This is a genomic window from Sphingomonas benefaciens, assembly GCF_052907485.1.
Window position 1 is genome coordinate 1 of record NZ_JBREIC010000006.1, and the last position, 112,692, is coordinate 112,692.

Sequence of the window (112,692 nt, forward strand, 5' to 3'; positions counted from 1 at the left end):
CCCGCCTCGGCCTCCTTCAGGATGCCGATTATCTGCTCTTCCGAAAACTGCTTCCGCTTCATTCCGTCCGTCCCTTCGAGGGGCCGGTCTCTAGGTACACGTGGATGAAGAAACGGGGGTCACGCCAATCCCGATCGTGCCGCGGTTTAGCTGCCACGTTCAGATGAATGAGTGTCCGAAGTTGGGAAGCCGGTCACGTTTCGGGAACGACCGCAAGTGGGTCATGCTTACGGCAGGCTTGACGTTGTCACGGACTTCATCAACCTGCCGAGGGTGGGTGCTTACAAACAAGAAGCTGATGGCGATCATCGTCTTTCGGCGCTGCGTGAACTCGTGGCCTCCTACAGCCGCCCCCTGACGCGCTATTTTCAACGACGGGTGGTGCAGTCCCAGGACGTCCCTGATCTGGTTGATCCGCCCGGGGGATCTCGCGCCAACGAGGTAGTTCGCGCGTGAGGTTAGCCGCTTTGCACGTTCAATCTCGATCGGATCACCCGAGGACGATCCTCCATAAGAGATCGGCGGCCACTCACGGTCCCGGCGTGGCCGGGTGATAGGGCTAGGTCAGCTGCGACTCTCGCGCCGGCGCGACGGCGAGAAGATGATCGAAGAGCACCTTGGTGCGATCGTCCGGTGGAACTGATAGCGCCGCGCCGATTGCCGTCGGGTTCAGCACCGTGCGACGCTGTGCCGACCCATCGGAATTGTAGGCGCCAGTCGCAAGCTGTCCGCCCGGATGCTGTCCATTGTCTGCCCCACCCTCAGACGCCTGGATGACTCGAAGGCTGTTGCGCGCGACCGCGGGATCGACCACGACCCGCGGCATGGCGGGCGGGGCGATCTTCGTGCGCGCGACCAGCTTCTTTTCGACGAAGTAGCGAACCTTCTTGCCGTAGGTCGCATACATGCCGCGCCGGAAGACGATCAGGTCGTCCTCCGGTAGCATTTCGACCTCCTGGGGCAGCATCAGGGGGCGCCGTTGATCGGAAAGCGATGTCGAGCCCCCGCCACCACCCCAGGTGCCCATCGAACGCGATCGCGACTTGAACGTGTAGGTGCCGAGCTGATCGGAGATTTTCCGCGCATCGGCGAGGCCTGCGGGTCGCAGGACCAGGCGAACCGCACAGTTCCGCTCGATGTCGGCGGCGACCTTGTCACCATAGACCCCCTGGATCTGCTCGATCGACTGAAATGCGGGCAGGAGCCGGAGGCCATAGCCAGCGACATAGCTGAAAGCGTTGGCGAGCACGGAGCATTTTCCGAGGCTGGCGAACTCATCGAGCGCGAGCAGCACCTTCACATTGTGGAGGCCGCCTTTGGGAAGTTCGCGGACGTTGAGATCGACCAGCTGTTGGAACAGGAGACCGTAGATCGGCGCGGCCCGGTCGAGATCGTCCGGCGAAACGCCCAGGTAGAGCGAGATGCGCGTGTCGCGGAACTCACGAAGGTCGAAGTCGCTCTCCGACGTTGCCGCATCGACATACGGGTTGAGCCACGCGTTGACCTTGGCGGTGACCGATTGGCGCAAGCCCGTGAACGTGTTCGCTGATGACGAGGTATAGTCCCGGATCGCGGACTCGCAGCCCCCGGAAAGCGGTTTGCCTGCCGCCTTGCGCTGTTCGATGATCTTGGGAAATCGCCGCTGGGCGTCCCCGGCGGCAAACTGACGATAAACTTCCCCGAAGGTGAAGGGCAGGGCATCAACGCCATCGTCGACGGTCGCCGCGAGATAGGCTGTCACGCCTAAAAATGCGGTTCGTGCGCCTTCAGCCCAGAATGTGTCGCCGGAGAGCGGATCCGGGAAGAGCATCACCGCGATCTTCTGGAGTTCGTTGATGACCTCGACCGGATCGCGGCGGTTAATATAGCTCAGCGGATTATAACGCGCCGTCCGACCTGCGGGATCGAGCGGATTGAACAATACGACGCGCTGGCCGAGCTCCTTCAGACGGTAGCCTGCCGTGTGCTCCCAATTCTCCTGCTTGATGTCGAGAACGACGAGAGAATCCGGCCAATCGAGGAGATTGGGGATGATGACGCCGACGCCCTTGCCCGCGCGGGTGGGCGCTTCGAGCAACACATGCTCCGACCCGTCGAAGCGCATCACCTTTCCACCGAATTTGCCGAGCACAATTCCGGATCGACCCAGCAGCCCGCCCTTGCGAACCTCGCCGGGCCTCGCCCAGCGCGCTTCACCGTGCAGTGTCTGGCGTCTGAAGAGGCTGGAGACCACCATCAGGATGGTCAGGACCATTCCGAGCGACCATCCGATCAAGAAGGGCTTGTAGACGATCGGATAGCCCTTCAGCGCCCATAAAGCGCCTGGCACCTTTCGCCACGGCGTGTCGGCATTGAGCAGATGCGACTGCCAGAGGACGACCACCGAACCGATCGCCGCGCTGAACAGCGTTCCCACCACCATCAGGAACAGGATCGCGCCCGGCTGCGACCCCTCGGCGCTGCGGACCCATTTACCGTTCACCGAACCTCCCCTCAGTCTTGCGGTTTTCCCGCGGGATCAAACCAGACCTCGGTCATTCGGTACCGTGCCGGCTGCCCGCCCGCAGGCGGAAGCCGGTCCATCTGAACCACGATATCGACGAGCGAGCGCAGCAGCGCGCGGATGTCGTGACGATCGAGGTCGTTGCCGCCCTCTGACTCTTTCACGAGCAGTGTGAGCTGCTCGAGCGCGCCCTCGGCCGTATTGGCATGGACGGTCGTGATCGAACCCGGATGGCCGCTATTGACGTTCCGCAGATAGAAGAAGGCCGTCCCGTCACGGAGCTCCTGAAGGAGGATACGGTCAGGGCGCATCCGCAATGCCGATTCCAGCAGGGCCTTCGCACCTGCCTTCTGCAACCCCTTCCCGTCCTTCGCGTACATCATGTGAACGCGGTTGCGCTGGGGCACGATCAATTCGCGCGTGTCTTCGATCGTCAGAATTCGTTCGTGGGCGGGAATGAGACGGACGAGCCCCTTTGAAAAGCTCGTCTTGCCCGACCCCGTGGCGCCGGAGATGAGGATGTTTTTGCGCGCCTCGACGGCGAGCCGGAAGAATGCCTTCCAATCTCCGGCCGCGCGCAGGGCCTTCAGTCGGGCGTCGACCTCCTCGTGAAGCCCCTTGACGCGGACCTCGCTGAATAATCCGGCGCGCTCAAAGTCATCCATGTCCATCGAGACGGCAGATGCCTTACGCACCGTGATCGAGATGAATCCTTGCTCGACAGCCGGTGGCACCACCACCTGTGCGCGCTCGCCGCCCGGCAACACCGACGAGACGATGGGATATTCTGCGCTGACGTCCTGCTTCGTGCAGCCGGCGATCAATCGGGCGAGCGTCATCAGGGACGCGTTGTCGAGCCGCGGCTCCTCATGCCACTCCCAGCCAGCACGTGTCTCCAGGCCGATCAGCCCGGGCTCGTTGATGACCAGCTCGGTGACGTCGGCGCGCTCCAGGTGGCGCGTGATCGGCTCGGCGTTGTGAGCATAGAGGAGGGAGGCGGACCCGGATGCCACCTCAGCGCCTCAACCGGACATCGTACACCGATCGGAAGTCGAAATCCTTTGCAACGAAGATGGCCGCGGTATCGCCCTGGTTCTTCTTCAGGATCGGTCGCACCTGCATCGTTTGCTGGAGCACCGTATTCGCCGTGTTGCCCGGCACCTGTGTCGAATAGGTGCCTTGCCCCTGAACCGCCCTGCTCGCGATGTTCGATGCGTCCTCGAGCACCGAGATGACGAGACCGAGGCCGAAGCGAGACCAGAATTGCGTATCGACGCCGCCAGGCAGTCCGGCGCGCCCGAGACTGTCCGCCGCGGGTGACCCGAGGTCGATCGCGACCCCGCGCGGTGTCAGCGCCCGAGTCCACAGCACGAAGAGCCGTGCCTGACCTTGGGTGATGCCGCCTGAATATTGGCCGAGCACCTTGGTGCCCTTGTCGAGAAGGACGATCCGACCGTTCTCGGAAAAGACATCGTGATTGATGACACACGACACAAAGCCCGCCTGCGTCGAGTTGATAGCGGTCTGCAAGGTGCACGGTATGACGGTGCCCGCGCTGAGCAGCAAACTTCGGTCCGCCACCATCGTCGCCTTGACGGTCTCGATCGTCGAGTGGGTCAGCTGGTCGCTCAGGTCAGTCGGCCCCTTGCCGTTCTGGCCGGCTTCCTCGCGATTGCCGAAACCACTCGCGCCGGGATCACGACCCGCCACCATCGAGCGACCGGCACGGTCATTGTCCCCCCCACCCTCGACGCGCTCGCCGCCATCCGGGCTAGCCGTTCCATATCCGGTCGTAGGCGGGGAGGCAGATGAAGCGTTCGCGCCGAATGCCATGATCGGTGAACGCCGCGCCGCGTCCGCCATCACCCGCGCCTGCTCGGCGCGCCGCTGGGCCGGCGTCGGTTGCCCGTTTGCGTTCCCGCTTGCGCTCGCCGGCATGCCGCTCGGCGGTACGGTGTTTCCGGACGCATCGACGGCCTGAGGGGCGGGTGCGATCGGTCGTCCGAATATATCGGTGGCCGGCGCGCCGGGTTGGCCGAGCTGGTTGGCCAGCGCGGCGCGCTGGACGTTCGGATTTGCCATCACCTCGTCGACGCTGCGATCGCTGGCCTTAGCAGGCGCCGCTGTCGTCGTGGTGGCGGCTGTCTGATGGAAGGCACCATATCCGATCGCGATGCCGCCGATCGCTCCGACGAGCGCGACCCCCGCGCCCAGCAACGCGATATTCCCCCAGCCTCCGCTTCGAGCGACGGGAGTGTCGGCCGGCTGCGCCACAACGGGCTCCGGGCCGATCATACCGCCACGGTCGATGATCGTCTCGGCCATCCTACTGCTCCCTCACCTTGCGCTCGACGACATTCGACACCGTGCCGGTGCGGTCACCGCGCTCGTTGCGCGCGGGGGCCTCGTTGAAGATGCAAAGAACGGCCGTCCCTCGTCGCAGCCTGAGCTGGCGATAGACGGCGTGGATCACGACGAAGTCCTCGCGCACGTCATAGGGTACGATCGTCTCGGTCCCGTCGACGTCTACGGCGAAGATCGACGGGATGTCGGCATGTCCGGGGTAGCGCAGCACCGTGAATTCACCGTTGTCCGATACTTCACTGGGCTGCAGCGCTAGATCGCCCTGAACGGTATAGTTCATGTTCCGCCTGCCCTCGATCACCGCGTGATCGAGCGCTGCGGTCGTGATACCCGCCTCGATGGCCTTCGCGGCCTTCAGGTCTGCAAGCTGTGCCTGTAGTGTCGCCATCGCGCGCTCCTCGCGCGGATAGCGGAAGCGCACGCCGTACATCGTGCCGGCCGTTCCGATCGACAGGTTGAAATGATAGGTGCGCACGGCACCACCGGCGTTGGTCACGACGATGAGGTTGGTCGGTCCGGCGCGCTCCCTCGGCTTGAGGAACACGATGTTGCCCACCGGCGCGATCTGCCACGACACGGTGTCTCCCAACGCAGCCTGGGTGATGGTCTCACCGGGACCGAACTGGATTTCGATGGCGTGGCGGAAGCTGCCGACGATGCTGACAACCTGATCTGCATCATAATTGACCGTGCGAACGCGCGCGTCCTTGGTTCCGGGACGCGGTGTCTCGGAGGCCGATGCAGGGCGGGGCGCAACCGTCATCACAGCCGCGCTCACGACCGAGAGTGCGACGAGACGATGCCATATTGCGCCGACGCCACGCCACAAGCGGCTCGCCGCGCCGGCGTCGGTCACCTTCAAGGCCGTCGCCGATGGCGAGAGCCGCAGGCTGAGCTTCTGACGCAGCGCCGGCATGAACGGAACGACCACACGCTCGCAACTGTCCGGATTCATCGATGGGTCAGTCATGTCATGCCTCCGGGTCAGAGCGGTAATTGACGACCTGGAAGCCGAGCGGATTGAGATTTCGATCCTTCTCAAGCTCCGGCGCCGAAGTGAATTTGAAGGTCAGAATGGCGTTCCAGTTCTGAGCAACCGGTGTGCTTCGACCGTAATTGATGACCTTGGTGTAGCGAACCTGCGCGACCGACGGACTCAAGAAGCTGATCGAGCGTATCGCGACCGAGACGAAGCCCTTGTCGCCGTAAATGTTAGATGGTGCGGTCCTGTTGCTCGACTGAACGCCGCTCAAATAACGCTGCGCCTCATTCTGATCGCTCATCAACATGACGGCATAGGCGTTTTCCCGGGCAGCGTCGTTGAGCCATCCTTCACGAAGACGGACATATTGCGATATGAAATAGCGGTTTACCGCGTCTTCATAGGTTCGGGGCTTCGGCCCCTTCAGCGCCGTGACGATCTGTGTTTCGCCGGACGAACGATCAACGCGTATGACGTAGGGCTGTACCGTCTTGAGCGGCGTCAGCATCGCGACCGCGAGAACCGCTACGATCGCCAGGATCGCCGCGACGACCGCGATCGTCCACGCGAGCTTCTCACGACCGGCCGCCGCCCGAAACCGATCGTACTCCCAGGTCCGCGAGGCCTCGAAATACTTTCCTTTATCCTCGGCCTTTACCGCCGGCATGTCTCAGCGCCCTTCGTCAGCAGGAGAGGTAGGATCGCGCGTCCGTCCGCTGGGACGTGCGCGGCGCTGCCGATGTCTCGGGCTTGGCGCCTCTTATCGGCGGCACCGGGGTGCTGCCGGCGTCCGGCTCCGGAAAGACCGGTACCGGCGTCGACGCGGCCGTCGGAGAGGGAAGGGGTTGCGTCGCGGCGCTTGACCCTGGTGCCATCATCGACTGCGCGCTCGTTTGCGAGAGGGGAAGTGGCACCGGCAACGTCGGCAGGACGGTTCCATAGATGTTGGCGGGACGGCGGTGCTTGCCGTCGCAGACCGCGACTTTCTTGACATGTGTGCCGGCACATCCCGCGAGAGCGAGCGCCCCGGCCGCGACGAAGGCTAAGCCCTTCATACGGTCTCCTCGAATGGAGGCACCCGGCCGTTCTGGCGGGCGCGATTGAAAGGTCGTGATCAACAGCATCCTCATGCCGCCCGATTGATCGTTCCGCCCGTCGCGGCACGACTTGCCGGCCTCGCAGCCTGGGTCGCGCGGCGGAACATGAGCCGGTTGGCCATGATGTTCGCGCCCGTCATCAGGAAGCCGTGCCCGCCTGATGAGGCGCCACCCGCTATACCGGCAGCGATCGCTGGCGACTGGAAGAAAAAGATCGAGCCGACGATATAGATCGCGCAGCACGCAAGTGTCGCGACGATCATCACGCCTGCATTGAGCGCGATGTAGGAGTTCTCGAGAGTCGTGAAATCCGAACCGTCCCCGAGCGAGCCGAGCAGTCCGTCCATAGCTGCCTCTTGGAGTCCGGTGATGAACTTCGTCATGATCGCCATGATGACCATGAGCAGAATGTAGTTTGCCGTTTGTTTCAGCCAGCCATCGAACAGCCACCTCGACGAGTTGAACAACAGACACGCGAGTGCGAGGGGGGCAAGCGCGACACATATTGAAACGGACAGCTTCGCGAATATCACGATGCAAAAGCCAATCGCCGCCGAGAGAAAGGCGAAGGTGTAGAGAATGATGATACAGCCGTAGAGGACAATCGAGGCCGTCAGTTTGACGATCGGAGTTTGGAAATCGGTCAGGCCGCGCGATGATTGCGCCTGCACCTTGTTATTCGCGTCGACCATCCGCTGCGACAACTTGCTTGTATCGGCAACGTATCGATCGAAGGTCGTGCCCGGATTCGTTACGGGAGTGCCCGCGCCGGCTGAAATGATCTCGCTGGGCAGGTTGGTGGCGACGTTGACGACGAATGTCGTGTATCCGATCGCGCTTGCGGCAGCGAGCGCGAAGCCGACCTTGCCTGCTTGGAACACCAGCTCCCGGAGCGGCGCTTGAATTGCACCGCGCAGCACCGCGAACCCGAGGAGGAGAAAATAGATCGTCGCGGCAAGAGCCAAGGGCGCCGCCACGAACGCGACGAGGCCGGAGCCGAACGATGCAACCGCTCCAGCAATGGCGCTTTCCACGTACCCGTACATGGTCGTGAAAAGCGTCATGATGTCTGGTGGTGAAGCCATCTAAACTACCTCAGGAGACCACGCGGTACCGGACCGTCACTTCCGCTTCGACATCGAGCCGAAGAAGTCGGAGTCCTTCTTCCCGGCCTTCATCTGAGCGATGGTCATGCCGGCCTCTTGCGTCGTGGAGCAGAGACTTGCCTTTTCGGCGCTGTCGAGATGACTATATTCTCCAGTGTCACACTTGGCTTGCCACTCGGCGAGAAGCTGCGGGTTGGCTACCAATTCTTGCGCGGTCGGCACCTTGATTGCGGATTGGCATCCACAGACGAACAAAAGCCCCGACAAGGCGAGTAGTTTACGCATCCTTATCTCCTGATCGTGTTCGCTTGGAAGAAGGCGGAGTCTGCACGGCCTGCCGCCACCAAGGCGGAGCTGATGGCGAGATTGCCCTCGCCAGCCTGCGCCATCTGGATGGCCTGCATCTTAAGCACATCGTTCTGGAGTTGTGCCTGCTCGACCGCGATGCGCGCCTGGAGATCCATCACGTCTTTCGGATCTCGGGCCGTCGCGAGCTGCTGTCGGAGCTGATCGAGTCCTCGGGTGCGTGCCTGTGCTATGCTCAAGGTGTTCTGCCCGAGCGCAGCGGTGGTCGCCGCAGAGCCCGTCGAGTCCTTCAACGCTTGAGCATAGGCAGCGTCGGCATCGGACGATCCGGTCGCGGAGAGACCGTATCGCGATTGAATATTCGAGGCGAGGGTGCCGAGGGAACCTAGTTGCGACAGATCGCCTCGGGCGATCGCGGCGACATCAGCGGCATTGGTCGGAACGATGTTCCGCACCTGGGGCAGGTTCAGCGTCGATGCGATCTCGCTCATGTTCGTCAGTTTCTGAAGCGACTGCAGCTGGTTGGTCGCCGTTTGGATCTGCTCCTTTCCCTGCTCGACCATTTGCAGGGTGCGCTGCGCCGTAGCGAGCGTCTGAACCCAATTCGTCGTGTCGAACACGGGGATGCCTTGCGCCGCAGCCGGCGTCGCGACGATGGCGATCGCGGCAGACGCCGCGATGCCCAACAGGGTACGCTCAATCCACATCTCAGCTTCTCCTCTCGTTGGCGTAGAAGGTCGGGAGCCATGCGGCCGGATCGTCGCCTGCGGCCGCTATTGCCTCTTCCATGGCGACCAGCGTTTCCGCGCGCCCCGACAGGACCTTCAGTTCGTCGGGCATGCCGCCGAGGTCCAGCTTCGCGACGATCGACGTGTGACCTTGCTTGACCAAGAAGCAGCGGCTCTCCGGGGTAAGGTCCTCACGGATAAGCCGGTATTCGGCCTCGGTCAGGCCGAGCCCGTCGCAATAGTCGGATCGCTTGGCGTCGGAATTGGGCAGCAGGATCTTGGTCGCGGTCTGCTCGATGATCGAATGCGCGATCGGCGAGCGCAGCGCGTCAGCCGGCGACTGCGTGCCGAACACCATGAAGGCGTTGCGTTTGCGGAAGGTCTTGAGGCCGTCCTGCGCGAACGCGCGGAACGCTTCGTCCTGAAGCGCCTTCCAGAATTCGTCGATGTCGACGACGACGCGCTGACCGTCGAGCAGATCGTACACCCGATGGAAGAGGTAGAGCATCGTCGGTGTCCGGACCTCGGGGCTCTCGAGAAACTGCGTCATGTCGAAGCCGACGAAACGGGCCGCCATCGACACCTGGTCGATCGGACCGTCGAACGCCCAGCCAAGTGCGCCGCCTGCGCACCACCGCTCGAGCCTGGCGCCGATACCCTCGGCGTCGGCGTAGCCCAGCATCTCGCGCAGCGCTCCCATCGAGCGGGCCGGTGCCGGCAGGCGCATCACCGCATCGATACCCTCGTCGATAAGCCGCTCCTCGGCGACGGACAGCGGCCGGGTCTCGCGGCGCACCAGCACGCGTACGAACTGGCGCAAGAACGTCATGTTTTCCGGGGTCGCCGCCAGCCCCTTCAGCGGTGCGAAGCCGGTCGGCTCGCCGTTCCTGAGTGTGAGGTATGTGCCGCCGCAGGCGCGTACGAAGATCTCGGCGCCGCGGTCCTTGTCGAAGAAGATCTGACGGGCACCCGTCTTCTCGAGCTGCGCCTGAAGGAAGTTTTGCAGAACCGTCTTGCCGGCGCCGGTCGGCCCGATGATGAGGGTGTGGCCGATGTCGGCACGGTGAAAATTGAACCAGAAGGACGAGCCCGCCCGCGTCTTCAGGAGCGTCACCGCCTCGCCCAGTGGTTGCCGGACTTTCGGCCAGCAGGGAATGTGTAAAAGGGGCTGAGCGCGGCAAAATTGCGGCTGTTGATGACTGCCGGACGCGCGCGCATCCTGAAGTTGCCGGGAAGCTGCGCCCAAAAGACGGCCTCAAGTGCAACGTCCTCGCGCGCCATCACCATGCCGGTGTCAGCTGCGGCCGAGCGCGCGATCGAGAGGCGGTCGAGAAGGCGCTTGGGATCGTCGTCGATGACCGAGATCGACAGGTGATGCTCCCCCATGACGAAGCGGTTCGCCATGAGTTCGTCCTGGCCGTCGAGTAGCTCCAGCGCCTGACTGACACCGGCGTCGTCCGACGACGTCATCTGCTTGTATTTCTTCGCGAAGCGTTCGCTCGCGACCTGCTTCACTAGCGGTGCGAAGCTTTGGGTCACGACGAAGGGGAAATCGAGCTTCAGCAAGCTGTTGAACTGCCCCGTCCGGGTGCTGGCGACATATTCGCGCACCCCGAACATACCGAGATATTGAGACTTATGGGGAAGCCGTATCTCCGCCGCCTCGCGGCCGAACACCACGCGCGACTGGTACAGCGCCTGCCCCAGACGGCCGTCGAGGAGGGGCACGCGGATGCGGTCGCCCGTCAGGATGAAGTGCAGAACCTCCATCGGCTTCGAGAACAGGATGCCGTCATGCTCGTAGATCGACAGCCGCTCCGGCGCCGCGTCAGCAAGCAGCGTCTCGAAGTCGCGGCACTTCTCCGCCATGATCGCTATCGCGCGCTGATCGAACTCGACCGGGTTTTTGCGGCGTCCGAAGAACCGCGACACCTGGTCGCCGGCAAGACTGGACGGTCGCACCACCAACGTGACGTAGAATTCGTTGTGGTAGAGAACCTTCTCGCGAAGCACCTCCGCATAGCGGTCTTGGAGCGTGCGCGCGAAGGCGGAGTGGAAGTCGCCCCCGAGCACCGGGTCGGTCGCAGTACGCACGAGATGCGTCCACAGCGCGACACGATCATCGCCGATCGACCGCCAGGTGATGTTGAGCTTGTTGTGCCAGGTGTTGAGGTCGGCAATGTCGCTGGTCTCGAACGGCCGCCCATCGACCCGGTACATGCGCATCAGCGAGCCGTCTTCGAGTGCGACGATCGTGTCATCGACGTGCCGCGTATAGGGGATGAACTTGATGTCGTCCGCCTCTCGACGCGCGACCTTCTTGTGCCTCAATGTGGTGTCAGTCATTGCCGAACTGCTTGCGCTTGACGGTCTTACCGAGGCGGACGGGAGAGTAGCTTCCGCCACCCCAGAACTTGCGGTTCTTCGAGAGAAAGACGGTCTGGAACCACAGTCCCCACAGCCGGAAAGCGTTGAAATCATAATGCACGATCATGCGTGCGGGGAAATACAGCGCGCCAAACAGGGCCAAAGGGTAGAAGGGGTTATGCAAGACCCCCCAGATCACCATGCAGACCATGATGATCGGAAGGATCGCCTCGAGCGGCAATCCCATGAACACGGAGGGTCTGGTCATGGCGAGGAACACCTTGTCCTCGGCCAGCTTGTCGATGTCAGCCACCCGTGCTCATCCAGCCGACGATCGTGGTCGCAGAGAAAATGATGCCGATGCCGATCAATACGGTGACGGCTCGTCCCCAGTCCATTCGACCGGTCAGTTTCGCGTAACCCACGGCCATGACCGCGATAACGCCTACGACGGAGCCGATCGTCACCATCCAGGCCTTGATCGTGTTCAAACCACCTTCGATGGCTGTTCCGTCGGCCCATGCCGGCTGCGCGATGGTCAGCAGGGCGAGCGTTCCGGCCAACCCGACGAGTTGCCGGGCGCGTCGATCGGACAGCAAGCGGTTGTGGGGTGCGGAGTGCTTGGTGCGATAGGTCATGGAGGATCTCACCTTTCCAAGTCGGAGCGGGAATGAAGGGGTTCGATCTGTCGAACCGGCGTCGGCTCGCGCGCCGCGACATCGAGGCCGCGGCGAAGCGCATCCGAGATCAGTTGGCGGCTTTCGAGGCTCGCTGTGGCGATCCGATCGGTATCGCCGCCGAATACCTCGCCGATGTGCTGTTCCATGACGATCTGCGCCTGGCGAGCCGGCGCGAGACGCGGATCGGCCGCGATCCGATCGGTGCCGCCGTGGAGGAAAAGGTTTGCCAGTTCCTCGCTTTCGTGGCGTCGGCCGGAGCTGCGGGCATGGTCGACCTGATCGGCCGGCGAACCGGTGGTGCTCCGCTCCGCCGACATCGGCTCGCCGGCGCGGGATGTGAGCGTAGCGCTCATCGCTTCGCGTGAGCGGTCGGCATCCTGGGTTTGAGATCGAACGGCCCGCACCGCATCGGCGAGCTCATCGGTCCATTTGTCCGCGTTCCGATGCTCTCGCAACGTCGCGGCATCATACCCGGCGGTCGCGAAGGCATCGACGAGGGCGTGGCTGTCGAGAGCGCGATCAAGGGCAACGCCGGACCCTTCTCGGTTCCGATCGAGGCGTTCGGCCTGAACATCTCGCTCGAAGGCGTCGAGCTCGGGTCCCATCCCGAGATCGAGGACCCTGCGATCTTCAATGTGACCACTCAGGGTCAGCAGGAGGCGACGGTCGCTGTCCGCGAGCTGGTGCTGGTCGGCATCGTGCCCGGAAGCGCCATTGGGCGCGGTGACCGATTGGTCGACCGGTCTCGAGACGGTTTCGGCGGTGGCGGCGGTGACCGGTGTCGGCTTTGGCGTCGCCGGATCGCGACGCGCCGCGTCTTCCCGCCGCTTCGTCTCAAGCCGCGCCTGTTCCGCAAAGCCCGGCTCGTAGCCGCTGACCACCAATCCTTCGCGGGTCCCGGCCTCCCAGACCGCTCGACGAAATTCGGGCGACCCGTCGACCGCGATCCGGTCCCAACCGCTGTGCTGCGCGATCTTGACCAACGCCGCGACCGTCTCCGGGTCTTCGTTGCGCGCGACGATGCGATCGTCGGTGATCTCGATCGATGGGTTATCGCGATCGGTCGCTCGGAAGAGGCCAATCCGCTGCTCGTCGTTCGCCCCCAAGACGATGCGAACGGTATAGCGAGATGCCAGTTCGGGCGGCAGCTCGAAGCCCGTGGCCCCGATAGGCGCGTCTCCCGGCGAGGAGGCACGAACCACAACGTTCTCGGCCTTCATTTGAAGACCTCGATGCCGTCGGTCTTTACGGAGCCGATAACCCACGCGTCCGGGGACGCCTGCCACCCGTTGTTTGCAGGATGGGGAAGGGCCGCCGGGTTTGCCGGCACCGAGGGGATCGACCCGAGTTCGGCAGCGGCGGACCAGACCCGACCCACATAGCCGTTGCGAAACCCCCGCGTCAGCGTCCCGGTATTGTAGAGCGAATAGGTCGCCGAGATGGCGTCGATCCCATCGTACGAGCGGGTCGCGATGTCGTAGCTGCGTTGTAGGATGGTCGAGGCCAACCCAAGGTTGAAGCACGGCTCGAACACCGACTCGACGTCGGTGCCCAGCGCTCGAAAATTTGCCGAATTGATTTGCGCCAATCCGACATCGACGGTGTACCCGGCGGCGATATAGCGCCGGACGATCGCCGCTCCCTCGGCAACGGACCGCGCCCGCACGCGCGGCCCCTTGTTGACGTTGATCCGCAACGCGTCGCCGCCACTCTCGGTCATGACGAGTGGCACGAGAGCCTCCGTCGCGATCTCGGGCGCACAGGCTTTCGCCAGCGCGACGATCGCGGGGGCATCATAAATCATTGCGGCGTGACCGTCTGAAAGCGGGTGTCGAGTAGATAGCGCGCGGTCACGCCGTCACTTCGCGTGACGGTCAACTCGTACCCTCGGCGTGTCTGGCGCGTGCGGATGCCAATGCCATCGCAGGTGGGGAATACGCTGCCGGTTGCGAGATGCCGCCAAAGGTTGGTGATAGGCGGAACGCACTGCGCGTAAGTCGTCGGCGACCCCGGGGTGGCGAGACACAGGACGGCCTGACAGCCCCAGTCGGACGCGAGCGCGGGTTGGGGCAAGGCGGCGGCGGCGACGGCGGCGATCGGCAATGCCGGTCCGCAGGCGCTTTTCACGAAACGCTCGCGCATACGATCGTTCATGATCCGGCTCCTCGGCGCACGCGCCACGCGGCAATTGCAAAGACGTCCCGGCCGGCCGGGGCAGTCGCGGCCGTTTCGCGCGCGGCGGGGGACGCATTGAACGCGCCGGACCCTGAGGCGGGCAGCTGGCTTGCGCTGGCGGCATCCAGAAGCCACGGCTCGTCCTGCGTCGGCCGGCGCGCTCGATCGAGCGCTTGGCCGGGCCCGGCGAAGGCGATGTGCCAATGATCGGCGTGCCCGCGGTCACCGGGGCCGAGCAGCTCTATGAGGCGAACCCCATGTGCCGTCATCAGCGTCCGGATCTGCGCCCGATCGATCGCGCCGACGCCGCCGAGGGGTACGAAGTCGATGGCCTGCCCGACCTTATGCCAGCTGTTCCGCGCCCCGTAGGTTGCGGTGAGAGGCCGCGCCGTATCCGTGATGCGTGCATTGAATGAACGTCGGAGGAGCGCCGTCACGCTCGCGATCGTCGGCGATGGATGCGTGTCCAGCCCGTCGCTGTCGTCCTCGCCAGTGTCCGCGGCGCACGGATCGAAAACCGTGATCGGGGTCACGCCATAGAGCGGAAAATCCCGCCCTTCGATGGCGAGCGGCCCGGCCGCAAAATCGGCGCCGACCGCGAGGAGATCGCGAACCGTTGCTTCGGCATCGGCGAGGTTTGTCGGCTGCCCGGCCAGTCTCGCGCCGCTGCTGACGGCGATTGAGGACGTGGGCGTGGACGGCGGCGCTACGCCTGCAAGGGCAGCGCATAGCTCGATCGCCTTCGCCGTCGAGATCGCTGCAAGCATGACACTCACCTCGTTCGTCACAGTCCAGAAAAACTATTAAACGATAATGACGGAATAAGCAACCGTTGGCCGACCAGCGAAAGAGGGCTGTGCTGCATGTTTCGGCGACGCCCGCTAATCGCGACCGGTTGCCGTCGAGTTGCCCGATGGCTGTGCATGACCTACTGACCTCACCGCTCGGACCTTGGGGGACGGGGATTGATCGCCAGCGAGGGAGGGGCAGGGAGGTGAGCAAAACCGTCGCGTTCCTCGCGGAATGCCAGGGATCGGCAACGATCGAGGTTCAACGGGCGGCGGTGAGCCCCGACGCGCATATCGTGCTGGCCGGTCGCCAGAGCTTCAACAAGCTCGGCGATCTTCTCGCGCGCAGCGGTGTCAGGCTGGAGGCGGGCGACCGGGTCGTCGTCTATGACCTCACGTGCATCGCGCTTTCGACAGCGACACTGATCCGTTTGATCAAACGGCTGCTTCGAAACGGCATCATCTTCGAGATCGTTTCGGCAGGCATCGTCATAAATCCTGCGCCCGACGACAAGCTGCACGCCTTGGTGACCGCGCTCGATGATCACCATCGTTACCTGCACGGCCTGAAGACACATCCCGAAACGGCGTCGCGCGGACGCAAACGCCTGCTTGCTCCCGATGACCTCCCTGAGATCAAGTCCAAGCTCGAACGGCCAGGCGCAACCGCAACCGACGTTGCGCAAGCGCTAGGGGTATCGCGATCGACCTTGTTCAACTTCCTCGAACGATACGATCCGAGCCGCAGTACCAGGCGCAAGAAGCTCGAAGAGCGAGGCGCCACAGGTCTCGGCAAGAGCGGCCATCTCGCATAAGGTGACGCAATCGGCGGTGCCGCGTAGGATGTCGTCCAAGCGCTCCGGCTTCAGATTAGCGCGCGTCGCCAAACTTGCGAGCGACTGCCCGGATTCCGCCGCGATTGCTTTGAGACGCAGGCCGAAGCGGCTTCGCAATGGCATTATTTCGTTGCCGCCCATGCTCGATAAGCCAGCCATGCTGGCGACCTCGCGATTTGATAAAGACCCTAACTATTCGCATAAGGTAAGATCTTGATGGCCGGGGAACAATGCCGACTTTGGATGTAATCGTCGTACATTATGGAGTGACCTAATCCCTAGTCATCATCCGGCTTCAGTAAGTCCCAGACCTTGGCTCCCACAGCTTCCGCGAGCTTTGCCATCACATCAAGCGTCGGGTTTGCGTAGCCGCGTTCGACTTGCGAGACATATGGAGCGGTGCTTCCCGTCAGCTCGGCGAGTTGCGCTTGCGTCAATCCGCGCTCCCGACGCAGTCGCTTGAGGCGAGTGCCGAACAGCGCTGCCGCTGGCAGCCTGACGTCATCGGCGATGATCACTCTTGGCATAAAGCGCTGCTATCAAAAATTACGGCAGATGGCCTAGCGGAAAGCAGCCTGTCGAGGAGGCGGTTCGGCCATACCCATCCGGCAGATCACCGCCGCCCCTTCACACCTGTCTTCGCTTGCTTGAGCGCGAGCGCAATCCGCTCCTCGGTGTGTCAGGCCGGCGCCGCATCGATCCAGCTTTGCTGAACCGGATCGTTGACAAGGCGTATCTCTCCTGGCTGCGTTCGCTCGCGCTTATCGGCCCGCCTGAATCAAAATGGCGTCAGATGGCAGCAACTGGTCGAGGAACGGCAGGATCGCCGCGCCTATGGCGGGCGCGTCCTGGGCCATGACCGCCGGCATGATCTGCGCGCGCGAGGGTAGGGGAAGCGCGGACAGCGCCGCCGTCAGCGCCTTGGACAGGCGTTCGATCACGGGCATGGGCAGGCGGCCGCCGATCAGCACGGCATCCGGGTTGATGAGGCAATTGATCGCGGTGAGCGGCTGAAGGAGGGCCCGTACGGAGTCATCGATCCAACGCGATACGATGGGCGCGACCGCCTCGGAGCCGGAGGCGACCGCCTCGAGAGAGGGGTCCGGCAGCCCGGCGTCTTCCAGCCGCGCCAGCAGGGCGGAGACGGAGACGGTGTCCTGAACCGTCCGTCCCGGCCCGCATGCCGGGTCCGGCATGAGCCCGATTTCCCCCGACCGGGCGGTGGCGCCGCGATGGTATTTCCGATCGATCACCACCCCGCCGCCAAGACCAGCGCTGATGAGGATGTAGAAGAAGCTGGGTGCCTCGAACGCGGCCCCGTACTCCGCCTCGCCCAGCGCCGCGGCCGCAGCGTCGTTATCGCAATGAATGGGCCAGGGCAGGGTAGGCGCAAACAATTCGCGTATGTCGACGTCGGTCCATGCCTCATACCCGCTCGGCTGATGCGGAAGCGCGATGCGACCAAGATCGTCGGGCATAGCAATCCCCAAACCGATAATCCGGTCGCGTTGAACGCCGCCCGAGGCGATGGCGCCATCGAGTTCCTCCTGCACGAAGCGGACCACATCGTCGGGCCGCGCAAACGTCGTTTCTCGCGTGACGCGGCTACGCACGTCACCGGCCAGATCCAGCGTCGCCAACGTCAAGTGATCGCGATCGATGTTGAGCCCGAGCCCGAAGGCTCCGTTGCGTTCGACCTCCAGTTGCAGCGCCGGCTGTCCGCGCCCGCCCTGACGCCGGCCGACGACGCGAACGAGACCCGCCTCCGTCAGGCGGCCGGTGATGTTGGCGATCGCCGGCGGGGTGAGCCCCGTCTGGCGCGCGATGTCTACCCGTGTCGTGCCAGGTGCCAGCCGAATGGCCTGCAGTACCGTGCGCTGATTATAGTCGCCGGCGCGGACGAGATTGGTGCCGGACAGACTGCGCGAAAGTCGGGCATCGCGTTGATCCGGCACCATTGCGGTATCTGATCGCCCGCTTAGCAGCAGCATAGCGTTGGTCGAGCCTCCTGTTGTCGGCATCCGGGTCTGCGACGCCTTACCCGTCCGCTCTTCGACCACCCGTCTCATCATGTCCAATTCAATCGCCATCCAGCAACCGCCCCCGCATCACCAGGCATAAAATAAAACAAAATAGGAATTATTGACAGCGGCGAGCGTAAGAGGTTCATACGGCTAGCCGGTAGAAAGCGGTGGGAGAGGAAAATGCGGGCGGGACTCTACATGTTTGGCGCGTTGGCGCTTGGGGCGGCCGTGCCCGCTCTGACGCAGCCGCGCGCTCAGACTCGAGCGACATCTGCCGCATCGCCGCTCGCCCATCCCGATACATGGCCGCAGCTCGAGATGCGTCGCCAGCGCGATCCCAAGGTGGAAGCGCGGGTCGACTCGATCCTGTCCCGCATGTCGATCGAGGATAAAGTTGGCCAACTGCTGCAGGTCGATATCGCCAGCATCACGCCCGGGGATCTGGAAACATACAAGCTCGGCTCGATCCTGAACGGTGGCAACTCGGCGCCCAACAATGATGAATTCGCTCCGGCGGCGGAGTGGCTGAAGCTGTTCGATGCCTTCTACGACGCATCGGTGAAGCGCTCCGACGGTCGGCCGGTAATCCCCGTGATCTGGGGGACGGACGCGGTGCACGGCGCCAACAACATCGTCGGGGCCACGCTGTTCCCCCACAATATAGGCCTGGGAGCGATGCGCGATCCTCAGCTCATCCGGAAGATCGGTGCGGCGACGGCCGCGGAAACGGCGGCGACCGGTATCGATTGGAGCTTCGCGCCGACCGTCGCGGTTGTGCAGGACGATCGCTGGGGGCGCACCTACGAAAGCTATTCGGAAGATCCGGCGGTGGTCGCCAGCTATGCGGGCGAGATGGTGCAAGGCATCCAGGGCACGGTGGGCCAGGATTTCATGAAGCCCGGCCATGTCATCTCTTCGGTAAAGCACTTCCTGGGCGACGGCGGTACCGGCGGGCGCGACCAGGGCGATACGCGCGTGTCCGAAGCGGTGCTGCGCGACGTACATGCCGCCGGCTATACGACGGCACTGCCGGCGGGCGCGCTGACGGTAATGCCCAGCTTCTCGAGCTGGAACGGCGAGAAGATGACCGGCAACAAGAGCCTGCTGACCGGGGTACTCAAGGAGCGATGGGGCTTTGACGGCTTCACCATCGGCGACTGGAACGCGCACGGGCAGGTGCCCGGCTGCACCAACGAGGATTGCCCCGCCGCGATCAATGCCGGCCTCGACATGTTCATGTATTCGGGCCCAGGCTGGAAGCAGCTGTATGACAACACGCTGCGCGAGGCGAAGAGCGGCGCAATCCCCGCCGATCGCCTCGACGATGCCGTGCGGCGTATCCTGCGCGTCAAGGTGCTGGCGGGCACGTTCGATGCCGGCCGCCCCTCGTCGCGGCCGCTAGCGGGCAAGTTCGACCTGCTCGGCGCGCCCGAGCACCGCGCGATCGCCCGGGAGGCGGTACGCGAGTCGCTGGTGCTGTTGAAGAACAATGGCGGCGTGCTGCCGATCAAGCCCTCCGCGAGCATCCTGGTCGCCGGGCGGGGTGCGGACGATATCGGCATGCAGTCGGGCGGCTGGTCGATCACTTGGCAAGGAACGGGCGTGACGAACGCCGATTTTCCGAACGGGCAGTCGATCTATGCCGGTATCGCGCAGGCGGCCCGCGCCGCCGGCGGCAGCGCCACGCTTGCGACGGATGGCCGCTACACCCGCAAGCCCGATGTCGCCGTGGTCGTGTTCGGTGAGACGCCTTATGCGGAATTCACCGGCGACCGGGCTACGCTGGAATATAGCCCCGAGGACAAGTCCGATCTGGCATTGCTGAAGCGGCTGAGGGCGGCGGGCATCCCCACCGTGGCGGTGTTTCTGTCGGGTCGCCCGATGTGGGTCAATCCGGAGATCAACGCCGCCGACGCATTCGTCGCCGCCTTTCTTCCCGGCACCGAGGGTGGCGGGGTTGCCGACGTGTTGCTTGCCCAGGCCGACGGTCGCCCGGCGCACGACTTCCGCGGCAAGCTGAGCTTCAGCTGGCCCCGGCGGCTGGATCAATATGTGCTAAACCGACGCGATCCCGGCTATGATCCGCTCTTCCCGTTCGGGTACGGCCTCACCTACGGCGAGACGCGCGTCGTTCCGCCGCTGGATGAAAGCAAGCCGAAGGCAGCCGGCGTCAATCAGAATGCGTTGTTCGTGCGCGGTCGGCTGGTGCCGGGTGCGCGGTTGGTAACCAGCGGCGCGGTGCGCCAGACGCGCGTGGACCGATCGGGGCAGGAGGACAGCCTGCGCCTTTCCTTCGCCGGCGCGGGCAGCGCCAGCATCGTGGAAGCCGAGCCGATCGACATCACCCGGGAATCCAACGGGCAGTTGAGCCTCCTGATCGACTATCGCGTGACGCAGGCCGCGGCGGGCGACGTGACGCTGAGCATCGCCGGCGGCAGGACCGGTAGCGTGCCGATCGCAGGCGCGCTCCGCTCCGCCGCGGCCGACTGGCGCCAGCTCGCGGTGCCGTTGCGCTGCTTCGCCGATCAGGGGGTCGACATGGCCAAGGTAGGCACGCCGTTCGCGATCGCGACGACCGGCACGCTCGGGGTGGACATTTCGGGCGTGCAGATCCTTAGCGCACCGCCAGGGCCGGTAACCTGCGGGAACAAGTGATCACGCCATCGCACCATGGCGGCCTGGAAAGGGGGAGGGGCATGCAGATAACGAGACGGGAAGCCTTGGGCGGCGCAGCGGCGCTTGGCCTGGGCGGATACGCCGCTTCCGCAAAGGCGACCGAGGCACAGGCGGGCCCCGCCGCGCGCGCGCTCAGCAACGCCGACGCCTCGCCGGAAGCGAAGGCGCTTTATGCTTATCTTTGGTCGATCTACGGCCAGCACACGCTGACCGGCCAGCAGGAGCAAAACTTTACGCCCGGTGGCCCTCGCCAGGAGCTCGACTATCTGCAGAAGGTCACGGGCAAGCTGCCCGCCCTCCTGGGTCTCGACTACATCGAGCCAAGCGACGAGGCGGGGGTGAACGAGCGCGCGACGGCGTGGCATCGGGCGGGCGGCATCGCCACCATCTGCTGGCATTGGGGGGCGCCCGATATCGGCACGGGCTATGAGAATTCGAAAAAGGATTTCGACGTCGCCAAGGCGCTGACGCCGGGTACGCGGCAGAACATCCTCATGGGTCGGCAGATGGCCCATGTCGCCGACCTGCTCACGGTGCTGCGCGACCGCAAGGTGCCCGTTCTCTGGCGGCCCTTCCACGAGTTCAGCGGCGACTGGTTCTGGTGGGGCAAGCACGGGCCCGATGCGTTCAAGGCCTTGTGGCGGCTTCAATACGAATATTTCACGCGGTCGCGCGGGCTGAACAATCTGATCTGGGTCTGCGGCTGGGCCGGGCAGAATGTCGATCGCCTTTACTATCCGGGCCGCGGCTATGTCGATGTCGCGGGCGCGGACCTGTATGCCGAAGATCACGGCAATCTGTCGGAAATGTTCAAACAGGTAAAGTCGATCGTGCACGACACCGTGCCGATCTGTCTGCACGAGAACGGCCCGGTTCCCGATCCCGCGAAGCTGGGTCCGAAGGCGGATTGGCTCTGGTTCATGACCTGGCACACGCGCTGGCTGACCGATCCGGCCCAGAACACGCCCGAACTGCTCGCACGCTATTATGCTTCCGACCGGTATCTCACCCGCGACGAATTGCCGCGGTGGTGAGCAGCGCCGGGCGGGGCGGCTGATGACCCCGGCGTTTTCCGGCGAATATGACAAGGACTCAGTTCAGGCTGCGCGCCGCTGCCGGTGAGGGGGAATGAGATGAACGGATCAAGGCGAATCGCCGGGGTTGAACTCGGCGGGACGAAATGCGTGGCGGTGCTCGCCACTGCACAAGGCGAGATCATCGAGCAGGTCAAGGTGCCCACCACGGTTCCGGACGAGACACTGCCGGCGCTGCAGGCGGCGCTGCGTGGCTGGTGGGAGCCGGGCGGGTTCGATGCGATCGGCATCGCCTCGTTCGGCCCGCTCCAGCTCGATCCTGCGGCCGGCGACTACGGGTACATTACCGCCACGGCGAAACGCGGCTGGCGCGATGCCGCCGTGCTTCAGCCGCTGACTGATGGCTTTGGCGTGCCGGTGGCGATCGACACCGACGTTAATGGTGCGGCTGCGGCGGAAGGCCGCTGGGGCGCGGCGAAGGATCTCGTCGATTACGCCTATGTCACGGTGGGCACGGGTGTAGGCGTGGGGCTGATCGTGAACGGCCGACCGACGCGCGGACTGGGGCATTGCGAGGCCGGGCACATGCATGTGGCCCGGCTCGCCAGCGACGACTGGGGCGGCAACTGCCCCTATCATGGCGCCTGCGTGGAGGGGCTGGCCTCCGGGCCCGCCATTGCCGCGCGTCTGGGCATCGATGGCTCACAGGTGCGGTCAGACCATCCGGTTTGGGACACGGTGGTGGAAGCGCTGGCGCAGATGGCGCAGGCGCTGATCTGCGCCGCCGGTCCGCGTCGTCTTCTGCTCGGCGGCGGTGTGCTCTCGGATCGCCCGGAGCTGATCACGCGGATCGACGGGCGAGTGCGCACGCTCATCGGCAGCTATCTCACCCTGCCGGATCGCGGACTGGTGACGCCGCCGGGGCTCGGTGCGCTTGCCGGTCCGCTCGGCCCGATCGCTTTGGCGCTCGATGCAACGGCGTGACGCGGGCAACGGCCTTCTGCTCCGGTGCGCCGGCTGCGATTAAGCTGCCATAGGTTGCAGGAAAGAGCGCGCATGGACAGTTCGTCAACCATTCCGGCCATCGCCGAATGCGGTCCGGTCGATCCTGATCGCTTCCGCGAGGAAATTGTCGCGAGCGAACGTCCCGTGGTGAGGCGCGGATTAGCTGCGGGTTAGCCGTCCGTTTTGGCCGCCTCGCAGCCGGACGAGGCGCTGGTCCGCTATCTCCAGCAATTCGATGCTGGGCGCCCGGTCGAGGTGCTGATCGGCCCGCCGGAGATTGGCTGCCGGTTCTTCTACCCCGATGCGATGGCGGGCTGCAAATTCCAAAGCGTTTTGAGCCGCTGAGCGCGCTGCTGGACAAGCTGCTGCGCCTGCGCACGGTGGACGCGCCCCAGGCCCTGTACGCCGGCGCCGCGGCAGCGGGAACCAACCTGCCGGACTGGTTGGACGAGAACCCGCTTCCATTTCCGATCGATGAAGCGGCGCCGCGGATCTGCGTCGGCAGCCGGACGCTTACCAACACGCATTTCGACGAATGCGCCGACGTGGCGATCGTGATCGGCGGGTGGCGGCGCTTTACCCTTTTTCCGCCGGAGCAGGTCGACAACCTCGACGTCGGGCCATTGCACTTCACCATCGCCGGCCCCCCGGTCAGCATGGTCGACCTGCTCCATCCCGATTTCGAGCGCTATCCCCGTTTCGCGACCGCACTGGAACACGCGGTCATGGCCGAACTGGGGCCGGGGGACGCGTTGTTCATACCGCCCTTGTGGTGGCACGATGTCGAGGCGCTCGACGGCGTAAACGTCAGGATGAGCTATTGGTGGGAAACGCCGCACTGCTCCATGCCGTGCTAAGACTGCGCGACCTGCCGCCCGCGCACCGCGCGGCCTGGCGGCACTGGTTCGACCTAATGGTGTTCGACGAGGATGCCGGGCGGGCGATGGATCACCTGCCCCCGGGGATGCGCGGCCGCTTGGCCCCGCCTTGGTCGAACGCAGCAACGCGATCCGTCGCCAGTTCGCCGCCGGCGCCAAGGCCTGAGGGTGCCAGGCGCCCCTGCGCGGCATGGCGCAAAGCGCAGCGATCCAATCGGCATGGGAACGCGCGCCGGCGACACCGCGCGCGATCCCTTCGCGCATCTGAGCCATCGCTCCGCCAAGCTCGTTCGGGGTGAAATGATCCGCGAGCGGATCGCGGGCGGGCGGGAGCAGCACGAGACCGGCACACATGGAAAGCCAGCTCGGATCCGGGAACAGCTCCCGTTTCATAGCGGATGAAGTTGCCGCGTGCGCGGAACAGCGCGATCTTGCGCGCGAGCGGGTCGGGCAATGCCAGCGTGCGAGCCGCATCCCATAGCGGCTCGCCAACCCCGCCGGTTCGCCCGATACTGAAGCAGCAGGAAATCGCGGATCCGCGCCCATTCGAGGGCCGCGCGGCAGTTAAATTCGTCGGCCAGTTCGGGCGCGCTGCTGCGATCCGGAAAGAGTTCGAGGAGCCGCCCGATGCCGGTCTGGACGAGGACAATGCTGGTCGATTGCGCATCGCTTGCGGACGATATCGCCAACCCGACAGCGGAACTGCCCTGTAAAGCGCGGGACGCGTCACCGCCTACCTGGCTGCCATTTCAATCCCTCCACGTCTGACAACTGACGTGCCGTTTTTCCGTTCAACAGCCGGCATGCGAGAGGCGCCGCATTGGTGAAAGGCCGGAAAAGTTTCCGGACCTGCCGGCCTTGGCAAATGGTAATGCAATTTGCCCTATTCTTCTCGGGTTTCAGATCGGGCGATACCGGGGACGTGGATGGCAGGGCCAGGCGGTCGCACCTCGTTGACGATTAAATATTTTGAGTTAAAGAAAAGATCGGGAGCGGAGATTCCCTGCGCAGGAAGAGGGAAGGTGCTTGTGTTAGGTCATGCATGTAGCGCCACCGGCCTCGTCTCGCGGGACGCCTTCCTACGCCGTTTTCCCATGGCTGCGCGGTGAGCGCGAGCTTCCACGTGCGTGCCGTGGCGACGATGAGCCTCGGCGGATTGCTGTTCGGCTTCGATACCGCCGTGATCTCGGGCGTGACGGCCGCCCTTCACGAAACCTGGCGGATCGGTCCGGCGATGGTGGGCACGCTGGTGTCCGCAGCTCTGTGGGGAACGCTTGCCGGCGCCGTGTTCTCCGGGGCGCCGGGCGACAGATACGGTGCGCGCGCCGTGCTCAGACTCGTAGCTGCTGCCTATCTTCTCTCTGCGATCGGTTGCGCGGTGGCCGCCGGGCCGTGGACGTTCTTCGTCTCCCGGCTGCTGGGCGGCCTGGCGATCGGCGCGTCGTCGGTCCTCGTGCCCGTCTACATCGCCGAGATCAGCCCGGCGGATCGCCGCGGCAGGCTGGTCGGCTTGTTTCAGTTCAACATCGTGTTCGGGATTCTCGCGGCCTATTTCGTCAACTCGCTGATCGGTCAGGTTGCGCCGGCGGAAATCGCCTGGCGCCTGAAGCTGGCGGCGGCCGCTTTGCCGGCGATGCTGTTCCTCGTCTTGCTGTTCGGCGTTCCGCAAAGCCCCGCCTGGCTGGGAATGCGCGGCCGCCGGAAGGAAGCGGAAGAAGTAGCGCAGCGGTTGGGCCTGGCGGAACCCGCCACGGCCCAGTCGCTTGAAGATGGCAGCCAGCGCCTTTCCTGGTCGGTGCACCGCCGCCCGATCGTGCTTGCCGTCCTGCTGGCGCTGTTCAACCAGCTGTCGGGCATCAATGCGATCTTGTATTATCTGAACGACATCTTCGCCGCAGCGGGCTTCGGCGGGCTGTCGGCCGACGCGCGGGCGATCGCGGTCGGGTTTGCCAATCTGCTCGGGACGATGGCGGGGATCGGTCTGATCGACCGGATCGGCCGCCGCCCCTTGCTCATCGCCGGAGGCATTGTGACGGCCGCGGCGCTCGTCGGGGTCGCGCTGGTGTTCTCCGACCGGCTGGCGGCCGCCTGGCTGCTGCCGCTGCTCGTGCTGTTCATCATCGCCTTCGCCTTGTCGCAGGGCGCGGTGATCTGGGTGTATCTCAGCGAGATCTTCCCGGCGGCGGTGCGGGCGCGCGGACAGGCGCTCGGCAGCGCGACGCACTGGGCGGCCAACGCCGTCATTTCGCTCATGTTTCCGATTCTGGCGGTTGGGGATCGGGCGGCACCGTTCTGGGTCTTCGCAGTCTTCATGCTGGTTCAATCGGTTCTAGTGTGGCGCTTGTTTCCAGAAACCCGGCGCCGTGCGCTTGGCCAGCTCGTCGGCCGGATGACGCCTCGTGATCCGGCGGGCGACCGGCGCAGCGCTGCCACGAATCAGGCCGCGGTTTGAAAGGAATGAAAGCGATGATGATCGGACGCGAGCGCAGGATCATGGGAGCGGCACTGCTGAGCGGCGTGGCAGGCCTGGCGGGTGTGGCCGCGGCGCAGGAAAGCGCAGGCCCCGTGTCGCTGCCGGCGGGCCCGTTCAACGTTACGCTTCTGGCTGGCGGCATCGGCGTCGAGCGGGATCTGGCGGGCGCCGAGACGCTGGTCGCAGCGCATGCGCCTTACACCCTCTCCGCCTGGGTCCGCCCGGCAGCGCGCCAAGCGGGCGAGGTCGCGCTCGTGGCGCTCGGCGATCCGGCAGGTAGCGCACGCGTTCTCGTGTTGCAGAATGGCCGCCCCGCCTTGCGCGACGGTACCGCGCGCCTGACGAGCGGCGCGGAACTGCCTACCGGCCAATGGAGCCACGTCGCCGTGAGCTCGGACGGGCGCACCGCAACCTTGTTCGTCGACGGGCGGCGCGTGGGAGGGGGGCAAGCGGCCGCGGCAGCAGTTCGGGCCCGCCTGTCGGTCGGCCCGGTGCTGCCCGAGCAGGCCCACTTCGGAGGCGACTTGGTGGACGTCCGGGCGGAAGCGGATGCTCTCTCCGCCAGGGACCTGAGCGCAAGGGCCAGAGCGCGCCCCGATTTCGCTTTGGTGCAGATGTGGCAGGTCGGCGTCGGCTGGCCGTTCCAGAAGCAGGCCAATATCGGCCTTACGCGGCAGCAGGACGCCTGGACACTGCCGCAGGCGCGCGGTGATGCCTATTCCAGGCCGGTGGCAAAGCCGGTGCCTAACAGTCCCGTGCTGGCGCCGGTCGGCCCCGATCGCTGGCAGGTCAACGGCTGGCAGCTCGCGTCCGCGACGGAGGTTAGGGCGGACGGTGCGACCTTGTCGGGCAGCGGGAGCGATGACGGCAGCCCCTGGCGTGCGGCGACCGTGCCGGGCACGGTGCTCACCACGCTGGTGGATCGCGGCGTGTATCCGGACCCTTATTACGGCCTGAACAACCTCAGGATCCCCGAAAGCCTGTCGCGGCAGGATTGGTGGTATCGCACCCGGTTCACCGTGCCGGCCGCCGCGCAGGGCAAGCGGCTGACCCTGGTGTTCGGCGGCATCAATTATGCCGCCGAAATCTGGCTCAACGGCCGGCGGCTCGGCGAGACCAAGGGCGCCTTCATTCGAGGGCGTTTCGACATCACGCCGCAGGCGGGCGGAAACACGCTCGTGGTGCGCGTCTCGCCGCCGCCGCATCCAGGCATTCCGCACGAGCAGTCGGTGAAGGCAGGCGTCGGCGAGAACGGCGGCCAGCTCGCAATCGACGGGCCCACGTTCGTCGCGACCGAAGGGTGGGACTGGATCCCCGGCATCCGCGATCGCAACACCGGCATCTGGCGACCAGTCGAGCTGGAAGCGCATGGGGACGTGCGCATCGGCGATCCGCAGGTCGTCTCCGATCTGCCGCTGCCGCGAACGGATCGCGCGGACATCTACCTGACCGTGCCGGTGACCAACGACAGCGACGCCGCCCGCACGGTCACCGTTCGCGCGGGCTTTGACGATGTCCGCGTCGAGCGAACGCTCACCGTGGCGCCGGGCAAGACGGAGGTGCGCTTCACGCCCGCCGAATACCGGCAGCTCGCGGTCACCAATCCCAAGCTGTGGTGGCCCAACGGCTATGGCGATCCGGCCTTGCACGAGCTGTCGGTTGAACTGCTGGACGGGCAGGCGGTGAGCGATCGCAAGCAGACGCGCTTCGGCATCCGCGAGGTGAGCTACGACCTGTCGCTGTTCGATCACGCAGGAGCGCTGCGCCGGGTCAACGTGCAGCCCACCAACGGCGCGCTGGCCGGCACCCGGCTTATCGACGTGCGGCACGAGGCGATCAAGCAGTCGCCCAAGGGCTGGGTCGAGTCGCTGACCCTCGCCGGTGAAACGTCCCCGGCTGTCACTCCGGTGGCCGAGGTGCTGCCCGAGCCGCATTTGACGATCCGCGTGAACGGCGTGAAGATCGCGGCGCGCGGCGGCAACTGGGGCATGGACGATGCCCTGAAGCGCGTCAGCCGAGACCGACTTGCGCCCTATTTCCGTCTGGAACGCGAAGCGCACATGAACATCGTCCGCAATTGGATGGGCAATAACAACGAGGACGAGTTTTTCGACCTGGCCGACGAAAACGGCATGATGGTGCTCAATGATTTCTGGCAATCGACCCAAAATTTCCAGATCGAGCCGGAAGACCCTACGTTGTTTCTGGCCAATGCCCGAGACACGATTTCGCGCTATCGCAACCACCCGTCGATCATCCTGTGGTTCGGTCGCAACGAGGGCGTCCCCTATCCGACGCTTAACGAGGGACTGGACAAGGCGGTGTTCGAACTCGACGGAACACGCTGGTTCACCGGCAGCTCGAACACCGTCAACCTGCAAGGCTCGGGCCCTTACAATTACCGCCCGATCGAGGGATATTTTACCGACCTCGCCACCGGCTTCTCCGTGGAGACGGGCACGCCGTCGCTTTCCACGCTGGAGTCGGTGAAGAGCTACGTGCCGGCGGCAGATCGCTGGCCGCTGGGCGACGTGCTGGCCTATCACGACTGGCATTTCAGCGGCAACGGCGACACCAAGACGTTCATGGCCGCGCTCGACACGATGTTCGGACCTGCGACCAGCTTCGAGGATTTCGAGCGCAAGGCGCAGATGATGAACCTCGAAACGCACAAGGCGATGTACGAGGGCTTCCTCGGTCATCTTTGGACGAAGAATTCCGGGCGGCTGCTGTGGATGACGCACCCCTCCTGGCCGTCGAACGCATGGCAGATCTATTCGTCCGACTATGACACCCATGCTGCCTATTACGGCGCGAAGAAGGCGGCAGAGCCGCTGCACGTCCAGCTCAATCTGCCCGGCAACGAGCTGGTGGTGCTCAACACGACCCAGCAGGACCGACCGGGCCTGCGCGTCGTCACCCGCGTCCTGGGGCTGGATGGGCGCGAGCTGTGGACTCGCACGGACAGCGTGGATGCGCTCGCCAACCGCGCGACGCCGCTTTCCGCCGTGCCGCTGGAGCAGGTGTTCGCGACCAGCCCAGCCGTTCTCGTGCAACTGAGCCTGACCGAGGCGACGGGCGTGCCGGTGAGCAGCAACTTCTATTGGCGTGGGCGGACCCCCGCCGATTACCGGGCGCTCACGACGATGGCGCCGGCAACGGTGGACCTGAAGGCGGCCGCGCCCGTGTCGGATGCTGCCGAGCGGCGGATGGAGGTGACGTTGCGCAACACGGGCAGCGTGCCGGCGCTCGCGATCAAGTTGACCCTGGTCGACGACAAGGGGGAGCGTATCCTGCCGGCTTATTACGATGACAATTACCTGTCGCTCTTGCCGGGTGAAAGCCGGACGGTGGCCGTGCGCTTCCCCGCCTCGCAGGCGCGCGCCCCGCGCGTCACCCTGCGCGGCTGGAACCTGGCCGCGCGATGATTGGGGCGTTGTTGCTGGCGCTCGCCGCCGCGGTCGCCACGCCGGCAGCGCCGCCGCGCGTGACCGTTCCCGGCGGGCAGGTGGAGGGGGAGCGGACCGTCGACCGCCTGCTGTTCCGCGGCATCCCTTATGCCGCGCCGCCGGTAGGACAGTTACGTTGGCGCGCGCCTGCGCGAGTGCAGAAATGGCAGGGCGTGCGGGGAGCGACGCGCGAAGCATCCGCCTGCCTGCAGAACGATTACGGCTGGAACCATCACGATCACGTCATCGGCAGCGAGGATTGCCTGGCCGTAGACGTCGGCACCTCCTCGCTCGATGGACGGCGCCCGGTGCTGGTGTGGATTCATGGCGGCAGCAATCGCGCCGGCTCGCCGGGAGAGATGATCCGCTCCGCCCTGGTCGCGCGGGGCATCGTGGTGGTCGGCATCCGGTATCGTTTGGGCATCTTCGGATTTCTGTCGCATCGCGGTTTCGGCGGGACGAGCGGCAATTACGGCCTGATGGATCAGATGGCTGCGTTGCGCTGGGTCAAGGACAACATCACGCGCTTCGGCGGCGACCCGGCGCGCATCACCATCATGGGTGAAAGCGCGGGAGCGCAGGACGTGGGGCTGCTACAGGCTGCGCCCGCCGCGCGAGGCCTTTTCGCGCAAGCCATCATGGGTAGTGGCACGCCGGGGTTCGGCATCGCCTGGCGTCCGCTGGCGGAAGCACAGCGGATCGGCGACCAGCTCGATGGTTTGCTGGGCGGGGTGGACCCGCGCCGCGCGTCCGCCAACGCGCTGCTCGCGGCGGACCTGAAGCTGCACGATGCCTGGCTCACCTCCGACGATTATATGTGGCTTCGCACCACGATCGACGGAAGCGTTCTGCCGGCGAGCCCCGCGCAACTCCTCCGCACGGCGCGCCCCGTGCCGTTGCTGATCGGCACCAACGTCTTCGAGCTCGATCTGCCCGGTGGCCGTGGCTGGCGTGACGCGTTTCTGGCGCGCAGCTACGGCGCTGCGGAACCGCAGGCGCGCGCATATTACGGGATCGAAGGTGGCAACGATCCCGCCGCCGATCCGCGCGCCGGCACGGTGGACCAGCGCATCGCCACCGATGCCACCTTCGCCTGTCCCGCGCAGCGCTTCGCCGCCATTGCCGCCGCGCGGGGCGCACCGGTGTGGCAGTATGTCTTCGATGGCGCGCCGGACGGGGGGATGACCGCGCACGGCCGCGAGCTTTCCTTCATCTTCGGCAACGCGCGGCTGGGCACAGCCGACCTGCAAGGCTTGTGGTCCCGCTTCATCGTGACGGGCACGCCGGGACACGCTTGGCCCCGATTCCCTGAGCGCCAACGCCTCGACGCGAAAGGCGCCTATCCCGACCCCTCACCGCCTTCTCCCCTTTGCAGCCTGACGGATACCCTATGATCGACCGCCGCCTACTCCTCGCTGCGCTGGCCGGCGCACCGCTCGTTCCCACCGCCGCTCTAGCCGACGACGCGGCCGACCGCCGCCTGCGAGAGGATTGGGCGTGGATCGGCCGCTATGCCGACGAGAATGCGCGCCTGATCGCCTCGCGCGAGCCTGTCGGCATCGTGTTCATGGGCGATTCCATCACGCAGGGCTGGCGCGACAAGAAGCCGGGCTTCTTCCGTCCGGGCCGTGTCGGTCGCGGGATCGGCGGCCAGACCACGCCGCAGATGCTGGTGCGCTTCATGCCGGACGTGGTGGCACTGCGCCCACGCGCGGTGCACATCATGGCGGGCACCAACGATATCGCGGCCAATACCGGCCCGATGACGCTGGCACAGTCGGAAGCGAACCTCACCGCCATGGCACAGCTGGCCAAGGCAAACGGCATCCGGGTGCTGCTCGCCTCCGTGCCGCCGGCGGCAAACTTCCCGTGGCGTCCGGGGCTGGACACCGTGCGGCCCATCCGCGCGATCAATGCCTGGGCTCGGGACTGGGCGACGCGCAACGGGGCGACCTATGTCGATTACACGCCGGTGCTCGCCGATGCGGCGGGCGGCATGAAGCCGGGCCTCGCTTATGACGGCGTTCACCCGACCGAGGCGGGATATGATGCCATGGCCGGCGTGATCGAGCCCATCCTGCGCAAGCTGCGGCTGTGAGCGGCCCATACGAACGAAATCCCGGGGGGAACGCAGCCATGACACAGCCGCGCGCGCACGCATCCGCCACCGGCATCGCCTTCGCGGCGGTGACGAGCCTCTACTTCGCCTGGGGCTTCATCACCTCGCTGATCGATCCGCTGGTCGCATCGGTCCGGGGCATCTTCACGCTCACCAACTTCCAGGCCCAGGCCAGCGCCTTCGCCTTCTTTGCCGCGTACGGCATCTTCTCCTTCCCCGCCGCGGTGCTGATCGCGCGGATGGGGCCGGTGCGCTCGATCGTGACGGCCTTGGGCATGATGGTGGGCGGCTGCCTGCTGATGCTCGCGGCGGCCAATCTGGCCGTCTACACGCTGGTGCTGCTGGGCCTGTTCCTGCTGGCAAGCGGCATCACCATGCTTCAGGTGACGGCGAATCCGCTGGCGGCGGGGCTCGGCGAGCCGCGGCGCAGCCATTTCCGGCTGACGCTCAGCCAGACCTTCAACTCGCTCGGAACGTTCATCGGCCCGCTTCTGGGCGCGCATCTGTTCCTGCGCGGCGTCGAGGTGAAGGACGGGACGGTGGTGAACGACGCCGTACGCGCGCAGGCGCTGTCCGGCATCGACAACGCGTATTTCTGGATCTGCGGCCTACTGGCGGCAATGGCGGTGTTCTTCTGGCTGCTGCGCCGCGTGATCGCGGCTGCGGCGCCCCCCGCCGGGCAGCCGGCCCCGATCGGCCAGCTTTTCTCGAAGGCGCTGGCGTCACGCTGGGCGCTGCTCGGCGGTCTCGCCATCTTCCTGTATGTCGGGGCCGAGGTGGCGATCGGCACGCAGATGGCGCTGTTCCTGAACGACGACGCGGTGTGGGGCCCGTCCGAGGCGCCGTTCGGCATCCCCCTGCTCGGCTGGGCGATGGGCAGCGACGGCATACCCGGCGTATCGCTGCAGGAGGCGGGCAAGGCCGTGGCCTTCTACTGGGGCGGTGCGATGGTGGGCCGAGCGCTCGGCTCGGCGCTGCTCGCCCGTGTGAGCGCAGCGCAGCTGCTGACAATCTGCACGGCGGCGGCGGTTGCCATGTGCCTCTATGTCGCGGCGGTCGGCGGTGTCAGTGCCGGTTTCGTCGCGCTGGCGATCGGTCTGGTCAATTCGATCATGTTCCCGGTCATCTTCTCGCTCACGTTGGAGCGATCCAGCGCGGGGCCGGAGGCGACCTCGGGGTTCCTATGCACAGCGATCGTCGGCGGCGCCTTCCTGCCGCTGCTCGTCGGCAAGGTCGCAGACAGAGCGGGTTATGGCACCTCGTTCGTCGTGCCGGCCGCCTGTTATGCGTTTCTCTGCGTCTTCGCCGTGCTGGCGAAGCGCGCACCGCTAGCCGCCGGGCACGCGTCGGCACCGTCGATGCGGATGCATTGAGGGGCGGGAGCGATGATCCGGCGCTCGTTTCCGACCCTGATCGGCGCGGCCGGAATCGCGCTTTCGGGCACGGCCATCGGTAGGACGCAGGCGGACGCGCCCGTCGTTTCCGTTTTCGCCGCGCTGCGCGCGCAAGCTCCGGCCCGGATCGCGCGCCTTCCGCTGCGCGTGACCGGGCGCGTGCAGCGCGTCTCGGCGGACGGCGATGCCGAATATGCGCGGCAATGGCCGGGCACCTATTTCGACACCGCCTTTCGGAACGGGCCGCCGCTGATCCGCATCGGCGCCGGCGCGGCGACGTATCGGATCCTCCTTGACGACGCGCGATCGGTGGTGCTCGTCCGGCCCGAACCGGGCTTCTACCGGCTGACCGGGGTGCAACACGGCACCCACCGGCTGCGCGTGCAGATCGTTTCCGAAAGCCAGGCGGGGGCGACGCGCTTCGGCGGCTTCTACGCGCAATCCGGAACCGTCGCGGCGCGGCTGGTGGCCGAACGCCGGCAGATCGAGTTCATCGGGGATTCTCACACCGTCGGCTACGGCAACACCGCCCCGAACACGGCCTGCACGCAGGACGAAGTATGGGCCACGACGGACACTGCACAGGGTCCGGCCGGGCAGTTGGCGCGGCGCTACGGGGCCGGATACCAGGTGAATGCGATCTCCGGCCGCGGGGTCGTGCGCAACTACGAGGGCGGCGCCGGCGCGACCTTGCCGGTCGCCTATCGCAGCGCCCTGCTGACCGGCGCACCGCAGCCCGTCCAGCGATCGTGGCGCCCGCAGGTCATCGTCGTGGCGCTCGGCACCAACGATTTCTCGACACCGTTGCGGGTGGGAGAGACGTGGCCGGACCGCGCGGCGCTGCATGCGGACTACGAGCGCACGTATTTGAGATTCCTGCGGCAGTTGCGCGCCGCCCATCCGCAGGCGCTGGTGATCGTCTGGGCTACCGACCTGGCGCAAGGCGAGATCGCCCGCGAGGCGGGACGCGTGGTCGCCTTGGCCCATGCTGCCGGAGATCGCCGCATCGCCTTCGTGCCGGTGCGCCGCCTAGCCTTCTCGGCCTGCCACGGACACCCGTCGGTTGCCGACGACCGCCTGATCGCCGATGCGATCGGCCGAGCGATCGATGCCCGACCGGATGCCTGGAAGACACGATGATGCGCACGAAGGCACGACGCGAACACCTGCGGTCCGTCGTCCGCCGGCTGGGCCTCGCGGCCGCCGGGACGCTCGCGATCTGCGCCGGAGCGGTCGACGCACGCGTATGATGGCCGGGCGGGGCGCGGGCGGCCGTGATCCTCACCTACGACGATGCATTGCCCTCGCAGCTGGATAATGCGCTGCCCGCTCTCGATGCCGCGCGGATCAAAGCGACTTTCTTCCTGTCGAGCGTGCGCGGCGCCGACATCCTCCGCTGGCGCGCGGCGGCGGCGCATGGCCACGAGCAGGCCAATCACACGATCTTTCATCCCTGCCTCGCCGCGACCTTCCCGGCCGACCCGCGGTACACGCTGGAGGCCTACACGTCCGACAGCCTGTTGCGCGAGATCGCCCAGCAGAACGTGCTCCTTGCCGCGCTGGACGGCAGGAAGCGCCACGGCTTCGCGACGCCCTGCGGGCAGACGCTGGCGGGCGGGGTCGATTATCTGGAGCCGCTGCGCCAATCGGGGCTGGTCACTTACGCGCGCGGCGTCTCGGAAACGGCGCAGGATCTGCGCGCCGATGCGAGCGGGATCGATCCCATGCATGTACCCGCGCGCGGCTTCGCGGAAGGGGCGACGCTGGCGCAGATGACCGACTTCATCGCCGGAGCACAGGCCGGCGGCGGCATGGCCGTTTTCCTGTTCCACGGCATCGGCGGTGATCACCTTCAAGTATCCGCAACGGTGCACCGCGATCTGATCGCCTGGTTGAAGCGGCACCGCGCAGACGTCTGGGTAACGACGCTCCAAGACGCCCTGGATTGGGCGAAGGCGCATCCGGGTGGATCGGACGCCCGACACTGCGACGACCAAGAGGCCGGCCGGACGGCCGCTTGCGCTACCGGGGGGCGATAGGCCAGCGTGATGCCGGGAGCGCAGCAAGCGCCGCCAGCGCCTGCGCATGGTCCGGCATGGCGCGCGCAGCGGCTAGGTTCGCCCGTCGCGTGTCCAGCACCGCGGTGAGCAGGCGATCCTCGGCCAAGGCATCTACCACCGGATCATAGCCCTCGGGCATCACACCTTGTCCCAACATCACCGCAAGCCAGCTCGGGATCGAGAACAGCTCGTCGTCATAACGGAAGAGGCGACCCTTTTCACGGAACAGGGTAATTTTTGCCTGCAATGTGTCCGGAATGTCCATGCTGCCCACGTGGCGCCAAAAAGCGGAGTCGCGGCGTTGCGTCAGGTGATAGTGCAGGATGATGAAATCGCGCACGCCGACATAGGCGGCGTCCATCATGCGATTATAGGTGTCGCGCTCAACCGCGGCGATCGGCCGACCCGGGAACAAGGCCATCAGCTTGGAGATGCCCTCCTGGATCAGGTGGATGCTGGTCGATTCGAGAGGCTCCAGAAAGCCGCCGGCAAGCCCCAGCGCGACCACGTTCTTCTCCCACTGGCGGGCGCGGCGGCCGGTGGCGAAGCGCAGCAGGCGGGGCGCATCGAGGGGCGCGCCGTCGAGGTGTGCGAGCAGGAGCCGCTCCGCCTCGCAATCGTCGGTGAAGCCGCTGGAGTAGACATAGCCGTTTCCGGTGCGATGCTGGAGGGGGATCCGCCACTGCCAGCCGGCGGCGCGTGCGGTCGACCGCGTAAAGGGCGGCAAGGGATCGACCCGCGCGGTGGGCACGGCAAGGGCGCGATCGCAGGGGAGCCAGTGCGACCAGTCCTCCCATGGCACGGACAGGGCCTCTCCCAGGAGCAGGCTGCGGAAGCCGGAGCAGTCCACGAACAGGTCTGCCGCGAGCTCTCGTCCATCCTCCAGGCGCACGCTGGCCACCGATCCGTCGATCAGGTCGTGTTCGACCGCGGCAATGCGCCCTTCAACCCTGGTCACCCCGCCGGCTTCCGCGCGGGCGCGCAGGAACGCGGCATAGCGGCCCGCATCGAAATGATAGGCATAAGCCAGGCCCGAGAGCGGCGAACGTGGATCGGACACCGGCGGGGCAAAGCGTCCCTGCGCGGCGGCGAGGGCGGCGATGGAATAGTCGGCGATGTCGCCGACGCCCGCCTTTTCGCGCAGCTTCAGCCAGATCTGGTGGAAGCTTAACCCCTCGAATGACCGCCCCAGCGTGCCGAAGGGATGGAAGTAGCGGCCTCGCTCCGTGCCCCAGCCGACGAACTCGATGCCCAGCTTGAAGCTGCCGCCGGTCGCGCGCAGGAACTCGGCTTCGTCGATGCCGAGGAGGCGGTTGAAGCCGAGAATCGGCGGAATGGTGGCTTCGCCTACGCCCACCGTGCCGATCGCGTCGGATTCGACCAAGGTAATCGATCGCTGGCCGTCGGCCAGGAAGCGAGCCGCGGCGGCCGCCATCATCCAGCCGGCGGTGCCACCGCCGACGATCAGGAGCCGGCGGATCGGGTTGGCGGTCATGCCGAAATTCCCGAGGGGATGCCGCGTAGCTGGATCCCGGCGGCGGCCTCGGCGAGTGTCCGCGCCTGCAGCGCCAGATCGCGCGCGAGGCTCGATGCGTCACCAGTCATGGCGAGCGGATCATCACGACGCGGACGGATACCCTGGCCGATCAGGACGGCATGCCAGGCCGCAGGCTCTACGCTCTCCTCGTCGCGGTAGGGCAGGGTGCCGCGCTGCGTGAACTGCTCCACCGTCGCGGCAAGCGACGGCGGCAGGCGGTACTCGGCCCAGAACGCCCCCGCCGTCGACGCAGCGGGCGGCAGATGGTGCGCGGCGAGCCAGTCGCGCAAGGTATCGGCGCGCATGCCGGCGAGGCGATCGTATTCGAGCAACAGGCGCTCCGGCATGGAACGGGGCGGCAGCAGCTCCAGCGCCATCCCGATCTGTGCCTGCGCGAAGGAGAAGCCGACGAGCTCCAGCGCGCCGAACTGCGCCGCCGCCTCACCGATCGCCAGGCAGTTGTCGCTCCAGAAGCACTGCTGGCGCCCGGCGGGCATTTCGGCCAGCGCGGCAGGCGCGCCGGCATCGTCGAGCATCGTCCGGGCCGCCGCCTCGTCGCACAGCGCGGCGGAAAAGGCTATCGCGCGGAAAGAACGCCGTCGGCCCGGCCAATCCGCGGCCCAGCCCATCGACCACCGGCGATAGCGGTCGATCGAGGCGGATGAGGGCAAGCCGGTCGCCACCAGCAGGCGATCGGCGGGCAGAGTATCCGTCCAGTCCAGCGACCGAACGGTCGGGCCTCGCAGCAAGGCAGGTGGCCCGCTGGCGTCCACGAACAGGTCGGCGGCCAGGCTCTCACCGCTTTGCAGGCGCACTGCTCCCAATGCGCCGTCTTCCCTTCGCACGACACCGGCAAAAGGCGCCGCCTGCCGGGCGCCCGCCCGTACGAGGCAAGGCGTCAGGGCTTCGGCCAGCAGGCGGGCATCGAAACGCACGCCATGGTTGGCCGCATCGAGCGGCGGGGCGGGGTCGGCGGCGAACGTGCCTGCCTGGGCCATGGCGGCGGCGGGAAGCAGGTCGTGGAACGGCGGCACGGCGTTAGCGCGCGTGGCCCTCAGCCAGCGCTGGTGCAGCGCCCCCCGACCCGGCAGCGGGGCGAGGTCTCCTTCAGCCCACAACCAGGGCGCCGCGCTGCCCCAGCCATCGAAGCTGGCGCCGAGGCGCGGCAACGCGCAGCCCGACCGGAGCAAATCCGCCTCTTCCACGCCCCAGCGGCCGAACGCACCGCGCTCGGATCCGAGCAGTACCGGAAACCAGTCGGCGAGCGCGCCGGCCGAGACCGGCGCCGGCACGAGCGTGATCTCCACGCCAGGCAACGCGCGGGCGAAGCTCAGTGCCGCGCTGCGGGCGACCACCCCGCCGCCTACCACGACGATCGTGCGGATGGCCGCGTTGCAATTGGCGGTCATCGGTCGGCCTGCCGCAGGACCACGTCATGTTCCGGCATGGCGGCCACACGGGCGGCGACATCGTTTCTAGCGGCCGCCAGCGCCCGCGACAGGGCGGCGGCATCGACACGATCGGCACGTGGATCCCAGCCATCGGGAAGGATGCCCTGGCCGACGAAGACGGCGATCCAGCTGGGCGGCCGGAACAGGCCGAAGCCGTACCGCGCAACATGCGCACTCTCACGCCACAAGTCGATCTGGTGCCGCAGCGTGTCCGGTACCGGCATGGTGCGGACATGATTCCAAAAGGGCGAATTGTCGCGGGTGGTCGCGTGATAGTGCAGGATCAGGAAGTCCCGGATGCGCTCGTACTCGGCATCGATCGCGGTGTTGAAGCCGTCCCGGTCCGCCGAGGTGATCTGCCGCGCCGGGAAATGCTCGAGCAAATGGGTGATGGCGGCTTGGACGAGGTAGATGCTGGTGGACTCCAGCGGCTCCAGGAACCCTGACGCCAGCCCGACCCCCACGACGTTACTCACCCAGCTGCGCCGCCGCCGCCCGGCGCGGAAGCGCAGGAAGCGCGGAGCGGCGAGGGGCTTTCCCTCGATCGTGTCGAGCAGCGTCCGGCAGGCCGCATCGTCATCCGTGAACGCGCTGGCATAGACGTGACCGTTGCCGATGCGGTGGCGCAGCGGGATCCGCCATCGCCAGCCCGCGTCCGTCGCGTGGGCACGTGTGAACGGCGGGATCGGGCCGGGCGCCGGCGTTGAGGGCAAAGCGACGGCGCGGTCGCACGGCAGCCAATGAGACCAATCCTCCCACTCTTCCTCGTCGAGCAACAACGCCCGGAACCCCGAACAGTCGATGAACAGGTCGCCTTCGATCCGTCTCCCGTCCTCCAGCTCCACCGCCCGCACGTCGCCGGAATGTGCATCCCGGTGCACCAGCACGATCCGGCCCTGGTGATGCCCGACGTCCTGCGAACAGGGTTGCCCGCGAAGGAACGGCGCGAGCTTGGTGGCGTCGAAATGATAGGCCCAGCCGAACGCCGGTCCGTTCTCCGTCTCCTCCGGCTGGGCGAAGCGACAGGCGGCCGACGCCATGTCCGCCTGGCCGTATTCCGACAGGTTCGCCGAGCTGCCTTCGGCTCGCGCGCGCAGCCAGAAATGATGAAAGGCGACGTTGCCGAGCGGCGTACCGTGACTGCCGAACGGGTGGAAGTACCGCTCGCCCAGCCGGCCGAATTCGCAGAACTCGATGCCCAGTTTGTAAGTCGCGTCGGTCGCGCGCATGAACTGCGCCTCGTCGACATGAAGGCGCTTCAGAAATGCGCGCAGATGCGGCAGCGTCGCCTCGCCGACGCCCACGATGCCGATTTCCGCCGACTCGACCAGGCAGACGGAACACGCGTCCGGCGCCATGTGCGCAAGGGCGGCCGCCGTCATCCAGCCTGCGGTGCCGCCGCCCACCACCACTACCCGAACGCGTTCGTCAACCATAGCCACCAAGGGACCATCTTATAAAAAAGAAATCAAATTTTTGTATCTTGTCACTGGAATGTGCAAGCTGCTAAAGGAGCAGATACAAAGCGAAATCGACCGCCGATCTTCAAGGGGAAGACGGCGCAAGGGGGGGATCGAGAATGGCACAGGGCAGGGTTGCGCGCGGCACGGTTATGCGGCTGGCAGCGGGAGCATCAATGCTGGCATTGGCACTTTCGGGCCAATCCGTCGCGGCACAGACCACCGACCGCCCCGGCACTGATCAAGTTGATCCCGCACAGACCACGCAGCCCTCGACCACCCAGTCGGCGGGCGGCAGCGGGCTCAAGAAGCCGCTGTCGGGCAGCACCAGCATCGAGGCGCAGGCGCAGACAGACCAGTCACCGGTAACGGCCGCAGAGGTTCAGACCCCCGCCGCCGACTCGGGCGCCGACATCGTCGTAACCGGCCTCCGCCAATCGCTCGCCAACGCCCAGGCATTGAAGCGGAACGCCGATACCGTGGTGGATGCGATCACGGCAGAGGACATCGGCGCGCTGCCGGATCGCTCGATCAACGAAGCGCTGCAGCGCGTGCCGGGTGTCGCGATCACGCGCTTCGCTTCGGCCGGCGATGCTCAGCACTTTTCGGTCGAAGGCTCGGGCGTGCAGATCCGCGGACTGACCTACTCCCGCGGCGAGTTCAACGGACGTGACGCATTCTCCGTGTCCGGTGGCCGCGAGATCGGATATAACGACGTGCCGGCCGAGCTGGCGGGATCGGTCGAGGTGTTCAAGAACCTCACGGCGGACCTTATCGAAGGCGGCATCGCCGGTACTGTAAGCATCAATACGCGCAAGCCGTTCGACAGCAAGGACACCATTGTCTACCTGTCCGGAGGCGTCAGCTACGGCGACATGGCCAAGCAATCAGCGCCATCGGCCGTGGGCCTTTTCAGCAAGCAGTGGGACACCGAACACGGCCGCTTCGGCTTGCTGGTCGGCGGGAGCTACTTCGAACAGAACAGCCGCTCGGACTCCGTGTTCACCTCCGGCTTCCTGCCGCGCTTCAATGCGCCGGACGACGGCGTGGACGGGTATGCGGTCAATGGGAATTATCAGGGGTCGCAGTATGACGGCAACACCTGCGACGGCAACAATCCCAACGAAGGCCGTATCATCAACGCCGGGCAACCCTATGCTATCCGCGTCTGCGACAGCTTCGCGACGCCTGCGGGGCTGAGCACGGTCTATGCCCCGGCGGGTGCGGGCGTCCGGCAGCAGCGATTCAACACCAAGCGCACCAGCATCACGGCGGCCGGCCAGTTCGAGTCGGCCGATCGCCGGCTGCTGGTGACCGGCCAGTTCCTGCGTGCGCAGAACGAGGTGGGCTGGGTCGATCGGTCGATGGAAACCTCGGTCTACTATAACGATATCGGACAGACCTTCCCGCTGGGCACGCTCACCGGCGGATCGGCGAACACCAGCTACACGTTTGACGACAACGGCATCTTCACCAGCGGCGTGATCGGGCGCCGCAACAACCGGCAGGCGCACAACGTGCCTGCCAGCCAGGCGTGCACCATTCCGAACAACGGGTTTCCGTATCAGTCCACCTATTGTGATTATCCGCAGTTCGTGAACCCGAACGGGCTCAACACGTATCTGACCAATCGGTACAACTACACGCGCACGCAGACGACGGATGCGGCGCTCAACGTCAAGTTTTCGCCGACGGACAGGCTCCACCTTAACCTTGACGGCCAGTATACCACCGCTAGCTCACGCAGCCTCGACGATATCGTGGATGCCTACACGTTTACGAACGTGGCAATCGACTTGCGCGGTAACACGCCGAATGTCAGCTTCCTGACGCCCGGTTTCAACAATTCCACGTACTTCTTGCAACCGAACAACGTCTTCTACAACGACGCGTACAACAACCGTGCGATCAACGATGGCCACGAATGGGCCTTCCGCGGCGATGCGCAGTACGAATTCTCCGACGATAGCTTCTTGCGCTCGGTGAAGGCTGGCGGCCGATGGGCCAAGCGCGATCAGACGGTGCGTACCAACGACTACAACAACTGGGGTTCGCTGTCTGCCACCTGGACCGACGAAGGCCCGTCCTTCCTGGGGGCAACCCCGAACCAGGCACAGCCGTACAATTTCAGCGATTTCTACCGTGGCTCGAATTCGGTTCCGACCGCCTTGTACCTGACGGACGACGTGCTCAAGAATCATGAGGCGCTGAGCAGCCTGCTCCGCAGTGTCCGAGATCCGCAGAATGGGTTCAGCTATACGCCGATCGAGGATCGCGGCGGCGCGGTGGTGAACGGGCGCACGACAGTGAACCCTAACCTGATCGACGGCTATTTCTTCAACAACGAGATCTACAAGAACTCGGAAGAGACGATCGCGGGCTATGTGCGGGCCGATTTCAGCACGCCCGAGTTCGGCAACGGCATGCGGCTGACCGGCAACGTCGGCGTCCGCTATGTTCACACGCGCGATGTGTCCGAGGGCGCGACGAACTTCCCGGCCAGCACGCAGGTGCTGCCAAGCGGCTTCGCCGATTTCGCGGCGTATTGCGCTCGCCAGGCAGGGCCGCGCGAGGACGGTACGATCCCGTCCAATTCGCAGATCCCCGCACTGTGCCGGCCGGGCGCGACCGACGCGCAGCGCGCCGCGGCGCTCGCCTTCGCCAACGGCGCCTCCGTGCCGCAGTCGGCGATCAACGAATTCGACAATTGGCTGCCCAGCCTCAACCTGCGGCTGGACATCACGCCCAAGCTGCTGGCGCGGTTCGCAGCCTCCAAGGCGATCACCCGCCCGAACTTCGGCGACCTGCGCAACTTCGTCTCACTGAACTTCAACGGAGCCAACGGCGTATTCGAAGCCCGGGCGACCAACCCCTACCTGCGCCCGATCAAGGCGGACCAGCTCGATCTCACGGCCGAATGGTATTTCGCCAAGGTGGGTCAGCTGACCGGTACCTTGTTCTACAAGCGGCTCAGCAACGTCATCGTCGACAATAGCGGGTTCGTGCGTGACTTCACCAACAACGGCACCAGCTACGCCCTCGCATTGACCGGGCCCACGAACGCGACCGGCAAGAGCGACATCAAGGGTGCAGAACTGTCGTATCAGCAGACGTACGACTTCCTGCCCGGCGTTCTCAGCGGGTTCGGCCTGCAGGCGACCTACACATTCATTGATGCCGGCCGCATCCAGACCACGCCGCCGGCGTTCCGCGCCTCGACCGACCCCACGCCGTTCGAGGGCGACGGCAACCAGCCGCCGATCGACATCACCGGGCTTTATACCAACCTGCCGTTGCCCTTGCTGTCGAAGCACAATTTCAATCTCGCCGCCTTTTACGACAAGTTCGGCATCTATGCCCGGTTCGCCTACAGCTGGCGGTCGAGCTACTTGTTGAATAATCGTGACGCCTTGTTCCCGTTCCTGCCGGTCTACAGCGATGCGACCGGCCAGGCGGACGCCTCCCTCTTCTACACCGTGAACAAGAGCTTCAAGATCGGCCTGCAGGTGAACAATCTGCTCGACACGACCACGAAGACGCGCTTCCTGCTGAACCAGGACGGGCTGACCGCGCCGCGCACCTACTTCAAGAGCGACCGGCAGTTCCAGTTGAGCGTCCGCCTCACCTATTGAGGCGGTGGGGCGGGGCGGCGATGCGTCGCTCCGCGCCCAAGCAGGCGAGTTGACGACGGATGGCCGCGGAAGAAGATACCGGATCGATGACCGATCATGTCGCATCCGCCGCCAGGGTCGAGGAACATGTCGGTGTGACAGCCGAGACGTTCGCGACCCGGATTGCCCCGGTCTATCGCCCGGCGGTCCTGCGCGGACTTGCTCGCGACTGGCCTGCGGTGCGCGCGGCCGGGAAGGGGCCGGCGGCAACGGCATCGTACCTGCGGCGATTTGCCGGTGGGCGGCCACTTCACATGTTCGCGGCTGCACCCGCTGCCGAAGGGCGGTTTTTCTACGATGAGGATGTCCGCGGCTTCAACTTCCGCAGCGCGCAGGTGCTGTTGCCGGTGCTGCTCGACGCGTTGCTCGCGGAGGCCGACCGGGCCGATCCGGCGGCAATCTATGCGGGATCGGCGAAAACGTCGGAGGCCTATCCCGGCTGGGCCGAGGAGAACGAGCTACCCTTGCCGCTTCCCGGCGCATCACCGCGATTGTGGCTGGGCAATGCGACCCGTGCCTCCACGCATTACGACATGTCCGACAACTTGGCGGTGGTGGTCGCGGGGCAGCGGCGCTTCAGCCTGTTTCCGCCGGAGCAGGTCGCCAACCTCTATGTCGGGCCGCTGGAGCATACGATCGCGGGACAGCCGACAAGCATGGTTGACCTTGAGCGGCCGGACCTCGGACGTTACCCCCGCTTCGCCGAGGCAGCACAAACGATGCTGGTGGCGGAGCTCGAACCAGGCGATGCGCTCTTCATCCCCTCGCTGTGGTGGCACGATGTTCGCGCGATGGGGCCGCTGAATGTACTGGTCAATTACTGGTGGGGTCAGCGGTCGGGAGGCTCACCGTTTGCGGCCTTGCTGCACGCCATGCTGGCAATTAGGGATTTACCGCAGGGACAGCGCGCGGCGCTGCAAAGCTGGTTCCACCACTACGTTTTCGCGGACGCGGCGATCATGGCAGGCGATCACCTGCCACCCGATGCCCGCGGGGTGCTCGGCCCGGCCTCGTCGCAGCGAGAGGAGAGAATACGTCAGTTCCTCCGACGCGCGCTCGATCAGGAGGGTTGATCCACAGCGCGGCTGAGGGGATTGGCCACGCGTTCTCGCCGACGGACGCAACCCCGGCTCCGCCACATTCGATCGTCGAGTTGAGAGCATAACATGAGCCTCCGCCTCGCCATCGACGCGGCTACCAATCGCGTGATTAAAACTCCGCGCGGCATGTCTGTGCCTTATCGCCGCGCAGTGCGAAGACAACGTCACGCCTCGCAACTAACCCGGCGACATATCCCCTGCGCGCCCAGTCGCGCCACCCACGTGATCGTTCGATGGCGCCACGGCAAAGCGCACTCCCGCTGACCGGCACGTCGCGCCCGGCGCCGCAAGCTTACCCACGCTTTGCGTGAAACTGTTCGATCAAGTTCTTGGCAATCTGGCGTCGCTTCAGTCCGCGTTCAAACGTTAAATGGTAAATGCACGCGTGAACAGGCCGTTATATAAGCAACGTTAATTCGATGCCTTAGAGAAACCCCTCTCCAGCATGTTCGCGAAAGCGCTCATGGTCACGAACATATTCAGCCACCATCTCCAAAGACCGATGGCGGCTATGGTCTCTCATCTTGAAAAGGTTGGCACTCTGTCGCCCCGCCTCGGTCAAAAACCCAGCCCGCAAGCTGTGCCCGGAGAATAGTTCAGGTGGGTAACCCGCCGCCACAGCCGCAGCCTTCACGACAAGTGCGACACCTTGCGGACTCATCGCCTTGTTAGTGAGGCGGCCCTGTGGCGTGAGCTTCCGGAACACCGGCCCGTTACGAATGTCCGCCTTTTCGAGCCAATCGCGATAATGTCGCACAGGCTCGAGACGTCGGCCATCAGGTATCGCGACAGAATGGCCGCGGCCTTCCTGGTCGGTTTTCGATGACGGGATCCGTACCAAGAGGCCGCGGCTGTCCTCCGATACATGCTCGACGGTGATCGCGACGAGTTCCGAGCGGCGGAATGCACCCGCCATGCCGATGGCGAGAAGGGCTCGGTCGCGACACGCGCGCAGGTCCTCACCGCTCACGCTGCGAAGCATGTCACGAAGTACGTCGCCATCGGCCGGCCGCTTCTTCGCCGGCAGTTGATCGCGCTTGTCCTTCCGGATCGCGCGCATCGCTTTTTCGAGCCGGCCCGCGTCCGGCTGGTTCGTCGGCGGCTCCATGTCGGCGGCTCGATGAGCGAAGACGATCGCTGCCAGGCGGCGGCCGATCGTCGCTTTTCCGAGCGGCCGCGGATCCTTTGTCGCGATGATCCGACCGCGCTTGGTGCGCAGAGGCTCACGCGGCGCAAACCCCGTCTCGGCAAGCAGCGTCAGAAACGCCGCGACGGTCGCCGGGGTCGCCGGGAGTGGACGATAGCCCGTCTCGGCACACCACGCGCAGAAGAGCCGCCAGTCAGACTTGTAGGCGCGAAGCGTCGCCGCGGCGGACGCACGCCCGACATAGGCTTCGACACGCTCCCGATCACCCGGAGAAAGCTCGGGAAGATAGGGTTCGAGTGAAGTGACCTGATCCAGCACAACAACCGCGCCAGCCACGATCGCATCGAAGTCGCTTCCTTCGGTCGTCGATTGAATGTCGTCGTCATCGTGCATGCCAGGTGGATCGCGTCCGGTTAGCCGGATTGGCCGCGATCCCGGTAGCAGAATGTAGGTTTCCCTGAAATGGTGGACGCAATCCGTCCTCCAGCAGCATCTGAAAAGAGTGGATCTGCGCCCGAAACAGTGGACGTCAGGCGCTCTGTTCCGCCACAACCCGCCTGCCTGAGGCTACCGTACCCAAAAGCACGAATGTGCGGCTAATCTGCCAGCGGCCGTACGTTGGTGATGGTGACGCCGACCGCAGCGCTCGCCAGCGGACCGTCAGTCGTGAACATCTCCGCTTGTAGGTCGACCGCCAAGGCAAGACACGCTCGGTCACCAAGCGAAAGGCCAAGCGCCTTCGTCGACGGTCGCAGGTCGCCTATGATGAGCGCCTGGGCAGGAGAGAGCGGCCGGACATCGAGGTGCAGCCCGCCAAGCGCCTCACGCACCTCGTCGAGCGGCAATCCTCGATCTCGAAGCTTTGAGACGACCTCGGCGAGGTTGGTCGTTCCGATAACGCTACGGGTCAGGACGTTCACTACCCGATCCGCCCCAGGCTCGTCGTTCAGAAGGCAGAGCAGGGCGGAGGCGTCGAGTACGACCTTGCTACTCACGCTCCGCCTCACGCCGACGCTCCGCGATCAGTTCGTCAGCCAAGCCGACGCCTTCGGGCACATACCTGCGCAGGATGGCGCGAGCACGTTCAAGTGCTCTAGAGACGGAACGTACCCGCAACTCGCCAGAGTCCACATCGACGAGAACGGTGTCACCCGTGGTGATCCCGAGCTCACGGCGCATTGCCGCGGGGATCACGAGCTTGCCACCATCTACAATCTTGACCCTCTGCGCTTCCATCTGCACCGAACTCGCTTGGCTGACCCAATCTCCGGAATGTACCGGATACCGCCGCTTATGCATAGTGCGAAGGATGGCACTAGATCGCGTTTGGTGATCAGTGCTCGTTCATATCCGTGCTCAGTAGCTACTTAGGCCTGGCTTGCTGAGCTAGGCTCGACAGGATCGGCACTTGCCATTTCGCGCCAGCCGCTCCAGCAGTGGCTCATATGGGTGTACCCAACGGAGCCAACATGAGTACGACCGTCCGCGCTGCTCGCGTGTACCTGCGCGTCAGCACCGATGAGCAGGATCTTGAACGCCAAGAGGCGATGGTCGTGTCCTCGCGTACCGCGGGGTATTATGTCGCAGCTGTTTATCGCGAGAAGGCTTCCGGCGCGCGTCCTGACCGGCCCGAGTTGCTTCGCATGATAGCCGACCTGCAAATGGGCGAAGTCGTTATCGCCGAAAAGATCGATCGGATCAGCCGCCTGCCGTTGGCTGAGGCGGAGAGGCTCGTCACCGCTATCCGCGACAAGGGAGCGAGGCTAGCCGTACCAGGAATTGTGGACCTTACCGATCTTGCTGAGGACAATGGCGGGGTGACGCGCATCGTCCTAGAGGCCGTTCAAGACATGTTGTTGAGGGTTGCGCTTCAGACCGCTCGCGATGATTACGAACTGCGCCGCGAGCGGCAGCGGGAGGGCATAGCGATCGCCAAGCGGGAGGGACGCTATACCGGTCGAAAACCAGACTTGGCCCATCATCGCCGCATTGTCTCACTTCGTGAGGCAGGGATGAGCATAGCGAAAACGGCGGCGCTAGCGGGCTGCAGCATCGCACAAGTCAAGCGCGTTACAGCCCTCCACCGGGCGACCAAGCAGAGCGATGCGTGTCCGACGATACCGTGAGATAGAGCCGGACTCAATTCGACCTCTGAATAATTCTGCTAGGATGGAAAGAGGCGGCAGCGTTGCCGCTGGGACGGTCAAGCAGCCGTGAAGGCTGCAGCGAGATCTCAATTTCTGGCCCGTACTGGCGCAAGGCTAATCGTGGCCGTGCCGCGCCCCCATACCGGTAGGTAGACGCCTTGCCCCGCCGCCTTCAACTGGCCCGTCCGCACGTCCGTCACACGGGCACGCACGATTATGTCGCCAATCCGCTTTTCGTCGATCGCACGGGTGATCTTGCCGATTAGCTTGTCGAAATCCTTTTCGAAGTTCTGGGTCAGCGCGGCTGACACAGTGCCTGATATGCCGGGAGTGTTGGCGAGCTTCAGGAGCAGGCTTGTCCCGACCGAGTCGGCCACACCGGCGACAGTGAGATCGTCGAACGCTACACGGCGATCGTTGACGGCGTTCCGCGGCGTGGCGGTAAGCCAGATCGTGCCTTGCGCAGGCTCCCCACCTTCGGCTGCCGCACTGAAGCGAAGCCCGACCGCGATCTTGTCACCCGTGGTGCCGTAGACGGTCACCTGGTGAAACTGCGCGCGCACGGCCCCGACACCAGGCACTTCGAAGGGCCGGCGGGAACGCTTCGCCAATGCCTTGGCGAGCACAGGCTCCAGCTGAGGATAGTCGGCGATGACGGGGATGGCGAACAGGATGCGGCCGGGTCCGGGCTGCGTGCGCGTCATGTCGGGGAGCGGCCGGCGCTGCGGATCAGGCGGCCGATCGCCGACAAAAGTCTCCGTCCCCGCCGTCATCCCTAGCGCCAGGTTCACCCGGTTGCGCGAAATGGTGTAGCCTCCGTAGCTCAACTGCCGGGGCGTGATCCGCATCCACACCGGCGGGTTCGCCCGGTTCAGTTGGACGGAGGTGAACGCCGACCCCCAGACCTGCGCGATCTGCTCGCGCAGCTGCAATCTGCCGAGCTCCTGCGGCAGCGAGCGCTCCAGGCGCTCGACGACGCCGGCGAGCTTGGCGTCGGCCTTGCTGGTGAACTCGATTCGCTGGCCGAGGAAGTCGACGTGCGGCTCGTCGGTCCAGTCGTAGGCGATCGACACCGTTGCGCGCGGCGACCAGTCGCGGGCGATGTCGAGCCTGACCACGGCCCGGACGCGGGCGTCCGCCTCCGCCGTTTCCCGGCTGAGCACGCCGCCCACGTCGCGGGCGCTGATCGCGGCGTGAAGCGGCATGGTGACAATGATCGTTTTGCCCGAGCCCTCCAGCACCAGCGGCCCTCGGACGACGGTGCCGGTGATGCGGCACTGGATCGCGGGCGTCTTGATCTTCGCGAAGAGGATCTTGACCTTTTTCGGCGGGAGGCAGGTCTGCCCCGGCTTGTCGATCGACCAGAGGCGACGCGGAACCGCCTGTTCGAGGCTTGCCGCCAGCTTGTCCATGTCTGCAACAATCGGGACATCCATGGTAGAAGTCTGCGGGGGCACGCTGATGGTGTCCGTCGCTCGCGGAGGCGCCTCGCGAGGAGTCCGGTCGCAGCCACTAAGGCATGCAACGCAGAGCAGGGCGGACACGATCGAGACACTCGAGAGTTCGTTCTCGCGAAAAAAAGCCCCGGCAATCTGGCCTGCCGCTTCAGCTATCGACCGACTCGGCGTTGAGACGGTTGCCCGAGCGGTCGTGTTCTTCATCGCCGCGCACCTCCAGCCGTCCGAGCGGCCACCATCCCATAGGTTTGCCAAATCAGTTTCGCAAAAGGGAACCGTTCCGTTTCTTTATCGTTCGGCCGGTTGATTTCGGTCAATGCCTGACAACACCAACGGAGGCCCTCTATGAAGATTGCGATTGTCGCTGCGCTGCTCACCCTGGCGCCGGTTACGGTGTTGGCGCAGGCCGTTTCGCCCGCCACTTCGGGAACGATGACCAGCGCCGACGTCGGCGTCTCGCCGATCTCGGGCCAGAGCGGCCCTAATTACGTGCTCGCCGCGGCCGACGCCAACCTCTACCAGATCAAGGCCGCGCAGCTCGCCGCGACGCGCGCGCAGCGGGACGACGTCAAGGCCTACGCAAAGCGCGTGCTGGCGGAAACGCAGAGCAGCCACAAGGCGCTGCTGGCAGCGCTGAAGAATGATCAGCGCACGATCAAGGCGCCGCCCTCGAACCTGTCCGCCGACCGCGCCGCCCTCCTAAAGCTGCTCCAGAAGGCGCCGAAGAGCGCTTTCGACAACCTGTATCTGACCCAGTCGGCGCAGGTTCAGCAGGCTGCGTGGGCGGTGCATAAGGGCTATGCACAGGATGGGACCGACCCGGCGCTGCAGCAGGTTGCCGGTACTGCGGTCCCTGTGCTGGAAAACGAGCTCACCACCGGCAAGTCGCTTACTCCCTCCGGGCTTGCAGGATAGGTGATACCCGCCGGGCCAGGTCGACGAAGCCCCCTTCGACCTGGTCCGGCACTTGTTTGCGGCGATCACTGCCTGGAGTGCAGCCGGCGGAATTGCTCCCGTGCTTCGCCGCGCATGAGCTGCTGCATTACGATCCAGTAGCCCGTGACGGCTGTTTCTCCTGCCGCTTGGTAAGCGTTCGCCATGTTGCGCCTGAGATCCTCGAAAAGCGCGTTTTCGAGCGCTCGCCCCTCATCGGTCAAAGAAAGCAGCTTTTGACGACGATCGCGCTCCCCGACACGGCCGCAGACGAGCCCGCGATCCATCAGATCCCGCATTACCCTGCCAAGCGATTGCTTCGAGACGCAAAGAACGTCCAGCAGTTCGCTGACAGAGATTTCCGGGTACCCGCCGAGGAAATACAGGGCGCGGTGATGCGCCCGCCCGAGGTTACGCGTCGCCAGTTCGGCGTCGGCATGCGCCAGATGGGATCTGTGGGCGAAGAACATCAGGTCCATTCCTCCCCTGATCGCGTCATCACGCAGATACTGGGCAGGGGGCGGCAGAAGCGGAGCCGTCACGCGGTCGGCGCCCTCCGCTCGCATAGTTGGAAGACCGTCACGGCTGGCTCCATCCAAGTCCCATCGCCTTTTGAAGGGCAACGAAGGCACGATCAAGCTCGCCAGTGGCTTCCAGCACCGACTGGTCGGCAGCCAGCGCCGCGCGTTCGGCATCGATGGACGTGGTCAGCGGTATCGCTCCCTGCGCGTATCGCTGCCCGGCATAGGTCGCTGACTGCTTGGCGCCGTGCCGGCTCTCGATAGACGAAAACAGGTTCCGGCGCTGATTCCCGAAGCGGGTCAGGCTGCTTTCCGCGTCCGACAGCGCGCCGAGAACCGCCTTGCGGTATTGTGCTTCCGCCTCGTCGCGGTCGGCCCGCGCCTGCTCGACCCGGGCACGGTTACGGCCGAAGTCGAGGAAGCTCCAGCTGATTCGCGGCAGGAGGAGGCCCGCGACGCTGTCAGGATCGATCACATCGGCAATATTGGGACCACCGAGGCCAATGATACCCATGATGCTGACTGATGGGAACTGCCGGGCGACGTTGACACCGATCTGCGCGTTCGATGCCGCCAGCTGCCGCTCGGCTGCGCGAATGTCCGGCCGGCGTCGCAGCATGGCGGCCGGATCGCCGATCGCGACATTCCTCGGGATCATCGGGATCGGCGCGGGGGAAGACAGCAAGGCGTCGTGAGCACCGGGTTCGTCGCCGGTGAGCAGGGCAAGCTGGTCGAGCGTGGTTGCGATCTGCCCTTCGAGCGGCAACAGCCCGGCCTCCGTGCGGGTCAGCTCGGTCTGGAGCCGAACCACCTCGTCGCGCGACGATGCACCGCGTTGCTCACGCTGTTGAAGCAGGGCGAGTGATCGCTGCTGAAGCGCTGCGGAGCGGCGGGCCAGGATCAGACGCTGCTGAAGTTCGCGCAAGGTCACATAATTCTGGGCAACCTCCGCCGAGAGACGAACCTGCGCATCGGCCCTATTGGCTTCGGCTGCCTGCGCCTGGGCTTCGGCACCTTCGGCGGCACGGCGTCGGCCGCCGAACAGATCGATCTCCCAAGACGCGTCCAGGCCGGCGTTGTAGAATTCGGCCCTGGTACGATCGGATTGCTCGCCTTGCGTCGGCAGCGCGAGCGAGCCGGCGGGAAGATCGGCGACGATCGCAGTCCCTGACCCCGAGACGGTGGGAAGCTGGTTCGCGCGCTGTTCGCGCAAGCTGGCGCGCGCCTTGCGGATGCGCGCCTCGGCGATCGCCACGTCCGGATTAGAGGCAAGCGCCCGGTCGATCAGCATCGTGAGCTGCGCGTCGCCCATGCCTTCCCACCAGCGTGCGACAGGGGTCTGCGGTGACGTGACGGCCTGATCCGCGCGGCGAAATGTCGACCCGGCGCGCTCCCCGCTCGCAACGCCCGGCGGGCCTCCATAGTTGGGGCCGACGACGCATCCAGTCAGGAGTGCGGGGAGAATGGCCCAGCCAAGTCGCTTCATCAGTGCATCGCCATCTGCGTGTCGGAGGAGATCGGGCGGAGGAACAGCGCCAGCGGCGTCGTGATCGCGATCGCGACGCCCAGCGCAAAAAACAGGTCGTTATAGGCCATGACGGTAGCCTGTTCGAGAAGTTGACCGGCGAGCTGCCGATACGCGCCGGCTTCGCCGGACGGCATGACCATGGCTTTAGCGAACCATTCCTGCGTGGTCGCCGCGTTGGCCGACACCGTTTCGCCCAGCCGGTTGAAATGCAGAAAGGTCTGCCGGTCCTGGAGGGTCGCCATCAGCGCCAGGCCGATCGATCCGCCAAGGTTTCGCCCCGCGTTGAACAGCGCGGACGCATCGCCTGCGTCTTCGGGCGCCACGGCGCTGATCGCGGCCTGGTTGAGGAACATCATGGCGAAGATCTGCCCAAAGCCGCGCACGAGCTGAGAGTTCGTCAGGTCCCCACCGGCCGACCGCGCGGTGAGATGCCAGTCCATCGCGCAGCTGACGCCGATCAGCGTCATGCCGACAAAGACCGCCAGCCGGACGTCGAGATATTTGAACGCGAGCGGCAGGAACGGCATCAGCATCAGGGCGGGGATGCCGGAGACGAAGACCACCTTGCCCGATTGCAGCGCGCTGTAATCCGCCATCGACGAGAGAAACTGGGGGATGAGGAAGGTGACCCCGTAGAGCACGACGCCGATGATGAGGCTGAGGACGAATACGCTGCCGAAGGAGCGGCTGAAGATCAGTGACAGCTTGAGCACCGGATGCGCGGAGCGGACCTGTCCGATCGTGATGAGCGCGAAGCCGAAGACCGTGGCGATCGCGAGTTTCACGATCATGGCGGATTCGAACCACATCTCGCGCTGCCCCTCCTCGAGCATGACGGTGAGCGCACCCAGGCCGATTGCGAGCCCTGCGATCCCGAACCAGTCGGCATGGCGCAGCTGGTCGAGCCGCAGACGCTCATGCTTGAGCCCGAACAGCAGGAGCAGGACGAGCCCGGCACAAACCGGCACGTTCAGGAAGAAGGCGTAGTGCCAGCTGTAATTGTCGGTGAGCCAGCCGCCGATGATCGGCCCGAGCACCGGACCGAGGATCGCGGTGCCGCCGAACGCGGCGGTGCCGATCGGCTGTTGCGATGGCGGCAGCCGTGTCGCGATGATGGTCATCGCGGTCGGGATCAGCGCACCGCCGGTGAAGCCTTGCCCTACACGCCCGGCGATCATCATCGGCAACGTCGTCGAGATGCCGCACATGATCGAGAAGCCGGTGAAGCTGATCGCCGCACCCAGAAGGAAGTTGCGCAGACCGAACAGACGCACGAGGAAGGGGCTAAGCGGGATCATGACGATTTCCGCCACGAGATAGGCGGTCGCGACCCAGGTGCCCTCCGTTCCGCTCGCGCCGATCTCGCCCTGGATGGTGGGCAAGGCCGCATTGACGATCGAGATGTCGAGCAGCGCCATGAACGACCCGATCGTGCCCGCTGCGACGGCGAGCCAGTCGCGCAGGCCGGCGCGTTCGGCCGCCATCAGCGCCCGCCCTGCGTCTCGTCGTGCTTAAGCCGCTCGGTTTCCTGTTCGATCCGGTCACGACTTCCTTTTGCGCTGATCGTGTCGACCGTAACCTCGACCGACAGGCCGGGACGCAACACCCGGCGCGCCTCCGGCCCCGCTTCAATGCTGATCCGCACGGGCACTCGCTGAACGATCTTGGTAAAGTTCCCGGTCGCGTTCTCGGGCGGGATGAGCGAGAACTGCGCGCCCGTGCCTGGCGAGAAGCTCGCAACCCGGCCGCGCAGTTCGGCGCCGTCCAGTGCATCCACCTTGATGGTCACGGGTTGCCCGACGCGCATCAGCGCGACCTGGGTCTCCTTGAAATTGGCCTCGATGTAGAGTTGATCAACCGGCACCACCGACATCAGCCGGGTCGCAGGCTGGACATATTGCTCGGCCCGGACCGCCTTGTCGGCAACAACGCCGTCGATGCTGCTGCGGATCTCGACGGCGCCGAGGTCCGTCGAGGCGCGCGCAAGCTGCGCCTGCGCGGTGCCGCGCTGCGCCTCCGCCTGGCCGATGCGAGCCGCTTGTGTGGCGACACTGCGACGGGCGGCGAGGTAGGCGGCGCGCTGCGCGCGCAGCTCCGCGGCGGCTCGATCACGCTGCAGGACGAGGTTGGCGAGGCGCTCGCGCGATTCCGCCCCTGTCCGAGTGAGCGGTTCGTAACGTCTTACCTCGTTTTCTGCCGCTGCCGCGGCAGCCTCGGCGCTCGCAACCTGGGCGGCGGCCTGAGCGACAGTGGCCTGCTGCTCGTCAAGCGTCCGGCGCGCGGTCGTGATGTTGGCGCCGGCCGCGGCAATCTGAGCTTGCGCCTGTTCGACATTGGCGCGGTAGTCACGAGGATCGAGGACGGCGAGCAGCTGGCCGCGGCGGACAGGCTGGTTGTCGGCGACGAGGACACGCTCGACATAGCCGCCCACCTTCGGTGAAACGGTCACGAAGTCCGCGCGCACATAGGCGTTGTTGGTCGACTGCAGGTATTGGCCGCTCGCGCGGTAGTTCATGTACCAGACGACCGCCGCGACGATGCCCGCAACGAGCGCGGCGATGAGGACGTAGCGGATGATCGGATAGCGCTCGAGAAGCGAGGGCTTCTTTACGCCGTCGTTCTCCTCGACACCGTCCTTCGACCTAGCTTCTGGCTGGGAATGCGCATTCCGGTCGTCATGCGGCGCATCGCCGCCTCGATCTTCAGCATGCTCGTCAGCCACTCAGCAACCCTAACGTATGTAAACCGGACCGTATCATAGTATGTGGCGATCGGCACTGCCACCCACTCTGATGGGCTCGTGCACAGCAAACTCAAGCTGCGCGAAACAAACAGCCGCTGGATCTTCGCGGCGGAATGCTTCGGCGTGAACGACTGCGATCCGACGTCCGACACGCCTGACCTTCGGCGTCGTGACAAGTGCATCCAGCCGAGCAGAGGCAAGGAACTGGAGGTTCACGCTGATGAGCTTCGGGAAGTGCCCGGGCGGAAGTTTGCGTGCAAGGGCACGCTTCGCTGCCACTTCGAGAAAGGATGCCACAGCTCCGCCATGCAAGGCGGGAAGGAGAGGGCTGCCGATCATGTACTCCACTGGCGTCAAAACAAAGGCGTCACCGCTCTCTGAAATCATGGAGCCTAGCAGCTGCGCGAAGCCGGTCATGGCCCGACAGCCCGATTGATCGAAAAGACGCCTTGGGCAGTCGCGATCAGGTGAGAAGGATCGGTATCCCAGACTTCGGTCCGTACGAACGCACGGCGCTCGGTAGCGTCGTAACAATGCGCCCACGCTGTCGCGGAGCATCTCGCCTCGGGGGACCGCACATGGTCCACCTTCAGGTTGAGGGTCGAGATTGCCAATCGCCTTCCCAGTCGGGACATTACGGCAACGCCGCAGGCCTGATCGATAAGGCTCGTCAACACGCCCGTTGCTAAAGTCTCGTCCTCGTCGGCCAGCTCCTCACGCCAACCGACACGTAGCGAGCTGAGGCCATCGCCGATCGAAACCAACTCCAGGCCAAGCCTGTTGCCCCACGGTATGTCGCCTGGTTGCAGGCTCCAGTCTCCAGCCACGATTCCATCCTCGTCCTGATCAGGCCTTGCCACCTTGGAAACGGTACGGTTTACAAATTTGATCCGGCTTCCTAATGGTTATGGTCTCTCATGGAAACGCGGTCGAATAAATTCCTTGTGCTCGCGGTCACCAGCCTTCTGTTGGGTACGCTCCTCGTCTTTACCCTTTGGCTGTTTGATGCACGCAATGAAGACGGAAACCCTTATCTGATCCGCTTTACCGGAAGCGTTGCCGGTCTGGAGAAGGGGTCGCCGGTGACCTTCTCGGGCGTACCGGCCGGTCACGTCACGTCGATACGGTTCGACAAGGAGGACCCGTCAGCGGTTCTCGTCACCGTCAGCCTTGAACCGCGGATCCCCATCGTCGCAGGCGTGAAAGCGTCGATCGCAAGATCGGCACTGGCCGGCACCGCGAACATCAGCCTCGACGGTGCAACCTCTGGCGCGCCCCCGATCGTTGCGGCGAACGACGGGGAGCTTCCCGTCATCCCCACCAAGGAAGGCGGGCTCCTTGGCGGCGGAGGGGACCCCGTCGCACTGGTCGAGAAGATCAGCCGCACCGTGGACTCTGTCTCGCGCAACCTCGACGCCGCTCAGCAGCAGCGGGCCAGCGATCGGCTGGCGGCGCTCGCGGAGAGTTCCGCTGGTTGGGCTGACAAAGCCGGAGCAGCGTCCGATGCTCTCACCGGTGCGCGCGGCCGCGTGATTGCCGTGGGAGACGCCTTGCAGCGATCCGGCGACAGCGCCCAACAACTGAGAGCGGCAGCGGACGAACGCCGCGCGACCGTCCTCGCGAGAGCGAACCGAACATTGTTGAGAGCCCGAGACGGTGCCGATCGATTCACGGCTCGGCTAGAGGCTATTCGACCCACGATACGCGGCACGGCCGCCAAACAGGCCCAACTGCGTGAAACGGTTCGTTCAGCGAGGAACAAGGTCGGTGCTGTCAGGGATGCGGCCGTTCGCATCGATCAGGAGGGACTGGGCGTGGGGGCTCCGTCCCTTCCCATCTACAAGCCGAGGCCACGGCAGTGATCGGCCGCGATACAAGGACAGCCATTGGCTGAGATCTCGCTGGCGGGTGAGCAACCGACCGTCTCCGTTTGATTTCTCGCCAACCGGTCCGGATCGCGCTACTCTCGATCCAGGAGAACGAGATTGAGCGATGACGAAAAGAAACGTCGGCGTCCGAGGAAAATGGGCAGACCGACCACTGAGGATGCGCTCCGCCTGACCTCGCACATCCTCAAGAGCGCTCGCGAGCTGTTTTTCGAACACGGGTTCGACGGCGCCAGTGCCGACATGATCGCCGAACAGGCGCGCATTTCCAAGCGGACCCTGTACGCGCGCTTTGGCAGCAAGGCGCGTGTGTTCGAGGCGGTCATTCTCGACGAGATCGACACGCAGCTGCGGGCGCTCGAACCGTCGGGCAGCGACGAACCCGACATTGGATCGCGACTTGGCGTGATCGCAGATCGGTTGCTCGAGTGGCTCCTGACGCCCCGGATCGCGTCCATGGAACGCGTCGTCATCGCGCAAGCCGTGCGCTTTCCCGCGCTAGCGGCGAACATCCATGACTTCGGTTACCAGCGGGCCGTCCAATGGGTGGCGTCGATCCTCGCCCACGCCGATGCGAAGGGAGAACTGTCGCTGGCGGACCCCGTGTTCGCTGCCGAGCAGTTCGTCACGCTCGTCGTGGTCGCACCCATGCGCCGCGCAGCGCTGGGGCTGTCTCCTCCAGCATACGACGAGGCAGCGCGGGATCGCATTTCGCGCGGCATCGACCTGTTCCTCGATGGCTGCCGCCCGCGGCAGGAGGATGGTTGCAGCGCGTGATGCCCACCACCGACGACGAGTCTCAAATCGGTGAGCGCGCGCGGCTGGCCGAGCTCATCCAGATCATGGGGCGCCATGGGCTGAACGGGCTCGCCTCGCGCCTGGGCCTGCTGCCCGGTCGCTCAGAGCAGCCGGTAGACCTCGGTACGCCCGAGCGGGTCGTCGCGCTGCTGCGAGACCTTGGACCTGTCGCGGTCAAGCTGGGGCAGGTGCTCGCCACCCGCGAAGACCTGCTCGGGCCGGAATGGGTGCGGGCGCTGTCGACGCTGCAGGATCGCGTGACCCCGCTGCCGTTCGAGGCGCTGGAGCCGACGATCCTGGCCGCGCTCGGCTCCCCGATCGCTGATGTGTTCGCGAACTTCAACCGCGAGCCGATCGCGGCGGCGTCGATTGCGCAGGTTCATGCTGCAACCTTGCGCGACGGGACCGAGGTCGTGGTCAAGGTACGCCGGCCGGGGATCGCGGAACGCGTCGATGCCGACCTACGGCTGCTCCGCCGCATCGCGCGGCTCGCGGCCCGGCACTCACCGGAGATCCGCCGCCTCAAGCCCGACGAACTGCTGCGGTTTTTCGCGGAGAGCTTGTCGCAGGAAATGGACCTCAGCGCAGAAGCGGCAGCCTGCGAGAGCATCGGCGCGTTCCTGCAGCCGCTCGGCGTCCGGACGCCGGCCTTCTACTGGGATCAGGTCGGCCGCCGGATCAACGTGCAGGAGCGGCTTGACGGCATGCCCGTCCGCGAGGTTCTTGACGTGGCGGGTGAGGGCGGTGCTGACGTCGCCGGCAGATATGCCGATGCGGTGCTGCGGATGATCATCTTCAACGGTCGGTTCCACGCGGACCCCCATCCCGGCAACGTCTTTGTTCTGGCCGACGGGTCGTTGGCGTTCATCGACTTCGGGGCGGTCGGCGTGCTCAGTCCCGCCCGGCGGAACGAGGTTGTCACGCTCGTCCTTGCCATCGCGGGTGAGGACACACGATCGGTGACGGACGTACTGCTGCAATGGTCGGGCGAGACCGATGTCGATCGCCAGGCGCTGACCCGCGACCTCGACGCGCTGATCGGCCAGTTCCGCGGGGCGGTACTCCAGCAGATCGAGCTCGCCGACATCTTCGGCCGCGTGTTCGCGCTGCTTCGAACCTATCGTCTGGCGCTGCCGCCGGACCTCGCCCTGCTGCTGCGCACCTTGCTGATCGCCGAAGGGTTCGTGCGACGGCTCGATCCCGGCTTTGACATCACCGCGCGCGCCGCACCGATCGCGCGCGAACTGCTGCGGGAGCGGATCGGCCCGGCCGGCCTCAAGCGTGGCGGACGCCGGCTGGCGACAAGCCTTGGCCGTCTGGCCGCCGCCTCGCCCGAGCTGGTGGCCTTCGCCGAGCGGGTTGCGCGGTCGGGTGCGCTGCCGATCGAGTTGCAGAAAGGTGCCGTCTCCTCACCACCGGCATTGCCCCGGGGCGCAGATCCCAACGTCCTGTCCGCCGGCCTGCTGGTCGCCGGCGCGATCCTCCAGCACGACCATGATGTTGTTGGAGCAATCCTGATGGCTTCTGCGATACTCCTTGCCGGCTGCGCTTGGTACGCGAACAGGCAGCGGCGCTGACCTCTTGTTGTCAGCCTTTCATGTACCCAGTCGCGCGCGATTGTTTCGCTACTGATATTTCATCTCCGACGAGCGGAACGAACCAATCGGCTTGGCGTTTTCCGAAAGTAAACCGGTTGGTACCAAAGCAGCTGACCGGTTCGATTGAGCGAGGGGTTCCGCGTGTCCGAACAAACGGTTGACGAGCCGCATCTGCCATCTGAGGGCTGGTCGGACTTCGGTGCCGAGCTCAGCGCGCTTATGCCTAGTCTGGCGCGCTATGCGCGATCGCTGGCCAGGAATCCCGATACTGCACAGGACCTTGTTCAGGAAACCGTGCTGAAAGCCTGGCGCAGCCGCGCATCCTTCGAAGCCGGTACAAATATGAAGGCGTGGACCTTCCGGATCCTTCGCAACTCATTTCTTTCGCAGGTACGCCGTCGAGGCACGGTACAAGTTAGCGAGACCGCCGAACTCGCCGACATTCCGGTGGCGTCGAACCAGGAATCCGTTGTGACGCTGAGCGATGTTCGCCGTCTATGGCCGCGCCTGACGCCTGAGCAGCAGCGGTGCATCAATTTCATCGGGATCGAGGGATTGAGCTATGAGGAGACAGCCACAATCGAGCAGGTTCCCGTCGGCACAATCAAGAGCCGCGTGGTAAGAGGGCGGCAGATGCTGCGCGCACTCCTAGATCACATGAACAGCGATAAGGGATACAAAACGGAATCTCAGGTCGTGGCGGCCGGTGCAACCTGTCAGGCCGAGCCACCAGTTATCGACGAGGTGCACGAGAGACAGATCGAGCTGCTGCAAAGCTGGCGGACGAAGCGTGCGGCCGACCGCTGTTTGGTAGGCTGAGTGGGCCGGGATCTCTTGATCCCGGCTTCGTGCGGCCAATTTCAGGTCCTTTACCGTCTCGGTTAGCAGAAGACCTGTCGCTAGGGATATCGCACAAAAGGACGAAGAGACCACGGCTGGCCGAGCGGATATGTCCTGTGGTCTGCCCTAACAGCCTACATCCTCCAGCGTGTCAGTTGTGCGCTGACTTCCGGGCTGCTCTCCCATCCACCGCCGGGCATCCAGGCGCTTACCCGTCACCGCCGCGGCAGCGTCAGAGCAGAGCCAGAGCAAGGGCGGCACCACGATCTCGGGCGACAGCAGTCCGTCGCGTGCACTATCCGGCAGTCCTTCGGGAATCATGCCGGTCAGCGTCGCGCCCCCCGGCAGGAGCGCGTTCACCGTGATGCCGCTGTCCGCAAGGTCCTGCGCCCAGATCGCGGTCTCCGATTCCAGCGCCGCCTTGGACGGGCCGTAGGGCGAGAAGCCGCGCCGTCGCATCGTCTCGCGGTTCATCGAGATGTTGACGATTCGGCCCCATCCCGCCTCCAGCATGGCGGGGACGGCGGCGCGCGCCATCAGGAACGGGCCGTTGACGTTGGTGTCGGTCACCATGCGCCAAGTGTCGGGGGCGACCTCCCAAAACCGGGTCGGTTCTGTCAGGAAGGTGTCGCTCACATACTTCATGCCGCGCCCGGCATTGTTGACCAGGATGTCGAGCCGGCCGAAGCGCACGAGCGCCGCGCGCACGACTGCGGCACAATCCTCCACCCGCGTCACGTCGGCGAGCAGCGGCCGCACCCGATCGTCGCCGCATGCCCGCTCTGCCTCCCGTGCGACCGCTTCGACCTCGGCGAGTTCGCGCGCGGCGGTGGCGACGACCCGCACGCCGGCCTGCGCCAGCCCGAGCGTCATCGCGCGGCCCAGCCCGCGACCGCCGCCCGTCACGATCGCGACGCGGCCGGCAAGGCCGTGTCCGTCGCTCCCGCTCATCGGTTCAGCGCCTGCATCTGCGGCGCGGCGTAGCGCTCGCCCGCCGTTGCCCCCTTCGGCGCCGCGCGGTCGAGCCGCTCCAGTTCGCCTCGGGTGAGCGTCACGTCGAGCGCGCCGACATTCTCCTCCAGGTAGCCGCGGCGCTTGGTGCCCGGGATCGGCACGATGTCTTCGCCCTGCGCCAGCACCCAGGCGAGCGCCAGCTGGGAAGGGGTGCAGCCCTTCTCCCGCGACATCGCCTCGACCGCCGCGACGAGATCGAGATTGCGCTGGAAGTTCTCGCCCTGGAAGCGGGGGCTGTGCCGGCGATAGTCGTCAGGCGCGAGATCCTCCACCCGCCGGATCGCGCCGGTCAGGAAACCGCGGCCGAGCGGGCTGTACGGCACGAAGCCGATGCCGAGCTCGCGCACCGTGTCGAGGATCTCGCCCTCGGGATCGCGGCTCCACAGCGAATATTCGGTCTGCAGCGCCGCGATCGGATGCACGGCGTGCGCGCGCCTGACCGTGGCGGGCGCCGCTTCGGAGAGGCCGAGGTGGCGCACCTTGCCCTCGCGGACCAGCCCGGCCATCGCGCCCACCGTGTCCTCGATCGGCGTGTCGGGGTCGACGCGGTGCTGATAGTAGAGGTCGATCGTCTCGACGCCGAGCCGTCGCAGGCTCGCCTCGCAGGCGGAGCGGACGTAATCCGGGCGCCCGCACACGCCCTTGAAGGTGCCGTCCTCGCCGCGAACGTTGCCGAACTTGGTGGCGAGAACCACCGCGTCGCGGCGATCGCGGATCGCACGCCCGACCAACTCCTCGTTACGGCCTACCCCGTACATGTCGGCGGTGTCCAGAAACGTCACGCCGAGATCGATCGCGCGCTGAATGGTCGCGACCGCCTCGGCTTCGTCGGCCTGCCCATAGAATTCGGACATGCCCATGCAACCGAGGCCCAGCGCAGATACGCGCAGCCCGTCGCCCAGCTTTCGTTGCTCAAGCACCAATTATCTCCTGTTGTAAGATCATGCCGGTTGGCCAGTCGTCGGTAGCAAGGCGGGCCGGCACCGGTTCAGCTTTCAGACAGCAACTGCTCGGCGAGCTGGCTGTGCTTTTCGTCGGCCTGCTTGGCCTCGTCCGCGCACGCCTTCATGTCGCGCGCCGCATCGTCCATGCCGGTCTGCCGGCAGTAATTGGCCATGGTCCCGAACGAAGCGATCCAGTAATGAAGCGCGAGCTGCCCGCTGGCGATGATGCCGAGGTCGCGTGAGGCATCGTCCGGTGCCGCTTCGCGGATCCTGCGGCTCACCTCGTAATGCGCTTCGAGCACAGGGTTGTCCTGCTGATCGGCCGGGCCCGCCTGCTCGGCGGCGCGACGGATGCGGTCCGCCCATTGGCGGGAAGTCCGGTTGCCCTCTTCGAGCGCGGATCGCAGCGCCGGGTGGCGCGCGTCGTTGTTGATCTCGTCGGTCGCCTTGGCGGCGACGTCGCTGCCGGCCCGCATCGCGGACAATCCTTGCGCGACCAGCTTCTTCAGGTTGTTCTCGTTCATCAGGTTCGTCCTCGTCCTGCCGTGCCTCGTTCAGGCACGGTGAGGGATTCTAATCTCGTCGCTCCGTTCTGTTCCGTCGGTCCTTCCTCGATCAGAGCGCAATCAATGTTTGGAGCTCATGGCCGACCTCCCGGCCTGCACCTCCTGCGGCTTGCAGGAGCGGGCTGCGTGAACCAGCGCGGCAGGGCAGGCATGCGGGAAGCTCGGACCGGCGTTGCAGGCGTGAATAGCGTCGTAAGCGGTCCGAACCGAGCCGAAGCGGACCTTCTTGAGAGCCTTCCCGACAGGAGCATGCTGACGGTGGCTCCAGGCTGAAGTGATTGGACGGAGGCGCTGCAGTGACGGGAGCCCGCGGAAAATATCGCTCAGATGCTTAACATAATCTATCTTATCGGACCGGGAGCGTAACGGCTTTTGATGTGTCTTACGCCGCCCCGATCGCGGCCGGCGCTTCGATCAGCCAGCGGCCGACGATCCGCTCGAAGTCGACATACGGGATCCGATCCGGATCGAACTCTAGCACGGCCGCCAGATCGGGCAAGTCGGCTAGAAACGCCTCATAGACGCGCTGCACGCGGTCGGCGCTGGGCAGCTCGCGGCGTGACACGTTGGCGAGCCAATCACGCGCCTCGCGGAGCGCACGACCCGGGTCGCCGCCATGCTCATGGATGTCCATACCGGCCAGATCTGAGATGAAACGCTGGTAGCGGAACTGCTCCACGTCGAGGATCAGGACACGCTTGGCCTTCTGATGTTTGCCGCCGTAGCGCTTGGCGCCAAGGAACAGCCCGAGTTCCAACGGCATGTTGAAGCGCGGCAGGTTGTTGACCGCGTCCAGCTCGGTGCGTGACAGGTCATGGATGCCGTAGCGGCACTGCTCGATCAGCGCGAAGATCTTGTCGATCCGGGTTTGGCCACCGTCATCCAGCTCGCGCGCCGAGCGCGGGCGAAAGCCGCAGACGAGGATCGCAAAGATCAGTGCCCGGAACGTCGGCGCGAAGGCATCGTCGAACGGGCAATTAATGAAGACGTCGTCCGTCGACGTCTGGACAGCCGGCAAGCTACTTCTTCTTGGCCAGAACGCTCTTCACTGCCGCGGCGATACGCTGGTCGGAGACGGTCGCCTTCTTGGTCGCCACAGGCGCCAGAACGTAACGGCCCGTCGCTGCGCTGCGCCCGAGCACGCCCGGCTTGCTGCTCTTAGTGGTGATCGTATCGGACCGGGTCGCCATGACAGTGATATGCGCCTCCCATTCCCGCCGCGCAAGCGGCGTCCATGGCACCGGTCCGACTAGCGCCATCGTTCCCCGTCGCCGACGTCGAAGCTGATTGCATCGGCAAAGGGCCGGAGCACCTCGCTGGGAATTGCGTAGGTGATCGGCAGGCTGATCTCGCCCACGGTGAGCCCGCTCGTCACCATGCCGAGCACAGCACCCGTCTTCGCGTCACACACCACGCCGCCGCTGATGCCGCCGAGCGCCACCGAGCTGATCTGGAACAGTCGCGTCTCACCGCGCTGTATGGCCGGGATCACCGCGCTGATGATCCCTTCGAAAAAGGACGGCTGGACCAGCCCGCGGTTGGTCGCGTTGGAGAAAAACATCGCCTTGCCGAGCGGGAAGCCGCCGATCAGCACCCGGTCGCCGATTCCAACCTTGGTCGAGTCTCCCCAGGCCACCGGCGGCACGTCGTAGGGCGCCTCCTCGCTCTCGGTCGCAGGACAGATCAGGATGCCGGCGTCGATCCCCGGTCCGCCGTTCTCGAACCGTTGGTCATAGTAGCGCATGACGGCCGCGAACGGGTACGGCCGTTGCGCCTCTACGCCGTTCAGCCGGCTGTTCGCCCAGAGGTACGCTTCATGCTCCTTCAAGCGGAGCGCTTCCACGACGTGCCAGCAGGTGTAGAGCTTGCCGCGCCCAACCTGAAAGGCGGTACCCTGAATGTCCATGACCCAGTCCTCATGGGCGGGATCCTGGATCGCGATATGGAGCGCGAGGTCGCCCTTCGGCACGCCCGCCTTGTTGCCGACGGGTACGATCGATCGTGCGAGGCGGGAGATCGGCGTCTCCCGCCCGCGCGACGCCCAAGGCACGCGCTCGAGCGCCTCCTTCAAATTGGCCGGTTTCGGAGCCGGCCTTCGGTTACGCGCGGCCACTAACGCTCAGAGCCGATCCTTGAGGGCTTTGGCCGGCGCGAACGTGAGCTTCTTCGACGCGGCGATTGTGATCGGCTCGCCGGTCGCAGGGTTGCGGCCGCTGCGCTCGCTCATGCTCTTCACCTTGAACTTGCCGAAGCCCGGCAGGTTGATCTCGTCACCCGCCGCGGCGGCCTGGCTGATCGCGTTCAGCACCGCGTCGAGCAGGTCGCGCGTCTGCTTCTCCGTCGTGCCGAGGTGGTCGGCGACCTGCTTGGCGAGATCCTTGGTGTTCATGCTGTCCGCTTCCCCCCTGTTTGCCGAGCCGATGTCATAGCGGCGAAGCCATCCGCGGCAAACCGTCGCTGAACGGGATCGCCGTCCCGCTTCAGCCGTGAGCCCTCAGGCAGGAAGGTCCGCCAGACTGCCGCGCCAACCTGGATCCCCGGGGCGCCTGACCAGGCTGGTGAAGCCGAGCTCCGCCCGGATAGCCTCGAAGCGTGCAAGCACATTATCGACGTCGATACCCGACGCTCCATGCAGAACGCGCATGCGTTCCCGCAGGGCCGCCGGCCACCGCTCGCTGCCTCGAATCAGCATGGCCTGCACGCGTGTCGTGGCGTTCTCGAACAACCACTCAAGCTTCTGGGCCTTGACCTCGGAACCCGACGACCTGGTCCAGTACCAAAGGGAGAACAGCACGCTAATCTCCTCGCGTGAGATAATTGCGATCACCGCGCACAGTACCTTGGCCCTCATTCTCGGTGAAAGCTTGGGGAAGGAAGCGTCCGCCCAACTGCGAGGCCGGTGGTGCGGAACAGCGCCGATGAACTCGCATTGGAAGCGGTTGATCAGGCTGGTTTGGTCCAGATTGCGCGCGAGCAGCGCCTTTGTCAGATCGTCGAGCAGCGCCAGGAACTCGGACGGTTGGACCTCGCCTACCCCGAACCAGTGCGACGAATGGCCGAGCCAGGCGGCTCGCAAGCATTTCTCAAATGCCAGCAGCATCTCGAACTGTCGGGCGCCGCGCCGATCGTCACTCGGCCACTCGCTGGCGGGAACACGATGGACAACGGTCTGAAGGAGCTTGCGACAGTCGGGGCAGATCAGTTCGGTCGCGCCGTTGATGTGCACAAAGGTCGGCTGGCGAGTGGGCACGCAGTTGCGGCAGCTTTCGTATCGCCATCGCAAGTGACGATGACAGAGGACCAGCGGAAGAGCTGCCTCACGATCAAGGTAAGCGCCCCCCGCTCTGCGACCTTCTTCAAGACAGGTAGGACACCAGCAAAGAAGCAAAGGACCCGGGGCGTCTCTCGCCCGGTTGATGCAGCGTAGCCAGTCCACGGCAAGGTTCGGCCAAGCCTGCCCGAGGTCAAGCGCAGCGACGCATCCCGGGGCCAGTCCGAACGCCTCGGCGATCCGATCCCGCTCGTCGGGATCAAGTCCAACGTCCACACCGTTAGGAGCGACGTCGCCGTTCCGCAGCAGGCTGGCACGCAACCGGTCCACGTCCATGTCGTAGACCGCCGCAGTTCTGCCCAGCCAGGACGAGATCAGTTCGTCGGGATGCGCACGCGGGGCGACCGGCAGCGGGGATGCGTCGACGACCATCGCTCATGCAGTGCCCGCCGCGCCCGACACTGGCCGCCCTTGGCGTTTCGCGATCTCCTTCATGGTGACGCTCGGCAGCACAAGGTCATCGGCGTCCAGGTCTTCGGGTCCGATCGTCTCCGCGCTCCGCCGGATCGCCCGAACGGCGAGGTTCTCGACAAGCCGGAAGATACGGCCGGTATTTCCATCGGTCAGCTCCAGCAGCCTGGCCCTGAACAAGTCTTCGGCGAGCGGCGACGGGTTTCGGAGCGGCAGGATGGCGGCCAGCGTCACCAAGAGCAGCCGAAAGGCTTCGTCGTCTCGCCAACGCACGAGCTCGATCGCATCGAAGCGATCGGCAAGCGCGGCGTCCGTCAAGAGCGCCGCCCTCGCCTCGTGGTTGCCCGTGCAGACCAATGGAATGCGCAGATCGTTGGCGAAGTAGCGGATAGTGTTCAGGAAGATGCGTTGCTGTCGCGGTGTGCAGGCCAGCATGTGGTTGATCTCGTCAAGCAGCAGCATGCGCGCGCCGACCTGACCCATCAATCGGCGCGTAAGCTGCCGGGCGCGTCCGATGTCGGAGCCACCGGCGAAGCCAGCACCCAGCGCGGCTAGGACTTCGTCGTAGAACTCGCCCTCGGTCGGCTCCGGCGGCAGCTGCACGGCGACGACCGGAATGGTCGCCAGCCCCGTTCTGTCATCGAAGGTGCGCGGGTTCTCGTCCGCAAACCGCTCGACGATATGCGATTTGCCCATCCCTGTTTGCCCGAAAACGAGAAGGCAGGGCATGCGGGTGCGAGGCGGGTGCGCCAGCAGCTCGCCCAGCATCAACCGGACCTTCTCCGCCTTCGGAAAACCGACCCAGCGATCCTTGCGTATCCATGCGATACGCTCATCGTCAGGCCAGAGCGCCTGGTCGCGGTAGCCTTCCGCCAGATGCGCGAATCTGGTCATCCTCTCTTCTCGTCGACCAGGAACGGGAGGTCGCCCGCTGAAGGCGCGGGTGGCGGTAGTTGGCCAGACACAGGCGCCGGCTCGGCACGCTTGGGCAGATCAGAGTGCTTGGCCGCGCGGACGCGTTGAGCGTCCGCGAGCGCCGTCGCGGTGCGCTGCATGGCCAGCCGGGCCGCCTTGGTCTTGCGGGCAGCCTCGGCGACGATGAAGCGCTGCGTCTCAACGGCATCAAAGATGAGCTGCTCGTTGACGGCCCCGCGACCCCGCTCGCGCAGGGTACGCTGCGCCTCCAGCTGCTCCCATCGGGTGATCGCTGGCCGGCGAAGGTCGCGGTACGGCACCTCAAGATGATCACCATCCGGCAGCTCGAGCCAGATCCGCGACAGGTCGCGCGGGTCCCACCGGACGGGCAGCTTGCCGCCGAGTCGAGTATAATGACAGGACAGGGCATCATCCCAGTAGTGGGTGTTGAACAGCTCGATCCCTTCGCGCGTGACCGCTCGCACCTCGCAGGGCAGAAAGTCGAACAGGAACGTGGCCGGATCAGCGGGCAGCCGCATGAGTTCCGTCCGTCGCTCGACCGCTTCGTCCCAAGCTGTCGCAGGCGGGATGCCGAGCCCGCGGTGAATATCGGCGTGGTACGGCCCGATGATCTCCGCCGCGAGCCAGGCCTCGATCTCCGCCAGCGTCATGCACGCCTTGCCTTCGGCCTGGTAGTCGCCGCGCTCGGCGACGTTGGAAAAAGTGGTGCCGGGCAGCAGGTGGACGGCGCCCATCATCGTCCCGATCAGCCGCTCGATGTGCGCACCATAATGGGGACGCTTGCGAGGCCGGTACTCGAGCGCGATCGAGTAGGCACGGCAGCCGCGCTTCAATGCCTTCGAATGATGCTCCCGCGCATTGTCGAGGTGAAGACGGTCCATCAAGCCCTGATTGCCCCAGGGCGCAGACATGCCGCGTTCGGCGAGCCAGGGGTCCTTCGGCAGCACGGCGTGGCGCATGGCCATCCCGACCGACACCGCCGACGGGTGCAGCATCGTGAGGTAGAAGCCCGGCACCGTCCTGCTCGCAATGTCGATCATGAGCGTGATCCACGGCCGGCCGATCGGCCGACGATACACGTCGTCGACTGCGATTACGTCGACGAGCGTGTGGTCGGACTGCACGAGTTCGAGTGCGTAGCCTGCCTCAAGGCGGCCGCGCACCGGCCGAAACCGGTCGGCCGCCACCTTGGCGCCCTCGCGCGCGGCGATGATGTCCTTCGGCGGGAGCGCCGCGATGCGAGCGCGCAGCGCCTTGACGCTCGGGATTGGGACGCCGGCCTTCAGGCACTCGTGACGCAGCCAACGTCGCAAGCTGGCTACGCTCGGCTTCTCCGCGGTGAGATAAACCTCGCGAAGCGCTCGGCCGATCAGGTCTTCCTGTTCGCTCAGCAACCGGCGCTCGCCCCGTACCCGACCGCGCTTGCCCGGGAGAAGCGAGGCGAGCTCCGGTGAAGCGCGGTACGCCCGGATCAGTTCAAACAGGCGGGAGCGTCCGAGACCCAAGTTGGCTGCAGCGTTCGCTGCGGTCTGGGCATTGATCGTGACCTTGGCGGCAAGAGGCCGGATCACGAGTTCACGGCGATGGGCCTCGCTCCAGGCTGCGTCACTCGCATCGTCCGTTCCCGCCTCGCGCATCGGTTCACAACCCTGCCGCTTGGACTGCGGACAGAGTCTATCTTTTCAGGGCATGAGTCCAGCGTTTCGGGAGCAGAATGCCCAGGCGAAGCGGCAATCAAGGCCGCAGTCCACCCATTCAGGAACTGCGACAGCAGCCCTCGTTCCGCGCCATCACGTTTCTAGCAGGAATCGGGCTTATCGCTAATTACCGAACCTGACATTGCATTGGCGGTGTGGCACGTTACCGGGAATGTGGCACAGCCCGCAAAATGTTGATTACCATGGCAGCCGATACTATCGTGATATGTCGAACCGAACGTAGAAGAGCACGCCCAAATGACCGTTCAAGTTAACATCACCCCTAATGGGCGCATGAGCCTTCCTGCTGACATGCGCAAACGGCTAGGGCTGGCTGAAGGCGGCGCAGTCTATCTCGACGAGACACCCGACGGCGTGGTGCTGCGAACCGCAGCTCAGGCAGTCGCGCGCGCGCAGGCACTCGCCAAACAGTTCACCGGGGGCAATCCGGACGCGTCGGTCGACGCCTTCCTCGCCCGGCGCCGAGAGGACAGCGGCGAGTGAGCGTCGTCCTTGATGCCTCGGCGCTTATCGCGATGCTCAAGGGCGAGAAAGGCGCGACCAAGGTCGCCGGAGTGATCGCGGGCGCGCGGGTCAGCAGCGTCAACTATGCCGAAGTGGTGAGTCACTTCATCTTTGCTGGCATGCCTGCCCATGACGTCGACGCGATGCTTCACCCTCTTCCTCTGAGCGTAGTTGCGGCGGATGGCGCGCTCGCGACGCTCGCCGGGCGGTTGCGGGGCGTAACCGCCGAAGCGGGACTCAGCCTAGGTGACCGATTCTGCCTCGCGCTTGCTCAGCGCGACGGACTGCCCGCCTGGACGAGCGACGGCAGCTGGAAGAAGGTTGCGGACGCAGCCGGGGTCAAGGTGGTGGCGATCCGCTGAAACGACGAAGAGCGCGGCAGGAGCACTGGCATCTACGCGGCAGGGCGTGGAGCGATGCTCTTCCAAGCGCTTGGCAATCGGCGGTACGACATCGACCTATCAGTCCGACAACATAGATTATGTAAAATTGCGAGGCTGTTTCTTCGTAAAGGGGGGTCTGCTGGACCGCAGCAAGCTATGTACTCGGCGCGATTGGCTCGAGCGCTCGAAGCCATGCGATGAACTAGAGAACAGCGAAAGCGCACTACGGTTCGACCGCGAGACTCGCCGCAGAGCGCTGATCAGGCCGCCGGGATTGCGCGGCCATTTACAATGTGATTTTGCAAATGAGGGGACGGGCACCTGACGATACTGCCGGCAACATGCTTGGCCGGTGGAGCGGCGTGGCAAGCGGACCCTCGACGCGGAAGAGCGGGACACATGACGATGATCGATCTCGACACGCTGCGGCGTGAAATCCGCGCGCTCGACTTTGTGCGAGGCAGTCTCGCCGAGGATGCGATGTGGCGCGAGGACGACAAGGATGCCCGCGCTAATCTCGCGATCGAGGGCATGGCGCTGACGCCTGGGGATGAGGCGCTATTCGACCTGATGCGCGACGAACGTGTGCCCCCTGCCCTCTGTTCGCAAATTCTCCTCAGGCTGTTCGGCCATCCCGATGCCGATTCAGCGCTGGCCATCACGCCCACCGATGCGACCAGCTGACGCCGACACGATTCGGGCCGGTTTAGGATGCTGATCGGGCATAGTCCTGATGGCGAGCGGTAGCTGGTTCAAGGGAGATCTTCGGCGTCGTCAAGGTCGTAATCGACGTGCGGTTCCTGCTCACCGGCCTGATCCTGTCTGCGACATAACCGAAGCTAGGATGGTCGTCGAAAGCACGAAGATCGGCAGGTCGACCCTATCGATGGCCAGCAACTCAGCCTAGAAACACCAATCTTCGTGCTTTCGACGACCATTGGTGTGCCACGTGGCACATCCATCTTTCGAGGAGTCTTGTCCGAGGAGGAGACAGCCCCTATCAGGTCAAGACATGCGGCATCCACTGGATTGTCCGTTTCCCGCGTAGGGAACTAGCACCGGGGCCGCCCTACAAGGCGGCCCTCGGTTTTCCTGACTAGCCTGTTCCTTCAAATGCAGCAGAAGATGCAGTAGGATGCGAGCAACATGGTCGTCCCCGCTGTTGCCTTTGGCATCAAGGGGCGGCTTTCCTAGCGCTGTTCGTAGGTCTTGCGACCTGGCGGCCCCTACCGCCGAAATCAGCCGATCGCCTTGAACACACCGTCAACGAAGCTACCCCGCTCAACTTTTCCGTTCAGCTTGCGGATCATCACATCGGGATTGTCGCTCTCGAGCCAATAGAGCGGCACGTTCTTCTTCACTGAAGCCGGACGCCGGCCTTCGCCAATCGCTCTGTCACTCGCTCGAGCGCTTGGGTGCTGGCTTTTACACTGTGCTGGACTAACGCTTCGGAAGGCGCAGGCGCTCTCACCGTTACGCTGCCGAACCGCGTTTTACTGGTTTTCACCTTCTTAGCGCCGGGCTGAATGATCCTATCGGTCATCGTCATATCCTGCCCTCGCAGCTGCCTTAGATTGTCCCCCTAAACATAACGCTTGTGGCGTCTTTCGGTTAGGGCCGGCTTCTAAATCGCCGACGATAGCGACGAACTGCCCGCAAGGCTCTCGGCATCGGGAGCTGATCCTATCTGCTTATGTGCACTCCAGCCTCCCCGCGCCTGGATGCTAGCTCTGTGGGGACGTCGCGACGCTCGATAGATCGATCATCGGATCGATTGGCACCCCGGATTCCTTGCGCTCGGAATAGCGATCGACGAGCTGGGCGGTATGCGGCCGCAACAGCACTGTGAAGCGGACCAACTCCTCCATCACGTCCACGATCCGGTCGTAATAGCTCGACGGCTTCATCCGTCCGGCTTCATCGAACTCGTTGAACGCCTTGGCGACGCTCGACTGGTTCGGGATCGTCACCATCCGCATCCAGCGGCCCAGCACGCGCAGCGTGTTGACGCTGTTGAACGACTGCGATCCGGCCGACACCTGCATGACCGCGAGCGTTCGCCCCTGCGTCGGGCGCATCCCGCCCATCGACAGCGGCAAATGGTCGATCTGCAACTTCATGATGCCGGTGATCTGACCGTGGCGTTCCGGGCTGCACCACACCTGACCCTCCGACCATAAAGACAGCTCGCGCAGCTCGTGGACGGCCGGATGGTCATCGCCGGCATGTTGGTCGGGCAGCGGCAGGGTCGACGGATCGAAGATGCGTGTCTCGCACCCGAAGAACCGGAGCAGGCGCGCCGCTTCCTCGACGGACAGCCGGGAGAAGGAGCGTTCGCGCAGCGAACCATAGAGCAGAAGGATACGCGGGGCGGGATCGAGCGGGCCAAGCCCCAATGCCGGCCGCTGGATGGCATAGGCGGGATCGAGCGCCGGCAGAATATCGGGTTCAGTGAGGGTGCGGAGCGGCATCAAGAGGCTTTCACTATCGTCATGCTCCGCGCGGGCCGAGCAGGATGACGCAGGTTCCGACAAGGCACAGGGCGGCACCGCCCACGTCCCATCGATCGGGCCGAACGCCTTCGACGCTCCATAGCCACAGCAATGACGCGCAGATGTAGATACCTCCATAGGCCGCATAGGCCCGGCCTGCCGCGTCGCTTTCCACCCGGGTCAGGAGCCATGCGAACAGGATCAGCGAGACAATACCGGGTGCCAGCCACACGGGCGACTTTCCCATGCGTAGCCAGGCCCAGAAGGCGAAGCATCCGGCGATCTCCGCGAGCGCCGCGCCGGTGTAGATCAGTGCCGTCATCCGATCGTTATCCTCAATGCCAGCGCCGCGAGCGTGATGAGCAGGACCGGCACGGTGAGCGTGACGCCCACCCGGAAGTAATAGCCCCATCCGATCCGAACGCCCTTCTGCCCGAGGACGTGGAGCCACAGCAGCGTCGCGAGCGAGCCGATCGGCGTCAGCTTGGGGCCGAGATCGCAGCCGATCACGTTGGCGTAGATCATCGCTTCCCTGATCGCGCCCGTGGCGTGGGTGGCATCGATCGACAGCGCGCCCACCAGCACGGTGGGCATGTTGTTCATCACCGACGACAGGACGGCCGCGATGACGCCTGTGCCCAGCGCCGCACCCCACACGCCGCCCTGCGCGGTGCGATCGAGCAGCGCCGCCAAATGATCGGTCAGGCCGGCGTTCCTCAAGCCGTAGACGACGAGATACATGCCGAGCGAGAAGATCACGACCTGCCAGGGCGCGCCGCGCAGCACCTTGCCGGTCTGGATCACATGGCCCCGCCCCGCGATCACCAACAGCAGGATCGCGCCGGCTGCGGCTACGGCGCTGACCGGCACGCCGAGCGGTTCGAGCAGGAAGAAACCGGCGAGCAGCAGCGCCAGCACGATCCATCCGGCGCGGAAGGTAGCGGTATCGCGGATCGCGTCACGCGGCGCGCGCAGCGCCCCCACGTCATAGTCTGCCGGTATGTCACGCCGGAAGAACAGCAGCAGCGCACCCAGTGTGGCGGCGATCGACACGAGGTCGACCGGCACCATCACGGCCGCGTATTCGCCGAACCCGATCTTGAAGAAATCGGCCGACACGATGTTGACGAGGTTCGAGACGACCAGCGGCAGGCTGGCGGTGTCGGCGATGAACCCGGCCGCCATGACGAACGCCAGCGTCGCCTTGTCCTTGAACCCCAGCGCCCGCAGCATGGCGATGACGATCGGCGTCAGGATAAGCGCCGCGCCGTCGTTGGCGAACAGCGCCGACACCGCCGCGCCGAGCAGCACGATCAGGACGAACAGCCGGCGACCATGCCCCCTGCCCCAGCGGGCGACGTGGAGGGCCGCCCATTCAAAGAATCCGGCTTCATCGAGCAGCAGGCTGATGACGATGATCGCGACGAACGCGGCGGTCGCGTTCCAGACGATGCCCCACACCACCGGCACGTCGGACAGCGTGACGACGCCCGCGAGCAGCGCCACGACGGCCCCGCCCATCGCACTCCACCCGATGCCGAGTCCCTTGGGTTGCCAGATGACGAGCGCGATCGTGGCGACGAAGATCAGGACGGCAAGGAGCATCAGGCGACGCGCTGGCCCGAAGCATCGACCACCTGCTCGCCGTCTTCCTTAGCGAACGCGCCGAGCTGCTCGTTCGGTAGCAGGTCGAGGACGGCTTCGGATGGTCGGCACAGCTTCACGCCGAGCGGCGACACGACCAGCGGCCGGTTGATAAGGATCGGATGCGCCATCATCGCGTCCACCAGCGCGTCATCGGACAGCGACGTGTCGCCCAGGCCCAGCTCCGCATAGGGCGTCCCCTTCTCGCGCAGCAGATCGCGGGGCGTCATGCCGGCGCGTTCGATCAGCTCGACCAGCAGCGCGCGTGCGGGCGGGGTTTTCAGATATTCGACCACATGCGGCTCGATGCCGGCATTGCGGATCATCGCCAGCGTGTTGCGCGACGTGCCGCACTCGGGGTTGTGGTAGATGATAATATCGACGACCACGGGACGTCCTTTCAGCAGCAGGGGGTGAGTTCGGCGACGAGCGGCGCGCACAGCTCCGCATTGCCGGCGCAGCAATCCTTGACGAGGAACAGCGTCAGCGCGCGCAGGCCGTCCAGATCGGCACGGTAGATGATCGAGCGGCTATGCCGTTCGGAGCGGACCAGGCCGGCGCGCGCGAGGATGCCGAGATGCGCCGACATGGTGTTCTGCGGCACGTCGAGCTGGCGGGCGATATCGCCCGCGGCCATGCCGTCCGGCTCGTGACGCACCAACAGGCGGAATACGTCGAGCCGCGTCCCTTGGGCGAGCGCACCCAGCGCCGCGATAGCCGATTCGTTTTCCATATATCCAGCATAGCGGATGTATGGCTTTGGTCTAGGGCACGTTGCTCCTCAACATAGCGGGAGATCTGCGCTGATAGCCTTACAATCGCAGGCCGAGGCGTAGACCAAGCCATACCAGGCCGAGATAGAGCAGGATGGTGAGAAGGCACCCCGCGCCCAGCGCCAGCCAGAATGGTACGTTGCGCCCGAGCAACGCGGGGATCAGCAGGAACATCGGCAACGATGGCAGCACGAACCAGAAAGTCGCCCCGGCGTGCGCGGCCATCAACGATCGATCCTGGGTGTCGCGCCACAACCATATCATTCCCAGCACGGAGACGAGCGGCAAAGATGCGACAAGCGCGCCGACCCCGGGACTGCGCTTGGCGATCTCCGAAACGGCCGCGATGATCGCGCCGGAGATCAGCGCCTTGATGACAACATAGAGCATAGCATGGTTGTGACCTTCGATCGTCGGGATGACTAGCGGTGAAGGTGTTGAGCATCTTCACAGGCTTGCGACGGCGCCTCGGTCTGAATTGTCGAATGTTCGATGCCGAACCTCTCATCAAGCGTCTTCGTCACGGCGACCCTGACGCTATCGGGATCGACGCCCTCGCCGAGCGTCACGTGGGCGGTGCAGTTGATCTCGTCCGAAGCCATCGACCAGACGTGCAGGTCGTGGACGCCGGCAACTCCTGGGATGGCGGCGATTGTCGAACGGATCTCCGGCAGCTTCAGCCCGCCTGGCACGCCTTCGAGCAGCACGTTGATCGTGCCCTTGAGCAGAACCCAGGTACGCGGCAGCACCCACAGGCCGATGCCGATGGCGATGACTGGATCGACCCACGTCCAGCCCGTGAACCGGATCGCGAGCGCACCAAGGATGACGCCGACCGAGCCGATCATGTCGGCCCATACTTCCAGATAGGCGCCTTTGACGTTGAAGCTTTCGTCCTTGCCAGCGGTCAGCAGACGCATCGATGCGAAGTTCACGACGAGGCCAATGACCGCGACGATCAACATGCCGGTCGACTGGATCGACTGCGGCTCGCGGAAGCGCTGGATCGCCTCGTATAGGATATACATGGCGACGACGAACAGCAGCACGGCGTTGAAGGTAGCGGCGAGGATTTCGAGCCGCTTGTAGCCGAACGTCCGCTTGTCGTCGGCCGCCTTCTTGCCGAGGTGGATCGCCATAAGCGCAATGACGAGGCCGGCGACATCGGTCATCATATGAGCGGCGTCGGACAACAGCGCGAGGCTGTTGAACACGAAGGCACCGACCACTTCCGCCACGAGATAGGTCGCCGTCAACGCCAGAGCCCATGAGAGCATTTTGGCGTTGGCGCCGGCGGTATGGTCGTGGCTGTGCCCGGCTTCGCCGTGATCGTGCGCCATTTATCGCGTACCCTTCTTCGCGGCTTGCCGTTCGGCGAGCCAGGTTTTCATCTTCACGATCTCGGCCTGTTGGGTCCGGATCACCTCTTCCGCCATCGCGCGCACCTTCGGATCGGTGCCGTTGGCAAGCTCGGCGCGCGCCATGTCGACCGCACCTTTATGGTGCTGGATCATGCCCCGAAGGAAGTCGGTATCAGGATCGCCGGTCGACGGCATCGCCATGCCGGGCGCGTTCGATCCGTGGATGGCATCGGTCGCACCGGACTCGTTCGATCCGAACTGGCCAGCCGGCTTGCCGCCGGAGCACGCAGACAGGGCAATCGCAGCGGCCAGAAAGGACCATCGCGCCGTGGTCATCGACATTTTCTTCTCCTTACGGAACGGATCGCGGCGTACATCGACGCCGCTCAAGGTCAGGCCGGTCACATCGCGATCTCCTCGATCAGCAGCAGTGCGAGAAAGCCGACGAAGAACATCGCGCTGATGAGCGGCGAGTCCGGTTTCTCGTGCGCCTCGACCAGCAGCTCCTCGGTGACGAGGTAGAGCAGCGCCATCAGGCCGAAGCTCAGGAAGCCGGTGATCCACACCGGCGACAGCAGCGCCACGGGCTGCGCGACGAGTGCGCCGATCGGCACCAGCAGCGCGAGCGCGCAGGTCAGGCCGATCGCCTTCATCTTGCGATACCGGCTCGTCAGATCGTTGGTGAGCGTCAGGGCCAGGAACAGCACTTCGAGCGTCAGCGCGACCGCCAGCAACGTGCCCGCCTTCTCGCCGGCGATGAAGGCCAGACCCAGAACCAGACCGTCAATGGCAAGATCGAGCCCGATCGCGGCGAGCAGCGCCACAGGGCCGTCAAATCGGCTTTCCGCCGCCTTGAGGCCCAGCATCACCGCGACGCCGATCGCACCGCCGATCAGCGTCGCCGTCGGCGATCCCCCGTGCATCACCAGCGGCAGGATTTCGGTTGCCGCCGCGGCGAACACCACGCCGGCCGCAAGGTGCTGCATGGCGGCGACCAGCCTCTCGCCGGGTGTGCGCCACCCGGCGAGAAGCGCGCCGATCATGATCGCGATCATGGGGATCAGGGAGAATTTAAGCGCTGCCATCGTCAGCGCTCCCCAGTGTCGATGATTGCGATCACGATGCGTTTTCTTTCATGCAGAGGACCGGACGTTTGCCCGGTGCCTCGATCTTGATCTGATTCCCGGCAAACGTCGCGCTTTCTGCATCACCGACATATTGGAGGCCCTGCATTGGAGCGGTCAGGACTGTCGGTGCCGCCTTAGCATCGCGCCGGAACTCGACCGTGAGCCCCTGATCCTTGAAGTCGACGACTAGCGTCCGATCATCGTCGCATCGGTACAGGTGGCGGCCCGGTGCCCCGCTCGACACCCCACTGTCACCGGCGTGAATTTCCTGCTCGGTTGGCAGCCCCTTTTGCGGCTGCTCGGAACAAGCAGACAGCACCAGCGCGAAGCTGGCGCTGGCAATCCGAATCCGACATGGCGTCATCTGTGCCTCCGGTTTTTTTGGCCCCCGTGACGCGGCGCCGCAGGGCGCGGCTTCACGCCCGGTTGCGTCGCCAGCCGCCGAAGTTGGCGGTCCAGACACCGATCGGATTGCACGAGACCGGCTTGAAGCTTCCGGCGCAGCAGCGCCGTCCACATGCCACTCAGGAAACCGTGGAAGCGCAGGCTATGCCGCAGGCGTGTGCCGACAGGATCGCGCTCCAGCTCGTAGATTTCCTCGAACAGCAAGAGCTTCGACACCCCCGCGGTCCAGGCAAAGACGACCGGTTTTTCAACACGGGTGATGTCGGCCGCTGTGGTGACGGGTTTCCCAAGCCCTCCGATGCGAAAACTGTACGTTGCCTCGCCACCCTCGATAGCCTCACCCGCGAGTTGGGTGAACGGCTTCCATTGCGGATGTCCGGCGAAGTCTGTGATGACCGACCATACCCGTAGCGGGGACGCCGCGAGGATCACAATATTCTCGATGGGCGTGCGGCCAACGGCATCAGCCGGACGCCCGCCACCGGGATCGATGGCGGCTTTACCGGCTTCATTCCCTGACATCGGCCGACTCCGGGTCGGACTGGAGGTCGATGATCTCCACCGCCTCCAGCGTCATCAGGCCGATACCTTTCAGATCGCGCAGGCTCGCTATGAAGGTTCGCAGCTTGGCGTCGTCGTCGACGATCTCGATCACCACCGATCGATCATTTTCAAGAATATGACGACGGTGCGTATGTGCCGATCGACCGATCCCGATCATCGCCTCGATTACTGTCGCACCACCGAGGCGGGCGTCGCGCGCCCGCTCGGCGATGAGTTCAAAGACCTTGCGATCACCGAAATAAGCGTTTTCGTCGGTATAGACCCGCAGGAGCTTCATCATGGTCATGTTGTTGCCTCCTCGGGTGCGCTTGTCGGTCGGTCGTCAGGCTCGGCCCGCTTGCCCGACGTCGCTCCCAGAACGACCTTGGCTATGGCGGGAAGTACCAGCAGGGTCAGGATGGTCGCGGCAACGAGACCGCCTATCACGGTGGTCGCGAGCGGCTTCTGCACTTCGGCGCCGGTGCCGTGCGCAAGCGCCATCGGCACGAAGCCGATGGCGGGCACGAACCCGGTCATGATGACCGCACGCATCTTGTCGGCCATGCCCTCGCGGATCGCCTGCGCCACCGGCATTCCGGCCTCGCTGCGTTCGCGGATCGCGGTCATCACCACGAGCCCGTTCAGCACCGCCACGCCGGCGAGACAGATGAACCCTACCGCTGCCGACACCGAGAAGCTGGTTCCGGTCAGCACCAGCGTGAAGACGCCCCCGGCGAGTCCCAGCGGCACCGCCAGGAACACCGACGCTGCCCTGCCGAATCCGCCAAGCGCCATGTAGAGCAGCCCGAAAATCGCTAGGAAGCAGAGCGGCACGACGATCGACAGCCGCCTAGAGGCGGCTGCCAGATTCTCGAACTGACCACCCCATTCGAGGTAGTATCCCGCCGGCAACTTGACCTGCGCGATCTTCGCCTGCGCTTCCGCTACGAATGATCCGGCATCGCGCCCGCCCAGGTTGACCTGGACGACGACGCGACGCTTGCCGTTCTCACGACTGATCTGGTTCAGTCCTTCCGTCAGTTGGATTTGCGCGACCTGTGCGAGCGGCACCTGTGCCCGTGGTCGTCCCTCGACTTCCGGCAGCAGCACCGGCAGCGAACGGATGTCGTCGAGGTTGGTGCGGGTTGCATCGGGGACGCGAACGGTGACATCGAACCGGCGATCGCCCTCGTATACCAATCCCGATTCACGCCCGCCGAGCCCCGCTGCGATCGTGTCCGACACATCGCGGACCGTGAGGCCAAGCCGGGCGATGGCCGCCCGGTCGAGCTTCACGTCGAGCGTCGGCGCGCCGCCTACCTGATCGGCCTTGACGCTGGCGGCGCCCGGGATGCCCTGCAGGACCCGGACCATCTCGTTCGCGGTCTGCGACATCTTGTCGAGATCATCGCCATAAAGCTTGATCGCAACGTCGCCGCGCACGCCTGCGATCAGCTCGTTGAAGCGGAGCTGGATCGGCTGGCTGACCTCGTAGAGGTTGCCGAGCAGACCGCCGGTCGCCTTCTGGATTTTGGCGATCACGTCAGCCTTGGTGGTGCCGTCAGCCCACTCCTCGCTCGGCTTCAAAATAACGAAACCGTCCGAAACATTGGGCGGCATCGGGTCGGTCGCAACTTCGGCGGTGCCGGTCTTTGAAAACATCAACTCGACTTCAGGGATCTTCGTAATCGCCTCTTCAACCTTGCGTTCCATGACAAGCGATTGTTCGAGGCTCACCGATGGAACGCGTGTCGATGCAAAGGCGAGGTTTTTTTCGTCGAGCTGGGGGATAAACTCCGAACCGAGCAGCCCGAACGCCGGGATCGCCGCGAGGAAGAACGCCAGACCACCGAGGATGAATGGCCACGGCTTCGCAATCGCCTTGTCGAGCAGCGGCAGGTAGCGTTCCTTGGACTTGCGGATCAGCCACACATCCTTCTCCGCGACCTTGCCCCGGATCAGGATGGCGACCAGCGCCGGCACTAGCGTGATCGCCAGGACGAACGCTGCTACCAGCGCCAGCATGATCGTGATCGCCATCGGCGAGAACGTCTTGCCTTCGGTGCCTGTAAACGTCAGCAGCGGCGCGAACGCGAGCAGGATGATTGCCTGACCGAAAACGGTCGGCTTGATCATCTCCTGCGCGGCCCGCATCGTCTCCTCGAGCCTCTCCCTCAGCGCCAGCAGCCGACCTTCATGTTCCTGTCGATGCGCCAGCCTGGCGAGGCAGTTCTCGATGATGATCACCGCACCATCGACGATCAGACCGAAGTCGAGCGCCCCCAGACTCATGAGGTTGCCGGGGACGTTGAAGGCGTTCATCCCCATCGCCATCATCAGGAACGAGAACGGGATCACCAGCACCGCGATCACCGCGGCGCGCCAGTTGCCGAGCAGCAGGAACAGCGCCGCGGCCACCAGGATGGCGCCTTCGGTAAGGTTGCGCTGGACCGTCGCCACCGTGGCGCCGACGAGCTTTGCGCGATTGAGGACGACCTTGACCTGAATGCCGGGCGGCAGCGTCTTCGCCACCTGATCCAGCTTGGTCGACGCCTGTTCGGCGACGATGCGGCTGTTCTGGCCGATCAGCATCAGCACCGTGCCGATGACCGCTTCCTGGCCGTTCATGCTTCCACCGCCGGTGCGCAGATCGCCACCAATGCGGACGTTGGCGATCTGGCCGATCGTGATCGGCGTGCCGCCCCGCGTCGCGGCGACGGCGTTGCGGATTTCGTCGACCGTCCGCACGCGAGAGTCGACGCGCACGAGATAGGCTTCGCCGCCCTTGTTGTAATAATTGGCACCGACCGCGAGGTTGGCGTTTTCGAGCGCCTGCCCCAGCTCGCTGTAGGAGATGCCGAAGCTCGCGAGCTTGGTCGGATCAGGCTCCACCACGAACGTTTTGGCAAACCCACCGATCGAGTCCACGCCGGCGACGCCGCTCACCGATTTGAGCTGCGGACTAATGATCCAGTCCTGCACGGTGCGCAGGTAGCCCGCCTTCTCCACGGGATCGGTGAGCCGCTCGCCTTCCGGCGTCAGATAACTGCCATCGGCTTGCCAGCCGGGTTGCCCCGCGACCTTCTTCGCGCCCTTCCCGTCCGGATTGGCGTAGCCGACCGTATACATGACGATCTCGCCGAGGCCGGTTGTGACCGGTCCGATTTGCGGCTGTACGCCGTCGGGCAGGTTCTCCATCGCCTGGCGCAGGCGTTCGCCGACCTGCTGGCGCGCAAAATAAAGGTCGGTACTGTCGGTGAAGATCGCGCTGACCTGGCTGAAACCATTGCGTGAGATGGAGCGTGTCGTCTCCAGCCCCGGAATGCCGGCGAGCGAGATTTCGACCGGATAAGTGACGAGCTTCTCGATTTCGACCGGCGACAGCCGCGGATCGACCGTGTTGATCTGGACCTGCTTGGTGGTGATGTCGGGCACCGCGTCGATCGGCAGCTTGGTAAGCTGCCATACGCCGAGTCCGGCGATGACGAGGAACAATGCGAGGACCGTCCAGCGGGCGCGGACGGAGAGCGCCATGAGGTTGGCTATCATGGTCTATTCTTCCTCGCCCGCGCCCTTGCCGAGTTCGGCCTTGAGCAGGAATGCGTTCTTCGTGGCGACCTGGCTTCCGGCCGCGAGACCCTTCAGGATTTCGACGCGGCCATTGCTGCGCTGTCCGATCGTGATGGTCTGTGCGCGAAAGCCCTTCGCGGTCCGCACGAACACGATGTCGCGCCCTTCGAGCGTCTGAACCGCATCCTCCGGAACCACGATCGCATTGGAGGTGCCGCCACGGCTCGGCAGCAGCCGTACCCGCACCGCAAGACCCGGTTGCAGCGTACCCGTCACATCGAGGACCGCGGTCGCCGAGCGCGTGTCGTTGGCAAGGCCCGGGGTGACGGCGCGCACCCGCGCCTCGACCGTCCGTCCGTCGGGCAACTCGATGATCGCCCGGTCGCCCGGCGCGAGCCGCTGTGCATCGGTCGGACCGACCGCCGCCTCAACCTGGATCTTCGACGCATCGGCAACACGCATCAGTTCGGTCTCGGGCTGGACGAAGGCGCCCAGGCTGACATTCTCCGAGGTGACGCGGCCCGAAATCGGGCTCGACACGAGCACGCCGCGCCCATCGGACGTGATCCTAGCGGCCCCAGCCGCGACGCTCGCGCGCCGCGCTTCGGCCGCAGCCGACGCGGCTTCCGCCTGTGCCTGCTCCAGCTCGACACGCGCCGACACTTTCTGGCGATAGAGATAGCTTTCGCGCGCGAGCGCCTTCTGCGCCAGCGTCGACTTTGCAGCCGCGGCGCTGCGATCGGCCGCGATCTGGGCTGCGTCGCGGCTCTCCACGATCGCCAGCGTCTCGCCGGCGCGCACCGGATCACCGAGCCGCTTCATCAGCCGCGTCACCGCTCCTGCGGCGCGGGCGTTGACGATCGCCTCGCCCTGCGGCGATGCGCTGACGGTCGCCTGCGCGACGATCTCCGCGCCGAGCCCGCCGGGATTGATCGTCTCTGTCGCAATCCCGGCTTGCTCGACCGCCTGCGCCGTCATCGCCACCGTGTCGGGAGCCTTCTCCTCCGGTGTGGGGGCAGCGGCATTACCGTTTGCCGCTTCCGTCGTGGCGGGTTTGTCTGCGGTGCAGCGCGCAACGCCGAAGCCGCCGAGTGCGGCGACCAGTGCAACGGCCGCGGCACCACCTAACAGGCGCTTGTCCTGGATCATCGATCATCTCCGGAAATGGTGGGTGCCGGCGTAGTGAGCCGGTCGAGCCGCGCCTGCGCGTCGTGATACGCGGCGAGCGCATCGACGTAGGTCTGGCGGGTCTGTGAAAGCGTGCGCTCGGCATCGAGTAGCGCGATCTGATCGAATTTGCCCTGGCTCCAGCCGATCCGCGCGATGCGGGCGGCTTCCTGTGCCGCGGCCAGGCCAGGACCACCCGCCGCCCGTGCCGTCGCGGCAGCATTCGCCACTTCGGTCTGCGCGCTGGCGATCTGTTGACGCGTATCGACGATCGCCAGGCTGCGCAGCGCCAGCGCCTGGGTCTGTTCGGCCTGCGACTGGGCGACGAAAGCGTTACCGTTGTTGAACAGCGGGATCGGGATCGACAGGCCGACCACGGCTGCGGTGTCGTTGGTCGCAGCCAGTCGCCGGGCGAACGCGCTGACTGTCAGGTCCGGAACCCGCAACGACCGCGCTACGCGAACCTGTGCATCTGCGGTGCGGACGTCGGCCTGTGCGGCAACGAGCGCCAGCGTCCCTTCGACATCGAGGGGGCGCGGCGGTCCATAGCCATCGATCCGCTCGAACCACGCGCGGTCGAGCGGTCCCGTTACGGGTGCATTGAGCAACGTCTCAAGATTGGCGCGCGCCGCCTGTGCCTGCCGGGTTGCGCTATCGGCCGCCACCTGTGCATTGATGCGCAGCACATCGGCGCGCTGCTGCTCGATCGGGCCGACGTCGCCAGCCTTCACGCGCTCACTCGACACACGGAAGGCGTTATTGGCGATCCCCGCCTGCTCGGCGAGCACTTCCGAACGACGCTCGGCCGCAGCCGCTTCGATGTATAGCTGGGTCACTCGCAGGCGCAGATCGGCCCGCGCGATCTCGGCCTGAATCTGAGCGCGGGTCAGTCGGGCATTGGCCAAGGCGACACGTGCGGGGCGCTTGCCGCCCAGTTCCAGCGGGAGCGCCACGCCGACGGTCGTCTCCGAACTGCGCACGCCCCTGTAAGCACCGCTGCCGCCGATATTCTCTACCTGCGTCTGCAACTCGGGATTGGGGCGGAGCCCCGCGACCCGCCGCGCCGCGGTCGCGGCCGCGACGTTCGCGGTCGCCGCGCCGATCGAAGGCAGCGCTGTTTGCGTGCTGCCGCCAGAACCGGACGCCCCGCCGGTGGTGGTGCGTGTCGCCGGCGTACCGGCAGCCGAAGGCACACCGGCAGTGCCAAGGGCGGCGTCGAGCGAAAAGGCAGGCATCGCCTGTGACGACGTGGTCGCCGCCGGGATACCGGGCGGCGGTGATGTTTGCGCCTCGGCCGTACCGGCCAAGAACGCCGCGACCATGAAGGCCGCGATGGTACGATGCATCGATGATGTCTCCTGACGAACCTCGTTCGCCCCGGGCGGCAGCAGCCGGCGGGGTCAGCGGGTCGTCAGGCTTGCGGAGGCCTCAGCGCGGGATCGGCAGTCGACAGCGGACGCATCGATCGGCCCGCGGAGATGGGGGCAAGGCGAAGATCGCGCGTCAGGGCCGTGCTGGCGATCTTGACCGGTGCCGCGATATGATCGCCGTGGCACCCGCCATGATGGTGCGGATAGCCCTTGTCGCCGTCAGCGGGCACTTCGTCGGCGTCTCCGGGCGTATGACCCTCGGCAATTTGTTCGCCACGCGTCTCGGTCGTACTGATGCTGGCATCCGGCCGTTCCAGCGCGTGCGCCGTCGCCGTCGCTCCAAGGGAGCAGACGAGCACCAGGCAGGCAAGGATGTTCAGCAGGCGTCGCACGATATGATCCGTAGCAGTAATGCCGATGTGGGGATAGGCACGGCGATCGCGCGATCCAATGCAACGATCATCGCAAGACTTCCGGCGCGACCGGCCGGGCCTCGCGCCATGCCGGGATCGCTTCGGCGAGAACACGCCATGCCGATCGCAGAAAGATAAGGGCAATGACGCCGCCCACCGCTATGTCCGGCCACGCCGCGCCGGTTATCGCGACCAGCCCAGCCGCAATCATCACACCGACATTGGACGCCACGTCGTTGCGCGAACATTCGAACGTGCTGGACATATTCACGTTCTCCGACCGAACCCGCCACAGCATCGCGAGGCACGTCAGGTTGGCGACGAGCGCGGCGCTGCCGAACGCCAGCATCAGCGAGGATGAAGGCGGTACGCCGTTGACCAGCTTGTCGACGATCTCGAAAACGACTGCGATGCCGAACACGAGGATGATGCCGCCCTTGGCGAGCGCGGCCCCCGCTTCCCAGCGGGGGCCGCGGCTTAGAGCATAGAGGCTGAGCGCATAGACAACGGCATCGCCGAGCATGTCGACTGAGTCCGCCATCAGCGCCGACGACCGCGCGAATACACCCCCGCCGAACTCGGCGACGAACATGACGAAGTTGATGACCATGACGGCGATCAGCACGCGCCGCTGATCGGCCTTGCGGCCGAGCTGCGCGATCGTGTCGCCTTTTCTAGAACAGCAGTCGTCCGCCATCATGTCACTCGATTCGCGTGTCGGACTTCCTATATCAACCCTCATCCTACTAGAGGGTCAAGGGGCGTCATGAAAATTGGTGAAGTCGCTAGGCGAACCGGATTGAAGGTTGAAACGGTCCGCTTCTACGAGGCCGAGGGGCTGGTTGCGGCCCCAATCCGTAGCGGCGGAAACTATCGCTTGTATGATAGGACTCATCTCGAACGTCTCCACTTCATCAAGCGTTCGCGAGATCTAGGCTTCACGCTCGATCAGGTCCGCGACCTGCTGCGTTTGGCAAACGATCCATGCGGATCGTGCGATGGCGTAGACGAAATGGCTGTGCTGCATGTAGCCGAGATCGATCGCAAACTCGCCGACTTGCAGGCGCTGCGTCAAAATATTGTAGAATGGGGGCGGTGTGACGCCACGACGATCGCTGACTGTCGGTTGATCGACGCTTTATCATCAGAAATAATTGGCGATAAACTTTAGAGTCTTGGCATTACAGTAGTTACAATGAGCCTAGGCGCCTGTTTAGCGACCGATGGAAAGCGTTACGCCGGCCTGCCAGCCTCAGGCCAAGGCGCTAGATGCAAAAGTGAACAGCGCCGGAGCCAAATATCTACTCTCGCTCACGAAGACGATTATGGATCGCTGTTGCCGCTTGCGCCGCCTGCCCTGTCGCGACGCTGATCTGATCAAGACCCTCGACCACATCGCCGACTGCGTATAGTCCTGCCACGGAAGTCTGCTGATGCGCGTCGGTCAGAATACAACCTTGATCGCTGATTTTCGCACCGAGGTCAGTTGCAAGCTGGGCGTGCGGTGACGAGCCAAGCGCCGGGTACAGAGTATCGAATGGTAATTCCCGGCCCTCACGCAATGTAACGATGACCTGATCTCCAGCGACGCGAAAGTCGTTAACCGCGTCCTTGATGATCTCGATCCCCAATCGGTTCAGCCTTGCCTCAGCTGGCCAATCCAGTTCGGGCAAGCGCTGCGCTAAAAGCATTACCCGGGCACCGTAGGGCCGGAAAAACTCAGCTTCAGCAGCGCCGTGGCTATCACATCCCAGGACAGCGATATTCATACCCTTCGCCTCATAGCCGTCGCATATCGGGCAATAGCGGAGCAGGGCGCGTGCCAAGGCCTCGTCGTGCATTTTTGGGGGGCATTGTCGGCCGGTGGTTGGACACGCCGGTCGCCAAGATCACGGTTCGCGTCTCGAGCGTCGATCTGCCTATCGTGACGGAGAATCCATTCTCTGTTTTCGCGAGGCGATCGACCTTGCCGTGGCTGATGATCGCACCAAGGATTCAGCTTGCCGCGCCATGCCGGCCAGCAATTCTACGCCGCCAATCCCTCCCGGAAATCCGGGCAGATTGTGTGACCGTGGGATTGACTGAGCGCGTCTGCCCCCCGCATCGATGACGACACATCGCCGCAGAAATCGCGCGAGATAGATCGCTGCGCTCAGGCCAGCAGGACCGCCACCCACGATGATACAATCTGCAATTTCATCGGACAATAACGAGGCGACCGCAACGGCATTCATCAAGACATTTTCCTCGCAGGCGGAGCTTTCGTACGTCCTACATTTTTACGTGTCACAGGCGCCTACCCCTCACAGCGACCGTAAATAACGGGGTGTTAACCTTGATGGGGTAAATCTTTGCCCATCCGTCGCTTGCAAGAGGTCGCGATGATTGCCGGTATCGCTGCTTCAGCATCCGCATCCGGCATCGGCCCTGCCCTCTTCGGCAGTCTTGGGGTCGCGGCCGTTATCGTCTGGCCCCGATTGCGCACCTACCAAAGCGCAGTCGCTGTGCAATGCGCTGGGGCAGCAGCGTTTGCAGTGTATTTTGCGCTCAGCGGCACGTCGACCGCGGCGGCATCTTGCATCATCGCTATCGCCCAGCTTCTGACGGCATCGCTCGTGCGGGATCGCCGCGTCGTAATTTGTGTCTGTGCCGTATCGCTTTCGTGCCTGGGGTTGGTCGCCGCCTGGACCTGGAGTGGAATTCCAACTGTATTGGCAAGCATCGGATGTATTCTGGGCACGCTAGCGCGGGTTCAGGGATCGACATATCGAATGAAACTCTGGTTCCTGATCGCCGCCCCATTCTGGCTCGCGCATAACGTGTTGACTGTCAGCATGTTCGCGTTGGCCGTGGATGCAGTGTCTATAACAAGCAACGGGTCGAGCATCGCTCGTTCACGGGCGACTGCAGGCGACATCGCCTTTGCGAGCACGCCCTTCTTCGTCCGAGAAATTTATAGGATTGGTGAGGAGTTTTGGCAGGCGGCCAGAATGTGCGCGTCGTCTTCGTATTCACCACGTTTTGCTGCCGCCTAGAGGAACGGAGTAACCCACCTCGTCTCGGTACTTGATACTCCGCATACTGTCCGACTGAACGATCGGACAATAAAATGCAGTGTTGCCCCGATAAGTAAGAGCGCCGTGGTCCGTTGGCCTACTGCGCTAAGCGCTCAATAATCGGACAATCAGGCCGATCGTCACTGTGACAACCCTGAGCTAGAACGATTAGTGATTGGCGAATTTCCTCGAGCCCATTCACTTTGCGTCCCAATTCGGCCACGCGCGCTTCCACAAGGGCCTTCACGTCTGCGCTGGACCGGTCTCGATCTGACCAAAGGCCGAGAAGCGACCGGATCTCCTCAATCGGGAAACCCAGGTCGCGCGCGTTCGCGATGAACCGCAGCCGGTGAACGTCGGCGTCGGAATAGTCGCGGTAGGTCCCGCGCCGGGGCGGCGGGGGCACCAGATTGATCTTTTCATAATGGCGGATCATGCGCTGGGAGACGCCGCTGGCATCCGACGCCGCCCCGATGTTCACAATTTTACCGCGTTCAAGCGCAGCGCGTTCAGCACGACAGTAAAGGACGAAAGCGCCATGGCCGCACCTGCCAGCATCGGCGACAGCAGAATGCCCGCAACCGGATAAAGTATCCCGGCTGCGACTGGCACGCCAATCCCATTGAATAGGAACGAGAAGAACAGGTTCTGGCGAATATTGCGCATCGTCGCGCGGGCTAGCTTGCGCGCCCGCACGATCGCCAAGAGATCACCGCGCGTGAGCGTCATGCCGGCGCTTTCGATCGCGACGTCCGTACCAGTTCCCATCGCCAGCCCGACATCGGCAGCGGCGAGCGCCGGGGCGTCGTTGATCCCGTCGCCCGCCATCGCGACCTTTGCGCCGCTCGCTTTTAGCTCGCCGATAATGCGCGCTTTGTCTTCTGGCCGAAGATCGGCATGCACGTCGTCCAGTCCACCGACGGCGCGAGCGACGGCATCGGCCGTACCGCGGTTGTCACCGGTAAGCATGACGACCCGTAGCCCTTCCGCGCGAAGCGCCGCAATGGCGTCCCGCGCAGAAGCGCGCACGGGATCGGCGACCGCAAGCAGACCCGCGAGCGTGCCGTCGATCGCGATCAGGATGACGCCCGCACCTTCGGTACGGTGACGATCTGCTGCGGCGTCGAGTGGCGCTGGATCAGCCCCGACGCGTTTCATCTGCGCGGCGTTGCCGATCACAACCTTACGGCGATCAACGACGGCGCTGACACCGAGGCCCGTCTGCGATTCGAACTCCGTGACGTCGTCGATTGGCAGCCCGCGCCCTTTAGCGCCGTTGATAATGCCGTGCGCCAGGGGATGTTCGGATTGAGCTTCAACGGACGCGGCGAGTGCCAGCATGTCGTTCTCGTCAAAGCCGCTCACTGTCTCGATCCCAACCAACGTAGGCTTGCCGTCGGTAAGCGTACCAGTTTTGTCGATGACGAGGGTATCGACCTTTTCCAAGGCCTGTAGCGCTTCTGCGTTCTTGACCAGCACGCCGGCGTACGCGCCCCGCCCCGTGCCGACCATGATCGACATAGGGGTGGCGAGCCCAAGCGCACACGGGCAGGCGATGACCAGGACGGCAATGGCATTCAGGATGGCGTGGCCCATGCGCGGCTCTGGACCGATCAGCGACCAGGTAATGAACGTCGCGATTGAGATGAGCACGACGAGCGGCACGAACCAGCCCGACACCCGGTCGGCGACCGCCTGAATCGGCGCGCGGCTGCGCTGCGCTTCGGCGACCATACGGACGATGCGCGCCAGCATCGTATCCGAGCCAACCGCTTGGGCTTCCATGACCAGGCTGCCCGTGCCGTTGACGGTGCCTCCGGTGACGGCCGCCTCGACCTCTTTTAGGACAGGCGCGGGCTCGCCGGTGAGCATGGATTCGTCGACCGACGAGCGGCCTTCGACCACCACGCCGTCGACCGGGATCGCCTCGCCGGGGCGAACTCGCAGTCGATCGCCGGCAGCGACTTCGGCCAAGCCGACCTCTTCCTCAGAGCCGTCAGACCGCAAGCGTCGCGCAGTCTTGGGGGCAAGATCCATCAGAGCGCGGATCGCGCGCCCTGTCGCCGCCCTGGCGCGCAGTTCGAGCACTTGCCCGAGCAGGACCAATGTCACCACGACGCCGGCAGCTTCGTAATAGACCGGGACCATGCCGCCGTGCATTCGGAACGTCGCGGAAAAGATGCCCGGCGCGAGTGTCGCGACCAGACTGTAGAGGAACGCCGCGCCGACCCCGATCGCGATCAGCGTGAACATATTGAGGTGGCGAGTGCGGATCGATGTCCATCCCCGCTCGAAAAACGGCCAGCCCGCCCACAGCACGATCGGCGCGGTAAGCGCGAGCTGGACCCACGGCGAGGCCGCAGGACCGACCACATGCAAGCCCGTCATTTCGGCGAACATGGAGACGATCAGCAGCGGAACCGTGAGCGCTCCCGCCACCCACAGCCGGCGCGTGAAATCGACCAGCTCGGGGTTGGGGGTATCGTCGAGTGAGGGTTCTTCAGGCTCTAGCGCCATGCCGCAGATCGGGCACGTTCCCGGCCCTTCCTGGCGGACTTGGGGGTGCATCGGACACGTCCATATCGCCCCGGGCGTCGCCATCGGCTCAGGTTTCGGCTTGTCCCCGACATAGGCGCCCGGGTTGGCGACGAACTTGGTCCGGCACCCGGCGCTGCAAAAATGATATTCGGTGCCGGCGTGTTCGGCATGGTGCGCCGTCGTCGCCGGATCGACCGTCATCCCGCACACCGGGTCAACTACCGTCGCTGCGGCGTCGCTCTTTTTACTGGCCGAACAGCAGCCGCCCGACTTGGCGGGATGATGGTGTTCGTGTTCGACTGTTGCCGGATCGACCGTGCCTCCCCCGCAACAGGACGACGGCGCGGCGACCGGCTCAGTCGCAGGCTTCGAGCAGCCGCAACCCCCGGCTTGAGATTGAAATTGAGGGTCGGTCATGGCGAAACTCCTTCGACCCGAGAGCATGTAGGGTCTGACACCGTGTCAGGGTCAAGACCCTATTGGCACCGCGGGCGTGTATGTTGAATCTACGCGCGGGAGCGGCGTTGCCCTCATTTTGCGGGGGCCAGCTCTACACCCTCGACGCCATAAGCGCCGCAGCTTAGGTCTATCGCCTAGCCCGCCAACGCGGGCCGGGGGCAATCGGGGACATATGGCAACGCAGATCGACAGTCTTTCAACCGGCACCGACCATGACGGCCTGGTTCGCCGCTTAATCGCCCGCTGGCGCGATGATCCTGGCGCTACCTACCGGAGCTGGTTTCTGTGGGACGAGCGATTGAAGAATTTTCGCTCGATCCGACGCGGGATTGGCCAGGTGGTGGCGGAGATCGAGCGCGGCACGTTCGGCGTCGCCTATCGAGGATCATCGCTCGAGACCGTCGTTCATTCCGTCGCAGAGCAGCGGCAAATCTTCAAGGGCGCTGACCATGCGTTTCTCTGGAAACCAAAACTCCGCATTCCCGACATTTACGAGAGTCCTGACAATCAGCGGGCGTTCGGTCGCTTGCTCGACGCCTGTTCGTGTTGCGACACCGCCGAAGAGATCATCGCGCATATCCACGCGATCGACCGTTTGAAGATCAAGGGGTTGGGTCCGGCCGTCGCCAACCTCCTCTACTTCCTTCACCCGACGCTGGTGCCGCCCTTCAACACCGCGATCGTCAAGGGCTACAACGCGCTCACCGGCGCGAACGTGAAGCTGGGAAGCTGGGAGCACTTCCTGGCCATGCGAAGCGGCATCCTCGACCTCAACGACCGCTTCCGCGACCTGCTATCGAACGATCTGGGCGCGATCGGCGGGCTGTTGTTCGACATCGGCTCCGATCGTTACCCGGCCCCGCCCTTGGACGTGAGCGGCGCGACGCTGGCGAGCTGGGAGCAGCGGCTTGAGGCAGCACGCGAGGAGGCGCGCACGCTCAGCAAGGCCGCGCAGCGCGAGGGCGAGAACGAGCGCACCCACACTGAAATCCAGGCATGGCTTCGCGATTTAGGGTCGGCACTCGGTTATGACGTGTGGATCGCCGCGAACGATCGAAGCCGCGCGTTCAATGGATTGCCTTTGGGCGCAGGATGCCTTGAACGCCTGCCCGATACGATCGCGACCTCGAAAGGCGCGGACTCGATCCGCCTGATCGACGTGCTGTGGCTTCAGAAGGCTGGCGATCACGTCGCAGCGGCGTTCGAGGTGGAGCATTCGACATCGATCTATTCTGGCATCGTCAGGATGCTTGACCTGGCCTTGAGCGGCAGTGACCTTCACGCCACCGCGGGGCTGTTCCTTGTCGCGCCCGACGCGCGCGAGGCGGACGTTCGCGCGCAGTTACAGCGGCCCGCGTTCAGCCGCGTCGCCGACCTCGACATATCCTATCTCCCTTATGGCGAGCTGGAGAAGAACCGCGAGGCTATCGCCCGGTTCGGATCGGGGCTGAAAGCGATCAAGGCGGTATCCAGCAAGCTCGCCTGACACGACACGCGCGAGGGTTGGCACCGGGAGCCGCGTATCCTTTAGCAGTAGAGGAGAGCTGCCGTGACGATGCCTTCCCCCGCCCCCTGGCTCGACGCCGTGCTGATTGGGTGGTTCGTGCTGACCGCGATCTCGGTCGCCTACGTCGCGTGTGATGCCTTCACCCGCAACCCCGAGTTGCGGGTGATGAAGTGGGGGTGGCTGCTGGTCACGCTCTATGGCGGCCCGATCATGGCCGCGGCCTATGTACTGTCCTGTCAGGAGCCGGCGAACGAGCGCCATGAGGATTTCGTTCGACCGCTATGGAAGCAGGCGTTCGGCTCGGCCATCCATTGCATGGCTGGCGACGCGACTGGCGTTATCGCCGCAGCCGCGATTACCACGGCGCTCGGTCTCCCGATGTGGCAGGACGTAATCGCGGAATATGCATTCGGCTTCGCTTTCGGGCTGTTGATATTCCAGGCGCTGTTCATGCGAGACATGGCGGGTGGCTCCTATTGGGGCGCGCTCCGCATGTCGTTCATCCCCGAATGGCTTTCGATGAATGCCGTCATGGCCGGGATGATCCCGACGATGGTGGTGTTGATGAGCCAGGACATGGCCGCGATGCACGCCAACTCGCTTCGCTTTTGGGGCGTCATGTCGCTGGCGACGCTCGTCGGCTTCGCCGTCGCCTATCCGATCAACCTTTGGTTGGTCGGCGTCCAGTTGAAGCACGGCATGGGCACGGTACGGGCGCTCGGGCATGGCGGGCATGAGGTCGGCGCGGACCGGCAGTCGGCGACGCCGATGCCGGACATGGGGCATGACGCGATGGCGGGGATGAGCGGCATGGCAACGGGCGCGCGCGTAACCGCGCCGCAGATCGTCGCGATGACGGTGCTGACGCTCCTCATGCTTGGCGCGGGGATCATCGTTGCGACGCTGTTCGGCCGATGGGCCATGTAGCATCGCCCCGATCGACGGAGATCGGGGTAAGGGGTGATCGCGCGGCTCGCGTATCTAGGAGCAGGCGGGGGCTCACACGGAGATAGACCGATGCACCAGATCGACCCCAACATGAAGGCGTGCATGGACGCTTGCCACGAATGTCATGTGACCTGTCTTCACATGGCGATGAACCATTGCCTTGAGATGGGCGGCCAGCACGCGGCCCCGGAGCATATGAAGATCATGGCTGACTGCGCGCAGATTTGCGCGGTCGCGATCGACTTCATGGCGCGAAAGTCCGAGCATCACGTGCATATCTGCCGCGAGTGCGCCGAGATTTGCCGGGCATGCGCCGCGAGCTGCGAAGCGCTCGACGGCATGGAGGATTGCGTAGCGGCGTGCCGTAAATGCGCCGACGCTTGCGATCGGATGGCGGCCTAGCAGTGCCCGCGCGGGCAGGCGGACTGCCCGCGCGGCCTATTTGGTGGGCTAGCGCCCCATGCTCGCGATTACGGCGAACAGCTCGGCCGTGAACTTCGTCAGCAGTTCTATCGCTGCCGCCCCGAACACCACCAAACATACGCCGAGCGCGATCAGCTTCGGCACGAAGCTCAGCGTCTGTTCGCTGATCGACGTCGCCGCCTGGATGATGCTGACAATCAGCCCGACGATCATCATCGGTACTAGCAGCACCACACAGATCAGGCCGGCGACGGCCAGCATTCTCCCCGTTTCGTCGAGCAGAATCGACTGATCCATCAGGCTTGACCGCCATGCACGCCAAGGGCCGCAACGGCTCCTCGGCTGCGCATCACATTGCCGATGCAGGGGGCGCGAGCGTCCCGAGCCAGGCGACCATCCCCAAGATTGCGACGACACAAGCCGTCTCTACAGCCAAGCTTGTTCGCAGCGCATCTAGGGCGCGACCATGATCGTCGTCGGCGATCGACCGCTCGAATGCCGGTGTGAGCCGGAAGCGGTTGAGGGAGGCGAGCCCCAGCATGGCGACGAACAACGCCAGCTTGAAGAGCAGGAGCTGACCATAGAGCGTCGTCGGGAGGATCGCGACGTTGCCGATCCCGACCAGCATCCAGCCATTGACGAGTCCGGTGATAACGATCGTCCCGACCACGAGCGTCCCTATGGCGCCGAAGCCGTGCAGCGCCCGGTACGTGAGCCTCAGATGGGCCGTATCGACGCGCGTGGCGGACCGTGAGACGAGCAGGATTAGTCCTAATAGCGCGCCCACCCACGCGCTCGAGGCGATCAGATGAAGGATGTCGGCGATGAGGTGTATCCAGCCCATCGCCGCCTCGTCCATCGCGCCATGTCCGGTCCATGCCAGTGTCGCGAGCGCCACGGCAGAGCATAGCGCGACGGCGCTCAGCCAGATGCCGCGCGCGCCGGCGATCAGAGCCGCGAGCGCTGCAACGATCAGCATAATCATGCGCAGCTTCCACGCCGCACCGATCGCAGAGCCGGTGAGCAGCGCCCCGACCGCTTCACGGTCGATCGGCCACGTCGGCGTGCCTGCCATCGAAGATGCCATCAGTACGACCCAGGTGGTCGAGAGCAGCAGGCTCAAGCCTGCGCTGCCGACCAACCAAGGGCGTAGCGCGAGCGCGTCGCCACGCTCGCAAGTCCGCAACCCATAGAGGCTGAACGCAGAGAGGCCGAACAACGCCGCAAGCGTCAGGTAGAGCGCAAAGCGAACACCGATCAACGACCAGTCGTCCATCGCCTCACTTCACCGCGAACGCGTAGTTTCCAGCAACCTTGTGCGTGTCCGTCGAAACGACGTGCCATGCGACGTTGTAGCGACCGGAAGACAGCGGCGCCTTCGGAGTGATGACAAGGGTTTGCCCGTCGGCCGCGAGCGCTGCGGTGCTCGCGATCTTCATCTCCGGCATTCCGGGCATCGCCGCCATAATGAGATCGGCCTTGGAGAAAGCGGATACCAGCTTTTCGCTAAAGCGAAGCTGAATGCGCGCGGGTTTTGCGACCGTTGCGTTAGCGGCCGGTGTCGCCGACACGAGCTTGGGATGCGCGTTCGCCGTTCCGGCGAACATGATGAGGGCGGCGGCGGCAGTCACAACAGATACGCGGCGCATGGGGAGGCCTTTCGACAGGAGGGTTCCTGTCCTTCATTACGCGTCTCGATTGGCTACCCCTCAAACACCACCGTGAGGGATCAGCGGCGCGCCTGCGTAATCCATGCTAGAGGGGCGGAGTGAACGATATGGACGACCTCGACGCAGTATTAACGAGGCTAGCGCATGCACCTGTGCCCGCGAGCCTCGACGGAATTGAAGCAAGGGTGCTGGCGCGCATCGCCGTGCGGCCTGCCGTGCGCGTCGGCATGGGTGTCGGCGCCATGACGATCGCCGTGGCTCTCGTCATGGGAGTTGTCGGCGCTGGGGTGCCCGCAAAGGAGGCAAGCGCCGCGTCGCTGTCACCCTTGGGGCCGGTGTCGCCACTCGCGCCTTCGACACTATTGCTGGGCGCGCCATGAGTGGCCGCACCCGCCTGATTCTTGGCATTCTGGCATGCTTTGCTGCGGCGATCATCGGGGTGTTCGTCGGGCGTGCGCTGCTCCCGACGCGTGCACAGCCCGGCGAAGAGTTGCACGACGTCCTCCATCACAAGCTCGCACTGGATGCCAATCAGGAGACGCGCCTTGCGGCCTTGGAGCAGCGGTTCGCCGTCCAACGTCGCGCGTTCGAGCTGGAGTTGAAGGCCAACAATGCCCGGCTCGCCGAAGCGATCGAAGCCGAGCATGGCAACGGACCGCGGGTCGCAGCGGCGGTCGATCGGAGCCACGCCGTCATGGGCGAGCTACAGAAAGCGACTCTGGCGCACATTTTTGCGATGCGGCAGCTCTTGCGGCCCAATCAGACCGGCCAGTTCGATCAGGCCGTGGTGAAGGCGCTCACCGACGACGCACGTTGAGGTCGGGCGCATGAGCCTCGACTGGACCACGCTTACGGACGGCGAGCTGGCGACGCTCAGCATCGCCGGTCGTGACGCCGCCTTTGCCGAGATCATGCGACGTTATCGCCAGCCGATATTCCGGATGGTGCGGGCGTGCGTCGGCGAGCCTGACGAGGCACTGGATCTGCTGCAGGAGACGTTCGTCGCAGCCCATCAGGCGCTCCGTCGCTATGACGGCGCGCGATCGATGCGCGCGTGGCTCTCGACGATCGCGATCAACAAATGCCGTGACTGGGGTCGCAAGCGGACGGTGCGCCGCTTCCTCTCACGCACCATTTCGCTCGGGACCGAAGCAGAGGCGGTCGCCGACGACCAAGTGGCAGTCGACGATGCCGCGAGTGATCGGCAGGAACTGGACCGCGTGACCCGAGCCATCTCGGCCTTACCGACAAATTTAAAGGAGCCATTAGTGCTTTGCACGATCGAGGGGCTCAGCCAGGCAGAGACCGCAGCAGTGCTGTCTATCAGCGAAAAGGCCGTCGAAACACGGCTCTATCGCGCGCGTGCGAAGCTGGCGGATTATTTGCGAGACCGCTGAGGGAAAGCGCAGCGCGCCGCGTATCAAGGCTAGAGGGACAGCCTTTTTTGGAGCCTTGAGGATCGTATGAGCCGCATAATCGACCGTCGCCAGATGCTGCGCGGGGCCGCCTTGGCGGGAAGTGGGCTCGCGCTGTCCGCCTATATGCCGGCGTGGGCGCAGACCAATACGGCGGGGCTTGTGACACCCCTGCCGACCATCACCGGCAACGACATCACGCTGCGGATCGCGCGCCAGACGATGATGATCGATGGTCGCCCATCCAAGGCGATCGGGATCAACGGCACCGTCCCCGCGCCGCTGATCCGACTGCGTGAAGGCCAGAATGTGCGCCTCAACGTCATCAACGATCTCGACGAGGATAGCTCAATCCACTGGCATGGCTTGCTCGTCCCGCCCCAATATGACGGCGTGCCCGGCATCTCGTTTCCCGGCATCAAGGCGCGATCGAGCTTTCTCTATGAATTCCCGATCAAGCAGAACGGCACCTATTGGTATCATAGCCATTCGGGGCTTCAGGAGCAGCTCGGACATTATGGGCCGATCGTGATCGACCCGGCCGAAGCCGATCCGGTGCAGTTCGATCGCGAGCACGTCATCGTGCTTTCCGACCATAGCCAGCTCAGCCCCGCTGCTATCTTCCGCGACATGAAGGTCAATCCGGGCCATTTTAATTATCAGCAACAAACGCTTGCCGGGCTGTTGGCGGGGAAGGATCAGACGCTCAAGGAGCGGATCGACTGGGGCAAGATGCGGATGAGCCCCACCGATATTTCCGATGCGACCGGCCCGGCCTACACCTATCTCGTCAATGGGCACGGCCCGAAGGACAACTGGACCGCGCTGTTCACGCCGGGCCAGCGGGTGCGGCTGCGCATCATTAACGCTTCGTCGATGACGACTTTCAACGTCCGCATCCCAGGCCTGCGGCTCATTATCGTTCAGGCGGACGGTCAGAACGTAATGCCAGTCGAGGTGGACGAGTTCCAGATCGGGGTTGCCGAGACTTACGATGCCATCGTCACCCCGACCGACAACCGTGCCTATACGCTCGTCGGCGAGGCGATCGACCGATCTGGCCTCGCACGCGCGACTTTGGCGCCTCGTGCGGGCATGGCGGCCGAGGTTCCAGCGCTCCGGCCTCGCCCCCTCGCCTCGATGAAGGACATGGGCATGGACATGTCGTCGATGGGCGGCATGGACATGTCGGGGGGCGGCATGTCCCGCGGCATCGATCCTACCGCGGAAAAGAACCCATCCGCCGAGCTCACGACGCCCGGCGCCGGCATGGCGACCGGCGCGATGGCGATGAGCGGGATGGCGCAGGGCGGCAGTGCGATGCCGGGGATGGATCATGCGAGCATGAACCACGGCGCAATGGCTGCCGGCGGGATGGCAGGCATGGATCATGGCGCGATGGGCAGCCAGCAAGGCGGTATGGGTGCGATGGACATGGGGTCGATGAAGATGCGCGACTTCTCCAAAGCCCCCCAGGTCAAGAAGGGACCGGGTGTCCAAACGATCTCGCCCATGCCGATGGACCGTACCGACTATCCCGGTCAGGGCCTGGAGGACGTCGGGCACAAGGTGCTCGTCTATCGCGACCTGATGGCGCTGACCCCCAATCCCGACGTGCGCGCGCCGTCGCGCAGCCTCGATATCCACCTGACCGGCAATATGGAGCGGTTCATGTGGTCCTTCGACGGCGAAAAGATGTCGGACGTGCATGAACCGATCCCCTTCCTCGAAGGCGAGCGGGTGCGGATCAACCTCATCAACGACACGATGATGGGCCACCCGATCCACATCCACGGTCACTTCTTCGAACTGGTGACGGGGCACGGGGACCACGCCCCGCGCAAGCACACGGTAATCGTCCAGCCTGGCGGCAAGGTGACGTGGGATCTGACCGCCGATGCCGTCGGCGATTGGGCGTTCCACTGCCATCTTCTCTATCACATGCACGCCGGCATGATGCGGACCGTAAGCGTGCGTCCGCGTGGAGAAGCCGCATGAGCCGCTTCGCCCTCGTCCTTGCGACGACCGCCACGATCGCCGTCGCCGGTCCCGCCGCGGCGCAGTCGATGCAGGGCATGAACATGCCGGGAATGACGATGCCCGCGAAGAAGTCGGCCGTAAAGGCGAAGCAGCCTGCCAAGAGCAAGCGTGCCCCTGCGCATCGAGCGGCGCCAGCCAAACGATCGACCGCGCCGATGGCTGACATGAAAGGGATGGACCATTCCGCCATTCCGGGAATGGATATGTCGGGTAACGCCACCAAGTCCGCGCAAGGGGCGCAGCAGGGCATGGAAGCCATGCCGGGCATGCAGATGCCCCCAAGCGGTCAGCAACCCGCTCAGGGTGCTGCGCAGCCGATGCAGGGCATGGATCATTCGTCGATGTCGGGGATGTCGATGCCTGCCGGGCAGCAGAGCGGCCATGACATGCAAGGCATGTCGGGCATGAACGGGATGGCGATGCCGGGCATGGCGCAGACCGGAACGGCGCTGCCCGCCGGTGATGCGCCCGCCCCTGCCCCGCCAATGGACCATTATGCCGATCGCGTGTTCGCTCCTGCCGAAATGGCGAAGGCGCGCAGCGATATGATGTTCGAGCAGGGCGGTCAGCCCTTCTATCAGGTGATGTTCAACCTTGCCGAATATCAGGCCCGACAGGGCCGCGACGGCTATCGCTGGGATGGCGAGGCGTGGTTCGGCGGCGACATCAACCGCCTGTGGCTGAAGACCGAAGGCGAAGGCGCGTTCCGCGAGGGCATCGAGAGCGCCGAGGTGCAGGCGCTCTACAGCCGGGCTATCGGCCCCTATTTCAACCTTCAGGGCGGCGTCCGTCAGGACTTGGGGCCATCCCCCAAGCGCACCTACGCGACGGTCGGCTTCGAGGGGCTGGCTCCCTACATGTTCGAGGTCGAGGGGGCGCTATTCCTGTCGACCAAGGGCGACCTGCTCGGCCGCCTCGAAGGCTATTACGACCAGCGTATCACACAGCGGCTCGTCCTTCAGCCACGTGTCGAGTTCAACCTGGCGGCGCAGGATGTGCGCGAGAACGGTATCGGCCGAGGGCTGACCGATGCCGAGCTGGGGCTTCGGCTCCGCTACGAGATCCGGCGACAGTTCGCGCCCTATGTCGGCGTCTCCTACTTGGCGCAGACCGGGCGCACCGCGGACTTCACGCGCGCGCAGGGCAAAGACCCCACCACGACGAGCTTCGTTGCCGGCGTGAGAGTGTGGTTCTGACGAATGCTGGAAAGGAACTCCGCGTCGAACCGATCCGCGATCAAGCGGCATCTGCCCAGCCTGCCTTTCGTCGCCGCCCTGGCGCTTGTTCTTGGCCTGGGCGCCGCTGCCTTCATCTATCTCGGTGTCTATAACATCGCGGCCGATGCGCCTCATACGCCCGTCGTCTATTCGCTGCTGGAGAAGTTGCGCGATCGATCGATCGTCGTGCACGCTCGCGGTATCACGGCGCCGACCGACCTTGCATCGGCTCAGCGCGTCTCGACCGGCGCCGGGCTTTACACCGAAATGTGTTCGGGGTGCCATCTCGGGCCGGGTGTCGAAAAATCGGAGATGAGCCAAGGTCTCTACCCGCAAGCGCCCGAGCTGGCGAAGTCGCAGGACTTGTCGCCAGAGCAACAATTCTGGATCATCAAACACGGGGTGAAGCTCAGCGCGATGCCGGCTTGGGGCCGGACACATCCCGATCCGCTGATCTGGGATATGGTCGCGTTCGTTCGCAAGCTCCCCGGCATGACGCCCGAGCAATACAAGGCGCTCGTCGCCAGCGCGCCCGCCGACCATGACGCGATGATGAAGGATATGCCGGGGATGAAATGAGGCGGCCGACCGCTCGCCGCGATTTTGCTGGGGGCTAATTCAATTCCAGCAGGGGAACGCATGATGGACGACAAGCAGGGCAAGATGGGCATGGGCTACGGCCGCTTCGCGGCGATGATCGCGACGTCGACGGTCGTGATGTATGGCCTGATGTATCTCAACACCTATGCGTTGAGCCATGTCGAATACAGCCAGACGCGCATGTGGATGGCGTTCGTGATGGGCGCGACGATGGCGATCATCATGCTCGGCTTCATGTGGGGCATGTATAGAAACAGGCGCACCAACGTCGGCATTGTCGTCGGTAGCATCGTCGTATTCGCGTTGACGCTCTGGCTGGTGCGCAGCCAGGAGACGGTCGACGACGTAAGTTATATGCGAGCGATGATCCCCCATCACTCGATCGCGATCATGACCAGCGAGAGGGCGCACATCAAAGACCCCGAGGTCCGAAAGCTGGCGGACGGCATTATCGACGCGCAGGTGCGTGAGATCGCCCAGATGAAGCGGATGATCGCGCGGCTGGAGTCCCACCCAACGCCGAACGGCACGCCGGATCTTCCATCCTACCGCGACAAGGGTGCAACACCGCCCGCACCGGAAACCGATGAGAGCACCGGCATCAATACGCTGGCACCGATCCGTTGAGATGAAGGAGACGGGCTCGGCGACACGGTAGAAGATGGCTGCCATCCGAGGCCATTGGAACGGACCGTCAGCGGCGACTTGAAGATGCATATGGGCGAAGCGATCATCAAAGCACTTCGCATGGCAGGCATCATGGGTTGGGGAATCCTGTGGGCGCTGATCTTCGGCTTTCTCATTTCCGCGGTGATTCAGGCGGTCGTCAGCCATAAGGAAATGGCCAAGCTGCTGCCTGACGATCGGGCGGGCACGATCATCAAGGCGTCCGCGCTCGGCGCAGCATCCTCCTCCTGCTCCTACGCCGCGGTCGCGATCGCGCGTTCGATGGTCCGCAAGGACGCGAACTTCACTGCGGCAATGGCTTTCCAGTTCGCCTCGACCAACCTCGTGCTGGAGCTGGGCTTGATCCTCGCGATCTTGCTGGGATGGCGGTTTACCGCGGGCACCTGGGCGGGCGGCCTTGTCATGATCGTGATGATGGTCGCGCTGATGCGGGTCTTCTTCCGGCGTCGGATGGTCGAGCAAGCCAAAAAGCAGGCGGACAAGGGCGTTGCGGGCAAGATGGAAGGCCACGCCGCGATGGACATGAGCGTCGAGGGCGGATCGCTGCGCGATCGTCTGTTTTCGGCCAAAGGGCTGACCGCGACCGCGCATTATTACTGGATGGATTGGGCATCGCTGTGGTTCGACATCGCGCTCGGCCTGCTGATCGCCGGCGCCGTGGCGGCGTGGGTGCCGCAAACCTTCTGGGCCAGCATATTCGCAGCCGACAATCCGACACTCGCCAAGATCGTCGGCCCGCTGATCGGCCCGCTGATCGCGGTGGTGACGTTCGTCTGCTCGGTCGGCAACGTGCCGCTGGCAGCGGTGCTCTGGAATGGCGGAGCGAGCTTCGGCGGTGTGATCGCGTTCATCTTCGGCGATCTGATCGTCATCCCCATTTTGAATATCTATCGTCGCTATTACGGGTTGAAAGCCGCGGCAGTACTCGCCCTGATATTCTATGCGGCAATGGTCGGCGCCGCCTATGTCGTCGAGTTCGTGTTCGGATTTGCTGGATTGGTCCCGGCTACGCGCTCGGCCCAACTCATGAGCGAGGGCGTGAGCTGGAACTATACGACCTGGCTCAACATCATCGGCCTTGTCCTATCCGCGATGCTGCTCTGGCGCTTCCTCGCAACCGGCGGCCCGGACATGCTGCGCATGATGAAAGGCGGCCAAAACCAACAATCCGACCAGCATCACCATCACCACGGAGCTTCGTCGCAAGGATGAAGCGATAGGAAGGAAGACTGAAATGCGCACTCTAATTATATCGTCCGCCGTAATGCTCGCCGCGACGCCCGCTCTTGCGCAACAAGGCGGCATGCAGGGAATGGATCATAGCCAAATGGGCGGGATGAACCACGCCGATATGGGCAAGATGATGGCCGGCAATCCCTACGCTCAGGCCGAAATGGACATGCATCAGAAGATGATGGCAGCAAAAGAGGGCGACGCGGCCGAAATGTGGACCCGCAAGATGATCGAGCATCACCGCGGCGCCATCGCCATGTCGCGCGTTGCGGTGCGCGATGCCAAGGACGCGCAGACCCGCGAGATGGCGCAGATGACGATCACCAAGCAGGAAAAGGATATTGCCGAGCTGCAAGCGTGGCTCCGCAAGCACGGCAAGCGCCCGCAGTAAGGGAGCGCTGCCCCCGCCCTGCCGATCCTCCTATTCCCCGGCAGGGCGGGGATTCCAGGAAGTCAGGCTTCCTCGATGGCACTTTCATTGACACGTAACGCTGACCGGCTGACAATATTCGCGTGTTGAAGACCCGCCTTTCCCTGTTGCTCCTGATGGGAGCACTCCTCGGCCTGTTCGGTCAGGGGATGGCGTATGCGTCCGGGCCCGCATTCACGCCGAAGGTGGCCGCCACTCATGCGATGCCCAGCGGCATGGATTGCCCGGACATGGCATCCGCGCACAAGCGTTCGCCCGAGCGTCCCTGCAAAGGGCTGACGCTCGCGTGTATCGCGCAGATGGGATGCGTCGTCCCGATGACCTTCGACCCGGAACGGCCGATCGCAGAGCGCGCGCGCGTTGCGCAGCTCGCCGCTACATGGCCGCCGGCCCCGATGTTCGCCGGGCGTGAGGTCGCGCCCGAGCCGGAGCCGCCCACCGTCTGATCGACCCGAGTTAGGGTTCTGACGCCTGTTGCCCTCGTGGCGGCCGGCGCAACCCGATCGTGGCCTCGACCAGAACGGAAAACCAACATGAAGCTATTCGTCGTGGCGGCATTGTCCGCCATCGCCAGCGCCGCGCACGCGGGGCCGCTGACCTATGACCAGGCGCTCCGCCAAGCGCTCGCCAATTCGCCGGGTGCCGCGGCCACGCGCGCGGGGATCGACGCTGCCGGTGCCGACGCCCGCGCGGCGGGCAGTCTTCCCGACCCGCGCCTGTCGGTCGGACTCGACAACTACCCCATCTCTGGGCCGCCCGCCTTCACCTTGGGCGGCGACAATATGACGATGGCACGTATCGGCGTGCAGCAGGACATCCCCAATCTGGCGAAGCGTCACGCGGCTCAGGCACAGGCGCGCGCCGCGATCACGACCGCCGAAGCTGCGCAAGCGTCCCGGCTTCGCCGGATACGCCTCGGCGCGGGCGTCGCGTGGATCGAGCTGGCCTATGCCCAACGCCGTCTTGCGGCGATGGATCGCGTTCTGACGACGCTTCATACCCTCCCGACCACAGCTCGCAGCGCGGTCGCGTCGGGATCGGCTCGCCCGGCCCAGACCCTGGCGGTAGATCAGTCCATTGCCGCTCTGGAGGATCGCAGGGACACGCTCGTCGCCGACGTCGGGCGGGCGCGGGCGATGCTGGCGCGCTGGACCGGCGTGCCGGCCCCCGAGGCGACCGGCGACGTGCCCGCGCCCGACCTCGTGCCGGCCCGGCTGCGCGCCGCCTTGGTGCGCCACCCCGATATCCAGACTGCCGATGCCAGCGTGGGGCGGATGCAGGCTGACGTGGACGCCGCCCGCGCTGACAAGCGCCCGGATTGGGGGTTCGACGTTGCCTACCAGCGTCGCGATCCGCGCTACGGCGATATGGTCTCGGCCGGCGTGACGATGAGTTTGCCGCTGTTCACGCGCACCCGGCAAGATCCGCGGATCGCTGCCCGACAGGCGGCAGCCTCGCAGGCCGAAGCCGAGCGGGAAGATACGCGCCGGGCGCTGGCGGCCGACCTCGAGGCGGGACTTGCCGATCACGTGATGCATCACGCGCAGTGGATGCGGGCGCGTGACGTGCTCCTGCCGCTCGCGCGGCAGCGCTCCGAACTGGACACCGCCAGCTATTCGGCGGGGCGTGCGGGCCTGCTCGACGTGATCGAAACCAAGACGGCGCTGGCCGACGCCGAGCTGACCGCGCTCGACCGCGAGGCCGACGTGGCGCGCGACGCGGTACGCCTTACCATCACCTATGGGAGCGAGGACCGATGAGCAGCATCGCCATCACACGACCGCGTCTGCTCGGTGCCGCGGCCCTACTCGCCGTCGTCGCCGGCGGCGCAGGGTTCGGGATCGCCAGACTTGGCACGGCCCCCGCGGCCGACGACGCCGTGTCGCCGACCGCGCAGAAGAAGATCCTCTACTGGTACGATCCGATGATCCCCGCCGAGCGGCACGACGGGCCGGGTCTCTCGTCGATGGGGATGAAGCTGATCCCCCGCTATGCCGACGAGGGCGGAGGCGGCAGCGCTGCTCCGGGCGTCACGATCGATGCGGTCGGCCTCCAGCGGCTCGGCGCGCGGATCGTCGCGGCCGAACGCGGATCACTGTCTGATACAGCCGCAGCGACCGGCAGCATCGAGTTCAACGACCGCAACGTCGCGATCGTGCAGGCGCGCAGCGCCGGGTTCGTCCAGCGTGTCTATGCGCGCGCGCCGGGCGACGTCGTGCCGGCCGGCGCGCCGCTCGCCGATATTCTGGTGCCCGAATGGGCGGGCGCACAGGCGGAATATCTTGCCGTTCGGCGGAGCGGCGATGCCGCGCTCGCGCGCGCCGCCCGGCAGCGCCTGCTGCTGCTGGGAATGCCGGCCGGGCTTGTCGCGTCGGCCGAGCGTAGCGGCCGGACAAAAGGCGTGACGATGATCAGCACGCCGGTTGGCGGGGTCATCAAGACGCTCGGCGTCCGGCAGGGCATGACAGTCTCGCAGGGGCAGACACTGGCGGAGGTGAACGGGCTCGACACCGTGTGGTTGAATGCCGCCGTCCCCGAGGCCATCGCCGGCAAGCTCCGTATCGGCACGACCGTCACCGCCACGCTGCCAGCTTTTCCGGGCGAAAGCTTCAGGGGCCGGATCGCCGCGATCTTGCCGCAGGCCGACGCCGCGAGCCGCACGCTGACGATCCGCGTCGAGCTGTCCAATCGGGGCGGCCGTTTGCGCCCCGGCATGTTCGCCAGCGTGGCGCTCGATCAGGGGAGCCGCGATGCGCTCCTCATTCCCAGCGAGGCCGTCATCCGGACCGGCCGGCGCACGCTCGTCATGCTGGCAGGGCCGGGCGGGCGGTTCAGACCGGCCGAGGTCCGCATCGGTGCGGAAGGTGGCGGAAAGACCGAGATCGTCGCCGGCCTGTCCGAAGGCGAGAAGGTCGTCGCGTCGGGCCAGTTCCTGATCGATTCCGAAGCAAGCCTTGCCGGTCTCGACGCGCGGCCGATCGGAGGCGAAACGCGGCTCACGACAAAGCCGGCGCCGAAGTCCGCCACGCCGATCTACGAGACGGTCGGCAGCATCGAGGCGATCGACCGCAGCGGCGTCACCCTGTCCCACCAGCCCGTTCCGGCGATCGGCTGGCCCGCTATGACGATGACCTTCCGCGTTGCCGATCCCGCGCTGGTGCGCGGGTATCGCAAGGGCGACCGGGTCCGCTTCGGCTTCGATCAACCCGCAGACGGGCCGACGCTGCGCCGCATGACGCGCGAGGCCGGCCGATGATCGCAACCATCATCCGCTGGTCGGTCGCGAACCGTTTCCTCGTCGTGCTGGCGGCCGTCGCGCTTGCCATCGCCGGGGTGTTCGCAATGCGCGCGACCCCCGTCGATGCGCTCCCCGACCTGTCCGACACACAGGTCATCATCCGCACGAGCTGGCCGGGCCAAGCCCCTCAGATCGTCGAGAACCAGGTGACGTATCCGCTCACCACGACGATGCTGTCCGTGCCCGGCGCGAAGACCGTGCGCGGCTATTCGTTCTTCGGCGACAGCTATGTCTACGTCCTTTTCGAGGATGGCACCGACCTCTATTGGGCGCGCTCGCGCGTGCTCGAGTATCTGAGCCAGGTGCAGGGACGTCTTCCCCAGGGCGCGCAGGCCGCGCTCGGTCCCGATGCGACGGGGGTCGGCTGGGTCTATGAATATGCCCTGGTCGATCGCACCGGACGCCACGACCTGTCGCAACTCCGATCCTTGCAGGACTGGTTCCTGCGCTACGAGCTGAAGACACTGCCCGGCGTCGCCGAGGTGGCGAGCATCGGCGGGATGGTGAAGGAATATCAGGTGCTGCTCGACCCGACGCGGCTCGCCGCGTTCGGCGTCACCCACACCCAGGCCGTCGATGCCATTCGTCGCGCCAATCAGGAGGCCGGCGGGTCCGTTCTCGAGCTGGGCGAAGCCGAATATATGGTCCGGGCGTCCGGCTACCTGCGCAGCGTCGACGATTTCCGCGCGATCCCGCTCAAGGTCGCCGGTGCCGGCGTGCCCGTCACCTTGGGCGACGTCGCCTCGATCCAGATCGGCCCCGAGATGCGCCGCGGCATCGCCGAGCTGAACGGCGAGGGCGAGGTCGCGGGCGGCGTCGTCATCCTGCGCCAGGGCAAGAACGCACGCCAGACGATCGAGGCCGTCAGGACCAAGCTGGCGGAATTGAAGGGGAGCCTTCCTCCCGGCGTCGAGATCGTCACCACTTATGACCGCTCGCAGTTGATCGACCGTGCGGTGGAGAACCTGTCGGGCAAGCTGATCGAGGAGTTCGTCGTCGTCGCGATCATCTGCGGGCTGTTCCTGTGGCACGTCCGATCGGCGCTGGTCGCGATCGTCACCCTGCCCTTGGGCGTGCTGGCGGCCCTGCTCGTCATGCGCGTGCAGGGGGTGAACGCCAACATTATGTCGCTAGGCGGCATCGCCATCGCGATCGGCGCGATGGTCGATGCCGCGATCGTGATGATCGAAAACGCGCACAAGCGGATCGAACGATGGGAGCACGAGCACCCGGATACCGCCCTGGCAGGCGAGGAACGCTGGCGCGTCATTACCGAGGCCGCAGCCGAGGTTGGGCCGGCGCTGTTTTTCAGCCTCGTCATCATCACCCTGTCGTTCGTGCCGGTCTTCACGCTCGAAGCGCAGGAGGGACGGCTGTTCGCCCCGCTCGCCTTCACCAAGAGCTATGCGATGGCGGCAGCGGCGATCCTGTCGGTGACGCTCGTGCCGGTCCTGATGGGATGGCTGATCCGGGGACGCATCCCGGCCGAGAACGACAATCTCCTCAACCGCGCGCTCACCCGCGCTTACCGTCCCGCGCTCGACCGCGTGCTGGCGCGACCGTGGGCGGCGATCGGCATCGCCGCCCTGGTGCTGGCGACGACGGCATGGCCGCTGACGCGGCTTGGCGGCGAGTTCATCCCGACGATGGACGAGGGCGACCTGCTCTACATGCCGTCCGCGCTGCCCGGGCTTTCGGCCGCGAGCGCATCGGCGCTGCTCCAGCGTACCGATCGGCTGATTAAGACCGTGCCCGAGGTCGCGACCGTGTTCGGCAAGGCCGGGCGCGCGGAGACCGCGACCGACCCCGCCCCGCTCGAGATGTTCGAGACGACCATCCAGTTCAAACCGCGCGATCAGTGGCGCGTCGGAATGACGCCGGCGAAGCTGGTCGAGGAGCTGGATCGCACGGTGCGCGTGCCGGGCCTTACAAATGTCTGGGTGCCTCCGATCCGCAACCGCATCGACATGCTGGCCACCGGCATCAAGAGCCCGATCGGGGTAAAGGTGTCGGGGTCCAATCTCGCCGAGATGGACCGGATCGCCGCCAGCATCGAGCGCGTCGCCAGAACCGTGCCGGGTGTCAGTTCGGCATTGGCCGAGCGGCTGACCGGAGGCCGCTATGTCGATGTCGACATCGATCGGGCGACCGCGGGGCGCTATGGCCTCAATATCGCCGATGTGCAGGAGATCGTGTCGGGCGCGATTGGGGGCGAGACGATCGGCCAGACGGTCGAGGGCCTCGCCCGCTACCCGATCAGCGTACGCTACCCGCGCGAGCTGCGCGACAGCCTGGAGGGATTGCGGACCCTCCCGATCGTGACCGCATCGGGCCAGCAGATCACGCTCGGCACCGTCGCATCGGTGTCGATCGCGGAAGGTCCGCCGATGCTCAAGACCGAGAACGGCCGGCCCTCGACCTGGGTCTATGTCGATGTACGTGGGCGCGATCTGGCCTCCACGGTCGCGGACCTGCGCCGTGCGGTCGCCAAGGATGTTCGGCTCAGCCCGGGCGTGTCGATCGCCTATTCCGGGCAGTTCGAGTATCTGCAACGCGCCGAGGCGCGGCTGATGCTCGTCGTGCCGGCGACGCTCGCCATCATCTTCCTCCTGCTCTACCTCACCTTCGGACGGCTCGACGAGGCGGCGCTTATCATGGGCACGCTGCCCTTCGCGCTGACCGGCGGGATCTGGACACTTTGGCTGCTCGGTTATGCGCAGTCGGTCGCGACCGGCGTCGGATTCATCGCGCTCGCCGGCGTATCGGCGGAGTTCGGCGTCGTTATGCTGATCTACCTCAAACACGCGCTGGCCGACCGAGGGCCATCGCCGTCGGCGGATGAGGTGTCGGAGGCGATCCGGGAAGGCGCGCTGTTGCGGGTGCGGCCCAAGGCGATGACCGTCGCGGTGATCGTCGCCGGGTTGTTCCCCGTACTGATCGGCCATGGTGCGGGGTCGGAAGTGATGAGTCGGATCGCGGCCCCGATGATCGGTGGAATGCTGACCGCACCGCTCCTGTCCATGTTCATCCTGCCCGCCGCCTACATGCTGTTGCGGCGCCGAACACTTACCCACCCCGAAAGGAAAACATCATGAAGCTGACACACTCCATGCGCGCCGCGTCGATCCTGCTGCTCGTGCCGATCGCGACGGGTGCCTTCGCGCAAGCCGGCAAGCCGTCCGCGGCTGTGGTGAAGACCGGAAACGGCATGGGCGCGATCACCGCCGTCGATGCGAAAGGTGGAACCGTGACCATCAAGCATGGCCCGATCCCAAGCATCGGCTGGCCCGCCATGACCATGACCTTCAAGGCAGCTCCCCCGGCCCTGCTCAAGGGATTACGGTCGGGACAGCGGGTCGCGTTCACCGCCAGGGCGAAGGGCATGGCGGCCGAGGTCACGGCGATCAGCCCGCATTGACGATGCGGGCGGCTCCTCGCGTCAGTGCGCCATCGACAGCGCGGATGGGGCGGCGATCATCCATAGCGCCATCGCGACCATCATCAGGTTCTCGGTGAGCGAGATGAAGCCGAGCGGCACGTTGCTGTCGCCGCCCACGCAGGCGCATTTCAGTTCGCGCTTGTCGATATAGACGGCCTTGAACACCGACACCGCGCCGATCGTGCCGATGACGAGCGCGACGGGCACCGAGAGCCAGGTGAGCGCGCCAGCGGCCATCAGCACGCCCGCCCCGCCTTCCGCGAACGGGTAGATGTAGGAATAGGGCACCCAGCGCTTGGCGAGCAGATCATAGTTCAGAAACATGCTCGAAAAACTCTCCACGTTCTGGAGCTTGAGCATGGCGAGCACGCACATCGAAAAGGCGATGAACCATTCGCCGGCGCGAACCGTGAAGGGCGTGCCGAGCACCGCATAGCTGGCGGCAAGCGCCATCAAGGCCGTCATCGCAAACACGGCGATCACCGGCCGATAGGTGACGGCCTTGGGATCGCGCACCGTCTTGCCGAAGAAGCGACGCAGATCGTCATAGCCGCCCACCCGCTCGCCGGCGATGAAGGTCTGCGGGGTCGTCTTGACCCCGTGCTTCGCTTTGAAGGCGTCGGTTTCCTCCCGCGTGCGGAGCCAATGGTCGTCGACCTCGTAGCCCTCTCGGCGCAACAGGTCCTTCGCCTTCAACCCATAAGGACACGTGTGTTCCGGCATCACCATCCGGTAGATCGTCGCCTGCTTGGCGGGTGCGCTCGCCATGTCGCTTCTCCAATTCGTCTGCCTAGCCTATATGGGGTACGTACCATAGTCCGGAGTCAAGGCATGGCGGGCATGACGATCGCAGGGCTGGCGCGCGAAGGTGGCGTGGGTGTCGAAACCGTGCGCTATTACCAGCGGCGCGGGCTTCTCGACGAGCCCGATCGGCCGAGCGGGTCCGGCACCGGTGGCGGTATCCGACGCTATGGTGCCGATGATGTGCGGCGGCTCCGCTTTATCCGTTCGGCACAGGCAGCCGGATTCACGCTCGAGCAGATCGGGGAGCTGCTGGCGCTGGATGCGACCAACGATCGTGCCCGTGCGCGGCAGCTCGCCATCGACCAAGTCGCGGCGCTGGATGCGAAGATCGATGATCTCGAGCGGGTGCGCGCCTCGCTTCACCGACTGGCGGCAGAGTGCGGTTCAGGATCGAAAGGCCCTTGCCCCATTTTGACTGCGTTCGACAATAACTGAACAGGATGGGACCATCATAGCGTCCGCGCTGCAGGACTCCGGTGCTCTGCCGAGATGCCTAAAATGAGCGTAAGCGTTGGTAGCACGAACAGAGTGCGCAACGTCGCCGAGATCAGCCCACCAATCACAACGGTCGCGAGCGGCTTCTGGACTTTCGCGCCAGCCCATGTGCGACGGCGTCGTCGAGCGTCAGCACCGGTCTCGATGGTACGGTTTGCGCCGCAACCGGTGACAGGCAGAGCAACAGAGTAGCGCCGGCAGCAGCGCGTGATGGTGGCACTTCATGCGGGTTCGTTCATCTCGGTAAGGGCGCCGCGCGTGATGTCCCAGGCAGAGTGCAGGAACAGCAGCGCGATCACGCCGGCCACGGCGAGGTCCGGCCATGCTCTCCCCGTCCACGCCACCAGCCCGGCCGCGGCGATCACCGCGATGTTGGCGAGCGCATCGTTGCGGCTGAAGAGCCAGATCGCCCTGACATTTGCGTCGCCCTCACGAAAACGGGCTAGGACAAGGGCAGCGCTAACGTTGATGACCAGTGCTACGACCCCGATTCCGCCCATCAGATCGGCTTCCGGAGCCACAGCGGTCATGGCGCGCCAAATCGCAAAAGCGATCACGCCCAAGCCCAATGCACCGAGGAACAAGCCCTGAGCGAGAGCTACCCGGGATCGGGCAGCGGCGGTCCAGCCCAGCGCGATGAGCCCGAAAAGCGAGATCGTACCGTCCCCGATGAAGTCGAGGGCGTCAGCCTTCAGCGCTTGGCTGTCGGCTACAAACCCGCCGACGATCTCCATTAAGCCGAAGCCAAGGTTCAGCAACACGACGATCCACAGCGCGCGCCGGTAGGCAGGGTCGTGCTCGGCCCGCTTCGAGTCCCCCGTGCAACCGCACGAGGAGGATTCACTTCCGGTCATACCTGCCCCCTACAATCTACAGCCACTGTAGCAGTAAGAACAAACGTCACAAATCTGGAAGCACCGCCAAACACGTTACTCGGCCGGCGCAAGATCACGTGCCTCGGTGCCCTCGCGACGATTGATCGAGAAGCCAACGGCGATCGCAACTGCCATAAGGAGCTGGGCGGTAATGGACTGCCATGTGGGGAACACGCCGAGCATCGACAGCCGGGGCGCTTCGGCAATCGGCGCGATGTTGATGATGCCAGCCTCCTGAAGTGCTGCCACACCTTTGCCGGCGAGAACCACCGTCAAACCTGCCATCAGCCATGAGCTATAGGCAAAGAACTTCGCGATTGGGATCTGCCGGCTATAGCGCAGCATCGCCCAAGCAATCACGCCGAGAACCCCGACAGCCGTTCCGGCGCCAGCGAGCAGCGCACCGCCATTACCTTGGGTCCACAAGGCTGCGTAGAATAGGATTGTCTCGAAAACCTCCCGATAGACTACGACGAACGCGAGCCCGAACAGAAACCAGGCAGAGCGACCCGACAAGGCGTGGGTCATCTTCGCCCGGATGTAGCGCTGCCATTGGTCGGCTTGCGCCTTGCCGTGCATCCATATGCCGACCGAGAGCAGGACCACGGCGGCGAACAGCGATCCGAAGCCTTCCGTCAGCTCCCGGCTCGCACCGCTTATGCCGATCGCATAGGTCGCAACGACCCAGGTCAAAAGGCCGGCAGCAAGAGCCCCCACCCAGCCGCCGTGAACGTATGGAAGCGCTTCCGACCGGTCCGCCTTACGCAGGAACGCGATCATGGCGACCACGATCAGCAGCGCTTCCATTCCCTCGCGCAGCAGGATCGTGAAAGCACCAAGGAAAGTCGAAGCATTGCTAGAGGCGTTGGGAGCCAGCGCGGCCTCGGCATCGTCGAACAGGCTGTTGAGAACGAGAACCCGGTTCGCCAAATCGTCAGGAGCGGCGCCTTGATCGACCGCGGCGCGATACTCACCCATCGCGCCTTCGATCCTGGCGAGCAGCGTGGCGTCGCGGGCACCCAGCG

The 112,692-nt window shown here is 65.0% G+C and carries 112 protein-coding genes and 4 pseudogenes (1 of these 116 only partly in view); 46 read left to right on the forward strand and 70 right to left on the reverse strand.

The annotated features are described in order from the left end of the window. Positions 1-559: 559 nt before the first annotated feature. The 15 genes and pseudogenes from ACU5AX_RS16960 to ACU5AX_RS17030 form a co-directional block, all read right to left on the reverse strand. A complete protein-coding gene (locus ACU5AX_RS16960) occupies positions 560-2,482 on the reverse strand; it encodes a type IV secretory system conjugative DNA transfer family protein (protein WP_017980726.1) in 1,923 nt (640 codons plus the stop codon). A gap of 11 nt (positions 2,483-2,493) precedes the next feature. After that, on the reverse strand, positions 2,494-3,516 hold the full coding sequence (gene virB11 / locus ACU5AX_RS16965) for a P-type DNA transfer ATPase VirB11 (protein WP_017980727.1): 1,023 nt from the start codon (positions 3,514-3,516) through the stop codon (positions 2,494-2,496). A gap of 1 nt (position 3,517) precedes the next feature. Then, positions 3,518-4,828: a type IV secretion system protein VirB10 gene (gene virB10, locus ACU5AX_RS16970; protein ID WP_017980728.1), complete on the reverse strand. Its 1,311-nt coding sequence runs from the start codon at positions 4,826-4,828 to the stop codon at positions 3,518-3,520. Position 4,829: 1 nt separating this feature from the next. Then, positions 4,830-5,837: a TrbG/VirB9 family P-type conjugative transfer protein gene (locus ACU5AX_RS16975; RefSeq protein ID WP_024310675.1), complete on the reverse strand. Its 1,008-nt coding sequence runs from the start codon at positions 5,835-5,837 to the stop codon at positions 4,830-4,832. Between the two features lies 1 nt (position 5,838). Further along, positions 5,839-6,516: a VirB8 family type IV secretion system protein gene (locus tag ACU5AX_RS16980; RefSeq protein WP_017980730.1), complete on the reverse strand. Its 678-nt coding sequence runs from the start codon at positions 6,514-6,516 to the stop codon at positions 5,839-5,841. A gap of 459 nt (positions 6,517-6,975) precedes the next feature. Next, a complete protein-coding gene (locus ACU5AX_RS16985; RefSeq protein ID WP_017980731.1) occupies positions 6,976-8,010 on the reverse strand; it encodes a TrbL/VirB6 family protein in 1,035 nt (344 codons plus the stop codon). 57 nt (positions 8,011-8,067) lie between these two features. Further along, the gene (locus tag ACU5AX_RS16990; protein ID WP_017980732.1) at positions 8,068-8,337 is read right to left on the reverse strand and encodes an EexN family lipoprotein; all 270 of its coding nucleotides are present in this window, start codon (positions 8,335-8,337) and stop codon (positions 8,068-8,070) included. Between the two features lie 2 nt (positions 8,338-8,339). Beyond that, complete coding sequence (locus ACU5AX_RS16995; protein WP_017980733.1) at positions 8,340-9,065, reverse strand: TrbJ/VirB5 family protein; 726 nt, start codon at positions 9,063-9,065, stop codon at positions 8,340-8,342. Between the two features lies 1 nt (position 9,066). Next, positions 9,067-11,432, reverse strand: a pseudogene (locus tag ACU5AX_RS17000) (VirB4 family type IV secretion/conjugal transfer ATPase). Then, complete coding sequence (locus tag ACU5AX_RS17005) at positions 11,425-11,766, reverse strand: VirB3 family type IV secretion system protein (protein ID WP_017980735.1); 342 nt, start codon at positions 11,764-11,766, stop codon at positions 11,425-11,427. The pseudogene ACU5AX_RS17000 and the gene ACU5AX_RS17005 overlap by 8 nt, the downstream one beginning before the upstream one ends. After that, positions 11,759-12,091 carry a TrbC/VirB2 family protein gene (locus ACU5AX_RS17010; protein WP_017980736.1) on the reverse strand — a complete coding sequence of 111 codons (333 nt, stop codon included), beginning with the start codon at positions 12,089-12,091 and terminating at the stop codon, positions 11,759-11,761. The genes ACU5AX_RS17005 and ACU5AX_RS17010 overlap by 8 nt, the downstream gene beginning before the upstream one ends. 8 nt (positions 12,092-12,099) lie before the next feature. After that, entirely contained in the window at positions 12,100-13,353 is a 1,254-nt protein-coding gene (locus ACU5AX_RS17015; RefSeq protein WP_017980737.1) for an LPD7 domain-containing protein, read from the reverse strand. Beyond that, on the reverse strand, positions 13,350-13,937 hold the full coding sequence (locus ACU5AX_RS17020; protein ID WP_017980738.1) for a lytic transglycosylase domain-containing protein: 588 nt from the start codon (positions 13,935-13,937) through the stop codon (positions 13,350-13,352). The genes ACU5AX_RS17015 and ACU5AX_RS17020 overlap by 4 nt, the downstream gene beginning before the upstream one ends. After that, positions 13,934-14,287, reverse strand: a complete 354-nt coding sequence (locus ACU5AX_RS17025; protein WP_024310677.1) for a hypothetical protein — start codon at positions 14,285-14,287, stop codon at positions 13,934-13,936. The genes ACU5AX_RS17020 and ACU5AX_RS17025 overlap by 4 nt, the downstream gene beginning before the upstream one ends. Beyond that, a complete protein-coding gene (locus ACU5AX_RS17030) occupies positions 14,284-15,075 on the reverse strand; it encodes a lysozyme family protein (protein ID WP_446691928.1) in 792 nt (263 codons plus the stop codon). The genes ACU5AX_RS17025 and ACU5AX_RS17030 overlap by 4 nt, the downstream gene beginning before the upstream one ends. 227 nt (positions 15,076-15,302) lie before the next feature. Here ACU5AX_RS17030 and ACU5AX_RS17035 point away from each other — a divergent pair, with 227 nt between their 5' ends. After that, the gene (locus ACU5AX_RS17035; RefSeq protein ID WP_017980740.1) at positions 15,303-15,911 is read left to right on the forward strand and encodes a hypothetical protein; all 609 of its coding nucleotides are present in this window, start codon (positions 15,303-15,305) and stop codon (positions 15,909-15,911) included. 299 nt (positions 15,912-16,210) lie between these two features. Here ACU5AX_RS17035 and ACU5AX_RS17040 read toward each other — a convergent pair whose 3' ends face one another. After that, positions 16,211-16,459 carry a helix-turn-helix domain-containing protein gene (locus ACU5AX_RS17040; RefSeq protein WP_017980741.1) on the reverse strand — a complete coding sequence of 83 codons (249 nt, stop codon included), beginning with the start codon at positions 16,457-16,459 and terminating at the stop codon, positions 16,211-16,213. Between the two features lie 234 nt (positions 16,460-16,693). Then, on the reverse strand, positions 16,694-17,923 hold the full coding sequence (locus ACU5AX_RS17045; protein ID WP_020486660.1) for an ROK family transcriptional regulator: 1,230 nt from the start codon (positions 17,921-17,923) through the stop codon (positions 16,694-16,696). Between the two features lie 231 nt (positions 17,924-18,154). Here ACU5AX_RS17045 and ACU5AX_RS17050 point away from each other — a divergent pair, with 231 nt between their 5' ends. The 6 genes from ACU5AX_RS17050 (at position 18,155) to ACU5AX_RS17075 (ending at position 23,951) form a co-directional block, all read left to right on the forward strand. Next, entirely contained in the window at positions 18,155-20,611 is a 2,457-nt protein-coding gene (locus ACU5AX_RS17050; RefSeq protein ID WP_156002737.1) for a glycoside hydrolase family 3 protein, read from the forward strand. A gap of 41 nt (positions 20,612-20,652) precedes the next feature. After that, the gene (locus ACU5AX_RS17055) at positions 20,653-21,666 is read left to right on the forward strand and encodes a glycosyl hydrolase (protein ID WP_156002740.1); all 1,014 of its coding nucleotides are present in this window, start codon (positions 20,653-20,655) and stop codon (positions 21,664-21,666) included. A 99-nt stretch (positions 21,667-21,765) separates the two neighbouring features. Beyond that, the gene (locus ACU5AX_RS17060) at positions 21,766-22,650 is read left to right on the forward strand and encodes an ROK family protein (protein WP_024310681.1); all 885 of its coding nucleotides are present in this window, start codon (positions 21,766-21,768) and stop codon (positions 22,648-22,650) included. Positions 22,651-22,854: 204 nt separating this feature from the next. Beyond that, positions 22,855-23,016, forward strand: a complete 162-nt coding sequence (locus ACU5AX_RS17065; protein ID WP_196795655.1) for a hypothetical protein — start codon at positions 22,855-22,857, stop codon at positions 23,014-23,016. Positions 23,017-23,051: 35 nt separating this feature from the next. Continuing rightward, positions 23,052-23,528, forward strand: a complete 477-nt coding sequence (locus tag ACU5AX_RS17070; RefSeq protein WP_051066264.1) for a cupin-like domain-containing protein — start codon at positions 23,052-23,054, stop codon at positions 23,526-23,528. A 240-nt stretch (positions 23,529-23,768) separates the two neighbouring features. Further along, positions 23,769-23,951 (forward strand): hypothetical protein, encoded by a 183-nt coding sequence (locus tag ACU5AX_RS17075; RefSeq protein WP_051163865.1) that lies wholly within the window; start codon positions 23,769-23,771, stop codon positions 23,949-23,951. On the opposite strand, the gene ACU5AX_RS17080 is transcribed toward ACU5AX_RS17075, so the two are convergent. Beyond that, positions 23,939-24,238: a tryptophan 7-halogenase gene (locus tag ACU5AX_RS17080; protein ID WP_081609167.1), complete on the reverse strand. Its 300-nt coding sequence runs from the start codon at positions 24,236-24,238 to the stop codon at positions 23,939-23,941. The genes ACU5AX_RS17075 and ACU5AX_RS17080 overlap by 13 nt on opposite strands. Before the next feature lie 416 nt (positions 24,239-24,654). Between ACU5AX_RS17080 and ACU5AX_RS17085 the strand changes: the two genes are divergently transcribed. The 8 genes and pseudogenes from ACU5AX_RS17085 (at position 24,655) to ACU5AX_RS17120 (ending at position 35,023) form a co-directional block, all read left to right on the forward strand. Beyond that, positions 24,655-26,001: a sugar porter family MFS transporter gene (locus tag ACU5AX_RS17085; RefSeq protein WP_017980747.1), complete on the forward strand. Its 1,347-nt coding sequence runs from the start codon at positions 24,655-24,657 to the stop codon at positions 25,999-26,001. 14 nt (positions 26,002-26,015) lie between these two features. Continuing rightward, on the forward strand, positions 26,016-29,450 hold the full coding sequence (locus tag ACU5AX_RS17090; protein ID WP_026151873.1) for a glycoside hydrolase family 2: 3,435 nt from the start codon (positions 26,016-26,018) through the stop codon (positions 29,448-29,450). An 8-nt stretch (positions 29,451-29,458) separates the two neighbouring features. Next, complete coding sequence (locus tag ACU5AX_RS17095; RefSeq protein ID WP_017980749.1) at positions 29,459-30,865, forward strand: carboxylesterase/lipase family protein; 1,407 nt, start codon at positions 29,459-29,461, stop codon at positions 30,863-30,865. A gap of 17 nt (positions 30,866-30,882) precedes the next feature. Beyond that, positions 30,883-30,969: pseudogene (locus ACU5AX_RS17100) on the forward strand (GDSL family lipase); the annotation flags it as partial. A gap of 69 nt (positions 30,970-31,038) precedes the next feature. Continuing rightward, entirely contained in the window at positions 31,039-31,569 is a 531-nt protein-coding gene (locus tag ACU5AX_RS17105; protein ID WP_446691964.1) for a GDSL-type esterase/lipase family protein, read from the forward strand. Positions 31,570-31,607: 38 nt separating this feature from the next. Continuing rightward, positions 31,608-32,963 (forward strand): MFS transporter, encoded by a 1,356-nt coding sequence (locus tag ACU5AX_RS17110; protein ID WP_288045328.1) that lies wholly within the window; start codon positions 31,608-31,610, stop codon positions 32,961-32,963. 12 nt (positions 32,964-32,975) lie between these two features. Continuing rightward, entirely contained in the window at positions 32,976-34,124 is a 1,149-nt protein-coding gene (locus ACU5AX_RS17115; RefSeq protein WP_446691929.1) for an SGNH/GDSL hydrolase family protein, read from the forward strand. Positions 34,125-34,258: 134 nt separating this feature from the next. Then, positions 34,259-35,023, forward strand: a complete 765-nt coding sequence (locus tag ACU5AX_RS17120; protein ID WP_446691930.1) for a polysaccharide deacetylase family protein — start codon at positions 34,259-34,261, stop codon at positions 35,021-35,023. Here the strand turns inward: ACU5AX_RS17120 and ACU5AX_RS17125 are convergent. The 3 genes from ACU5AX_RS17125 to ACU5AX_RS17135 are packed head-to-tail and all read right to left on the reverse strand — an operon-like array spanning position 35,007 to position 39,468. Continuing rightward, positions 35,007-36,539 carry a tryptophan halogenase family protein gene (locus ACU5AX_RS17125; protein ID WP_446691931.1) on the reverse strand — a complete coding sequence of 511 codons (1,533 nt, stop codon included), beginning with the start codon at positions 36,537-36,539 and terminating at the stop codon, positions 35,007-35,009. The genes ACU5AX_RS17120 and ACU5AX_RS17125 overlap by 17 nt on opposite strands. Further along, positions 36,536-37,990 (reverse strand): tryptophan 7-halogenase, encoded by a 1,455-nt coding sequence (locus ACU5AX_RS17130; RefSeq protein ID WP_446691932.1) that lies wholly within the window; start codon positions 37,988-37,990, stop codon positions 36,536-36,538. Before ACU5AX_RS17130 ends, ACU5AX_RS17125 begins: the two co-directional genes overlap by 4 nt. Further along, the gene (locus ACU5AX_RS17135; RefSeq protein WP_446691933.1) at positions 37,987-39,468 is read right to left on the reverse strand and encodes a tryptophan halogenase family protein; all 1,482 of its coding nucleotides are present in this window, start codon (positions 39,466-39,468) and stop codon (positions 37,987-37,989) included. Before ACU5AX_RS17135 ends, ACU5AX_RS17130 begins: the two co-directional genes overlap by 4 nt. Before the next feature lie 200 nt (positions 39,469-39,668). Here ACU5AX_RS17135 and ACU5AX_RS17140 point away from each other — a divergent pair, with 200 nt between their 5' ends. Continuing rightward, a complete protein-coding gene (locus ACU5AX_RS17140; protein WP_446691934.1) occupies positions 39,669-43,124 on the forward strand; it encodes a TonB-dependent receptor in 3,456 nt (1,151 codons plus the stop codon). An 86-nt stretch (positions 43,125-43,210) separates the two neighbouring features. Next, positions 43,211-44,236: a cupin-like domain-containing protein gene (locus tag ACU5AX_RS17145; protein ID WP_446691935.1), complete on the forward strand. Its 1,026-nt coding sequence runs from the start codon at positions 43,211-43,213 to the stop codon at positions 44,234-44,236. A 451-nt stretch (positions 44,237-44,687) separates the two neighbouring features. Here the strand turns inward: ACU5AX_RS17145 and ACU5AX_RS17150 are convergent, their stop codons facing one another. The 3 genes from ACU5AX_RS17150 to ACU5AX_RS17160 form a co-directional block, all read right to left on the reverse strand. Next, the gene (locus ACU5AX_RS17150) at positions 44,688-45,803 is read right to left on the reverse strand and encodes a tyrosine-type recombinase/integrase (protein ID WP_446691936.1); all 1,116 of its coding nucleotides are present in this window, start codon (positions 45,801-45,803) and stop codon (positions 44,688-44,690) included. Between the two features lie 203 nt (positions 45,804-46,006). Beyond that, positions 46,007-46,405 carry a type II toxin-antitoxin system VapC family toxin gene (locus tag ACU5AX_RS17155; protein ID WP_348980040.1) on the reverse strand — a complete coding sequence of 133 codons (399 nt, stop codon included), beginning with the start codon at positions 46,403-46,405 and terminating at the stop codon, positions 46,007-46,009. Then, positions 46,398-46,646, reverse strand: coding sequence for an AbrB/MazE/SpoVT family DNA-binding domain-containing protein (locus ACU5AX_RS17160; protein WP_374297653.1), 249 nt, complete (start codon positions 46,644-46,646; stop codon positions 46,398-46,400). The genes ACU5AX_RS17155 and ACU5AX_RS17160 overlap by 8 nt, the downstream gene beginning before the upstream one ends. 233 nt (positions 46,647-46,879) lie before the next feature. Between ACU5AX_RS17160 and ACU5AX_RS17165 the strand changes: the two genes are divergently transcribed. Beyond that, positions 46,880-47,536, forward strand: a complete 657-nt coding sequence (locus ACU5AX_RS17165) for a recombinase family protein (protein WP_018251285.1) — start codon at positions 46,880-46,882, stop codon at positions 47,534-47,536. A gap of 107 nt (positions 47,537-47,643) precedes the next feature. On the opposite strand, the gene ACU5AX_RS17170 is transcribed toward ACU5AX_RS17165, so the two are convergent. Further along, on the reverse strand, positions 47,644-49,101 hold the full coding sequence (locus ACU5AX_RS17170) for a DUF4403 family protein (protein WP_298090532.1): 1,458 nt from the start codon (positions 49,099-49,101) through the stop codon (positions 47,644-47,646). Positions 49,102-49,359: 258 nt separating this feature from the next. Here ACU5AX_RS17170 and ACU5AX_RS17175 point away from each other — a divergent pair, with 258 nt between their 5' ends. Beyond that, a complete protein-coding gene (locus tag ACU5AX_RS17175) occupies positions 49,360-49,929 on the forward strand; it encodes a DUF4142 domain-containing protein (RefSeq protein ID WP_018251282.1) in 570 nt (189 codons plus the stop codon). Between the two features lie 65 nt (positions 49,930-49,994). On the opposite strand, the gene ACU5AX_RS17180 is transcribed toward ACU5AX_RS17175, so the two are convergent. The 6 genes from ACU5AX_RS17180 to ACU5AX_RS17205 all read right to left on the reverse strand — a co-directional run bounded on the left by ACU5AX_RS17180 (position 49,995) and on the right by ACU5AX_RS17205 (position 55,566). Next, positions 49,995-50,426, reverse strand: coding sequence for a MarR family winged helix-turn-helix transcriptional regulator (locus ACU5AX_RS17180; protein ID WP_018251281.1), 432 nt, complete (start codon positions 50,424-50,426; stop codon positions 49,995-49,997). A 100-nt stretch (positions 50,427-50,526) separates the two neighbouring features. Then, the gene (locus ACU5AX_RS17185; RefSeq protein ID WP_030541334.1) at positions 50,527-51,954 is read right to left on the reverse strand and encodes an efflux transporter outer membrane subunit; all 1,428 of its coding nucleotides are present in this window, start codon (positions 51,952-51,954) and stop codon (positions 50,527-50,529) included. Next, the gene (locus ACU5AX_RS17190) at positions 51,954-53,480 is read right to left on the reverse strand and encodes a DHA2 family efflux MFS transporter permease subunit (protein ID WP_018251279.1); all 1,527 of its coding nucleotides are present in this window, start codon (positions 53,478-53,480) and stop codon (positions 51,954-51,956) included. The genes ACU5AX_RS17185 and ACU5AX_RS17190 overlap by 1 nt, the downstream gene beginning before the upstream one ends. Then, positions 53,480-54,718 carry an HlyD family secretion protein gene (locus ACU5AX_RS17195; protein WP_446691937.1) on the reverse strand — a complete coding sequence of 413 codons (1,239 nt, stop codon included), beginning with the start codon at positions 54,716-54,718 and terminating at the stop codon, positions 53,480-53,482. Before ACU5AX_RS17195 ends, ACU5AX_RS17190 begins: the two co-directional genes overlap by 1 nt. 33 nt (positions 54,719-54,751) lie before the next feature. After that, positions 54,752-55,156: a PaaI family thioesterase gene (locus tag ACU5AX_RS17200; protein ID WP_018251277.1), complete on the reverse strand. Its 405-nt coding sequence runs from the start codon at positions 55,154-55,156 to the stop codon at positions 54,752-54,754. Beyond that, positions 55,153-55,566: a PaaI family thioesterase gene (locus tag ACU5AX_RS17205; RefSeq protein ID WP_018251276.1), complete on the reverse strand. Its 414-nt coding sequence runs from the start codon at positions 55,564-55,566 to the stop codon at positions 55,153-55,155. Before ACU5AX_RS17205 ends, ACU5AX_RS17200 begins: the two co-directional genes overlap by 4 nt. 90 nt (positions 55,567-55,656) lie before the next feature. On the opposite strand from ACU5AX_RS17205, the gene ACU5AX_RS17210 reads away from it, so the two are divergent. From ACU5AX_RS17210 to ACU5AX_RS17225, 4 genes are all read left to right on the forward strand, one after another. Beyond that, entirely contained in the window at positions 55,657-56,601 is a 945-nt protein-coding gene (locus tag ACU5AX_RS17210) for an MlaD family protein (protein ID WP_018251275.1), read from the forward strand. Positions 56,602-56,724: 123 nt separating this feature from the next. Beyond that, positions 56,725-57,402: a TetR/AcrR family transcriptional regulator gene (locus ACU5AX_RS17215; protein ID WP_145147061.1), complete on the forward strand. Its 678-nt coding sequence runs from the start codon at positions 56,725-56,727 to the stop codon at positions 57,400-57,402. After that, entirely contained in the window at positions 57,402-59,000 is a 1,599-nt protein-coding gene (locus ACU5AX_RS17220; RefSeq protein WP_018251273.1) for an ABC1 kinase family protein, read from the forward strand. The genes ACU5AX_RS17215 and ACU5AX_RS17220 overlap by 1 nt, the downstream gene beginning before the upstream one ends. A 162-nt stretch (positions 59,001-59,162) precedes the next feature. Beyond that, positions 59,163-59,840, forward strand: a complete 678-nt coding sequence (locus ACU5AX_RS17225; protein ID WP_237751636.1) for a sigma-70 family RNA polymerase sigma factor — start codon at positions 59,163-59,165, stop codon at positions 59,838-59,840. 147 nt (positions 59,841-59,987) lie between these two features. Here ACU5AX_RS17225 and ACU5AX_RS17230 read toward each other — a convergent pair whose 3' ends face one another. The 10 genes from ACU5AX_RS17230 to ACU5AX_RS17275 form a co-directional block, all read right to left on the reverse strand. After that, positions 59,988-60,812 carry an SDR family NAD(P)-dependent oxidoreductase gene (locus tag ACU5AX_RS17230; protein WP_018251271.1) on the reverse strand — a complete coding sequence of 275 codons (825 nt, stop codon included), beginning with the start codon at positions 60,810-60,812 and terminating at the stop codon, positions 59,988-59,990. Then, positions 60,809-61,795 (reverse strand): aldo/keto reductase, encoded by a 987-nt coding sequence (locus tag ACU5AX_RS17235; protein ID WP_030541330.1) that lies wholly within the window; start codon positions 61,793-61,795, stop codon positions 60,809-60,811. The genes ACU5AX_RS17230 and ACU5AX_RS17235 overlap by 4 nt, the downstream gene beginning before the upstream one ends. A gap of 68 nt (positions 61,796-61,863) precedes the next feature. Continuing rightward, entirely contained in the window at positions 61,864-62,295 is a 432-nt protein-coding gene (locus tag ACU5AX_RS17240) for a DUF892 family protein (protein WP_446691938.1), read from the reverse strand. A gap of 472 nt (positions 62,296-62,767) precedes the next feature. After that, a complete protein-coding gene (locus ACU5AX_RS17245; RefSeq protein ID WP_018251268.1) occupies positions 62,768-63,403 on the reverse strand; it encodes a hypothetical protein in 636 nt (211 codons plus the stop codon). A gap of 1 nt (position 63,404) precedes the next feature. Continuing rightward, on the reverse strand, positions 63,405-63,575 hold the full coding sequence (locus ACU5AX_RS17250; RefSeq protein ID WP_156021424.1) for a hypothetical protein: 171 nt from the start codon (positions 63,573-63,575) through the stop codon (positions 63,405-63,407). Between the two features lie 59 nt (positions 63,576-63,634). Then, the gene (locus ACU5AX_RS17255) at positions 63,635-64,456 is read right to left on the reverse strand and encodes a trypsin-like peptidase domain-containing protein (protein ID WP_018251266.1); all 822 of its coding nucleotides are present in this window, start codon (positions 64,454-64,456) and stop codon (positions 63,635-63,637) included. A 48-nt stretch (positions 64,457-64,504) separates the two neighbouring features. Continuing rightward, positions 64,505-64,774, reverse strand: coding sequence for an HU family DNA-binding protein (locus ACU5AX_RS17260; RefSeq protein ID WP_018251265.1), 270 nt, complete (start codon positions 64,772-64,774; stop codon positions 64,505-64,507). Between the two features lie 105 nt (positions 64,775-64,879). Continuing rightward, positions 64,880-66,088: a TniQ family protein gene (locus ACU5AX_RS17265; protein WP_026189143.1), complete on the reverse strand. Its 1,209-nt coding sequence runs from the start codon at positions 66,086-66,088 to the stop codon at positions 64,880-64,882. Positions 66,089-66,091: 3 nt separating this feature from the next. Further along, positions 66,092-67,021: a TniB family NTP-binding protein gene (locus ACU5AX_RS17270; RefSeq protein WP_018251263.1), complete on the reverse strand. Its 930-nt coding sequence runs from the start codon at positions 67,019-67,021 to the stop codon at positions 66,092-66,094. Further along, a complete protein-coding gene (locus tag ACU5AX_RS17275) occupies positions 67,018-68,700 on the reverse strand; it encodes a TnsB C-terminal domain-containing protein (RefSeq protein ID WP_018251262.1) in 1,683 nt (560 codons plus the stop codon). Before ACU5AX_RS17275 ends, ACU5AX_RS17270 begins: the two co-directional genes overlap by 4 nt. Before the next feature lie 318 nt (positions 68,701-69,018). On the opposite strand from ACU5AX_RS17275, the gene ACU5AX_RS17280 reads away from it, so the two are divergent. The 3 genes from ACU5AX_RS17280 to ACU5AX_RS17290 all read left to right on the forward strand — a co-directional run bounded on the left by ACU5AX_RS17280 (position 69,019) and on the right by ACU5AX_RS17290 (position 70,352). Then, positions 69,019-69,264: an AbrB/MazE/SpoVT family DNA-binding domain-containing protein gene (locus ACU5AX_RS17280; RefSeq protein WP_026189142.1), complete on the forward strand. Its 246-nt coding sequence runs from the start codon at positions 69,019-69,021 to the stop codon at positions 69,262-69,264. Continuing rightward, entirely contained in the window at positions 69,261-69,647 is a 387-nt protein-coding gene (locus tag ACU5AX_RS17285; RefSeq protein WP_018251260.1) for a type II toxin-antitoxin system VapC family toxin, read from the forward strand. The genes ACU5AX_RS17280 and ACU5AX_RS17285 overlap by 4 nt, the downstream gene beginning before the upstream one ends. 420 nt (positions 69,648-70,067) lie before the next feature. Further along, positions 70,068-70,352, forward strand: a complete 285-nt coding sequence (locus tag ACU5AX_RS17290) for a hypothetical protein (protein WP_198355533.1) — start codon at positions 70,068-70,070, stop codon at positions 70,350-70,352. 554 nt (positions 70,353-70,906) lie between these two features. Here ACU5AX_RS17290 and ACU5AX_RS17295 read toward each other — a convergent pair. The 19 genes from ACU5AX_RS17295 to ACU5AX_RS17385 all read right to left on the reverse strand — a co-directional run bounded on the left by ACU5AX_RS17295 (position 70,907) and on the right by ACU5AX_RS17385 (position 85,230). Further along, the gene (locus ACU5AX_RS17295) at positions 70,907-71,029 is read right to left on the reverse strand and encodes a hypothetical protein (RefSeq protein ID WP_269769695.1); all 123 of its coding nucleotides are present in this window, start codon (positions 71,027-71,029) and stop codon (positions 70,907-70,909) included. Continuing rightward, the gene (locus ACU5AX_RS17300; RefSeq protein ID WP_446691939.1) at positions 71,026-71,211 is read right to left on the reverse strand and encodes a hypothetical protein; all 186 of its coding nucleotides are present in this window, start codon (positions 71,209-71,211) and stop codon (positions 71,026-71,028) included. Before ACU5AX_RS17300 ends, ACU5AX_RS17295 begins: the two co-directional genes overlap by 4 nt. A gap of 181 nt (positions 71,212-71,392) precedes the next feature. After that, positions 71,393-72,139 (reverse strand): arsenical resistance protein ArsH, encoded by a 747-nt coding sequence (gene arsH, locus ACU5AX_RS17305; RefSeq protein WP_198355534.1) that lies wholly within the window; start codon positions 72,137-72,139, stop codon positions 71,393-71,395. Between the two features lie 19 nt (positions 72,140-72,158). Next, entirely contained in the window at positions 72,159-72,482 is a 324-nt protein-coding gene (locus tag ACU5AX_RS17310) for a YnfA family protein (protein ID WP_125994346.1), read from the reverse strand. After that, entirely contained in the window at positions 72,479-73,765 is a 1,287-nt protein-coding gene (locus ACU5AX_RS17315) for an arsenic transporter (protein WP_198355535.1), read from the reverse strand. Before ACU5AX_RS17315 ends, ACU5AX_RS17310 begins: the two co-directional genes overlap by 4 nt. After that, positions 73,765-74,193, reverse strand: coding sequence for an arsenate reductase (glutaredoxin) (arsC, locus tag ACU5AX_RS17320; protein ID WP_198355536.1), 429 nt, complete (start codon positions 74,191-74,193; stop codon positions 73,765-73,767). The genes ACU5AX_RS17315 and arsC overlap by 1 nt, the downstream gene beginning before the upstream one ends. An 11-nt stretch (positions 74,194-74,204) precedes the next feature. After that, on the reverse strand, positions 74,205-74,537 hold the full coding sequence (locus tag ACU5AX_RS17325; protein ID WP_198355537.1) for an ArsR/SmtB family transcription factor: 333 nt from the start codon (positions 74,535-74,537) through the stop codon (positions 74,205-74,207). A 79-nt stretch (positions 74,538-74,616) separates the two neighbouring features. Next, entirely contained in the window at positions 74,617-74,967 is a 351-nt protein-coding gene (locus ACU5AX_RS17330; RefSeq protein WP_198355538.1) for a DUF3147 family protein, read from the reverse strand. A 32-nt stretch (positions 74,968-74,999) separates the two neighbouring features. Continuing rightward, on the reverse strand, positions 75,000-75,917 hold the full coding sequence (locus ACU5AX_RS17335; protein WP_198355539.1) for a cation diffusion facilitator family transporter: 918 nt from the start codon (positions 75,915-75,917) through the stop codon (positions 75,000-75,002). Next, positions 75,918-76,343 (reverse strand): CopM family metallochaperone, encoded by a 426-nt coding sequence (gene copM, locus ACU5AX_RS17340; protein ID WP_332838052.1) that lies wholly within the window; start codon positions 76,341-76,343, stop codon positions 75,918-75,920. Continuing rightward, positions 76,340-77,023, reverse strand: a complete 684-nt coding sequence (locus ACU5AX_RS17345; RefSeq protein WP_198355540.1) for a ZIP family metal transporter — start codon at positions 77,021-77,023, stop codon at positions 76,340-76,342. The genes copM and ACU5AX_RS17345 overlap by 4 nt, the downstream gene beginning before the upstream one ends. Positions 77,024-77,054: 31 nt before the next feature. Then, positions 77,055-77,429, reverse strand: coding sequence for a hypothetical protein (locus ACU5AX_RS17350; protein ID WP_198355541.1), 375 nt, complete (start codon positions 77,427-77,429; stop codon positions 77,055-77,057). After that, on the reverse strand, positions 77,426-77,992 hold the full coding sequence (locus ACU5AX_RS17355; RefSeq protein ID WP_198355542.1) for an SRPBCC family protein: 567 nt from the start codon (positions 77,990-77,992) through the stop codon (positions 77,426-77,428). Before ACU5AX_RS17355 ends, ACU5AX_RS17350 begins: the two co-directional genes overlap by 4 nt. Further along, complete coding sequence (locus ACU5AX_RS17360) at positions 77,979-78,320, reverse strand: DUF190 domain-containing protein (protein ID WP_198355543.1); 342 nt, start codon at positions 78,318-78,320, stop codon at positions 77,979-77,981. Before ACU5AX_RS17360 ends, ACU5AX_RS17355 begins: the two co-directional genes overlap by 14 nt. After that, positions 78,317-81,562 carry an efflux RND transporter permease subunit gene (locus ACU5AX_RS17365; RefSeq protein ID WP_198355544.1) on the reverse strand — a complete coding sequence of 1,082 codons (3,246 nt, stop codon included), beginning with the start codon at positions 81,560-81,562 and terminating at the stop codon, positions 78,317-78,319. Before ACU5AX_RS17365 ends, ACU5AX_RS17360 begins: the two co-directional genes overlap by 4 nt. Before the next feature lie 3 nt (positions 81,563-81,565). Beyond that, the gene (locus ACU5AX_RS17370) at positions 81,566-82,732 is read right to left on the reverse strand and encodes an efflux RND transporter periplasmic adaptor subunit (RefSeq protein WP_198355545.1); all 1,167 of its coding nucleotides are present in this window, start codon (positions 82,730-82,732) and stop codon (positions 81,566-81,568) included. Next, positions 82,729-84,096, reverse strand: coding sequence for a TolC family protein (locus ACU5AX_RS17375; protein ID WP_198355546.1), 1,368 nt, complete (start codon positions 84,094-84,096; stop codon positions 82,729-82,731). Before ACU5AX_RS17375 ends, ACU5AX_RS17370 begins: the two co-directional genes overlap by 4 nt. Positions 84,097-84,161: 65 nt before the next feature. Next, positions 84,162-84,512, reverse strand: a complete 351-nt coding sequence (locus tag ACU5AX_RS17380; RefSeq protein ID WP_198355547.1) for a hypothetical protein — start codon at positions 84,510-84,512, stop codon at positions 84,162-84,164. A gap of 67 nt (positions 84,513-84,579) precedes the next feature. Next, positions 84,580-85,230, reverse strand: coding sequence for a cation efflux transmembrane domain-containing protein (locus tag ACU5AX_RS17385; protein ID WP_198355597.1), 651 nt, complete (start codon positions 85,228-85,230; stop codon positions 84,580-84,582). Positions 85,231-85,299: 69 nt separating this feature from the next. Here ACU5AX_RS17385 and ACU5AX_RS17390 point away from each other — a divergent pair, with 69 nt between their 5' ends. Further along, positions 85,300-85,704 (forward strand): MerR family transcriptional regulator, encoded by a 405-nt coding sequence (locus ACU5AX_RS17390; RefSeq protein WP_198355548.1) that lies wholly within the window; start codon positions 85,300-85,302, stop codon positions 85,702-85,704. A gap of 130 nt (positions 85,705-85,834) precedes the next feature. On the opposite strand, the pseudogene ACU5AX_RS17395 reads toward ACU5AX_RS17390, so the two are convergent. Next, positions 85,835-86,767, reverse strand: a pseudogene (locus ACU5AX_RS17395) (NAD(P)/FAD-dependent oxidoreductase). 147 nt (positions 86,768-86,914) lie between these two features. On the opposite strand from ACU5AX_RS17395, the gene ACU5AX_RS17400 reads away from it, so the two are divergent. Then, positions 86,915-87,568 carry a YgjV family protein gene (locus ACU5AX_RS17400; protein WP_198355549.1) on the forward strand — a complete coding sequence of 218 codons (654 nt, stop codon included), beginning with the start codon at positions 86,915-86,917 and terminating at the stop codon, positions 87,566-87,568. A gap of 118 nt (positions 87,569-87,686) precedes the next feature. Here ACU5AX_RS17400 and ACU5AX_RS17405 read toward each other — a convergent pair whose 3' ends face one another. Further along, complete coding sequence (locus ACU5AX_RS17405; protein WP_198355550.1) at positions 87,687-88,070, reverse strand: MerR family DNA-binding protein; 384 nt, start codon at positions 88,068-88,070, stop codon at positions 87,687-87,689. Beyond that, on the reverse strand, positions 88,067-90,544 hold the full coding sequence (locus tag ACU5AX_RS17410; protein ID WP_269769696.1) for a heavy metal translocating P-type ATPase: 2,478 nt from the start codon (positions 90,542-90,544) through the stop codon (positions 88,067-88,069). The genes ACU5AX_RS17405 and ACU5AX_RS17410 overlap by 4 nt, the downstream gene beginning before the upstream one ends. Before the next feature lie 214 nt (positions 90,545-90,758). Between ACU5AX_RS17410 and ACU5AX_RS17415 the strand changes: the two genes are divergently transcribed. The 3 genes from ACU5AX_RS17415 to ACU5AX_RS17425 all read left to right on the forward strand — a co-directional run bounded on the left by ACU5AX_RS17415 (position 90,759) and on the right by ACU5AX_RS17425 (position 93,443). Then, positions 90,759-92,072 (forward strand): type II restriction enzyme NmeDI-related protein, encoded by a 1,314-nt coding sequence (locus ACU5AX_RS17415; RefSeq protein WP_198355551.1) that lies wholly within the window; start codon positions 90,759-90,761, stop codon positions 92,070-92,072. Between the two features lie 69 nt (positions 92,073-92,141). Beyond that, complete coding sequence (locus tag ACU5AX_RS17420; protein ID WP_232474415.1) at positions 92,142-93,020, forward strand: DUF4396 domain-containing protein; 879 nt, start codon at positions 92,142-92,144, stop codon at positions 93,018-93,020. 90 nt (positions 93,021-93,110) lie between these two features. Then, positions 93,111-93,443: a four-helix bundle copper-binding protein gene (locus ACU5AX_RS17425; protein ID WP_198355553.1), complete on the forward strand. Its 333-nt coding sequence runs from the start codon at positions 93,111-93,113 to the stop codon at positions 93,441-93,443. A 48-nt stretch (positions 93,444-93,491) separates the two neighbouring features. On the opposite strand, the gene ACU5AX_RS17430 is transcribed toward ACU5AX_RS17425, so the two are convergent. The 3 genes from ACU5AX_RS17430 to copC are packed head-to-tail and all read right to left on the reverse strand — an operon-like array spanning position 93,492 to position 95,113. Then, a complete protein-coding gene (locus ACU5AX_RS17430) occupies positions 93,492-93,761 on the reverse strand; it encodes a flagellar biosynthetic protein FliQ (RefSeq protein WP_198355554.1) in 270 nt (89 codons plus the stop codon). Between the two features lie 52 nt (positions 93,762-93,813). After that, entirely contained in the window at positions 93,814-94,740 is a 927-nt protein-coding gene (copD, locus tag ACU5AX_RS17435; RefSeq protein WP_198355555.1) for a copper homeostasis membrane protein CopD, read from the reverse strand. A gap of 4 nt (positions 94,741-94,744) precedes the next feature. Then, positions 94,745-95,113, reverse strand: a complete 369-nt coding sequence (gene copC / locus ACU5AX_RS17440) for a copper homeostasis periplasmic binding protein CopC (RefSeq protein ID WP_446691940.1) — start codon at positions 95,111-95,113, stop codon at positions 94,745-94,747. A 128-nt stretch (positions 95,114-95,241) separates the two neighbouring features. Between copC and ACU5AX_RS17445 the strand changes: the two genes are divergently transcribed. From ACU5AX_RS17445 to ACU5AX_RS17510, 14 genes are all read left to right on the forward strand, one after another. Further along, positions 95,242-95,514 carry a hypothetical protein gene (locus tag ACU5AX_RS17445; protein WP_198355557.1) on the forward strand — a complete coding sequence of 91 codons (273 nt, stop codon included), beginning with the start codon at positions 95,242-95,244 and terminating at the stop codon, positions 95,512-95,514. Then, the gene (locus ACU5AX_RS17450) at positions 95,511-95,951 is read left to right on the forward strand and encodes a periplasmic heavy metal sensor (protein WP_198355558.1); all 441 of its coding nucleotides are present in this window, start codon (positions 95,511-95,513) and stop codon (positions 95,949-95,951) included. The genes ACU5AX_RS17445 and ACU5AX_RS17450 overlap by 4 nt, the downstream gene beginning before the upstream one ends. A 10-nt stretch (positions 95,952-95,961) precedes the next feature. After that, positions 95,962-96,531, forward strand: a complete 570-nt coding sequence (locus ACU5AX_RS17455) for an RNA polymerase sigma factor (RefSeq protein ID WP_198355559.1) — start codon at positions 95,962-95,964, stop codon at positions 96,529-96,531. 66 nt (positions 96,532-96,597) lie between these two features. Beyond that, entirely contained in the window at positions 96,598-98,547 is a 1,950-nt protein-coding gene (locus ACU5AX_RS17460; RefSeq protein ID WP_198355560.1) for a copper resistance system multicopper oxidase, read from the forward strand. Beyond that, positions 98,544-99,785: a copper resistance protein B gene (locus ACU5AX_RS17465; protein ID WP_198355561.1), complete on the forward strand. Its 1,242-nt coding sequence runs from the start codon at positions 98,544-98,546 to the stop codon at positions 99,783-99,785. Before ACU5AX_RS17460 ends, ACU5AX_RS17465 begins: the two co-directional genes overlap by 4 nt. A 3-nt stretch (positions 99,786-99,788) precedes the next feature. Then, positions 99,789-100,385 (forward strand): c-type cytochrome, encoded by a 597-nt coding sequence (locus ACU5AX_RS17470; protein WP_198355562.1) that lies wholly within the window; start codon positions 99,789-99,791, stop codon positions 100,383-100,385. A 63-nt stretch (positions 100,386-100,448) separates the two neighbouring features. Continuing rightward, the gene (locus ACU5AX_RS17475) at positions 100,449-101,033 is read left to right on the forward strand and encodes a DUF305 domain-containing protein (protein WP_198355599.1); all 585 of its coding nucleotides are present in this window, start codon (positions 100,449-100,451) and stop codon (positions 101,031-101,033) included. 54 nt (positions 101,034-101,087) lie between these two features. Further along, the gene (locus ACU5AX_RS17480; protein WP_198355563.1) at positions 101,088-102,305 is read left to right on the forward strand and encodes a permease; all 1,218 of its coding nucleotides are present in this window, start codon (positions 101,088-101,090) and stop codon (positions 102,303-102,305) included. A 52-nt stretch (positions 102,306-102,357) separates the two neighbouring features. Next, a complete protein-coding gene (locus tag ACU5AX_RS17485) occupies positions 102,358-102,717 on the forward strand; it encodes a DUF305 domain-containing protein (RefSeq protein WP_232474403.1) in 360 nt (119 codons plus the stop codon). Positions 102,718-102,842: 125 nt separating this feature from the next. Further along, complete coding sequence (locus ACU5AX_RS17490) at positions 102,843-103,202, forward strand: hypothetical protein (RefSeq protein ID WP_198355565.1); 360 nt, start codon at positions 102,843-102,845, stop codon at positions 103,200-103,202. A gap of 102 nt (positions 103,203-103,304) precedes the next feature. Then, positions 103,305-104,516, forward strand: coding sequence for a TolC family protein (locus ACU5AX_RS17495; protein ID WP_332838053.1), 1,212 nt, complete (start codon positions 103,305-103,307; stop codon positions 104,514-104,516). Then, positions 104,513-106,012, forward strand: a complete 1,500-nt coding sequence (locus tag ACU5AX_RS17500; RefSeq protein WP_198355566.1) for an efflux RND transporter periplasmic adaptor subunit — start codon at positions 104,513-104,515, stop codon at positions 106,010-106,012. The genes ACU5AX_RS17495 and ACU5AX_RS17500 overlap by 4 nt, the downstream gene beginning before the upstream one ends. Further along, a complete protein-coding gene (locus tag ACU5AX_RS17505) occupies positions 106,009-109,149 on the forward strand; it encodes an efflux RND transporter permease subunit (protein ID WP_198355567.1) in 3,141 nt (1,046 codons plus the stop codon). The genes ACU5AX_RS17500 and ACU5AX_RS17505 overlap by 4 nt, the downstream gene beginning before the upstream one ends. Next, positions 109,146-109,472, forward strand: coding sequence for a copper-binding protein (locus ACU5AX_RS17510; protein ID WP_198355568.1), 327 nt, complete (start codon positions 109,146-109,148; stop codon positions 109,470-109,472). Before ACU5AX_RS17505 ends, ACU5AX_RS17510 begins: the two co-directional genes overlap by 4 nt. Positions 109,473-109,493: 21 nt before the next feature. Here the strand turns inward: ACU5AX_RS17510 and ACU5AX_RS17515 are convergent, their stop codons facing one another. Then, the gene (locus ACU5AX_RS17515; protein ID WP_198355569.1) at positions 109,494-110,261 is read right to left on the reverse strand and encodes a glutaredoxin family protein; all 768 of its coding nucleotides are present in this window, start codon (positions 110,259-110,261) and stop codon (positions 109,494-109,496) included. Positions 110,262-110,333: 72 nt separating this feature from the next. Here ACU5AX_RS17515 and ACU5AX_RS17520 point away from each other — a divergent pair, with 72 nt between their 5' ends. Then, on the forward strand, positions 110,334-110,732 hold the full coding sequence (locus ACU5AX_RS17520) for a MerR family transcriptional regulator (RefSeq protein ID WP_443024776.1): 399 nt from the start codon (positions 110,334-110,336) through the stop codon (positions 110,730-110,732). 14 nt (positions 110,733-110,746) lie between these two features. On the opposite strand, the pseudogene ACU5AX_RS17525 reads toward ACU5AX_RS17520, so the two are convergent. The 3 genes and pseudogenes from ACU5AX_RS17525 to ACU5AX_RS17535 all read right to left on the reverse strand — a co-directional run. Further along, a pseudogene (locus tag ACU5AX_RS17525) lies at positions 110,747-110,896 on the reverse strand (efflux RND transporter permease subunit); the annotation flags it as partial. Between the two features lie 117 nt (positions 110,897-111,013). After that, a complete protein-coding gene (locus ACU5AX_RS17530) occupies positions 111,014-111,646 on the reverse strand; it encodes a cation efflux transmembrane domain-containing protein (protein WP_198355572.1) in 633 nt (210 codons plus the stop codon). Between the two features lie 75 nt (positions 111,647-111,721). Further along, positions 111,722-112,692, reverse strand: partial view of an FTR1 family protein gene (locus tag ACU5AX_RS17535; protein WP_232474404.1) — the end only. It continues 1,051 nt past the right edge of the window; the window shows 971 of its 2,022 coding nt (coding positions 1,052-2,022); its start codon lies off the right edge, out of view; it ends in the stop codon at positions 111,722-111,724.

Excerpts from the sequence above, each read along its gene's own strand:
- ACU5AX_RS17050 (WP_156002737.1), top strand. The coding sequence starts at position 18,155 with ATGTTTGGCGCGTTGGCGCTTGGGGCGGCCGTGCCCGCTCTGACGCAG.
- ACU5AX_RS17280 (WP_026189142.1), top strand. The coding sequence starts at position 69,019 with ATGACCGTTCAAGTTAACATCACCCCTAATGGGCGCATGAGCCTTCCT.
- ACU5AX_RS17460 (WP_198355560.1), top strand. The coding sequence starts at position 96,598 with ATGAGCCGCATAATCGACCGTCGCCAGATGCTGCGCGGGGCCGCCTTG.
- ACU5AX_RS17345 (WP_198355540.1), bottom strand. The coding sequence starts at position 77,023 with ATGGCAGCGCTTAAATTCTCCCTGATCCCCATGATCGCGATCATGATC.
- ACU5AX_RS17455 (WP_198355559.1), top strand. The coding sequence starts at position 95,962 with ATGAGCCTCGACTGGACCACGCTTACGGACGGCGAGCTGGCGACGCTC.
- ACU5AX_RS17210 (WP_018251275.1), top strand. The coding sequence starts at position 55,657 with ATGGAAACGCGGTCGAATAAATTCCTTGTGCTCGCGGTCACCAGCCTT.
- ACU5AX_RS17230 (WP_018251271.1), bottom strand. The coding sequence starts at position 60,812 with ATGAGCGGGAGCGACGGACACGGCCTTGCCGGCCGCGTCGCGATCGTG.
- ACU5AX_RS17250 (WP_156021424.1), bottom strand. The coding sequence starts at position 63,575 with ATGGCGACCCGGTCCGATACGATCACCACTAAGAGCAGCAAGCCGGGC.
- ACU5AX_RS17400 (WP_198355549.1), top strand. The coding sequence starts at position 86,915 with ATGATTGCCGGTATCGCTGCTTCAGCATCCGCATCCGGCATCGGCCCT.
- ACU5AX_RS17325 (WP_198355537.1), bottom strand. The coding sequence starts at position 74,537 with ATGGAAAACGAATCGGCTATCGCGGCGCTGGGTGCGCTCGCCCAAGGG.
- ACU5AX_RS17290 (WP_198355533.1), top strand. The coding sequence starts at position 70,068 with ATGACGATGATCGATCTCGACACGCTGCGGCGTGAAATCCGCGCGCTC.
- ACU5AX_RS17260 (WP_018251265.1), bottom strand. The coding sequence starts at position 64,774 with ATGAACACCAAGGATCTCGCCAAGCAGGTCGCCGACCACCTCGGCACG.
- ACU5AX_RS17185 (WP_030541334.1), bottom strand. The coding sequence starts at position 51,954 with ATGAAGCGACTTGGCTGGGCCATTCTCCCCGCACTCCTGACTGGATGC.
- ACU5AX_RS17360 (WP_198355543.1), bottom strand. The coding sequence starts at position 78,320 with ATGACCATGATGAAGCTCCTGCGGGTCTATACCGACGAAAACGCTTAT.
- virB10 (WP_017980728.1), bottom strand. The coding sequence starts at position 4,828 with ATGGCCGAGACGATCATCGACCGTGGCGGTATGATCGGCCCGGAGCCC.
- ACU5AX_RS17265 (WP_026189143.1), bottom strand. The coding sequence starts at position 66,088 with ATGGTCGTCGACGCATCCCCGCTGCCGGTCGCCCCGCGTGCGCATCCC.
- ACU5AX_RS17375 (WP_198355546.1), bottom strand. The coding sequence starts at position 84,096 with ATGCATCGTACCATCGCGGCCTTCATGGTCGCGGCGTTCTTGGCCGGT.
- ACU5AX_RS17010 (WP_017980736.1), bottom strand. The coding sequence starts at position 12,091 with ATGACCTATCGCACCAAGCACTCCGCACCCCACAACCGCTTGCTGTCC.
- ACU5AX_RS16975 (WP_024310675.1), bottom strand. The coding sequence starts at position 5,837 with ATGACTGACCCATCGATGAATCCGGACAGTTGCGAGCGTGTGGTCGTT.
- ACU5AX_RS17135 (WP_446691933.1), bottom strand. The coding sequence starts at position 39,468 with ATGGTTGACGAACGCGTTCGGGTAGTGGTGGTGGGCGGCGGCACCGCA.
- ACU5AX_RS17420 (WP_232474415.1), top strand. The coding sequence starts at position 92,142 with ATGCCTTCCCCCGCCCCCTGGCTCGACGCCGTGCTGATTGGGTGGTTC.
- ACU5AX_RS17075 (WP_051163865.1), top strand. The coding sequence starts at position 23,769 with ATGGGAACGCGCGCCGGCGACACCGCGCGCGATCCCTTCGCGCATCTG.
- ACU5AX_RS17030 (WP_446691928.1), bottom strand. The coding sequence starts at position 15,075 with ATGCTTGCAGCGATCTCGACGGCGAAGGCGATCGAGCTATGCGCTGCC.
- ACU5AX_RS17450 (WP_198355558.1), top strand. The coding sequence starts at position 95,511 with ATGAGTGGCCGCACCCGCCTGATTCTTGGCATTCTGGCATGCTTTGCT.
- ACU5AX_RS17055 (WP_156002740.1), top strand. The coding sequence starts at position 20,653 with ATGCAGATAACGAGACGGGAAGCCTTGGGCGGCGCAGCGGCGCTTGGC.
- ACU5AX_RS17270 (WP_018251263.1), bottom strand. The coding sequence starts at position 67,021 with ATGACCAGATTCGCGCATCTGGCGGAAGGCTACCGCGACCAGGCGCTC.
- ACU5AX_RS17160 (WP_374297653.1), bottom strand. The coding sequence starts at position 46,646 with ATGGAAGCGCAGAGGGTCAAGATTGTAGATGGTGGCAAGCTCGTGATC.
- ACU5AX_RS17410 (WP_269769696.1), bottom strand. The coding sequence starts at position 90,544 with ATGACCGACCCTCAATTTCAATCTCAAGCCGGGGGTTGCGGCTGCTCG.
- ACU5AX_RS17145 (WP_446691935.1), top strand. The coding sequence starts at position 43,211 with ATGACCGATCATGTCGCATCCGCCGCCAGGGTCGAGGAACATGTCGGT.
- ACU5AX_RS17415 (WP_198355551.1), top strand. The coding sequence starts at position 90,759 with ATGGCAACGCAGATCGACAGTCTTTCAACCGGCACCGACCATGACGGC.
- ACU5AX_RS17045 (WP_020486660.1), bottom strand. The coding sequence starts at position 17,923 with ATGCTGCTGCTAAGCGGGCGATCAGATACCGCAATGGTGCCGGATCAA.
- copC (WP_446691940.1), bottom strand. The coding sequence starts at position 95,113 with ATGCGCCGCGTATCTGTTGTGACTGCCGCCGCCGCCCTCATCATGTTC.
- ACU5AX_RS17015 (WP_017980737.1), bottom strand. The coding sequence starts at position 13,353 with ATGAAGGCCGAGAACGTTGTGGTTCGTGCCTCCTCGCCGGGAGACGCG.
- ACU5AX_RS17190 (WP_018251279.1), bottom strand. The coding sequence starts at position 53,480 with ATGGCGGCCGAACGCGCCGGCCTGCGCGACTGGCTCGCCGTCGCAGCG.
- ACU5AX_RS17200 (WP_018251277.1), bottom strand. The coding sequence starts at position 55,156 with ATGACCGGCTTCGCGCAGCTGCTAGGCTCCATGATTTCAGAGAGCGGT.
- ACU5AX_RS17240 (WP_446691938.1), bottom strand. The coding sequence starts at position 62,295 with ATGCGGGCCGGCAGCGACGTCGCCGCCAAGGCGACCGACGAGATCAAC.
- ACU5AX_RS17310 (WP_125994346.1), bottom strand. The coding sequence starts at position 72,482 with ATGACGGCACTGATCTACACCGGCGCGGCGCTCGCGGAGATCGCCGGA.
- ACU5AX_RS17300 (WP_446691939.1), bottom strand. The coding sequence starts at position 71,211 with ATGACCGATAGGATCATTCAGCCCGGCGCTAAGAAGGTGAAAACCAGT.
- ACU5AX_RS17115 (WP_446691929.1), top strand. The coding sequence starts at position 32,976 with ATGATCCGGCGCTCGTTTCCGACCCTGATCGGCGCGGCCGGAATCGCG.
- ACU5AX_RS17175 (WP_018251282.1), top strand. The coding sequence starts at position 49,360 with ATGAAGATTGCGATTGTCGCTGCGCTGCTCACCCTGGCGCCGGTTACG.
- ACU5AX_RS17470 (WP_198355562.1), top strand. The coding sequence starts at position 99,789 with ATGCTGGAAAGGAACTCCGCGTCGAACCGATCCGCGATCAAGCGGCAT.
- ACU5AX_RS17060 (WP_024310681.1), top strand. The coding sequence starts at position 21,766 with ATGAACGGATCAAGGCGAATCGCCGGGGTTGAACTCGGCGGGACGAAA.
- ACU5AX_RS17445 (WP_198355557.1), top strand. The coding sequence starts at position 95,242 with ATGGACGACCTCGACGCAGTATTAACGAGGCTAGCGCATGCACCTGTG.
- ACU5AX_RS17520 (WP_443024776.1), top strand. The coding sequence starts at position 110,334 with ATGACGATCGCAGGGCTGGCGCGCGAAGGTGGCGTGGGTGTCGAAACC.
- ACU5AX_RS17500 (WP_198355566.1), top strand. The coding sequence starts at position 104,513 with ATGAGCAGCATCGCCATCACACGACCGCGTCTGCTCGGTGCCGCGGCC.
- ACU5AX_RS16990 (WP_017980732.1), bottom strand. The coding sequence starts at position 8,337 with ATGCGTAAACTACTCGCCTTGTCGGGGCTTTTGTTCGTCTGTGGATGC.
- ACU5AX_RS17505 (WP_198355567.1), top strand. The coding sequence starts at position 106,009 with ATGATCGCAACCATCATCCGCTGGTCGGTCGCGAACCGTTTCCTCGTC.
- ACU5AX_RS17465 (WP_198355561.1), top strand. The coding sequence starts at position 98,544 with ATGAGCCGCTTCGCCCTCGTCCTTGCGACGACCGCCACGATCGCCGTC.
- ACU5AX_RS17390 (WP_198355548.1), top strand. The coding sequence starts at position 85,300 with ATGAAAATTGGTGAAGTCGCTAGGCGAACCGGATTGAAGGTTGAAACG.
- ACU5AX_RS17275 (WP_018251262.1), bottom strand. The coding sequence starts at position 68,700 with ATGCGCGAGGCGGGAACGGACGATGCGAGTGACGCAGCCTGGAGCGAG.
- ACU5AX_RS16980 (WP_017980730.1), bottom strand. The coding sequence starts at position 6,516 with ATGCCGGCGGTAAAGGCCGAGGATAAAGGAAAGTATTTCGAGGCCTCG.
- ACU5AX_RS17140 (WP_446691934.1), top strand. The coding sequence starts at position 39,669 with ATGCTGGCATTGGCACTTTCGGGCCAATCCGTCGCGGCACAGACCACC.
- ACU5AX_RS17110 (WP_288045328.1), top strand. The coding sequence starts at position 31,608 with ATGACACAGCCGCGCGCGCACGCATCCGCCACCGGCATCGCCTTCGCG.
- ACU5AX_RS17425 (WP_198355553.1), top strand. The coding sequence starts at position 93,111 with ATGCACCAGATCGACCCCAACATGAAGGCGTGCATGGACGCTTGCCAC.
- ACU5AX_RS16985 (WP_017980731.1), bottom strand. The coding sequence starts at position 8,010 with ATGACGCTTTTCACGACCATGTACGGGTACGTGGAAAGCGCCATTGCT.
- ACU5AX_RS17020 (WP_017980738.1), bottom strand. The coding sequence starts at position 13,937 with ATGATTTATGATGCCCCCGCGATCGTCGCGCTGGCGAAAGCCTGTGCG.
- ACU5AX_RS17365 (WP_198355544.1), bottom strand. The coding sequence starts at position 81,562 with ATGATAGCCAACCTCATGGCGCTCTCCGTCCGCGCCCGCTGGACGGTC.
- ACU5AX_RS17090 (WP_026151873.1), top strand. The coding sequence starts at position 26,016 with ATGATGATCGGACGCGAGCGCAGGATCATGGGAGCGGCACTGCTGAGC.
- ACU5AX_RS17130 (WP_446691932.1), bottom strand. The coding sequence starts at position 37,990 with ATGACCGCCAATTGCAACGCGGCCATCCGCACGATCGTCGTGGTAGGC.
- ACU5AX_RS17330 (WP_198355538.1), bottom strand. The coding sequence starts at position 74,967 with ATGCTCTATGTTGTCATCAAGGCGCTGATCTCCGGCGCGATCATCGCG.
- ACU5AX_RS17025 (WP_024310677.1), bottom strand. The coding sequence starts at position 14,287 with ATGAACGATCGTATGCGCGAGCGTTTCGTGAAAAGCGCCTGCGGACCG.
- ACU5AX_RS16995 (WP_017980733.1), bottom strand. The coding sequence starts at position 9,065 with ATGTGGATTGAGCGTACCCTGTTGGGCATCGCGGCGTCTGCCGCGATC.
- ACU5AX_RS17105 (WP_446691964.1), top strand. The coding sequence starts at position 31,039 with ATGGGCGATTCCATCACGCAGGGCTGGCGCGACAAGAAGCCGGGCTTC.
- ACU5AX_RS17475 (WP_198355599.1), top strand. The coding sequence starts at position 100,449 with ATGGACGACAAGCAGGGCAAGATGGGCATGGGCTACGGCCGCTTCGCG.
- ACU5AX_RS17430 (WP_198355554.1), bottom strand. The coding sequence starts at position 93,761 with ATGGATCAGTCGATTCTGCTCGACGAAACGGGGAGAATGCTGGCCGTC.
- ACU5AX_RS17485 (WP_232474403.1), top strand. The coding sequence starts at position 102,358 with ATGCTCGCCGCGACGCCCGCTCTTGCGCAACAAGGCGGCATGCAGGGA.
- ACU5AX_RS17220 (WP_018251273.1), top strand. The coding sequence starts at position 57,402 with ATGCCCACCACCGACGACGAGTCTCAAATCGGTGAGCGCGCGCGGCTG.
- ACU5AX_RS17040 (WP_017980741.1), bottom strand. The coding sequence starts at position 16,459 with ATGCCAAGAGTGATCATCGCCGATGACGTCAGGCTGCCAGCGGCAGCG.
- ACU5AX_RS17370 (WP_198355545.1), bottom strand. The coding sequence starts at position 82,732 with ATGATCCAGGACAAGCGCCTGTTAGGTGGTGCCGCGGCCGTTGCACTG.
- ACU5AX_RS17530 (WP_198355572.1), bottom strand. The coding sequence starts at position 111,646 with ATGACCGGAAGTGAATCCTCCTCGTGCGGTTGCACGGGGGACTCGAAG.
- ACU5AX_RS17510 (WP_198355568.1), top strand. The coding sequence starts at position 109,146 with ATGAAGCTGACACACTCCATGCGCGCCGCGTCGATCCTGCTGCTCGTG.
- ACU5AX_RS17515 (WP_198355569.1), bottom strand. The coding sequence starts at position 110,261 with ATGGCGAGCGCACCCGCCAAGCAGGCGACGATCTACCGGATGGTGATG.
- ACU5AX_RS17165 (WP_018251285.1), top strand. The coding sequence starts at position 46,880 with ATGAGTACGACCGTCCGCGCTGCTCGCGTGTACCTGCGCGTCAGCACC.
- ACU5AX_RS17350 (WP_198355541.1), bottom strand. The coding sequence starts at position 77,429 with ATGACGCCATGTCGGATTCGGATTGCCAGCGCCAGCTTCGCGCTGGTG.
- ACU5AX_RS17180 (WP_018251281.1), bottom strand. The coding sequence starts at position 50,426 with ATGGACCTGATGTTCTTCGCCCACAGATCCCATCTGGCGCATGCCGAC.
- copD (WP_198355555.1), bottom strand. The coding sequence starts at position 94,740 with ATGGACGACTGGTCGTTGATCGGTGTTCGCTTTGCGCTCTACCTGACG.
- ACU5AX_RS17335 (WP_198355539.1), bottom strand. The coding sequence starts at position 75,917 with ATGGCGCACGATCACGGCGAAGCCGGGCACAGCCACGACCATACCGCC.
- ACU5AX_RS17125 (WP_446691931.1), bottom strand. The coding sequence starts at position 36,539 with ATGACCGCCAACCCGATCCGCCGGCTCCTGATCGTCGGCGGTGGCACC.
- ACU5AX_RS17385 (WP_198355597.1), bottom strand. The coding sequence starts at position 85,230 with ATGGCGGACGACTGCTGTTCTAGAAAAGGCGACACGATCGCGCAGCTC.
- arsH (WP_198355534.1), bottom strand. The coding sequence starts at position 72,139 with ATGCCGCTCCGCACCCTCACTGAACCCGATATTCTGCCGGCGCTCGAT.
- ACU5AX_RS17150 (WP_446691936.1), bottom strand. The coding sequence starts at position 45,803 with ATGCACGATGACGACGACATTCAATCGACGACCGAAGGAAGCGACTTC.
- ACU5AX_RS17355 (WP_198355542.1), bottom strand. The coding sequence starts at position 77,992 with ATGTCAGGGAATGAAGCCGGTAAAGCCGCCATCGATCCCGGTGGCGGG.
- ACU5AX_RS17315 (WP_198355535.1), bottom strand. The coding sequence starts at position 73,765 with ATGCTCCTTGCCGTCCTGATCTTCGTCGCCACGATCGCGCTCGTCATC.